The sequence below is a fragment of the Bacillus seohaeanensis genome (assembly GCF_042684945.1).
In the GTDB taxonomy this organism is placed as follows: domain Bacteria; phylum Bacillota; class Bacilli; order Bacillales; family Bacillaceae_B; genus Rossellomorea; species Rossellomorea seohaeanensis.
Map to the genome: position 1 here is coordinate 1,153,106 of NZ_JBHUMF010000031.1, position 115,343 is coordinate 1,268,448.

A 115,343-nucleotide genomic window follows, 5' to 3' on the forward strand; every position below is an offset into this window, starting at 1 on the left:
ACACCGTCTCTTTCAATATTAAACTGAAGTTCATCGCCAGGATGTTTTTGAATTACTTTTACAATATCTTCCCAATTGGCGATCTCATTTCCATCAATTGTTACAATTTTATCGCCTTCTTGAAGTCCTGCTTCTTGAGCTGCTCCATCTTCTGTTAGATTCCCCAATTCAGGTTCATTTGTAGGAACACCTTGTAGTAATCCAACTAATATAAAAATGAAAAAGGCTAGAATAAAGTTGAAAAGCGGTCCTGCGAATATTGCCATAGCCCGATTTGGTAAACTTTTCGAAGCAAATTGGCGATCCCACGGTGCTACCTGTGTCTCAACACCATCTTCTATAAGTACTGCTTCACGAGATATCTTGAAAGTTTTTTGTTCTTCTTCCCCATCTTCATAGCCTCGAATAAATAGGTTATGTTCCAAGTCCGCTTCTTCCACTTCGATAACTCGAATATTAGGATATTTATCCTTATTATTTAAAACAATACTAGCTATCGATTCGTCCTCATTAAGGATTAAACCGACACGATGTCCTGCTTTTAATTCTACCATTTCCGGGTCTTCTCCAGCCATTCTTACAAATCCGCCAATGGGTAGCAAGCGGATAGTATATGTAGTCTCATTCCTTTTAAATGAGAAAACCTTTGGACCAAATCCTATTGCAAATTCACGGCATAGGATTCCAGCACGTTTTGCAAAAATCAAATGGCCCAGCTCATGGAAGAAGACTAGTGCACCGAAAATGACAATAAAGGCTATCACTGTTTGCAAATGAAAAACCACCTTTTTTGGTCAACTATGTAAGACCTAATTAATCATAAATTAAAGCTCTTTTCTCATAGATTGTTGTTTTTACTTATAAATTCTGCCCGTTGCTTCCCACTGCGTGCACAAGACTCCTCGGGGAGGAATGAGAGCCTTCTAGAAAAGCGGAAGTGGCTTGGCTCAGCTCGTGAAGAAAATAGGAACATTTCCTAAAGGCGCTTTTTGCCTTTTGGGAATGTTATCTTTTTCACAGCGAGCTAGACACCAGCTTCGCCTTTGGTTCTCTCCCTTCCCTTCCCTCTCCTCCCGCAGGAGTCGAGTGCCCTTCGTTCCAAGCAACTCAGTTGGTTAAACTTAATGTGTAGTTTAAAAGCAACAAACTTTACAAAAACAGCCTAAATTAAAGAGCCTAAACTCTTTATTATCATACTACGTTTATACTATAAAAAACATGCACAAGCTATTCATTGATAAAACGATGGACATTTAGACGTGTTTCCCTATCAATTTGCCTTATCGCATCCAATTCCGGCAATTGGATAAGCTCATGTTCCTGCATCGCCTTCTCTATCAAATCTTCAATTTGTAAAAATGAAATTTGACCATTTAAAAAGGCCGCTACAGCTGCTTCATTCGCTGCATTAAGAACAGTCGGCATACTTCCCCCAACTTTTCCAGCATCAAAGGCAAAAGCAAGACAACGAAAGCGATGATAGTTCATCTTTTCAAAATGCAGTTTGCCAATTTCCACAAGATCTAACTTTTTCGCTTGAGTCCGCGGCAATCTAGTAGGGTATGTAAGAGCATATTGAATAGCTGTTCTCATGTCAGGAGTTCCCAATTGCGCAATCACAGAAGTATCGTGGTATTGTACCATAGAATGAATAATACTTTCCCGATGCAAAACAACGTCAATCTTATCATACTCGATATCAAACAGCCAATGGGCTTCGATAACTTCTAAACCTTTATTCATCATAGAAGCTGAATCTATTGTAATCTTAGCTCCCATTGACCAATTAGGGTGGTTTAATGCTTCTTCTACTGTGACTCCAACCAGTTCCTCACGAGTGCGATCTCGAAAGCTTCCTCCCGATGCAGTAATGATAAGCTTTTCAATATTTTCTTTTCTCTCCCCCTGTAGTGCTTGAAATATCGCAGAATGCTCACTATCTACAGGCAATAAAGATACACCATGCTTCCTTGCAGCATCCATTACAATATGCCCTGCAGTTACAAGTGTTTCCTTATTAGCAATCGCAATTGTTTTACCTGCTTCTATCGCTTGTAATGTAGGATATAACCCAACACTTCCCAAAACTGCATTCACTACGATATCTGCGTCATGTTGACATGCTGCTTCTACGATGCCCTCTTCTCCCCAATAAACTTTTGTTTTTGAAGTTAAAACAGACATTAACTTTTCTGCGTCTTCTTTTTCTTGTACAGATAATACTAATGGTTTAAATTCTTCTGCTATTTCTCTTGCCTTAGCAATATTTTTCCCTACTGACATTGCTACTAATTCAAATTGATCTGGGTGTTCTTTAATTATATCTAATGTCTGGGTGCCAATAGAACCTGTGGCACCCAGCAAACTAATCTTTTTCAAAAATAATCTCTCCTCCCACTCACGTCCTATTTTTAAAGAACGTTAAGGAAATGTAGAAGTGGTAAAACAAACAATAAACTATCAAATCTGTCTAGCATTCCACCATGCCCCGGCAATAGCTGACCGGAATCTTTTACTTGATAATGCCTCTTCAAAGCAGATTCTACAAGGTCACCGATTTGACCAAACACAGATAATACAGCGGTGACGATAATTAACTTTGGTATCGACATATTCAAATCTGTAAAGAATGACATGATAATGCCTATGACAATAGCACATACCACTCCTCCTATAAAACCTTCTACTGTTTTATTCGGACTGATATCTGGCCACAGTTTCTTTTTTCCTATTGCTCGTCCAATAAAATAAGCCCCTGAGTCTGTCGACCAAATAATAAATAATGCATAAAAAACAAAACCTAATCCGTTTACATTAAAACGAGTTTCAATAAAATAATAAAACCCTATCCCAACATATAAAATACTTAAGATAGCAAACGAAACATCATCAAATGTAAAACGATTTTTCGTAATAACTGTATAAGTCAAAAACAAAAGAACGGCAAGTAACGTTATCTCTATTTTGCTGTAACCAATATTGGCGATAAGGTCAATATGTTGGCTAGGTATAAGAAATACCCATAATAGGGCGAGTGATATAATACCCGGTATAGAGAAGATAGCCAAGTTTCTCATTTTCAATGCTTCATATAAGCTAATGGATGCAATTAAATACATCAGTATAGTAAACGGTGTTTTACCAAATAAAATAATTGGTAAAAAGACTGCTGCTGCAATAATTGCAGTAATTATTCTTTGTTTCATTATGATTCCTCGCTTTGTAATCCACCAAACCTTCTTGATCGACCTTGAAATGCTTCAATTGCTTCAATAAGTTGTTCTTTGTTAAAGTCTGGCCAAAGAACATCTGTAAACCAAAATTCAGAATAGGCTAATTGCCATAGCATAAAATTACTCAAGCGAATTTCACCACTCGTACGAATAAGCAGGTCTGGATCTGGTAAATCTTTTGTCATTAAATACTGTGAAAAAGTTTCTTCATTTAGATGGCTTTCCTCTAGTATACCATTCTGAACATCTTTTAAGACATCTTTCATCGCTTCAATAATTTCAAAACGACTACCATAATTCAAAGCAAAATTTAGAATAAGACCATCATTTTCTTTTGTTTTATGAATCGCCTTTTTCACAGCATTTGCCGTATGTGATGGAAGAGCTTCTTCATACCCCATCATTCTAACTTGAACGTTTTCTTCTATAAGTTCAGGTAAAAAGGTACCTAGGAATTCTTCAGGAAGTTTCATTAAATATTCTACTTCCATCTTAGGACGTTTCCAATTTTCTGTTGAAAACGCATATAATGTAAGGGTTTTGATACCTAATTGATTCGCAAGCTTTGTCACTCGGCGTACTACTTTCATGCCTTCATGATGTCCAGCCACTCTCGGTAGGGCTCTTTTTTTTGCCCAGCGACCGTTTCCGTCCATAATTATCGCAAGGTGCTCCGGAATTCGATGCTTCTTTAATTCTTGGAATCGTTCATCAGCATCCTCACTCACTTGTCGCCTTTTCCATTGTTTAAGCTTATTTAACATAAAAAAATCCTCCACCAACAATCCAAAAAATATTTGCCCTTACTATCATATCAAAAAAACAAGAAGATATCTCCATCAAATTCTTTCTATCAATAAGGGAGAAGGAATTTTCACTAGAAAAACTCGTTACGGCATTTATCTTGAATCATTATTTTATAGCTTAATTCGGAAAATGAAACTGTTCTATAACCCCAGTGCCTCGTCCTACTGCAGACAAATTCAACCGCTATTTAAAAAAGGGACTGTTCAATAAGGAATCAATTTCACTTATTGCCAGCCCCTCAAGCCTTCATTATAAGATTAAACTTCTATTATTTCTTTTTCCTTTTCTTTTGCCACATCATCAACTTGAGCAATACTGCTATCTGTGGCTTTTTGAACATCATCCGAATATCCACGAAGGTCATCTTCTGTCATTTCACCATTTTTCTCCAGTTTCTTCAATTCGTCATTTGCATCACGACGAATATTTCGAATGGCAACCTTTGCATCCTCAGCTTCTTTTTTAACCAATTTAACCAGTTCTTTACGACGCTCTTCCGTTAATGCAGGGATTACTATTCTTAGAATATTCCCATCGTTTGCAGGGGTAATTCCTAAGTCTGATTTCAATATCGCTTTTTCAATATCACCCAATGCAGATTTATCATACGGTTGAATAACGAGCATACGAGCCTCTGGAACAGAAATCCCAGCTAATTGATTGACAGGAGTTGGTGCTCCATAGTAATCAACTGTCACTTTATCTAGAAGCGAAGCATTGGCACGACCAGCACGAATGCTTGCTAACTCTCTAGAAAAAGCCTGAATCGCTTTTTGCATTTTTTCCTTTGCATTTGTAATAACTTGATTGGACATTATACTTTCCCCCTCACAATTGTTCCAATATTTTCACCTGTTACAGCCTTCTTAATATTACCATCTTCCATTATAGAGAATACAATTAACGGGATATCATTATCCATACATAGAGAGGATGCAGTAGAATCCATGACAGCTAATCCCTCTTTAATAACATCTAAATAGGACAATTCATCATATTTCACCGCGTTCTTATCCACTTTTGGATCTGCGGAATAAACTCCATCAACATTATTCTTCGCCATTAAAATAACTTCCGCTTCAATTTCAGCTGCACGAAGTGCTGCAGTAGTATCTGTTGAGAAATAAGGATTCCCTGTTCCAGCTGCAAAAATAACGACTCTTTTCTTCTCAAGATGACGAATCGCACGGCGACGAATATATGGTTCTGCAACTTGACGCATATCAATAGAAGTTTGCACTCTCGTTTCAATTCCTACTTGCTCTAAACTATCTTGGAGTGCAAGAGAATTCATGACAGTTGCTAGCATCCCCATGTAATCAGCGGATGCTCTGTCCATGCCCATTTCGCTACCGATTTTACCACGCCAAATGTTACCTCCGCCCACAACAACAGCTACTTCTACTCCTAGTTCAGCTAATTCTTTAACTTCTTCTGCTACATTTTTAATTACTGATGGGTTAATACCGAAGCCTTCTTCTCCTGCTAAGGCCTCTCCACTTAATTTAAGAACAACACGTTTATATTTTGGAACGCTCATTTGAACCTCCATATGTAGTGAGATTTTTTTCTTGAAAAATAGGGAACACACCTGTGTTCCCTACTGAGAATAGAACTTCTAACTAAAAGTTATTATTTTTTATTAACTTGGCTCATTACTTCATCAGCAAAGTTTTCTTGACGTTTTTCTAGTCCTTCGCCTACTTCATAACGAACGAAGTCTGTTAAAGTTGCACCATTTGCTTCAAGGTATTGACGTACTTTTTGATCAGGGTTCTTAACGAAAGCTTGATCAAGGATACAAATATCTTCAAAGAATTTACCAAGACGTCCTTCTACCATTTTCGCAACAATTTTTTCTGGTTTTCCTTCGTTTAAAGCTTGTTGAGTTAAAACTTCACGTTCATGCGCTACTTCTTCTTCAGAAACTTGATCGCGAGAAACATACTTAGGGTTTAATGCAGCTGCATGCATTGCAACATCTTTTGCAACATCAGCATTCGTTGTACCTTCTACAACAGAAAGAACACCAATACGTCCTCCCATATGCAGATACTCACCAAAAGCATCATTATCTGTTTTTGTACGAACTTCAAATCGGCGAAGTGTGATTTTCTCTCCAATTTTAGCAATTGCAGAATTAATATATTCATTTACAGTAGAGCCATTCTCCATATTTTGCTCTAGAGCAGCTTCAACTGTTGCTGGCTTGTTTTTCAATAGATGTTCCGCAAGTTCTTTAACAAGACCTTGGAAATTTTCATTTTTCGCAACAAAGTCTGTTTCAGCGTTTACTTCAAGAATAATCGCTTCATTACCTTCGCTCATGATGAAAGTTGTACCTTCAGCAGCAATACGGTCAGCTTTTTTAGCTGCTTTTGCGATACCTTTTTCACGAAGGAAATCGATTGCTTTTTCCATATCGCCGTCCATTTCAGTTAACGCTTTTTTACAATCCATCATACCTGCGCCAGTTTTTTCACGAAGTTCCTTAACCATTTGTGCAGTAATTGCCATTGTGGGTTTCCTCCTTAAATATGTAAACTTACTTCATAACTTTTTTATAAATTTTATCTACTATAATATTTGCCCAACAATTACTTATTTAAAACAAGATCATTAGGACAATTAAATAGCAGATTTACTAATCTTCATAAAGTATTTATTATCTCTTTAAAAAAAGGTGATAAGGGTGCCCCCACTTATCACCTTCTTACATTACTCAGCAGCTACTGCTTCTTCTTCACCTTGTTTAGCTTCTAAAATCGCATCAGCCATTTTACCAGTAAGAAGTTTAACTGCACGGATTGCATCATCGTTTGCAGGAATAACTACATCAATTTCATCCGGATCACAGTTTGTATCTACAATACCCACGATTGGAATATTAAGTTTACGCGCTTCTGCTACAGCAATACGCTCTTTACGTGGATCAATAATGAATAGAGCATCTGGAATCTCATGCATATCTTTGATTCCGCCTAAGAATTTAACTAAGCGTTCATGCTCTTTATTTAATTGAACTACTTCTTTTTTAGGAAGTACTTCAAAAATACCGTCTTCTTCCATTTTTTCAATTTCTTTAAGACGTGCAATACGCTTTTGGATTGTTTCAAAGTTTGTTAATGTTCCACCTAACCAACGTTGGTTGATATAGAACATTCCAGCACGTTCTGCTTCTTCTTTCACAGATTCTTGTGCTTGTTTTTTCGTACCAACGAAAAGAACTTTACCGCCGTTACCAGCTAATTCTTTCACGAATTTGTACGCTTCTTCAACCTTCTTAACTGTTTTTTGAAGGTCGATAATGTAGATGCCGTTACGCTCAGTGAAGATATATTTCTTCATTTTTGGATTCCAACGGCGAGTTTGGTGTCCGAAATGTACACCAGCTTCAAGTAATTGTTTCATAGAAATTACTGACATGTGTGTGTTCCTCCTAATGGTTTTTATTTTCCTCCGCTTCTGTCATTTTCTTCAGAAACTATTATGTTAATAGCACCATCTAAAAGAATCGAGAAGCGTGTGTAATCACACCATGAATAATATAGCATAACAACTCTGAGCAATCAAGAAAATATTACTTATTTTGACGAAATTTTAATAGAAGCTCGATTTCTGTCTTCCCTTTGCCTAATAATTTTGCAATCTCTTCTGCTGTTTTTCCATTGCGATGCATAAGTAAGGCTCTATTTTCTAGTGAATCGTCCGTGTTTTCTTCTTCCGTTCTAATTGGAGGCAATTGAGTATTGTTCTCATTATCGTCTACAGTATCAGGAAATACTTTCGAATATGCTTTGTTTGCATTCATTCTATTCATTTGGTAAGCAGTTGCTCTTGTATTAATAACAGCTTGTGTAGATTCATTATCATCTTGTTTGCTGGAATTAGGTTGTTTTTGCCGATCATCTTTATTTTCTACTTTTGAACGGTTTTCTAGCTGTTTCATAAACTGTTCATTTTCTTCCTTCATTTCTAGTAGGTAAGAAGAAATAATGTCTTCCAAATCGTTTATCACTTTTTCTTGTTTCTTTTCTATATTCATTAACCTATTTTGTCTAGTATAGAGTAGAATAATTGCTAAGAATGCAACAATATTCAATAGAAAGGAAACAAAAATCAAAAATACAGACATATATTCACCTTGTTTCTTTTACTTTAAATTGGTCAGTTCCTGAATAACAAATGCGCAAGCGGCTTGCTCAAAGGCAAATTTCCAGGAAAAGACCTTGAGGGGCTAAGAGCTCGAGCTAGATATAAACTGTTTCTATAATACATGCAAATATTTTATAGTACGCTACGCAATAACAAAGCTGTTTACTTCCTGTAAATAGAAGAAAACAGCCAAAATTATCTCATATGACAAAAGTACAAATCTCTACCCCGAATAATCAACAGTTTTCCCTTTATACGGGTGGTTAAACGTAACCGTTGTATTGTTTTTCCGTCCACTTCTCTTTAGCTCTTCTTGATTTTTATCTGAACTTCCTTCATTTTCTAATGTCGCTTCTCTTTTTGCATTATTTTCAACAACAGACTTCCGTTTTCTTTCCGATTCCTTTTCCATTTCAAATGCAGCTTGGCTTTGTGCTAGCTGACCCGCTGTTTGAGTTTGATCCATCACTTTTCCTGCTTCAAATGTTTTTGGTAAAGCAATTTGCATCTCAATCGCTTTCAAACTCATTCTATTCCCTACTTCCTATTTGATTTTTTAGTATCAACTAAGGAGATTACGTAGTTTAAAGATAGCTTTTGAATGTATTTGTGAAATTCTAGAAGTAGATAGACTCATTACCTGACCAATTTCCGTTAAAGTTAACTCTTCTTTATAAAACAAGCTTAAAACCATTTGCTCCTTCTCAGAAAGCTTTTTAATGACAGTTTCTAATTCTTTTACTCCTTCGCCCTTCAACAAATGTTCCTCAGGCGATTTAGACTTTTCGTCTTTCAGGGAAAATGATTGTGATTCATGGTCATCATCCTTCAACTGCTCATCAATGGATAGGACGTTGGCGAACATATGTTCATGGATAGTTTGATTTACTTCATTTTCGGTAAGGTTTAACTCATTTGCTATTTCTTCAGCAGTAACATGTCGTAATAATTTCTGCTCTAATTCTTCGATTTTCGCTTCAATTTTTTTTGCCTTATCTCTAGTTGAACGAGGAAGCCAATCTTCTTTTCTTAGTCCATCAATGATAGCACCTCTTACACGAAAAGAAGCGTATGTGTCGAACTTTAAGTCGCGAGTAGGATCGAATCTTTGCAGAGCGTCAAGTAACCCCATTAACCCAAGGCTTTTCAAATCCTCTCTTGAGACATTTTTTGGCAAACCAACAGATATTCGCCCGACATGATAAGAAACAAGCGGCATATATTTTTTCACCAACATATCACCAGCATCTGTATCACGATGTTCTATCCACTTTTCCCAATACTTTTTCTCATTTATTAGAGAGGATTGTTGAGACATAGCCTTTCTCCTTCCTTGGTCTATCAGCTTTAACGGGAGATTCCACTACTTCAAGTAATCGAAGATGTGTACTATCCTATCTTAAATTTCCATCTAGGGGCTTTTAATTAGAGAGACAAAAAACCCACTATTTCAAGTTTCACTTTATTGTTACACACTAAGTGTCCTCTTATTATTCGGGATACTTTCCGCTGTTATTGATTAGCTCTCTCTTCTACAGATTTGGAAGACAAAACGAGTTAATGCATGATAATTCATAACTATATTACTTTGGTTCCTTCATTTACTGTTCTAACCTGCAATTGAACATTATCAACAAAAAACTCAATTGTTCTTCCTTTATTACCTCCGACGTCTTCAGCAATTAATGGTATGCTTCTCTTCTTTAACTCGTCTTTTACACTTTCCACATTTCTTGGTCCAATTCTCATTAAATCATTCTTACCGGAAAATTGGAACATTTGTGCACCGCCTGCAATTTTTGCCTTTATCCGTCTTGCTTGAGCGCCCTCATACAGTAGCTTTTTCATTAACTCATCGATACCAGTGTCGGCAAATTTTGCCCTATTTATGTTTTCTCCCTTCGCGAAACTCGAATGAGGTAGCATTATGTGCACCATCCCCGCAATTTTCGCAAATTCGTCATATAAAACAATACCAACACAAGAGCCCAATCCGGAAGTACGAATCGATTGACCAGCGTGAACTACATTCAAGTCAGATATCCCGACCTTTATGACAGTCATCAATGATTCACTCATTCACCTTAACTCCTAACGACTCAAAAATAGCCTTGAAACTAGCAGGATCAGGAAGTAAAAAAAACTGACCTTTTACACTGTCCGAATCCTGCAACTCCTCTTCTTTAAGAGTGGTGTCAATTACTATCGCATAATCACTCATTTGTGATAGTTCTAAAAGCCCAAAACCAATAATTGCACCTGCCATGTCTATTGACAAGGCAGGGACGGACGGAGAAAGATTTAGCGATGTGAAATCCGAAAGTGCTGTTAAATAAGAGCCGGACAAAATATTACCTAATTCCTGCAAGGCGGATAACCCCAGTTCAGAATATGGAGGTTTCTCAAATGAAATAGAGTCATCTTCAAGCATAACTTTCGAAAACTTTGCCGCTTGTTCTAATGGTAATAAGAAAAACATACTTCCAGGTGCCTCGCCCTCAATTCGTAAAAATATGCTCACGACAACATTTTCCGCCCCACCTGCCATTCCCATGACCTCATCAAAAGATACTACTTTTACATTCGGAACTTTCATATCAATCTTTTTTTTCAGAAGAGTAGAAAGAGCTGTCGCTGCATTACCTGCACCAATATTTCCAACTTCTCTTAATACATCTAAATGTGTACTTGTTATTTTTTCTTCAAATCCCATTTCGCACAACCCTATAAAGCATGGAGGATTTTATCTAAATGGAGTAAAATGAGAAGACGCTTCTCATGTTTAATAACACCGCCGATATATTCCGCTTCAATTACACCAACTACTTCTGGTGTCGGCTCAATTGCATTTGTTGGTACGTCTAGAACATCATTCGCTGCATCTACGATAAGACCTACTTCTTTATCATCTAGTCCTACTATAATAATTCTTGTACTTTCCGTAGACTCTGAATCAGCGAGACCGAAGCGACTCCGTAAATCAATGATAGGTGTCACTATTCCTCTAAGATTCAGAACTCCTTTTACAAACCCTGGAGTTTTAGGTACCCTTGTGATATGTTCCATTTTTTCGATTGAACTAACTTGATGAACAGGTAATGCATACTCCTTATCAACTAATTGAAAAACAATTAACTTCAAATTGTCAGTATCGGTAGTAACTAAACTCATCTTTGTCCCCCCTTAGTTATTTAATTAACGCGTTACAGTCAACAATTAAAGCAACTTGACCGTTCCCAAGAATTGTAGCACCAGAAATGGCAAATACATCCGCTAAATAATCACCTAGTGATTTTAATACAACCTCTTGTTGACCTATAAAGGAATCGACAACTAATCCTGCCATTTTATCCCCTTTTCTAACGATGATGATAGAGAAAAACTCTTCTTCTTGCTTCTCGTTTGGAACTTCGAACACATCTTCAAGGAACACAAGCGGTACTACTTTTCCTCTAAAATCAATAACTCTTTGATTATGCGCATTCATAATATCTTCTTTTTTAACAATCGCCGTTTCAATAATAGAAGATAATGGAATAGCATATTTTTCTTTTTCGACCTCCACTAGCATAACGGAAATAATCGATAAAGTTAATGGAAGTTGTACAGAGAATAAGGAACCTTTTCCTTCTTCCGAATCAATTGTAATAGAACCTCCTAGTGATTCTATTGTTGATTTAACAACGTCAAGCCCTACTCCACGACCAGAAATATCGGAGATTTGGTCTGCTGTAGAAAAACCAGATGCCATAATCAATTCAAATACTTGTCTATCCGATAAAGTTTCTGCAACTTCTTCTGATACCACACCTTTAGAAATGGCCTTTTTCAGTACTTTTTCTCTACTTATTCCGGCACCATCATCTTCAATTTCAATAAAAACATGATTACCACTATGATATGCTTTCAGTTTAACTGTACCTTGTTCTGGTTTCCCATTTGCAATACGTGTTTCTGGTGTTTCAATTCCATGATCAAGTGCATTTCGAATAAGATGTACTAATGGATCACCAATTTCATCAATGACAGTACGATCTAGTTCCGTTTCAGCGCCGATGACTTCAAGCTCAATTTTTTTATTCAAATCTCTCGCAAGTTGTCTTACCATCCTCGGAAAACGATTAAATACCGTTTCAACCGGAACCATGCGCATATTAAGAATAATATTTTGCAAGTCACCAGAAATTCTGGACATTCTTTCTACCGTTTCATTTAATTCAGGATTATTTAGATCTTTGGATATCTGCTCAAGCCTTCCTCTATCAATGACAAGCTCTTCAAATAAGTTCATTAGGATATCCAGTCTTTCAATATTCACACGAATTGTTTTATTAGAAACGCTAGCTTGTTTAGTTTGAGAAGAAGGATGTTTTTCATTTGAAGAAGTACTCGCTTTTGTCTCTTTTTTTGTGTCTGCGTTTTGGTTAACCTCTTCTGTTTTTTCACCTTCCACTTTACTTGCCGAAGAATTAAATGTTACGTCAGAAACATCTACCTTTTCAATTTCTGAAACTTTTAACACCTTTTGCTTAATAGCATCGCTAGCTTCTTTTGTAATTATAGTAACAGAGAATTCTTGATCAAAATTCTCATCTTCTAACTGCTCGACCGCTGGGACAGATTTAACCACTTCTCCTAATTTCTCAAGAACCTCAAACACCATGTATACTCTAGCAGCCTTTAAGAGGCAATCATCACGTAAAGAAATAATCAATTGATAGCATTCGAACCCCTGTTCTCTCGATTGCTCGATGACAGTTTGCTCAAAAGCTTCGAAGGTATACCCTGCTGTTTCACTTTCCGTGATGGCAGTTGATGCTACTTCCGCACTTGCTTTTATTGTATCCAGGCTTTCACCGTTCTCAATAGATTGCAAGAGTTTGACGATTTCTGAGACATCACGCTTTCCGTCTCCCCCACTCGCGATAGATTCTACCATCGCTTCAAGATCGTCAACAGAGGAGAAAAGTACATCAACGATTTCCGGTGTTACAACAATTTTTTGATTCCGAATTCCATCTAAAACATTTTCCATTTTATGCGTAAGGTTTGCCAAATCTTCGTATCCCATCGTAGCGGACATCCCTTTTAACGTATGAGCAGAACGAAAGATTTCGTTAATGATGGATAAATCTTCAGGGTTTTTCTCTAATTCTAATAGTTGTTGATTACATGACTGTAAATGCTCTTTGCTTTCGTCGATAAAAACCTCTAGATATTGATTCGTTTCCATATGGTTCACGCCTCTCTACACCATAAATTTCATAATTGAATGGGCTATATTCTCTACATTTTCTACATCATCTATTAGATTTGTAGCAATAGCTGCTTTGGGCATTCCAAAAACGATGCATGAGTCTTTTGACTCAGCAATCGCTTGAGTATTACCATCCTTCTTTAATTTTACCAGACCTTTAGACCCATCTGCACCCATTCCGGTCATAATTACTGCAATTTTATCAAAATCTTTTAATATGCTAATAGATTCAAAGAGTACATCAACGGAAGGTCTATGTCCTTTTCTAGGTGCTTCTTCTTGGTCTAGCTGTACAACAAGATTATTTCTTTCATTTTTAATTTTTAAATGAAAGCCGCCGGGTGCTATGTAAGCTGTTCCCCTTTTTAAGATTTCCCCATTCTCTGCTTCTTTGACTTCAATAGCAGAAAGAGCATTCAGCCTTACTGCTAAAGATTTTGTAAAACCAGGTGGCATATGTTGTACGACTAGAATAGGTGCTTTAATAGACGCAGGCAGTTTTGTTAAAACGTGCTGAAGAGCCCTTGGACCACCAGTAGAAGATCCTATACAGATAATTTTCTCTTTACTTTTACTCCATACCTTTGAAGTATGTAATTGGTTGAAATGTGACTCTTTTGGCTTCCTATTTAATGGGCTTTCTACCAGCGTCTGCTTAGTTTGTCTTGATGCTAAACGCGAAACCTGGACACCACTTGCGGCAACAACCTTTTCTATAATTTGATCTTTGATTTTATGAAGATCAAGTGAAATAGTACCAGATGGTTTCGGAATAAAATCGACTGCACCTAACTCCATTGCTGTTAATGTATTCTCCGCCCCCATCTCAGTTGTAGACGAAAGCATCACGACAGGGAGTGGACAATCAGCCATTATTAGCTTAAGTGCTTCTATCCCATTCATTTCTGGCATTTCCACATCCAATGTAATAACATCTGGCTTTAATGATTTGATTTTAGCTAATGCGTCTTGACCATTTCTAGCAGTTCCAACCACTACAAGCTGATCGGAACTTGCTAAAAAGTCTGAAATCAATTTTCGCATAAAAGCGGAATCATCTACAATTAATACTCTTTTTTTCAATGGGCCCTACCTCCCAAAAAACAAATTCCTCAATTGTTTTATAAATGGTTCTTTTTCGTTTTTTTCTGAACCCTTCATTTTTCCTGTTATAAGTTTTTCAGCAATACTCTGTAACGAAAGAGAAACAGGCGATTTTGGATACCCTATAACAAATGGGCATTGCTGACTTACAGATTTCTTAACAGTTGGATCCTCAGGAAGAAAACCTAGTGAGGCAATATCCTTATTTAAAAACTTAATTGTTGTAGTTCTAAGTCTATTAATCGTTTCCATTCCTTCTTTCTTGCTTTCCGCTCGATTACATACAAGAAAAAAGTTTTTATTTTCATTTCTTTTATGGATATATTTTATCATCGAATAGGCATCAGTTAATGATGTTGGTTCTGGTGTCGTTACCACAAGAATTTTATCCATTATCATTAAAAATTCAAGTGTCTGCTGTGTTGCACCTGCTCCCATATCGAAAACAATATAGTCATACTCCATCATTAAATAATCCATAGCAGTTAAAAAGCGCTCAATTTTTTCTTGCTGCCAATCAATAATATCCTGAAGTCCATTTCCACCACTTATATAGGATATCCCATGGACATCTTTCGCAATTATCTCATCTATATTTATATCGGGTGACTCTAAATAATCCATGATTGAATATTCTGCGTGACTACCAAGCAAAATGTGAATATTCCCCATTCCTATATCTAGATCAAATAAAAGAACTTTTGCATTTTCTTTTCCTATTAATATAGAAAGATTAGTAGAAAAATTTGATTTTCCAACTCCACCCTTCCCGCTGACGACCGCTATTGATTTAGCGGGAGAATTGGTTGACTGAAGCATTTTCAAACGCAACTGATATGCTTGATCTTTCATTTTCTGTACCCTTCGAAAAGTAAATCTACAATTCTTTCCTTTTCCATTTCTTCAATATCCTCTGGTACACTTTGCCCTGTCGTCACATAGGCAGTACCTATTTTGTGATCTACCATTAGATTAATCATCGTACCATAACTCGACGTCTCATCAAGCTTAGTAAAAATAAACTTATTAATGTCAATAGTTGAAAACTGATGAATAATTTCTTTTAAATCATTCTCTTTACTCGTTAAGGACAAAACCAAGTAAGTTTCCATTTCTTCATTAAAATCAATTATTTTTTGTAGGTCTTCTACATACTTCTTTTCACGAAAATTTCTTCCAGCAGTATCAATAAATATAAGGTCAAAGTCGTTGAACTTCTCAATCGCTTTTTTAAAGTCTTCTACTTTATAAACTACTTCAACCGGAACATTCAGTAACTGTGCGTATGTCTTTAATTGCTCAATCGCTGCGATGCGGTATGTGTCCGTTGTGATAAAAGCGATTTTTTTCCTTTTTTCAATAACAGCTTCAGCTGCCATTTTCGCTAATGTTGTTGTTTTTCCTACACCTGTAGGACCGATAACATTAATATATTTCTTTTGATAAGTCACTCCACCGCTTGGAACGTCCGAAAGTTTATCGTGTAAAAATTGCTTCGTTAAGGCAAGTATACTATTCTCCGCTGAAGTACCCTGCGTACTTTTCTTTTCTCTATTCGCTGTAAGATATTCCGCCACTTTGAATACTAGGCTTTCCTCAAGGTCATGCTGCTGTAGGTAGGTTAATACTTCTTTAACCTCTTCAGGGTAATGGTCGTATTGACTTTTAGAAGTAAGGGTTTGAATCATTTGTTTTAATTCTTTTAATTCCTTTTCTACTCCATCACTTCTTTTAGGAAGGGTATCAACTTTCTTTTTCTCAACTATAGGCTTATCCTGAATAGACTTTTGGGTTAAAGCCGCTTTACGCTCTTTCTTTTCTTTTACGACTTGAGGATCAATCGCTGCAATTACTTCTAGGTTTTTCTTTTTAAACAACCCTAAAAAACCACGTGTGTAGATTACTTTTGAATTAAGAATTACCGCATCTTCTCCAAGCTCTTTCCGGACCTTTTGCATTGCTTCGGCCATCGATGAAGCTAGATATTTTTTTACCTTCACTCAACATTCACCACCCCTAAGCTTTGTACTTCAATATTAGATTCTAATTCGTTATAGGATAAAATTGGAACCTGCGGGAAATATCTTTCTGTTAATTGTCTAATATACATTCTTACAGCAGGGGAACATAAAATAACTGCTGACTCCTCCATTAGTGATAATTGCTCAATATGAGAAGCGATTGCCTCTAGTAACTTCTGAGAATCATTTGGATCAAGTGCTAAAAAATTTCCATGTTCGGTTTGCTGAATTGCATCTGCTACCATTTTTTCTACCCTGCCAGAAAGTGTAAGAACTTTTAGGGAACTTCCTTCTTGCACATGTTGATTCGTAATTTGTCGAGCAAGTGATTGACGAACATATTCTGCCAATAACTCTGTATCCGAACTCATTTTTGCAAAATCTGCAAGCGTTTCAAAAATAATTGGTAGATTACGGATAGATATATTTTCTTTTAATAATTTTGCTAACACTTTTTGAACTTCTCCAACAGATAGAGGGTTTGGTGTTACCTCTTCCACTAATATTGGGTACGTTTCCTGTATATGGTCAATAAGCTGTTTCGTTTCCTGCCTTCCTAATAGTTCATGTGCATTATTTTTAATAATTTCCGTAATATGTGTTGACACAACAGATGGTGGATCCACTACAGTATAGCCAAATATTTCAGCTTGCTCTTTCATATCTTCGCCAATCCATTTTGCTGGTAAACCAAAAGATGGCTCGATTGTATCGATTCCTTCAATAGACTCATCCTCGACACCAGGACTCATCGCTAAATAGTGATCTAATAATAACTCTCCTCTTGCCATTTCATTCCCTTTAATTTTTAGGCGATATTCATTAGGCTGTAATTGAATATTATCTCTAATTCGGACAACAGGAATAACTAAACCAAGTTCAATGGCAAGTTGTCTTCTAATCATGACAATCCTATCTAATAAATCTCCACCTTGATTGGCATCAGCAAGTGGAATAAGCCCATATCCAAATTCAAATTCAATCGGATCAACGTTAAGTAAATTGACAACACTTTCAGGACTTTTCATTTCGTCCGTTTCTTGTTCTTCCTCTAGTTCCATCAAATCTTCTCCGCCCGCTTTAGGAGTCCGAGCTAGCATAAATCCGCCAACTCCTAATGCAGCAGCGATTGGAATAGTTAATATATCATTAATAGGTGTTGCAATCCCTAGCATGAAGATTGTAAAAGCTGCTACATACAGCATGGCAGGATAAGCAAATAACTGTTTCATAATATCCTGTCCAAGATTTCCTTCCGAGGCTGCTCGTGTAACAACAATACCTGTTGCTGTCGATATTAATAATGCAGGAATTTGACTGACGATCCCATCTCCGACTGTAAGAAGGGAGTATTTCGTCGCCGCTTCTCCTATAGGTAGACCGTTTTGCATCATTCCAATAATGATACCGAAAATCAAGTTAATGATAACAATGATTATCCCAGCAATAGCATCCCCTTTTACGAATTTAGATGCACCATCCATCGCTCCGTAAAAGTCCGCTTCTTTACCTACCTTTTCCCTGCGTTCCCTAGCATCATGTTCAGAAATCATACCTGCATTTAAATCTGCATCAATACTCATTTGCTTTCCTGGCATTGCATCTAGTGTAAAGCGGGCAGCAACTTCTGAAACACGTTCTGACCCTTTCGTTATAACAACGAACTGAATAACAATAAGAATCGCAAAGACAACTAAACCTACGAGAACATTCCCGCCGACAACAAATGTCCCAAATGTCTCGACGACACCCCCCGCTTCACCATTACTAAGAATCGATCTTGTTGTGGACACATTCAATCCCAATCGAAATAAGGTTAATAATAATAGTAAAGAAGGAAATATGGAGAATTGCAATGGTTCATTCATATTCATTGACGTTAGGAGTACTAGTAGTGCTAGAGAAATATTAATTATAATTAGTACACTTAATAACCATGGTGGAAACGGGATAACCAGCATGGCTACAATCAGTATGACACTGGCTAGTACAGATATATCTCTTGCTGACATTCACTTTCTCTCCTAACTAATATTACAATTTATTTTTCATCCTATAAACATAAGCAAGAATTTCAGCGACAGCTTTAAAGAACTCCTCAGGAACACTGTCACCAATCTCAGCACTATCATAAAGAGAACGTGCAAGCGGACGATTCTCGACCATTATGACATCATTCTCTTTCGCGATATATTTAATCTTTTGAGCGACGTAGTCTACACCTTTAGCAACTACATATGGAGCATCCATTTTATTTTCATCATATTTTAAAGCAATAGCAAAGTGAGTAGGGTTGGTGATGACGACATCCGCTTGTGGAACTTCTTGCATCATTCTTCGCATCGCCATCTCTCTTTGTCGCTGTTTAATTTTCGATTTAATTAATGGATCTCCTTCCATGTTCTTATGCTCATCTTTTAAATCTTGCTTTGACATACGGATGTTTTTTTCAAAGTCATATTTTTGGTACAAATAATCCAAGATTGATAGAAACAACAACGCTAAAGAAGCTGCTATTCCCATCTGCACGGCTAAACTTGCCATTGTTGTTAATGAATCACTGGCAGACTTAAAACTTAAACTGAGAACCTCATCAATTCTCCAGTATAAAATGACAAATGTAATTCCACCAATAAATGATATTTTCAAAATCGATTTCAGTAATTCTACAATAGCTCTCATCGAAAAAATTCTCTTAAACCCTTTTATTGGGTCAATCTTTTCCAATTTAGGCTGAAGAGGCTCGGTTGTAAACATTGCACCAACTTGAACATAGTTGGAGAAAACTCCTGCAACTAATGCAACAAGCATTATTGGACCTAATAAAAGTGCCAATTCCTTCATTAAATCTAACGTAATGACTTGAACAGTATTTTCAGTCAAATCCATCAACATATACTGTTCAAATGTATGATGAAATAAATTAAAAACAATATTCCCCACATAAGATGCACTAAAGGTTAAAAATAAAAATACCGCAAGCAAAATGACTGCAGTGTTAACGTCTTGGCTTTTTGCTGTTTGCCCTTTCTTTTTTGCATCCTGTCGTTTTTTGGGTGTGGCTTTTTCTGTTTTTTCCCCACTAAAATACTGTAAATCAAGAGATAACCAATTCACCTTACGTGCCTCCAATAATTTTCATTAAATCCCTCATTGAAAGCAGCATCGTTTGAAAAATCTGCTGCATAACAGCCATCATAATAGCCATTACAATAAATAAAACGATAAAAGAAACTGCAATTTTTATAGGGAATCCTACAACGAAAATATTTAGTTGAGGGACCGTTCTTGCAACAATCCCCAATGCCACATCAACTAGAAACAATGTTGCGACAACAGGAATCGACATTTGAAAAGCGATAATAAACACGGAATTAAATGTTTTAATTATATACTCAGCTAAATTACTATCACCAAATGGTATCCAAGCTTGATCAATAGGGATAAATTGATAACTATAAAAAATGCCATCTAAAATAAGGTGATGTCCATCAAGTGCTAACAATAATAATAATGCAAATGTATATAAATACTGCCCCATTAAAGGGCTTTGTGTCCCTGTTTGCGGGTCGATCACGTTTGCAATGGCAAACCCCATTTGGAAATCAATGAAGCCACCGGCAATTTGAATAGCGGATATAATCATATAAGCAACAAAGCCAATTAACAAACCAATCATTGCTTCTTTCATAATCAACATAAAGTATGCCCAATCAATTTCAAAAGCTGGTGATTCTATCGTATAATACATCAGCCATGACAGAATAAGAGCAAATCCTATGCGATGCCTTGAAGGAATTGTTCGATAAGAAAATAGTGGCATCGTCACAAAAAAGGACGACACTCTAACAAAAATTAATAAGAATACCGATAAATTAGGGATAAGCTCTTCCATACTCTTACCCTACAAACCTAGTAAGATCAGAGAAGATTTGTGAAGAATAAGTTATAAGCTTTGATAACATCCAGGGACCAAAGAAGACAATTCCAATAAGAACGGCAACTATCTTTGGAATAAATGCCAGTGTTTGTTCTTGGATTTGTGTGGTAGCCTGAAATATACTTACTAAAAGTCCGACAATCAAAGCCAATAGTAAGAGCGGACCTGATATGACTAGTGTAATATAAATTCCGCGCTCTGCTAGTGCGATTACTGCTTCTGCATTCATGAACTCACCTACTTAAAAGCTTTGTAATAAGGATTTAATAACGAGATACCAACCATCTACTAACACAAATAGGAGAATCTTAAATGGTAAAGAAATCATTACTGGTGGCAACATCATCATTCCCATTGACATTAAAACACTAGCTACAACCATATCAATTACTAAAAAAGGAATAAAAATCATAAATCCGATTTGGAAAGCTGTCTTAATTTCACTTAGAGCAAAAGCGGGAACAAGTGCTGTTAATGGTATATCCTTAATTGATTCTGGTCTCTCTGCACCTGAATAATTTAAAAAAAGTTCTAAATCTTTTTGCCTCGTATGCTGACTCATAAAATCCTTAAATGGTACAGCTGCATTTTCGTAGGCTTCTTCTAAATTAATCTCTTCATTGAACAAAGGTGTCAATGCTTTATCATTCACCTCTTGAAAGGTCGGAGCCATAATAAAAAATGTCATAAATAATGATAATCCAATTAAAACTTGATTCGGCGGCATTTGTTGTGTAGCAAGTGACGTTCTCACAAACGAAAGAACAATCATTATCCTTGTAAACGAAGTCATTAATATCAAAATGCTAGGAGCTAGGGAGAGTACGGTAAATAGTAATAGCAATTTTACACTTGTTGATACATTTTCAGCAGAACTGCCATTAAAAAACTCCATAAACTCATTCATGATGATTGTTCTCCTTATTCTTTAAATCTTCAAGCAGCTTCTTTCTACCCTTCCGTACTTCATCTAATTGATTTTTTAGAACGGACTGAAAAGGTTCAGCCTCATTTGGCGAGCTACTTTTACCACTATTTCCTTTTGGGAACCAATTTGAAATGAACTCTTTTGCTCCTGCCATTTGTGTAGAATCGTTAGAAAAATAATGAAGCATTTCTTCTTTTTCTTGTTCATCCTCTATCTCTTTCAATAATTGAATATCTTCTCCTACACCGAGAATTAATAATTTATTTCCAACCTTAACTAGCTGCACCGACCGATTTCCGCCAAGCGGTGTTCCACCTAAATTATGAAATATTTTCGTCTGATTATAAGAACGACTTCTTTTATTAATAAATTTCAAAAGAAAATAAATAAGTGCCACTACAAATAAAAGAGCAAATACCATTTTCACATAATCCATAAAGGTCACAGACGTTGTCACGGAAGAGGCATCAATATCAGTATTAGTATCTTCTTCTACTTCTTTTTGCACGCCCTCTTGTTTTTCTTCATCGTCACACTTGTCCGGTTGTTCTAGACAATTCTTCACGTTTGGTTTAAATTCCGCCTGTACTGGTATGGATAGCGTACAAGTTAGAATGGAAAATATAACCACAACAGATAGAATAAAAGGTAACTTTTTTCTCAAATATTACACCTTCTTATTTAGGAGGTTTTTTCAAAAAAACCAAGAAAACAACTATTAAGTCTCTCGGTCAATGTTAGTCTACGTTATTCCGTATAGAAAGTCTATCATCAAAAAAAGGAAAAAATTTTTGTGTGGAGAAATCATACTCGCATAATCTAGTGATTGTTTTTTCTTATTCCTTTTAACTTTTTGATTAACTTCATCCACGATGTCTAACATGACCTTTAAGTAAAACTTCCGTCCGATAATACCGGACGGATAATGTTAGTCAGTTTTTTTGTTGTGATTTACTATCTAATTCCTTAACTTAATGCTTTTTGGATAGCTTCAATTACGCGATCTGCTTGAAATGGTTTAACAATAAAATCTTTTGCTCCAGCCTGAATAGCATCGATAACCATCGCTTGCTGTCCCATTGCAGAACACATAATTATTCTTGCACTTGCATCGAATTCTTTAATTTCTTTTAATGCTGCAATCCCATCTTTTTCAGGCATTGTAATATCTAATGTTACAAGATCTGGCGATAATTCTTTATATTTTTCCACTGCTTGTGCACCATCAGCTGCTTCTCCAACTACTTCAAAACCGTTTTTTGTTAAAATATCTTTGATCATCATACGCATAAAAGCCGCATCGTCTACAACTAAAATCTTATTTGCCATGAAAGTTCCCTCCGTTACATTTATTTAAGTCTCTTTAATCGATCTGTGGGGCTAGCAATATCGGTAACTCTCACACCGAAATTCTCATCAATTACTACTACCTCACCTTTTGCTATTAACCTGCTATTAACAAGGATATCTACTGGTTCACCAGCTAGCTTATCTAGTTCAATAATGGACCCTTTAGAAAGTTCTAGAATATCTTTTACAGAACGTTTTGTCCTACCTAGTTCCACTGTCACCTGGAGTGGAATATCAAGAAGCATATCAAGATTTTTTGCCTCTTGGTTTGATAACGATTGTTGTTCAAAATTAGTGAAAGACGCTGGTTCCACATTGACCGGTTGCTGTGAATAACTTCCTTGTCCACCAATATGCTGTGGCGTAACAGCTTCTTGTTTTGTAACCGTCGTCGTTGCACTTCGTGATGGGTGGCTTGTTGGTTGACTTATTTGTTCTTGTGCATAACTAGGTGTTTCCTGCTGTACCGGTTCGGTAGTTTGAGTAACTTCAGCAGATTCACCCTCGCCACCATTCATAAGATCATGAACCAAACTTTTCGCAAATGATAGGGGTAATAACTGCATGATATTAGAGTCTATTAATTCACCAATTTTTAATGAAAACTGCGCTTTCACTAGCAAGTCCTTATTAGGAATGTTTTGCTCCCCTTCTCCTTCAGGAATATACATTAAGTCAATACTAGGCGGCGAAATATCTACTTTCTTACTAAAAACAGTAGACATTGATGTAGCAGCAGATCCCATCATTTGATTCATTGCTTCTTGAACCGCACTTAACTGAATCTCTCCAAGGTCTTCTGATGGGCTTAATCCATCGCCACCAAGCATTAAATCAGCAATAATACTCGCATCCGACTGTTTAATCACCAGCATATTCGTACCAGAGAAACCTTCTGTATATTTGACTTGAATTGCAACATAAGGATGAGGAAACTCGTTCTCAAGATTATCACGGTCAATGATCGATACTTTAGGAGTAGTAATTTCTACTTTTTGATTCAACAACGTAGATAATGCAGTAGCAGAACTCCCAAAAGAAATATTTCCAATCTCCCCTAGTGCATCCTGTTCGATTACACTCAAATAATCTTCTGTTACTATTTCATCCGTACTATTGCTCTCTTCTTCACTATCTTGATCTGCACTACCTCTAAGAAGTGCATCTATTTCATCTTGTGATAACATATCATCACTCATCATCATCATTTCCCCCCTTCAAGGAATCTAAAATTTGAACGGCTACTTTTTTATTTGATTTTCCTGGTTGTGCCGTAAATTTAGGAACCTCCCCGATTCTAACAGTTAGCGGGTCATCGATTCTGGTATTTAATTGGATTACGTCTCCTATACCTACCGCTAAAAACTCCTCAATAGAAATGTCTGATTTTCCTAATTCAGCAACGATAGGTACGGAAGCTTTTTTCACCCGCTCTTTAAGACTTTCTACTTCTTGAGGGTTAACTTCTGAACGTTTTGTTTCCATCCAATAACTAACTGACAGGTTTGGAATGACCGGTTCAAGCACTACGTGTGGTATACATATATTAATCATTCCACTTGTTTCTCCTATTGTTGTATTTAAGGAAATAACAACAACTGTTTCATTTGGAGAAACCATTTGAAGAAATTGAGGATTAACTTCTAATTCGGACAATAATGGGTCTATATCTGCTACATTACTCCATGCCTCTCGTATATTTTCAAAGGCTTTCTCGAATAGATTAGACATTATTTTACTTTCAATTTCAGTCAAATTTTCTACATTATTATGGCTACTACCTTTTCCACCCATCACTCTATCCATCATGGAGTAAGCAATATTAGGATTAACCTCCATGATTATCCTGCCATCAAGTGGTGGAACTTCAAACACATTTAAAATCGTCATTTTTGGAATAGAACGAATAAATTCCTCATAAGGTATTTGATCAGCAGAAGCAACGGAAATTTGCACATATGTTCGGAGCTGGGCTGAAAAATACGTTGTTAGTATTCGTGCAAAGTTTTCATGAATTCTTGTTAAACTTCTGATCTGATCTTTAGAAAATCGCAGTGCTCTTTTAAAATCATATACCTTGACCTTTTTTTCTTCTTCTTCTTTTTTTAATTCATCAGCACTCATTTCGCCAGTAGAAAGTGCCGATAGTAAAGCATCTATTTCGTTTTGTGATAATACATCTGCCACTTTTTCACCCCCAACAACACTCCTATATATGAAGCTTTATCCCACATTAGTGAACAGTAAAACCCCACTGATTAAAGTTTCACTCTATTGAATCATCATCGAGGTGATATAAACCTTTTCTACTTTACCCTCTTGCATGAGAGCATTGACCTTCTCTTTTACCGTATTCTCAATGGTCTGTTTACCCTTTTTTCCTTCTAATTCACTAGACTTCATCTCAGATAATTCCTCTATGATGACATTATTAACTTGGAAAACTCTTTTTTCTAATTCTTCTTTTGCTTCCTTACTATCTGTTTGGACTTTAAAAGATATACGAATATAATCATTGCCTGATAAATTAGTCGTTATTTCAGGTATATCCACCGAAGCTTCAATTACTTCCTCAATAGATGGTTCCTTCGCTTCTGCATCTTTATCATCTAACTTAAAAATGACTACTAATGCAATAACTCCTACTAGTAAGATCGTAACCAAAATAATTAACATAATTGTAAGCATTTTATTCTTCATTATTTACACCCCCTGCTGGAAGTCTGCCAAGTAAGTTAACTTCTTTGTAAAAAGAGATGGTACGTTGATAAACTACCTCTGCAGATTCTCTAACAACATATCTTCTGCCGTTCGTAAGCAATATCGCCGTATCTGGGAATGACTCAATTGTTTCTATATTAAGTGCATTTATTATAAATTCTTTCCCATTCAATCTTGTTAAAGTAATCAATATAGATCGGGGCTGATCCGTAAATGCCTAACTCCTCCTAATTTAATATTACACAGTGCATTTTACATTATTTCGTACTGTTAATTTCCGGAAAATACCAGGCGCTTTTTCATTGGATCAGTCCCTTCCCCCTTACCATGCTATTATCGTTTTAAATTAACAAGCTCTTGTAAGATTTCATCTGAAGTTGTGATGATTCTTGTATTTGCTTGGAAACCACGTTGAGCAGTGATCATTTCTGTGAATTCTTCTGAAAGGTCGACGTTGGACATTTCAAGTGAACCAGATTGAAGGCTCCCTCGGCCTTCCCCTGCTACTCCAACATTCGGCAAACCAGAGTTATTGGAAGCTTGGAATAAGTTATTTCCTGCTTTCGTCAAACCTTCTGGGTTGGAGAAGGTAGCTAGTGCTAATTGACTAACTACCCGTACTTCTCCATTAGAGTACACGCCGTTAACTTCACCGGAAGATCCGATGTTGAAGCTTTCTAGAGAACCTTCTGCATTTCCATCGACGGTGTCCACGTTAGCAGAATTGGAGCTATCGAATTGGGTGATATTTGAGAAGTCTAGGTTTACCTCTTGTCCTTGCACAGCACCATTTGGTGGGTTTATAGTTATGGGTTTAATAGGATTAGCTGGATCTAATCTTAAATTCCCTTGTTCATCGAATTTCAGTGCACCTGATGATGGAGTAGCTGAAGTATCCAATACTCCTAGAACGGGTGGTGTAGCAGATGGGTCTGCAGATGGGTCTGTAACTTCATATTTCCATTCTTTTTCTGCTGTTTTAATTAAAGTAACCTTCAAATCAATGTCCTGCCCCAAAGAATCTTTCACTGTAAAATCAATAGCAATAGCACCGTCAGCTACACCGTCACCATCTGTATCATCAAACACACCATCTCCATCTGTATCAGTAGCAATTGGCTGGGAAGCTTTCAAATTCCCATCAAATGTCACATTCCCTGTTGCCTGAGGTGGTATCGTAGCATCTGAATCAATAATAATATCGCCTAAAGCATTTTGTACGGTACCATCGGCATTAACTCCGTATCCTTGTACTAAGTTACCTTGTCCAGTAACCAAGCTCCCGTTTGAGTCTAAATAAAAATTCCCTGCACGTGTATACATTTCGTTATTTCCATTACGAACAGTGAAAAATCCATCTCCAGAAACCGCTACATCAAGTGCTCTTCCTGTTGTTTGTAAACTCCCCTGTGTATGAATAGTGTCGATAGTAGATAAGGAAGCTCCTAAACCAACTTGCTGGGCATTTTGTCCGCCACGGTTTTCTGTTGCACGGCTTGCTCCAGATATCGTTTGGTTCATTAAATCTTGGAATGTTGCACGTCCCTTTTTAAATCCATACGTGTTTACGTTTGCGATATTATTACCGATTACATCAAGTTTTGTTTGGAAGTTTTTCATTCCACTTATACCTGAATACATTGAACGTAGCATGATTATTTTCCCCTTTCTATTTTGGCTGCGTCTGTCATTTAGCAGCTTTCAGGCTTCCTATAAAAGGTCCAGCCTATTAATCTATCAAAATTGTTCCATTTATATTTGTAAAAATTTGCGAACTCGCTTCTTCCCGATCAAGTGCTGTTATAACCGTTTGATTTTTAGCACTAATGATTAATGCTGAATCTTTCAGTATAACAAGGGAATCGGTTACACCTTTTTGCTTTGCTTCTGATATTTTTGATTGAATTTGATTCCACGTATCGTGATTAATCGAAATTCCTCTTTGCTCCATTCGCGCTTTTGCATGTTTACTAACTTGAAGTTCCGTTTGATTACCTATTGCTTGATTTAGCTGTTGTGCAAATGATGTCTTATAATCAGCAATTTTTTTACTAGTTTTCTGGGTTGGGAAAGTTGACGTAGTAGGTTGAGATGGAACACGATGTGTTACATTTCTTTCCATACAACCACTCCCTCTATGATTCTATTTTTGTTAATTCGCTCGCTTGGATTTTCTCCCCGTTATCTGTATGAAGCCAGATTTGCCCATCTTTTTGTGAAACAGATGATACAAGCCCTGAGTTTGCTTCATCTTCATTTCCCCAGGCTACTGTTTTACCAATTAACATTGATGCGTTTACCAACGAACTTTCCGAAGAAGTGGCTCCACTATTCATCTGTGAAATATTACCAGGGGTTAAAATTGTTCCATCATCCATGATGAATTCAACTGTATCGTTTTTAAATCGAATCCCATTGATTGTCCCTGTTCCCTCTTGTATCTGAGGCTCTTCACTATCTTCAGACTCCACTACTTTATGCCATGTTACTTCCTTCCCAACAAAACTGTTGTAAGAAATCAATTGTGATTGCGTTTGCTTTTCTATAAATTTCTCCATCGTTGTTGTCAAATTTGTCATTTGCTCTAATGATGAAAAAGTTGCCATTTGTGCAATAAACTCTTTATCATCCATCGTGTTCATTGGATCCTGATTTTGTAGCTGTGTCATTAGAATTTTAAGAAAATCATCTTTTCCTAAAGTGTCTTTTCCACCTTCACGTTGTTGCGTTTGCAACGACGAGTATAAAAGACTTGGATCGATTTTTGTCATGTTTATCACCTATATTTCTATATTCATTAACAACTCTTTAAAAGACGCTTCTTCCTCATCACTCTGTTGTTGATCTGTTGATGATTGTTGGTCATTTCGATTATCGCGAGTCGTCTGCTGTTGGTTTTGACCTCGATCTTGACGGTGTGATTCCGACAGTGCTTGTGCTATTTCAATCTTTTCAACAGGCAAATTTTGACTACTAAAAGCCTGCTTTAACCCATGTAATTGGGAGTCTAGCAATTCTTTTGCAGAAGCAGTTGTTGCTAATATTTTTGCTGTCATCACACCATTTTGTTGAAGCAGTTCAATCCGTAATGACCCAAGATTTTCTGGATATAATTTGATTAACATTTTTGTCGTATTTGGTTGCGAGAAAAGCTGTGATTTACCAAGGACTTTTGCAAACTCATTAACAAATTTCTCGAAGCTTCCACTTCGGTTTGTCTCGCTTACTATTAACGAGAACTGCTCTGTTTTTGGTAATGAAAAATGCACATGATTACTTTGTAATGTCCCTTGCAGCTTTTGCACAGTACTTTCCATTACTTTTGGGTTTTGTGCCATTTTTTCGATTACTTGTACGTCATTTGTCCCATTTTTAATGGATCCAGTCTCCGTACTTCCCATTTGTCGATTATAAGCTTGCTTTAGTTGATCAGACCATTTACTGCTCAGCGGCAGTACTTCCTTGATCACACTTTCTAGCTTGCTTACTAAACTCTTCAGCAATTGTTGTAATTCAGTAACTTTCCTGGCATCAATAAAATGAAGATCTTTTTGGCCTCCAAGTAGCTCAACAATTTTCGCAAGCTTTACCGTTTCTTCCATTGTTTGTTGATTTAGTTTCAGCATATCTTCTGCAGGAGCTTGTTGCATAAGTTGAAACGCCTGCATAACTAATTCCTCTAATTCGATATCTTCTTCAACTTTCATGTCAGGAATATTTTTCACCAATTCACTATGAAGTTGAGATACACTCTCGGTAAAACTTTTAATGTCTACATTTAATACAGATAAAATGTCTTTCATCGATACGTTAGGGAGCATTTTCAACTCCGTTATTTGGTCTCCCGATAAACTTGGAATATCTTTTAAATCTTCTCCTTGGAAAAGATTTAATATCTCCATGAGCCCTTCTAAAGTACCTGTTAAAGATTCGCTTGACTCTCCTTCGTTCTGTTGACCAGAAATTTGTCCTAATATATTCGAAAAATCTACAGAAGAACCTTGATTAGACTTTATACCGTCTTTTACAGAACCAAGACCTCCGCCTGTCACGGAAGTTAGTAACGTACCTACATTCACTTCTTTCACCCCCTTTCAACCAAGAACAATCGCATTCTTACTCACTATCACTATCTGTTGATAACAAACCTGTGTAAATAGCAGCGTCTGCTGGAGGCATTTTCTCTAAAATTTTCGCAAGTGTTTCTGGTTTCACATTTGATAATATTTTTATTGCTTCACTATCTTCCATCTCCAAAATGACTGGAGCTGCACTTTTTGCCGACATTGTTTCAAATGTACTTACAACTTCCTTAAATGCTCGCTTGTTTTCTTTTTGAATTTGCATTAATTCTTCAATTTGATCTTGCAACTGTTGTTTTTCAGCTTGTAGTTGCTCTTGATCATTTTCCTGACTGTCTATTTTACCTTGAAGCTGTGAAATTTTTGCTTCTTTATCTTCTATTTCTGCTTGCAAGGACACGACTTTCGTTTCTAGTCTTTCGATGCTTTCTTTTTCCTCTGTTGGAATTACTTTTTCTACAAAAGGAATATTTGAACCTATTGCTTTCGCTTTTTCAAAAACATTGATACCAGCAACCGTCATTACAACTAACGTAATAACAACAGCAAATAGAATTGGAATTACTACCGTAAATAGAATCCATTGAAACCGAGTAAACGATTTATCACTTTTTTCTTTTTTTCCTGTCTTAGCCATTGATATCACCTAATTCCTCGGTTCATAAATTGTGTAACACTAACTTCATCAAGTTGCTTTCCTTCATCGTTTTTTATCGCTTGTAAAAAGACGTTGAAGTCTTTTTCTTTTAACTTTTCATATTTCTTTACTTCGACATTCATTTCGGTCAGTTTTTCTTCATACCAATACATTCTGCTGCGTGCTTGCATTACCTGTTCTTGAAAATAAGAGATTGTTTTCTCCAAATTCATAATAAATTGCTGGTGATGACGAATATCTTGAACAGATAAGCCAGTCTGCAGTTTATCAAGCTGAAATGCTTCAATATTTTCTTTTTTCTTTAAATACGTATATAACTTTTCCGCAACCTCTTCAAACTTCGCCACGGACTCTTTATAGACATTATGAGCTTCGTCTTTTTCTCTTTCTTTTAATGAAAGGATTTTTTGAAATTTAAATTCATAACTCATGAACCTGCATCACCTTTATTAGCTAATTGAACAAGACCTTGAATGCTTTGCTGCTGCGTTATTTTTTCGTTTACTCCCTGTTTTAGAAAGGAAATTATTTTTGGGTAAAACAGGATGCTCTCGTCAATCTCTCTTGAACTTCCTTTTTTATATGCTCCGATTTGAATTAAATCTTCAGAATTTGTATACGTACTTAGTAGCTCTCGAATTCTTTCGGAAGCTTTTAAATGCTCTGGCGAAGCAAGGTGATTGATAAGGCGACTGACACTCTTTAACACATTAATTGCAGGATACTGCCCCCTATTAGCAATATCTCGGTCCAAGATAATATGTCCATCCAAAATTCCTCTCACTGTATCAGAAATTGGCTCATTAAAATCGTCGCCATCTACTAACACAGTATAGAAAGCTGTAATACTTCCCTTTACATTGGTTCCTGTTCTTTCTAATAATTTTGGTAATAAGGCAAAAACAGATGGTGTATATCCTTTTGTTGTTGGTGGTTCTCCAACTGCAAGTCCAATTTCACGCTGAGCCATCGCCACCCGTGTAACAGAATCCATCATGAGCATGACATTCATCCCTTTATCTCGGAAGTACTCAGCTATTGCTGTAGCAGTTAATGCACCTTTTATTCGCATTAGTGCTGGCTGATCAGATGTAGCAGCCACTACGATCGTTTTCCTCAGACCTTCTTCGCCTAAATCTCTTTCAATAAATTCGCGAACTTCTCTTCCACGTTCTCCTATAAGGGCGATTACATTAATGTCCGCATTCGTATTTCTTGCAATCATTCCAAGTAGTGTACTTTTTCCGACTCCACTTCCGGCAAAAATTCCGACACGCTGCCCTTTCCCTACCGTTAACATACTATCGATCGCTTTTACACCGACTTCTATTTTTTCGTCTATTGGCGGTCTTGACAGCGGATTGGGAGGGTCCTGCTCCGTAAAAGTTGTATTTAACCCTTTTGGAAGCTTTCCGCCATTTATTGGTTGTCCAAGCGAGTCCACTACTTTTCCGATAAGAGAGGGGCCTACTTTAATTTCTAGTGGTTTTGTCGTCGCTTCCACTAGACTACCTGGTGAAATGTCTTGCATATTAGTAAAGGGCATTAAAATAACTAAATCATTATTAAAACCTACAACTTCGGCTTGAATTATCCGCTGTGTACCACGACTGTTTATATGAATATAACAAACTTCTCCAACAGAACTTTCAGGACCTTGGGATTCTATCATGAGTCCAACTACCCGTTTGACTCTCCCATATTTTTTAAATGTTGGAATAGTTGCAATATGTTCGATTAAGTCAGATGCCTTCATTCTTTCTCACCTTCAAGGATAGTAAAAAGCTTTTCTTTCAATTCATTTAATTGACTATCAACACTTACGACTACTCGACCTTGATTCGTCTCAATGAAACAATCATTTTCAGAAAGCTCGTCATTGGCGTACAGATAACATTGTACATTTGCTGGAAAAACAGCTTCAAGTTCATCCTTATTCGATTCTAATAGGGTGTATTTTGATGGATGAATATGCAGTTGTACCTCCGTTAAATCCCTTACTTCTTTTAATCCTCTTCGGACTAGAGGTAAAAATAACTCAGGTGAATCCTCAAGCTTACTACCCAAAATTCTTTCAGCAGTTGTTATCGCAATATCGAGGATTACACCTTCCGCTTTCTCAAGCAAGTCATAGTATTCCTTTTTTGCTACCTCGGTAATGGTGTTGGCTTCCTCTAGTTTCCCGCTATATTCTGCAAAAGCTTTTTCTTTCCCGTCCGCTTCACCCAAGCGGACCCCTTCATCGTACGCTTCCTTTATCAGCACTTCTTTTTCTGATTGCCACTGTTCTTTCTCTTGCTGAATTTTCTCTTGAATTTGCTGTAATTCTGCTTGAGCATTGTCTATTATCGAGTTTGCTTTCTCCGTAGCTTTCTCTATCAGTTTTTCTTGTTTCAAATGCATTTCCTCTAAAGATATTTCTTCTTCTACAACTGAATTTACTTTCTCTGTTCTAATTGTTTTTACAGAAATGATTTTCGACTTATTTTCATTTGAAACAGCGTTGGAGGACTTAATAATTTTAGACAATAATATCATCCCCTCCACCGCGGGCTATGATAATTTCTCCAGCTTCTTCTAATCTACGGATAACAGCTACGATTCTTGACTGAGCTTCTTCTACCTCTTTCAAACGAACTGGTCCCATAAACTCCATTTCTTCTTTAAAAGTATCGACCATTCTGCTTGACATATTGCGGAATACAATCTCTTTCACTTCATCACTAGAAACTTTAAGCGATAGCAATAGATCTTCATTTTCACAATCACGTATAACACGCTGAATAGAACGGTTATCCAATGTGACAATATCTTCGAATACGAACATTCTCTTTTTAATCTCTTCTGCTAACTCTGGATCTTGAATTTCAAGGGCATCCAGAATCGTTCTTTCTGTAGACCGATCGACACCATTTAGCACTTCAACAACGGATTCGACGCCTCCAGTTTGCGTATAATCTTGGGTGACAGTGGTGGAAAGTTTTCTTTCTAGAATTGCCTCCACTTCACTAATTACTTCTGGAGATGTACTATCCATCAATGCGATTCTTCGAGCAATATCAGCCTGAACTTCTTGTGGAAGCTCAGATAGGATTTGACCAGATTGCTGCGGCTCTAAATAGGATAGGATTAGTGCGATTGTCTGCGGGTGCTCATTTTGAATAAAATTCAAAATTTGTGCCGCATCCGCCTTTCTTGCAAAATCAAATGGTCTTACCTGTAAAGATGATGTTAGGCGATTAATAATCGCAGAAGCCTGGTCGTTTCCAAGAGCCTTCTCTAATACTGTTTTTGCATACCCAATACCGCCTTGTGATATATAATCTTGAGCAAGAGCAATACTATGAAATTCTTCTAAAATTCCTTCTTTCGCTTCAGACTCCACTTTTTTTACGCCGGAAATTTCTAGTGTCAATCGCTCTATTTCCTCTTCCGTTAAATGTTTATAGACAGAAGCGGACACATCCGGGCCAAGGGAGATAAGGAGAATGGCAGCTTTTTGTCTGCCGGTTAATTCTTTTTCTTTTCTAGCCACGTTCAACCTCTCCTCCTATTCATCAGCCAGCCAAGTTCTCAATAACTTAGCAAATTCTTCTGGTTTTTCTTTTGCCATTTTTTCTAGTTGCTTTCTCCTCAATGAACTTTCTGTTTCCGGTTCATCATTTACATCAGGCATATCAATTTGTTCTTCTGTTTCTTCATATATAAATTCTTCTTCCTGCTCTTTTTTCTTTTTAGAACGTATCATGAAGAAAATTAGGAGCGCTATAACCGCTAACAGAATGCCACCAATAACATAAGTCCACCATGGTAAAAATGGTTTTGCTTCTTCCTCGAACTCCATTTTCCCATTAAATGGCTGTACCGATACGACTACTTTATCCTCAATCGCTTCTTCTGTTAATTCTGGTGCAGCATCTTTGTCTATTGAAGTTTCTACAATAGTAGATAGTACTTGGCGAATATCCTCTACCCTATCCTGTGGAAGTGAATTTGGATCTTCAGGATCAGGTGGTTCTACCATTACTTGAATTCCAATATCCCTAACTTTATATGGACTTTCTACGATTTCTTTTTTTATTCTATTTACTTCGTTATTGATTGTTTCTTCTACTCGTTCATAATCACCATTAGATTCGGTACCTTCTTGATAGGTTTCACCCGTGTTTGTTACGTCTTCATCCCCAGCACCAGGAGTTCCCATAGCACCAGCGCCTTCACCCGTATATGTTTCCGTGATTCGCTGAGCACTAACAGCTATTCCTTCCATATTTTCTTCATCAACAGGCTCAACAAGATTTTCTTCCCTGTTTTCTTGTGTGAAGTCAATATCTGTGCTAACGGAAACAACGACTTTATTAAAACCGATTAACGTCCCTAACATGTTTTGCACTTGACGTTGTAAATCTCGTTCGATTTCTTTCTTTATACTCATTTGCTGTGTAAAATCGCCTGCAAATGAATTATTTTGATTTTCTAAATCAAAATACTCAAAATATTGGTTCATGATGACGATATTATCAGTAGGAAGATTTGGAACACTTTTTGATACCAAATGATACAATGATTTTATTTGCTTTGGATCAAAGTCCATTCCCGGTTTTGTATTAAGCACAATGCTCGCTGAAGCTTCTTGCGCTTGATCATTAAGAAAAATTTCCTTTTCAGGTAAATTGATCATTACCTTGGCATCTTGAACTCCATCGACTCCTTTAATTAAGTCAGCAAGTTCTGACTGCATTGCATCAAGTTTTAATACATTAAATTCATTGTCCGTCATCCCAAAACCAGCATTCTCACTAAAAAATGAGTAGTCGATGCTACCTGACTTCGGAATGCCTTCTGCAGCCAATTCTACTTTTAACGTATCTACCTGTTCTTTCGGAACATTTATAGTGCTACCACCGTCGGTTATTTCTGATTGTATCCCTCTACCATCAAGATTCTCTTTAATTGTTCCGGTTTCTGAAGGAGATAGATTGCTATACAACGGAACTAGAGTGGTTCTAGTAGCAAAAAAACTAGCAGCAGTGACCGCAATGATCACCGCAAGAACAGATATCCCCATTATTACTTTTTGTTTTTTTGATCTGCTAGACCAAAACGTCTTCATTTGTGTTTGATATTTTTTTATCGTTTCGTTCATTACAATCCCCCGGTTAATACAGCCAGTTCTTTCAGCTATAAAATTACATAGGCATTCTCATTATTTCTTGGTACGCTTCGACTACTTTATTTCGAACTTCCATCGTAGTCTGTAACATGATACTTGATTTTTGAGAAGCAATCATTACTTGGTGCAAGTCTACGTCTTCTCCTCTAGCAAGTTTTTCTGTTAATCTATCAGATTGAATTTGTGAGCTATTTACTTGATCAATTGACTTTTTCAAAAAATCTGCAAAGCTTTGCTGGGTTTCAGCAGGTTTCATATTATTTTTTGTATTCAACGGACTTACCGGAGAGGTTAAGGCAGAAGATATATTATGAATAGCCATGATAGTTATTTCCCTCCTTATTTACCAATTTCAAGTGACTTCATTAGCATTGCTTTATTTGCATTAAAAACAGTTACGTTTGCTTCGTATGACCTCGTTGCAGAAATAAGGTCTACCATTTCCCGTAATGGGTCAACATTCGGGTACTGTACGTACCCATCTTCATTTGCGTCCGGATGCTCCGGATCATAGACCATTTTAAAGGGTGTTTCCGTATCCTCTTGAATTTCTGTTACTTTAACACCATTTCCAATTTGTTGATTATTTTTCGTATTCATTGCTTGGTTAAGAAATGTTGAAAACTGTCCTTCTTTCGGCTGAAAGACAACAGACTTTCTGCGATACGGTTCCCACACGCCATCAACGTATTTTCCCCTTGTTGTATCAACATTCGCCATATTAGAGGAGATAACATCCATTCTCAAACGCTGAGACGTTAAAGCAGATGCAGTATTATTCATGCTATGAAAGATCGACATTGTTATTTCCCTCCTCTAATGACAGACTGCAATGACTGGAATTTACCATTAATCCGATCTGACAAAGCATTAAAGTAAATTTGATTTGTTGCAAGCTCTGACATTTCCTTATCAAGATCTACTCCATTGCCGTTATGATTATATTGATAATTACTTTTTACCGTTACAGCCGGGTGTGTTCCCTGTTGTTTAAAGCTTATATGTCTTGGATCAGTACGGTTAGCATCTAGCTGATGAAGTGATTGTTGAAACATTGACTGAAAGCTTACTTGTTTTGCTTTGTAGTGAGGTGTATCAACATTAGCTATATTTTGAGATATCACCTTTTGATTAAGGGAGGAATAATCTAGTCCTTTTTCCAATGTAGAAATAGTATTGGAAAATAAATTCATTATTGACACCTCTATCCATAATTTTGACATTAATATTTCAATTTTGACATTAATTTTAAGCCAGGTTTCATTTTAAAGTGAATTTCTTGGTGTGTCTATGGAGAAAATAGTAATTTTTTGTCGAAAAAAGAGAAAAATTTGCAAAAACCATAACCTTAGACCTATTGCTTCAGTTGTCTTTACAGTTAAAAATACGACAATATTACATAATTGTTACAATCTTATTTTAACAACATACATTTCATTGCTCTACAGGTTTGTTTTACCAATTTCCACTCAAAAAAAAAGCGACCCCTACATCGAGACCGTTTTACCAGCAGTAACCTAACATACATTCTACATATTAGACTATATTGTTGGTAACCCGGCTGCCGTAAAGTAGTACACTTGATAGGCCCGTAGCTTTGCGTCCTCTTCTTTCGAATGAGTTTGCCCTTATCTATTGTCGAAAAGCGTCGTAAAAAGCTATATATACATTTTACTATTTGAACTCAATATGACAAGGCCTAAACAGCAATTTAATTTGGGTCTTTTTCCTCATTTTGCTATCTTTATAACTATTTTTATTACGGTTTTCGACAATTATTTATATATCACTTTTCCTAAATACGCTATAAAACGACAAAAACCGATTCTTCCATTATAGGAGAATCGGCTTTGTTTTACCATAAATATTAGTCATTTTTTAAGAAGTCATTGTATTCTTTCCTAACATCAACTGTTCTATCTATGAGATTTACATTTAACACTAATCGCACGAATTACCTGCAGCTTTAATTTTAGTTCGTTCTTAGTTTATCTAATTCAACTAGGAATTTGTTATTTAATACTTTAATATAAGTACCTTTCATTCCTAATGAGCGAGATTCGATAACCCCTGCACTTTCTAATTTACGTAATGCATTTACGATAACAGATCTAGTGATTCCTACACGGTCAGCTATTTTGGAAGCTACAAGCAACCCTTCATTGCCATTCAACTCTTCAAAAATATGTTCAATTGCTTCCAATTCACTGTAAGAAAGGGAGCTAATCGCCATTTGTACTACCGCTTTACTACGCGCCTCTACTTCAATTTCTTCTGCTTTTTCACGAAGGATTTCCATACCTACAACTGTTGCACCATACTCACCAAGAATTAAATCATCGTCTTCAAATCTTTCTTGTAGACGTGCAAGAATTAGTGTACCTAAACGTTCTCCTCCACCGATAATTGGAACAATCGTAGTTAACCCTTTGTTAAATAATTCTTTATTTTCAACAGGAAAAGCTGTGTATTCACTGTCTACATCCAAGTTAGGTGATGTTTCTTGAATATTAAAAAGGTTTTGTGTATATTCTTCAGGGAATTGACGATCTTCAAGCATCTGTTTCATACGCTCATTTTCAATTTGTTGATTAATTGCATATCCAAGTAATTTGCCTCGTCTACTTACAACGAATACGTTCGCTTCAATTACTTTGCTTAATGTTTCTGACATTTCTTTGAAATTCACCGGCTTACCTGCTGCCTTTTGCAGCATTGCATTAATTGTTCTTGTTTTCTGTAATAAATTCATTATCATTTCCTCCTACTAGGTTTAAAATATGTCTATTACTTAATAGTTTATTTAATCTCTCTTCATTTACCCTACTAACTATTTCTCCAAACCTACAAGATAAACTGACTAAGGTCTTTGTCTTGTGCTATAACGCTAAGCTTGTCATCCACATAGTTTGGAGTAATTTGTATAGTTTCAAGGTTTATATCTGGAGCTTCAAATGAAAGATCCTCTAAAAGCCTTTCCATAATTGTATGGAGCCTTCTTGCTCCGATATTATCGGTACTTTGGTTAACATTATAGGCAATTTCTGCTAGTCTATGAATAGCATCGTCAGAAAATTCAATTTGTATACCTTCTGTTTCCATTAAAGCAATATATTGCTTAATGATTGCATTATCCGGTTCAATTAAAATACGTTCAAAATCTTCTACATTCAACTTTTGAAGTTCTACACGAATCGGAAAGCGCCCTTGTAATTCAGGAATTAAATCTGATGGCTTTGCAGTATGAAAAGCTCCCGCGGCAATAAACAAAATATAATCTGTTTTCACAGACCCATATTTCGTTACTACTGTTGAACCCTCTACTATCGGTAAAATATCGCGCTGAACACCTTCCCTTGATACATCTGCAGAAGACTGACCGGAGCTTTTACTGGCAACCTTATCAATTTCATCAATAAATATTATTCCAGATTGCTCTGCACGACTAATAGCTTCTTGCGTAACCTCATCCATATCAATTAATTTTTGAGCTTCTTCGTTAGTTAATACAATACGAGCCTCACTAACCCTTAATTTTCTTTTTTTCTTCTTTTTTGGCATAAAGTTACTTAATGCATCTTGCATATTCATTCCCATTTGTTCCATACCAGAACCTTGAAGCATATCAAACATAGATGGTTGCTGTTCATCTACTTCAACCGTTATTACCTCTTGTTCTAATTCACCGTTTTTCAACTTGTCGCTGATAGTTCTCCGTTTATCACGCAATGACATTTCTTCTTGCTTTTCATCATCTTTTTCTTCAGATTGTGACCCTTCTCCACCGAAAATCATTTCAAATGGGTTTTTATATGAACTAGATTTTTTCTTTGAAGGCACTAATAGCTCCACAAGTCTACGATTAGCATTTTCAGCTGCTCTTTCTTTTACATGCTGCATTTTCTCTTCTTTCACAAGGCGTACAGAAGTCTCTACAAGATCTCTTACCATTGACTCTACGTCCCTACCAACATAGCCAACTTCTGTGAATTTTGTTGCTTCCACTTTAATGAATGGTGCACCCACAAGTTTTGCCATTCTTCTAGCAATTTCCGTTTTCCCCACACCTGTAGGTCCCATCATTAAAATATTTTTCGGAACAACCTCTTCACGAAGCTGTTCTTTTAACAGGCTACGGCGATACCTATTACGCAACGCCACAGCTACAGCCCTTTTCGCTTCTTTCTGACCAACAATATATTGATCTAATCGATCGACAATTTGTCTAGGTGTTAAATTATCCGTATTCATTATAAGGCACACTCCTTTGTCTAGCCACTATAGCTAACAATTGAATTTATAGACATACCATTTAAACGAAATATTAACAACAGTTAATGTACTTAGTGAAAATAATATTATAAGCTTTCTACAATAATATTCGTGTTCGTATATACACAAATGTCTGCAGCAACATCAAGGGACGCCTTTGCAATTTCACTAGCTGACATATATTCGCCAGCATGTTGTTTCAATGCCCTGCCTGCTGATAACGCATAATTTCCACCAGAACCAATTGCTAGAATGCCGTCATCTGGTTCAATTACTTCACCCGTCCCCGAAACAAGCAGCAAATAATCTTTGTCCATTACAATTAACATCGCTTCTAGTTTTCTCAAAACCTTATCACTACGCCATTGTTTCGCTAATTCTACAGATGCCCGCTGTAAATTTCCATTGAATTCTTGAAGTTTCCCCTCAAACATCTCAAAAAGTGTAAAAGCATCAGCTACAGACCCTGCAAAGCCAGCAAGTACCTTCCCATTAAATAGCTTTCTCACTTTTCTCGCTGTATGCTTCATGACAACTGCATTTCCAAATGTAACTTGACCATCTCCAGACATAGCGACCTCACCGTTATGCCGGACTGCAAAAATTGTTGTTGCGTGGAACTGTTCCATAATTATACCTCCAACATTTAAGCACGAGGATGATGTGCTAAATATGTTTTTCGTAAATGTTCTTTTGTTACATGAGTATAAACCTGTGTAGATGAAAGGTGTGCATGACCCAATAATTCTTGAACGGTTCGTAAATCTGCACCATTGTTTAGTAAATGCGTTGCAAATGTATGTCTCAACATATGCGGATGAATTTTCCCTGTTAACGATGCGGACTCAATAATCTTGTTCAGAATATGACGTATTCCTCTTGGTGTCAGCGGTCCCCCCCTATGGTTAACAAATACATTAGAATGATTATGACCCTTAAGAAGTTTTGGACGGCTCTCATTGAGATAATCTTTCAACGCATCTTGTGCAAAACTACCAAATGGAATATACCTCTCTTTACTTCCTTTCCCTTTGACTAGTACCGTCGATAAAGAGAAATCGATATCTTTCATTTGAACATTTGCACATTCGCTAACACGTACACCTGTTGCATATAAAAGCTCAAATAACGCTCGATTACGAATTTGAAGTGGCTTATCTCCTTCACAAGCTACAAGGATTGCCTCAATTTCTTCCTCGTAAAAAAACTGAGGTAGTTTTTGCTCTTTTTTTGGCTTAGCCACAAAAGAAAATGGATTTGCCATAACAAGCTTCTCACGATTTAAAAATCGATAAAAACTTCTTAGACTTGATATTTTCCTTGAAACCGAGGCCCGTGAAAGTTTCTTTTCATACAAAGAGGTCAGAAATAGCCTTGCATCAAAATACTCGATCACTTCTAGCGAATTCAAACCTTGTTCCTTCATAAATACGTACAACTCTTCAATATCATGACGATAATGTTCAATGGTATATGTAGAATAATTTTTCTCAATTTGTAAGTATTCTGTAAATGATTGTAATAAAGCCTTTAATTCCTCATTCATATTAAACACCTCACAAGGGCTACTAAATAGTAACACAACTTAGAAGCCTATGCAATAAAGTTTACAAATTTTTCACAAATTTCTGAATTGTCTCCAATGCTCTAGTTGCATATTGTTCATTACGCTCTTTTTTTGCTCTTATTTTTTGAGCCAGTTCTGGAAACAACCCAAAGTTTGCGTTCATCGGTTGGAAGTTTTTTTCGTTTGCAGTCGTAATATATTTCGCCATACTTCCCATCGCTGTCTCAAGGGGAAGTTCCACTGGCTCTTCTTTAGAAGCTAGCCTCGCTGCATTTATCCCTGCTATTAAACCGCTTGCTGCTGATTCAACATAGCCTTCCACACCTGTCATTTGTCCTGCAAAGAATAGATTTTCTCGCTTTTTAAATTGATAAGTTGACTTTAATACTTTAGGTGAGTTGATAAAAGTGTTGCGATGCATCACACCGTAACGAACAATTTCAGCATTCTCTAACCCTGGAATCATGCGAATTATTTCTTTTTGCGGTCCCCATTTCAAATGTGTCTGAAATCCAACAATATTATAAAGTGTCCCTGCACCGTCATCTTGGCGTAATTGAACTACTGCATACGGTCTTTTTCCCGTTTTAGGGTCTTCTAAACCAACTGGTTTCATCGGACCAAATAACATTGTTTTTCTGCCACGTTTCCCCATTACCTCTATTGGCATACACCCTTCAAAAAAAAACTTCCTTTTCGAATTCTTTTAACGGAACGGTTTCTGCTGCAATTAGCGCTTCATAAAAACGATCAAATTCTTCTTTTGTCATCGGGCAGTTTAAATATGCAGCCTCCCCTTTATCATAACGAGACTTTAGATAAACTTTGTCTAAGTTAATGGAATCTTTTTCAATAATCGGTGCCGCAGCATCATAAAAATATAAATAATCCTCACCCGTTAATGCTCTTAATCTATTTGCTAAACTTTCACTTGTCAGTGGTCCAGTTGATATAACCGTTATTCCTTCTGGGATATCTGTCACTTCTTCATTCATTACGGTTACATTCGGGTGATATTTAACCTTTTTCGTAACATTTGCCGCAAATTCATGACGATCCACAGCCAATGCTCCTCCGGCAGGTACAGAACTATTATCAGCTGAGCTAATTATGACAGAATCTAAGTTTCTCATTTCCTCTTTTAATACACCAACTGCGTTTGTTAACGTATTTGCTCTGAGAGAATTACTACAAACAAGTTCTGCAAATTTATCTGTATGATGTGCAGGTGTTTGGCGAACTGGCCTCATTTCGTATAAATTGACTTTGATACCTCTTTTTGCTATTTGCCAAGCTGCCTCACTTCCAGCAAGACCAGCACCTACGACGTTTACTACTGTCATTTCGTTAAACCTCCTGTACATACCATTAACTAAAAAACAATTCTTCGTCGGTTTAAAACATCAACACATACAAAATTGGTCTTATATCTCTTTTTATCTGAGATAATCCTTATTCTTTTACATGTTATCCATTTTGCATTGTACATCAACCTACTCAGGAAAAAAAGTTAAAAGTTTTTGTATTATTAAACCTTTCCATTTTGTATTTAATTTTGACTCTTTTCTCATAGATTGCTGTTTTTACTTATACATTCAGCCCGTAGCGGAAATCAACCCAGTGGGTTAAACTTAGCTTTCCGTTAAAAAGCAACAAACGTTACGAAAATAGCCTTATAAAAACCACTAAACAGGAATAAATACGCAAGCGGCTTGCTCAGAAGCCACAAACTTTTCCGATAAAAAACTTTATCCCCCTGCGAAGAATATTTTATACGTTAACAAATATAAAAGGACCGTCCCAATTGGTGCTTCCATTCACCTTTGGGTCAGTCCCTTTCTAAGTTAAAAAAATGAGTATCAACAAGTTTCCTTTTACTATTTTTGCGGCTCTTCTTTATAGTCACAATTCGTACATTGAACTTGAACACCTTTTTTCAACTTCTTTTCCACTAGAAGCTGTTCACATTTTGGACATTTTCTTTCAATTGGTTTATCCCATGATAGAAAATCACAGTTTGGATACTGATCGCACCCGTAAAAAATTCTTCGTTTTTTACTTTTTCTTTCAATGATATTTCCTTTATCACATTTTGGACATTTAACACCTATTTCTTTTACTATCGGTTTTGTGTTGCGACAATCTGGAAAGTTACTACAAGCCATAAACTTTCCATAACGCCCCATCTTATAAACCATCTCATGTCCACATTCTTCACAGTCCTCGCCAGCAGGTTCATCTCTAATTTCGACTTTTTCCATTTCATTTTCTGCTTTCTCCAAATGCTTTTCAAAGTCACGGTAAAATTCATCAATGATTTGAACCCATTGCACCTTCCCATCTTCAATTGCATCCAAATTACGTTCCATGTTAACGGTAAATTCCACATCAATAATTTCAGGGAAGAACTCTCTCACTAACTGAAGCTTAATTTCTCCTAACTCAGTCGGTATAAAGCGTTTGTTATCCAGCGTAACATATCCCCGCCTCTGAATTGTATCGAGTGTTGGGGCATAAGTTGAAGGACGTCCAATGCCAAGCTCCTCCAAAGTCCGTACTAAACGAGCTTCTGTATAGCGTGGAGGAGGTTGTGTGAAATGCTGTTTCGGGTCGATTAGCTCACTCGTAACTTCATCCTCTTCAGACAATGCAGGAAGGAGATTATCTTTTTCTTCTTTTTGATCGTCTGTTCCTTCAATATAAACTTTCATAAAACCTTTAAATTTAACTTTAGAACCGTTTGCTCGAAAGTTTACATCCCCGTTTACGAGGTCCACACTCATCGTATCCATAATTGCAGGAGCCATTTGACTCGCTACAAAACGTTCCCATATAAGCTTGTAAAGTCGTAACTGATCACGTGATAAAAATTCTTTCATGCTAGCAGGATCTCTTAAAGTACTCGTTGGACGAATAGCTTCATGTGCATCTTGTGCCCCTTGCTTCTTTTTATCTTTTCTTTCAGCTGACTGGGTGTATTCATTACCATATTTATCAACAATATACTCATTGGCTTCTTTCTGAGCTACATCTGATACCCGGGTAGAATCTGTTCTCATATAAGTGATAAGACCGACAGTTCCCTGTTTCCCTATATCAATTCCTTCATACAATTGCTGTGCCAACATCATCGTTTTCTTCGCTCTAAAATTCAGCTTACGAGCTGCCTCCTGTTGCAAAGAAGAAGTCGTAAACGGTGGTGCAGAATTACGCTTTCTTTCCTTTTTTGTTACTTTTTCTATTTTAAATTTATCACCGTTTACTTTAGCTAAAATGTCTTTTACTTCTTGTTCTGATTTCAACTCTACTTTCTTTCCATTAAGGCCGTAGAACGATGCAGAGAAATTACTTTTCCCTTTTTTAAATTCCGCTTCGATGCTCCAATATTCTTCAGGAGTAAAGCTTTTTATTTCATTTTCACGATCTATTATTAGCCGAAGTGCGACTGATTGTACTCGTCCTGCACTTAGGCCCTTTTTCACTTTTTTCCATAATAGTGGACTAATATTATAGCCTACTAAACGGTCTAAAATCCGACGGGCCTGCTGCGCATCAACAAGATCCATATTAATTGGCCGAGGGTGTTTAAATGATTCTTTGATTGCATCCTTCGTAATCTCATTGAATACTACTCTGCAATCAGATGAAATATCTAAGTCTAGGCTGTGTGCTAAATGCCAAGCAATCGCTTCTCCTTCTCTATCAGGGTCGGCTGCAAGATAGATTTTTTTAGCCTTTTTAGCTGCTGTTTTTAATTCTTTTAAAACAGGTCCTTTTCCCCTAATCGTAATATATTTCGGGTTATACTGGTTATCCGTATCGACACCCATTTGACTTTTTGGTAAGTCTCTAATATGCCCCATTGAAGCACGCACTTTGTATTTTTTTCCTAAATATCTTTCAATAGTCTTCGCCTTCGCTGGCGACTCTACTATTACTAAATAATCTGACATCCAATAGCCTCCTTAAAGAGGGAATAAATATGTTTGTAAATGGCGACTTATGTAATCTCTATGAATAAACTAAATGGAATATCTCACTTTTTATTTACATAAAATCAACCTGTTTTTAATAATTATTTCGGTAAATTAAACTTTATTATTATACTTTTTTATTATTCCTGTCAATAATCTTACTTTATATAGAAGGAAACGGTTTCATTAGAGAGGGCTTTGTAATTCCGCCCCACACCTATTTAGAATACCTGTTGCAAAATGTATAACAGATTTAAAACAATTGCAACCTTTTTCTGTTATTTAATAGTAATATTTCTGCTATTCTATACAAATCTCCTCTATAATCCCATAAAAAATGAGGCTGGGACAAATGTGCTCTAGGTGAATAAAAAAACGAACTAATTCTTTCATTTGAAGGCGAATTAGTTCGTTTTTTTTATAAGTCTTCATAAAACTTGTTGTTCTTTTTAACTTGTTCTAGCTGTTGATTGGAGTGCAAGACGAAGACTCCTGCGGGAAAAGCGGAACAGGTGAGACCCCGCAAGAGCGCAGCGCATGTCTAGCTCCAGCGGCTAACTCGCTATGAAAAAGATGAAATACCCTAAAGGCAAAAAGCGCCTTTTGGGTATTTCCCTATTTTCTTCGCGAGCAAAACGAGCCGCTTCCGCTTTTCTCGGAGGCTCACCGACCGCCCGCGGAAAGCGAAGTCTTGACACGGAAATCAACAGCGGTGTGTAACAGTGATTACTAAACAATTTAACCTGACATTGTTCGTCTTTAGGGGATAGTACTTTAGTTATGTCCCAGCCTCATTTCAAAAAAGAAAATTGTCATAATAGATTGCTACGTTAACTTTTAGCAAACATTTTCCTCTGAAAAAACCTTTATTATTACTTGCACTTTAACGTAAAATATCCGTATTTAATTTAACTTTTGTTCTACACTTGTAGTTCAGACAAAATATCTTCTGCTGATAGTACTAATTTTGCCCCTTGCTGGATTAGTCTATTTGTTCCTCCTGAGAGTTCATCAAAGATACTTCCCGGAAGAACGAGGATATCTCTCCCTTCTTCTAATGCATAGTCCGTTGTGATAAGAGTACCACTTCTTTCTTTTGCTTGTGTAACGAGCACTGCATTTGATAAACCGCTTATAATTCTATTTCTTAATGGAAAATGCCACTTTTGTGGTCTTGTATTTGGAGGGAATTCAGAAACGAGGAGTTGATTATGCATCATATAAGAGGCAAGGGACTCATTTTCTTTAGGGTAAATAAAATCAAAACCTCCCCCTATTACACCTATCGTATTACCTTTGAATGAAATTGTAAGCTTATGTGCCACTGTGTCAGCACCTTTTGCCATTCCGCTGACAATTGTAATATCTTTATTAACTAGACTCGGGATAAACTTAAGAAGTGCTTTTTCTGTATAGTCATTCGCTCCTCTAGACCCGATTATAGCCATTTTTTTGTTATCAAGTAATCTACCATTTCCTTTTAAAAACAGTATGTGCGGCGGGTCATATACTTCTTTTAGAAGACTCGGGTAATTCTTATCTTCCACTGATATCCATTTAATATTCTTTTGCTCATAATCGCTTAACAAGCTTGTACTATCAATTTGGTGAAGATCGCGATAAAACTTAGAGAAATTTTGATTTGAAAGATGGAGAATGGTCTGCAGTTCTTTTGGAGATAAGTCGAAGACATCTGAAAGTTGAGGAAGTGTATAACGAAGAGAAGAAATGCCTTTCCATCCTACCCCTTTGCAATGCTTTAAATGAAATAAAACAAGCCTATTTTCTTTCATAAACTCCTCCTAAATTTTACTTTATTAGTAGGGAAAGGTTAAAGAAAATGTCAGGCGCCTACCCGTAAAATATACTTTACATTGACGGTATTGAAAGGAGCCTGACACTAATGTTCTACTTAAACTTAATGTGTTTTACATTTTTCGTATAATCCTTTTTCTTTAAGGACTTTAATTAACGTTTCACCCATAACAGATGGAGTATCCGCTACTTCGATGCCACATTCATTCATTACTTTAATTTTTTCATCAGCAGTACCTTTACCGCCAGAGATGATTGCACCAGCGTGACCCATACGTTTCCCTGGAGGTGCAGTACGTCCGCCAATAAATCCGACAACAGGCTTTTTCATGTTTTCTTTCACCCATTGCGCTGCTTCCTCTTCCGCTGTACCACCGATTTCACCAATCATAATGACAGCTTCTGTTTCAGCATCTTCATTAAATGCTTTTAATACATCAATAAAGTCCGTACCATTTACTGGGTCTCCACCAATACCAACAGCAGTTGTTTGACCGATACCTGCTTGCGATAGCTGATGAACAGCCTCATATGTTAATGTACCAGAACGAGACACAACTCCTACATGGCCTTTTGTATGGATATATCCAGGCATGATACCAATTTTACATTCTTCTGGAGTGATAACCCCTGGACAGTTTGGTCCGACAAGACGAGTGTTCTTCCCTTCCATATAACGCTTAACCTTAACCATGTCTAAAACAGGAATATGTTCCGTAATACAAATTGCCATATCTAGCTCAGCATCTACTGCTTCTAAAATCGCATCAGCTGCAAAAGGTGCTGGTACATAAATTACAGATACATTTGCACCAGTTGCACGTTTTGCATCTTCCACAGTATTAAATACAGGCACACCTTCTACTTCTGTACCGCCTTTTCCTGGTGTTACTCCAGCAACAATTTTCGTGCCGTATTCAAGCATTTGTTTCGTATGGAAAAGAGCTGTTGAACCAGTGATACCTTGAACAACAACTTTCGTATCTTTATTGATAAATACGCTCATTTTTGTCCCCTACCTTTCTTAGCCTACTTGCTCTACGATTTTTTGTGCGCCATCTGCCATAGATTCTGCAGCAATAATATTTAGACCAGATTCATTTAAAATTTTCTTACCTAAATCTACATTTGTACCTTCTAAACGAACAACTAAAGGTACTTCTAATCCAATTTGTTTTGCTGCTTCTACAACACCTTCTGCAATAACGTCACATTTCATAATGCCACCGAAAATATTAACGAAAATTCCTTTTACATCCTCATCGGAAAGGATAATTTTAAATGCCTCTGTTACTTTCTCTGCTGTTGCGCCGCCCCCAACATCAAGAAAGTTTGCTGGGTCTCCGCCATAGTGTTTAATGATGTCCATCGTTGCCATCGCAAGCCCCGCACCATTAACCATACAGCCGATATTTCCATCAAGAGAAATATAACTTAAATCATATTTTGATGCCTCAATTTCTTTTGCATCCTCTTCATCTAAATCACGATATTCTAAGATATCTTTTTGTTTATAAAGAGCGTTCGAATCAAAGTTCAATTTTGCATCAAGAGCCATAACATTTCCATCACCCGTTACAACAAGTGGGTTGATTTCTGCGATAGAACAATCTTTTTGCACGTATACGTTGTAAAGACCAAGCATAAATTTAGCTGCTTTTCCAACAAGTTCATTTGGAATATTAATATTGAATGCAATGCGTCGAGCTTGGAAACCTGTAAGTCCGACAACAGGATCAATATACTCTTTAAAGATTTTTTCTGGTGTTTTCTCTGCAACCTCTTCTATTTCTGTTCCGCCTTCTTCAGAAGCCATAAGAACCACTTGAGAAGTCGCACGATCCAGAACAAGGCCTACATAATATTCCTTCTTGATATCGCATCCTTCTTCGATAAGTAAGCGCTTAACTTCCTTGCCTTCGGGACCTGTTTGATGTGTAACTAATGTTTTTCCAATTAATTCTTCTGCATATGTACGAACCTCATCTAAGCTTTTTGCGATTTTTACGCCGCCGGCTTTTCCGCGTCCACCTGCATGGATTTGTGCTTTCACGACATAAACGCTAGAATTTAAAGTTTTAGCTGCTTCTACCGCTTCGTCTGGAGTAAAAGCTACTCTTCCATTTGGTACTGATACCCCGTAATTTCTGAGGATTTCTTTACCTTGATACTCATGGATATTCATTTTCCATCCTCCTATCAACCATTTAAAAAAAATAGACTGCGTTTTCATTGTATTAAATGAAAGTATATATGTCTACCATTATAGTGAAAATATTATATTAATTATAAAATTCGGACTCTTTATCATTGAAATTGCTTACTATCTACCACTTATACTAAAAAAACTATTATCGTTAAAAAGTATTAAATACAAATAGGGATCACATATAAAATGCAATCCTCCGTCCCGTATTCCCTATTTACTTCTTTTTTGCAAGTTCATTATCAACTTGATAAATAAACGCAAAAACTTCCGCTACAGCCGCATACAATTCTTCCGGTATAGATTCATGAATATCTAATTTACCAAGTAATGCTAGCAGGCTCGCATCTTCTTGAACTGGAATATGATGCTCATTTGCCTTCTGCAAAATATTTTCGGCAATGACACCCTTTCCTTTAGCAAGTACCTTTGGTGCAGTTTGTTTTTCCTTGTCATAACTTAATGCTACCGCTTGTTTTCTATTATTTTTTTCGTTCATATTTTCAAATCTACCCCTGAATAAGATACTGATTCATCGCTTGTTACTAAGTGTCTCGTTAGTTGTTCTTTTTCAATTGGTTTCTTAAAAACGACTGACGAAAGTTGATAATCTACTTTCTCCAAGTTTGCTTTTAAAACAGGAAGTGCTGCTGCCGCTATATCTTTTAATTCTTCCCGTTCATTCCAGATATTTATAGAGATAATCCTGTTTTGAACTTGCATATCTATCAATGTTTCTTTTAATGTTTCTAGCTCTAGATAAAAAAGGATTCTACAATAATTACTATCAATTGTTCCATCCTTTTTCTCTTTTCCTTGCCACTGTATGGATACATCACTCTTATTTCCTAGTATAAAAAGCGGAAATTGTTGAACAATCGTCAGAACAGAAGAGTCCTGCTGGGAAAGAAGCGGTTGTGCATTTAATTTATAGAGTAGCTTGTCTGCAATATCTTTTATTTCTCCTGTCGGAAAATCCTTCGTCATCTGAATAAGGTAAAGCTTCAATGATTCTAACTGCTGCATTTCCCCGCTAGACTTAGAGAGTCTCGCTTCTAGGTTAACACCTAACGACTGGAAAATATCTTTTAAAACATGTGAAATCTCTTTTCCACCTAATGATTTTATCATTTCCGACTCTATTCTGTTATGAAGCTGTTGGAATAATTTACTTTCATTACCTTGTAGTGTCCCAGCCATCAATTTTTGAAGATGACTTTCATAATTCGTTGTGAGCGATCCTGTTCCTTTTATAAATCCTGATGAAAATAGCCGCGCAATAAAATCCGGTGTCGCTGATTGCTGCTTTGCTATCATTAGGAACGCATCTAATAGCTTTCTTACACTTGTCTCGTTTAGTTGGTACCCTTTTTTAAATGAACTCATTACTTCCTCAATTGTCGAAGAAAACATCGATGCAGCACTTTTGTTTATGAAGGTAGCATTTTGGGTGTCCTGAAGCAAAGAAAGTAATTGGCCGATTTTTTTATCACTAGATTGAGTTAGCGTAGATACAATTCCGCTTGCTAATTCTTTTTTTCCATTTGACATGTTTGCTGTATCAGGAAGTATTCCTAATGATTGAAGATTTTTTAGAGCTGCTAACCTAGTAGAAAAGGGCACACTCTCATCTAATAAAAGCATAGTGACTTTTGCTGCAAATTTTTCCGCGATAAGCGCATTTAATGGGTTATTGACATTTTTGATTGTCGCTAATACGCGAGATGCTACGGGATTATCCTCAAAACCTTTCAATTTTGTTGTAAGCTGTTCGAGAAGGTCCGTTAACGATTCTGGTGTTTTTCCTGCTAGTAATGATTGATAAATACCACTAGTGAATGGTATATCCTTTTGAACCATTCCTATTAAAACCCGTAATCCTAGTTGTTTATCATTTGTTTGAGTTAACCATTTTTGTGCTAAAACTAATTTATCTTTATCAATTGGCAACCCCATTTTTAACAACCTAGTAACAAGAGATTGCATATCCACAGATTTTGAAAGAGAGAAATGTTCTAGTAACTGTTGAACCATACTTTGCGATACGCTAGATTGTTGCGACCGTTGTGTTAACAATCTCAATTCTAAACTTCTCTCACTGTTCTCAATTTGAAACCAATACTTCCCACCAGCTTCAAGAGGTGTTTCTAGCTTTGCAATCATTTTTTTTCCTGCAATCGATACCTCTGCCATTCCCTCTCCTAAGTGTTTATGTACAGTAGCAAACACAACCGATCCATTTTGGAGCTTAAGAGATTTGGGAGTGTTTTGCTGTGAACTTTGGATTGGGTAGGCTCCTTGAATATGTCTCATAGGCTTCCTCCTATAAGTTTCCCTTTGATTCTGTTTAAAGTGAACACTAACCCCTGAAGCTTTTACTGCTAATAGCCTCAATTTATCGCTCAATAACGGGCGGTCCCCCCACTGATTGAAGTTTTATTTTATTTTATATAGAACATTTCGTACTGGAGCGAAGCTTTTCCTGTGTATTGGAGATGGTCCTATTTTTTCTAATCCTTGTAAATGTTCTTTCGTGCCATACCCCATGTTTCTAGAAAACCCATAACCTGGATATTTCCCTTCATATTGTTTCATTAGTCTATCACGAGAAACCTTTGCAACAATAGAAGCAGCAGCGATTGATATGCTTTTGGCATCACCCTTAATAATCGAGTTACTTGGGTAAGAGGTTTCTAGCTTCATCGCATCTATTAGCAAATAATCAGGATTCTCGTCTAAATTATTAACAGCAGCAAGCATTGCCTTTTTTGTTGCCTCATATATATTAACATTATCAATTTCCTTCGCATCTACAGAACCTATACCGACTGCAATAGCTTCTGTCATTATATATTCGTAATACTTCTCTCTATTAGCCTCAGTCAGCTTCTTACTATCATTAATTCCAGCTAGGTAAAAGTCTTCTGGTAAAATGACAGCGGCGGCAACAACAGGCCCTGCAAGTGGTCCTCTTCCAACTTCATCAATCCCCGCTATATGCGTAAATCCTGCACTTCTTAACTCCTGCTCGTATTTACTTATCTGTTTAAATTGATCTAGTTGTTCGGCCTCTATGCGTCTCTCCTTGTACCACTGTGCTATTAATTTCTGCACTCCTGTACGTTCATCATCTAAAAGAGATTGAAACATAGGATCCTGTTCATCTGTTATTGTATGTATAAAGTTTTTTATCTCACTGATTGTATTTTTGGTAGTAGACAATAATCGTTCACTCCTTACTCTATATATCGGTTGCTTTCCTTAAAAATTAAAGAGGCTGTTTAAAAAGAGTACTAGCTCTTCAAACAGCCTCCAAAATTAATTATGAGTGTGCTCCTCTATAAGGTCAAATGTAATAGGACCTAGTTGCACTCCTCTAATATCACGAACGATTACTTCCGAAGTTTTATCGTAATCTATTTCTCCACCAGCGACAAGGCAGCCTCTTTTCTTTCCGATACTATCAAAAAGCTCTACAACTTCTTCTGGAATGTTATCCACCTCGTATCTTTCTTTTAATCGATTAGGGTAGTGTTTTTCCAAAAACCTTAGTCCATAGACTGCAATGTCTTGTAAATTAAGTATCGTGTCTTTAATAGCTCCCGTTAAAGCTAATTTATAACCAATTTCTTGATCCTCGAATTTTGGCCATAAAATACCTGGTGTATCGAGCAGTTCCAATTCCTTTTCTACTTTAATCCACTGTTGGGCTTTTGTGACACCAGGTGTGTTTCCAGTTTTAGCAATGTTTTTTTTGGCAAGTCGATTAATAAGTGTAGACTTCCCTACATTAGGAATTCCTACTATCATTGCCCGAATTGCTCTTGGCCGCATCCCCTTCGCTTTCATGCGGTCAAATTTTTGCTTTAAAATCTCTTTACAGGAAGGAACAATCTCCTGTAACCCTTTACCGCCTTGTGCGTTAACTGCAATTGCTTTAATACCTTTGTCCTTAAAATAGAGAATCCATTGGTTTGTACGATTAGAATCAGCCATATCCGCTTTATTTAAAAGAACTAAACGCGGTTTTTGTCCAATAATTTCTTCTATCATAGGATTTCTAGAAGAAAGCGGAATTCTAGCATCAACTAATTCAATAATAATATCAACAAGCTTTAATTTTTCCGTAACTTGTCTACGAGCTTTAGCCATATGGCCAGGAAACCATTGTATAGTCATATGACCACCTCCAACAATCATTTTTCTATTATTCGACTAATCCTAAATCTTTAATTGGCCAGTATACGACATTAGTATCCCCAATTACTTCCTTAATATCGACTGTACCAATATGTCTGCTATCTTTACTAAAGCGGCGGTTATCACCCATAACAAATATTTCACCTTCTGGTACAGTTTCTTTCCCTGTTACATCCAAGAGCGTAAAATCTTCTGTTAACGGACCATCATTTAATTGTTGTTTATACTCTTCTAAATACGGTTCTTTATACGCCTTTCCATTTACATAAAGCGTATCATTTTTGTATTCAATTTTATCTCCCGGAAGCCCTATTACCCTTTTGATAAAATCCTTTTCTTCTGGAGCATGAAACACAACAATATCAAAACGGTCAGGACTCCCCACACTATAACTTAATTTATTAACAATCATTCTGTCACCATTATGTAACGTCGGCATCATCGACAGTCCGTCAACAACGATTGGAGCAAATAAAAAATATCGGATTATGGCTGCAAGTCCTACTGCAATTAACAAAGCTTTTAGCCATTCCCACCATTCTTTTTTCTCTTTTGCCAAACCTCTCCACCACCCTGATAAAATTCATAAACTTCTTTACTCTATTTTACAAGAAAACTTCTAGCTATACACTAAAAATTGCTAAAACTATTATTTTGTGAAGACTGTTTGATTAATTATGTAAATAAAGTGAAACTTCAATCAGCGGGGTCCCCACTGATTGTTAGTTGAACCAATCGGGCGTTTACGGACAGTTTGTCCGCCACCTATGCTTCTCCGATTCCTCAAGCCTTAGGGTGGGGGCTTACTAACCGTTAGCGCGGGATAAAGTGAAACTTCAATCAGTAGAGTAAAATAAAAAAAGGAAAGGAGCTTGAAAACAAGCTCCTTTTCCTGACGTTACAATTATCGAATTTCTTTAATACGAGCCGCTTTACCACGTAGGTTACGTAGGTAGTAAAGTTTCGCACGACGTACTTTACCACGACGAACTACTTCTAGTTTCGCGATTTTTGGTGTGTGTACTGGGAAAGTACGTTCAACACCAACACCGTAAGAAATTTTACGAACTGTAAATGTTTCGCTAATACCGCCACCACGACGTTTGATTACTACACCTTCGAAAACCTGAATACGTTCACGAGTACCCTCAACGATGTTAACGTGTACACGTACAGTATCTCCAGGACGGAAAGATGGTAGATCAGAGCGAAGTTGTTCTTTAGTAATTTCTTCGATTAATTTGTGCATCTTATTCAACTCCTTCCAACGGATGCTCTTACAAAAGCGATATATTGCAGCGGAACATCCAGATCACGCTACCTAAGAGATAACCTCCTAAGTCACAAAGACTATAATATCACAGCTAATAAAACGTTTCAAGAGTTTATTAAGATTTTCTCCACTCTTCTAACCATTTTTTTTGTTGATCAGATAGTGGATAATCTTTTAGTAAATCAGGCCTTCTTTCGAATGTCCTTTTTAAACTCTGCTTTTCTCTCCATTCATTAATATGCTTATGATTCCCTGATGTCAACGCTTCTGGAACCGTCATCCCTCTAAAATCAGCTGGTCTAGTATAGTGAGGGTGTTCTAATAGGCCTGAGGAGAACGAATCTTTAATAGGCGAATCTTCATTCCCAAGTACACCAGGCAATAGTCTCACAACACTATCTATTACAACCATTGCTCCTAGTTCTCCACCGGTTAATACGTAATCCCCAATGGATATCTCATCCGTTATAACATGCTCTCGGATTCGTTCGTCATACCCTTCATAATGGCCACATATAAAGATAAGATGTTCCTCTTGTGCTAGTTGTTCTGCTTTTTTTTGTGTATAGCGCTCACCTTGGGGACATAGTAGGACAACACGTGGTTTTTTTTCCTTTTCTATGGATAATGCCTCAATAGCATCAAAAATCGGCTGTGGCTTTAATACCATCCCTGCACCGCCGCCATATGGATAGTCATCTACCTGACCGTGTTTATTGTCTGCATACTCACGAAAATTGACAACATTATACGTAACGGCTTGTTTCTCAGCTGCTTTTTTTAAGATTGATTCACCGAATACCCCTTGAAACATTCCAGGAAATAAGGAAAGTACGTCAATTTTCAGCATTATAACAAACCTTCCATCGGTTCAATCAGTATTTTCTTCTCTTCTATATTTATCTCTTTTACGACATCTTCAATATAAGGAATTAAAATTTCTTTCCCCTTACTGCCCTTAATGACCCAGACGTCATTTGCTCCTGGAGTTAATATTTCTTTTATGTTTCCTAGTTCTTCTCCACTCACCGTATAAACTGTGCAGCCAACTATTTCATGAAAGTAATATTCCCCTTCGCGCAAATCTGTTAGCTGATCCTCTGTTACTTTTAATATTCCGTCTTTAAATTTTTCCACATCACTAATATTTGTATAGTTTTCAAATGTAAGAAGATCAAAGTTTTTATGTTTTCGGTGACTTCCAACCACTAACGAAATAGGTTCTTCCTGTTGAGAGAGAAAAAGATAAAGTGTTTTTCCCGGCTCATATCTCTCTTCCGGAAAATCCGTTCTTGAGATAACCTTGACTTCTCCCTTTACTCCATGAGTATTAACAATTTTCCCTACATTGAACCATTCTGCCACAACCATCACCTCTTATATTCAGCGTATTTCTTTTATAATTCCATCTTCAATAACAATTGTTTGTGATAAAGCTTTTTCCTCCCAATTGTCACCAACTTCTACATCAATCATACCTTGTACTTCGCTATCTCTTAACTCGCTCCCTACAGGTAATATGTGTAATTGTTCTAGTTGAAATTCTACTAGTTTAATTTTTTCCATTCGCTCATTCACTTCTTTTTCGAAGTGACTTGTTAGCTTTTGCGATGAATACTTTTTACCACGTTCTAGTTTTTTTAATTCAAATTGTAATTGATCACATTCTTTTTGCAACTGAAATTTTGTTCCTTCATAACGTTTCAATAAAGCTTCTTTGCTTTTTTCAGTAAGAATTTGCTTTACCACTACATTTTGAAGAATCTTCATACTCCCTACCCCCTATATTTATTTCCTTCACTTCACAAACATAAATCTCCCGGCAAGTGTCTGTTAACCTGTAGATGTGAATTAGGGAGTAAATAGAACCAAATATGTATAACACTTTTAACCTATAAAAAAAGGGAGGTTACCCCTCCCTGGTGTTTTCTATCAAAGAATGCACTGCTGTCAATGATAGTTATTCAACAATTTCTAAAAAGATTTTCTTCTGTTGTTTAGATCCTGCTGCAGCATAAACCACAGTTCGAATCGATTTAGCAACACGCCCCTGTTTGCCAATTACCTTACCCATGTCTTCTGAATGAACAGAAAGCTTGTACGTAATTGTACTTGCTCCTTCTTCCGTTTCAACCTCAACATGATCTGGATAATCAACTAGGGGCTTTACCATTGCAAGAATTAAATCTCTCATGTTAAACCGCAATTACTTGCTGTTTTTTGCATTGTGGAATTTTTCCATAATGCCTTGTTTAGAGAAAAGGTTACGAACTGTGTCAGATGGTTTTGCACCATTTTGTAACCATTTAAGTGCTAATTCTTCATCAATTTTAACTTCCGCTGGTTTTACAACTGGGTTGTATGTTCCAACTGTTTCGATTTGACGTCCATCACGTGGTGAACGAGAATCAGCTACTACGATACGATAGAAAGGAGATTTTTTTGCTCCCATACGTTTTAAGCGAATTTTTACTGCCATTTTAAAGCACCTCCGAATAGTTTCACACAAGTTAGTATAATATCAAATGTGTATTTTGTTTGTAAAGTGTTTTTTCTTAACAGTTCAATTTTTTTTGGAAAAACTGAACTTTTTTTTACATGAAAGGAAGTTTGAACCCTTTTTTCTTACCTTTTCCTTGCATGTTACTCATTTGTTTCATCATTTTTTTCATTTCTTCAAATTGCTTTAATAAACGGTTCACTTCCTGTATGGATGTCCCGCTTCCTCTAGCAATTCTTTTTTTGCGACCAGCATTAATTGTTTCCGGGTGAATTTTTTCATCCTTTGTCATGGACTGAATAATAGCCTCAACATGACTAATTTGCTTGTCGTCTACTTTAAGGTTATCTAAACCTTTCATTTTGTTTGCACCAGGCATCATTTTAATAAGCTCGTCTAGTGGCCCCATTTGCCGTACCTGTCCTAGTTGATCTAAGAAATCATCAAAAGTAAAGGACGCTGTACGCATTTTCTGCTCTAATTCTTTTGCTTTCTCTTCATCCACATTCGTTTGGGCTTTTTCAATGAGAGATAGTACATCCCCCATCCCAAGAATTCGGGAAGCCATACGTTCAGGATGAAACGCTTCTAGTGCATCCAATTTTTCACCCATACCGACAAACTTAATAGGTTTTTCCGTAACAGAACGAATGGATAGCGCAGCACCACCACGGGTATCACCGTCTAATTTTGTTAAGACAACCCCAGAAATCCCAAGAGTGTCATTAAAACTTTGGGCAACATTGACAGCATCTTGACCTGTCATTGCATCCACCACAAGGAAAATTTCATCAGGATTCGATAATTCCTTGATGTCTTTCAACTCTTCCATCAATTCTTCATCTACATGAAGTCGACCAGCTGTATCAATTAAAACATAGTCATGGTGCTCTTCTTTTGCTTTTTCAATACCTTGCTTGGCAATTTCAACAGGACTCACTTGATCACCTAGCGAAAAAACAGGCATATCTAGTTGTTTCCCTAATGTCTCAAGCTGTTTTATTGCTGCGGGACGATAAATATCAGCAGCTACTAAAAGTGGCTTACGATTATGCTTTTTTCGAAGCAAATTAGCAAGCTTCCCAGTTGTTGTCGTTTTACCTGCACCTTGCAATCCAACCATCATAATAACGGTTGGAGGCCTTTTCGCAACAGCAATCTGACTTTGTTCTCCACCCATTAACTCTGTCAATTCCTCTTTAACTACCTTAATGACTTGTTGACCAGGTGTTAAACTTTTCATTACTTCTTGTCCGACAGCACGTTCACTGACCTTTTTAATAAAACTTTTAACAACTCTAAAATTAACGTCTGCTTCTAAAAGAGCAAGACGTACTTCCCGCATCATTTCTTTTACATCCGCTTCAGAGATTTTCCCTTTGCCGCGGATTTTTTGTATAGTCCCTTGCAGTCGGTCGGCTAATCCTTCAAATGCCATATATGCCGCCTCCTAATCCAATATTTCAAGTGCTTTGATGAGTTCCAAACAATCTTTTTTAGAAAGTTGCTGTTTTTCAAAGCCTTCTTTAAGTTGATCTAGGATCACTTTACGCTCTTGAAATTTTTTCAATAATAAAAGCTTTTCCTCATATTCCTCCAGCATTGCCTCGGTACGTTTTATATTATCATAAACAGCTTGACGACTAATATCATACTCTTCGGCAATTTCCCCTAAAGAAAAATCGTCTAAGTAATAGAGGGACATATAACTGCTCTGCTTAGGAGTTAACAACGATTGGTAAAAATCGTAGAGATAATTCATACGGGTCGTTTTCTCCAGCATAGGAATCCCTCCCCTTGTTAAGTGAAAAACCTTTACATATGAAGAATACAGACTCCGCTCTGAAATGTCAAGTGTTGCGAGAGGATTTTTCGGGCATTTTTTAATATTTACATGAGTATTTTCTAAAACTGAAAACAGCTGGGCAGTTCACCTCAGCTGTTTCATCTATCGATTTATTCTTCTTCATCAACAAGAGTAGAAAATAATCCATACACATATTTTTCCGCGTCAAACTGCTGTAGGTCATCCATTTTTTCTCCAAGTCCAACATATTTAACTGGAATATCCAATTCATTACGAATGGCTAGCACAATTCCACCCTTTGCTGTTCCGTCAAGTTTTGTTAACACAATACCCGTTACATTCGTTGCTTCTTTGAATGTTTTCGCTTGTACCATTGCATTTTGTCCTGTTGTTGCATCTAGTACAAGCAGAACCTCATGCGGTGCACCAGGTACCTCACGTTCAATAACCCGTTTCACTTTCTCTAATTCTTTCATAAGATTGACTTTGTTTTGTAACCGTCCTGCAGTATCGCAAATTAGAATATCTGCCTTTTTCGCTTTAGCTGACTGAATAGCATCATACATAACTGCTGCTGGGTCTGAGCCAGCCGCTTGTTTCATAACAGGTACTCCTACACGTTCTCCCCAAACCTCTAATTGTTCAATAGCACCTGCGCGGAAAGTGTCTCCTGCAGCCAAAACGACACTTTTCCCTTCTTGTTTAAACAGGTGGGCCATCTTTCCAATTGTAGTCGTTTTCCCTACACCGTTCACCCCAACAAATAGAATGACAGAAAGTCCTTCTGATTGTATATTTAAATCACTACTTGCCCCTTCTTCTCCTTGATAGATTTCCACCAATTTTTCGGAAATAATGCTTTGTAGCTCCGTTGTTTCCTGTATATTGCGGCGTTTCACTTCCATTTTCAATTCATCAACCAATTCCATTACTGTATCAAAGCCAACGTCCGCACCTATTAAAATTTCTTCTAATTCTTCAAAAAACTCTTCATCTACTTTGCGGTACCTTGCGACAAGGTCATTCACTTTTGTAGAAAAGTTATCTCTTGTTTTACTTAAACCATCTTTAAACTTCTCTGTAACAGTATCTGTAGATTGAGTAAATTTATCTTTTAGTTTTTTAAAAAAGCTCATGTCTAACACCTCATTTTTAATCTTACACATCCCGACGACACCATCGCATGCATATAGGCGGATACGTTATTACCCGCCTATGCTTCTTGGATTTCACCAAACTCTTTAGGTGTGGTCTTGCCGCCCGTTATTGCGGGATGAATTTTTTCGTTTCTTCCAGCCTTACAGAAACCAGTTTTGATACGCCAGACTCCTGCATGGTAACACCGTAGAGAACGTGGGCTTCTTCCATTGTTCCTTTACGATGTGTGATGACAATAAACTGTGTGTCATTACTAAATTGTTTCAAATATTGACTAAAACGATGTACATTTGCCTCATCTAATGCCGCTTCTACCTCATCTAGTATGCAAAACGGAACAGGTCTAACCTTTAATATGGAGAAAAGAAGGGCAATTGCCGTTAGTGCTCTTTCCCCCCCAGATAATAATCCAAGGTTTTGAAGTTTTTTCCCGGGTGGCTGAGCTACAATATCCACCCCGGTATTGAGTAAATCTTCAGGATGAGTCAGTTTCAATTGTGCACGCCCGCCACCGAATAGTTCTTTAAAGACTTGCTCAAACTCTAGTTGAATACTTGTAAACGTTTGACCAAAACGTTTAACCATTTCAACATCCATTTCATTAATAACTTGAAATAGTGTATCTTTGGCTTCATTCAAATCTTCCTTTTGTTCAAGAAGAAATTCATAGCGTTCTGATACTCGTTCATACTCATCGATAGCACCTAGGTTAACCGTTCCAAGCTCTTCTAAAGCTAATTTAATGAGCTTTACTCCTTTTCTAGCTTCATCAATATCAATTGTAAGGGATGAAGTTTCTTTTGCTGCTTCAAAAGAGAGCATATACTCTTCTCGTAAATGATTCAAACGATTCTCAAGATCGACATCAAAACGATTGATTTTTACCTCTTCATCTTTCAATGCCTCTAACAAACCTTTATGCTGCCTCTTTAGTTCTTTTAATTCCAACTCTTCATCTTCAATAGACTGTTGGTATCTTAATCTTTCTTCTCTTCTGACAGATATTAGTTTAGTCGTTTTATCTTTCTCTGCAGCACAGTTTTTCGCTTCTTCTACTAACTGTTCTTCACCTGAAAAATTATCTTCCAATTCATTTTGAAGCCAATTTAAATCATCCTTGTAAACACTTTGGCGTTTAATACTTTCTTCAAGCTCTGCCGTTAATCGTTCCAATTGACCTCTGCTATTGACTAGCTGCTCATTTTTCGCTGCAAGCTCCGCTTTAAGGTCACTAATTTCTCCTGTTACCACGTCTTTTGATGTTCGATTGTCATTTTTTTGTTGTGTCAATTCTTCAATTTTTTCATTTAATTGTTGTAATTCAGTTTCATTTTTCGAAAGGATACTAGAAAGTTCTTTTTTCCTTTTCGTATGCTTTTCTTTAATAGAAGTAAAATCTGCCTTCTCCATATCATATAACGACAAATGTTCATCCATATTCTCTTGAGCTAGTTCATTTTCTCGCAACTTGGACTTTAGTTCTTGTTCACTTATGCGGAGATGCTCACCTTTCACCCGCATTTCTTCTAACTTTCTTTCACGGAAACTAACTTCCTCTTTTAATGCTTTTACATCTGTTTCAAGCTGCTTTGTCTGGCTTTCCATAACAGTTAATTTCTCTTTTAATTCCTCTAGTTCTCCTTTTCTTGAAAGGAGGGAATTCTTTTTCTGTTTCACTGTTCCCCCAGTCATCGAACCACCAGGATTCACAATATCTCCATCTAACGTAACTAGACGGTATCTAAACTGAACAAGTTTCGCTATTTCGTTAGCACCTTTTAAATCCTTTGTTATTATGACATTTCCAAGTAAATTAGCAGCAATTGGTTCGTATCGTGCATCATACTGAAGAAGATCGACTCCTATACCCACAAAAGATTCATGCTGATGTAGCATACTCTTTTGACTCTCAGATATATACCTGCCTTTAATAATGTTCATCGGTAAAAATGTTGCACGTCCAAATTGATTTCTTTTCAAATAAGAAATAGCTTTTCGTCCATGTTCTTCCGTTTCCACCACAACATGCTGCATAGCTGCACCTAATGCAGTTTCTATCGCCATTTCATATTGTTTCGGTACTTGGATAAGTTCTGCAACAGCTCCTTCAATTCCTTGGAGTGCTTCTCCTCTTGCTTTTAAAACCTCTTTTACTCCTTGGAAAAAGCCACTATAGTCCTCTTCCATTTCTTCTAGCATTTCTTTTCTTGATTTTCCCTGTTGCAAGTATTGATATGCTTGATATAATTTTTTTTCTTGTTTTTGATAGTTTGTTTTCGAAGAATCAAGTTTCTTTTGCTCTTCCCTATACCCAAAAACCTGTTGATTGATATCATCTTTAATCGCTTGCAATTTAACTGTCAGTTCTTTATATTCCGCTTGTAGTTCCGCTCGTTGGGTGACGTACTTAGCATTTTCCGAATGAAGTCTGTCATTTCGAGATGACTGTTGCTCCAACTGTTGATCAATAAGCTGAATTTCATTTTTAGCTGACGCTTGTTGATTAAGCACCTCAATATAATCGCCTTTTAATGACTCAATAAATTCCTCTATATCTTCATTGTAGTTTTTTAATTGGTTTTGTTTTTTTGTTAAATCACTTTTTAATTCCTTTACTTGTGATTCTATCGTTTGAAAATCAATTTGAGCCTTTTCTTTTTCCGCTTGAAGTTGCTTTATTTTTAGGGTAATTTCCTCTATATTTGTTTGCAGCTGCGCTTTATTTGTGGAGGAATTTTTCTTTCTTTCTTGAAGAACCTGTTTTCTACCTTCTAGTTTTTCAAGTTCTTCACTAGTAGAAAGAAGTACTTCTTGTAGCTGTGTGATGGACTCATCGAGAGCAGTAATTTTATCTCTCGTTTGTTCAAGTACCGCTTCACGCTTTTGAATATTAGAAGACAGTTCCATTTCCTCTTTGCCGTGCAATTCAAATTTTTCACTAAATATTTCCCACTGTTTATGTAATTCTTCAATTTCATGAACAGTTAATGCTACCTCGAATTTTTCAAGTTCTTCTTTTTTTTCTAAATAATCTTTTGCCATAGATGCCTGAATTTTTAAAGGTTCAACTTGTCCTTCTAACTCATGCAATATATCATTAACTCGGTTAAGATTTTCTTGTGTCTCGTCAAGCTTTGCTTCCGCCTTTTTCTTCCGTTTTTTATACTTTAGTACACCAGCTGCTTCTTCAAAGATAATTCTTCTCTCTTCAGGCTTGCTGTTTAAAATTTCTTCTACTTTTCCTTGGCTTATTATAGAGAAGGCCTCTTTACCTAACCCGGAATCAATAAACAACTCGATAATGTCTTTTAAACGGCAAGGTTGTTTATTTAGGAGGTACTCACTATCTCCTGAACGATACACCCGTCTTGTCACACTTATTTCACTATATTCAATCGGTAACGCCCCGTCTTGGTTATCTAATGTTAAAGTAACTTCAGCGATATTAAGCGGTTTCCTTGAATCACTACCAGCAAATATTACATCTTCCATCTTTGAACCTCTGAGAGACTTTGCTGATTGTTCACCAAGCACCCAGCGAACAGCATCAATAATATTACTCTTACCGCTTCCATTCGGCCCCACAACTGCTGTTACACCTGGAACAAACTCCACAGAAATTCGCTCTGCAAAAGATTTAAACCCCATTACATCTAGTCTTTTGAGGAACATTTTTCCTCCTCCTAATTTACATCTATCTTATGTTTTAGCTTTTCGAGTGCCATTTGGGCGGCATGTTGTTCTGCTTCTTTTTTGGAACGACCATTTCCTGTACCAAGTTCTTCTCCGTTTAAACAAACTCTTGATACAAACTCCCTACTATGAGCAGGTCCGCGTTCTTGAAGAATGCTATATTCAAGAACACCTATACTATCCCTTTGGACAAACTCCTGAAGCTGACTTTTGTAATCCATCACATGAGAAAAAGCACCGACGTTTATTTTAGGAAATACTACTCTCTCAAGTATAGAAATAACAGTATCCAGACCTTGGTCTAAGTAAAGTGCACCAATAAATGCTTCGAAAACATCTGCAAGTAACGCAGGACGTTCTCTACCACCTGTCATTTCTTCACCCTTTCCTAATAAAATTAATTCACCAAAATTCATTTCATGAGAAAACTTAACAAGAGATGGCTCACAGACAATCGCTGCACGGAGCTTTGTCAATTCCCCTTCACTCATTGTAGGATATTTATTATAGAGGAAGTTAGAAACTGTAAGTTCTAGGACCGCATCTCCTAAAAACTCTAATCTCTCATTATCTTCATATGGTTTACGACGATGCTCATTCACATAAGATGAATGTGTAAAAGCTTGTTTAAGCAATTTTTCATTTTGAAATGTTATTCCGTACGACACTTGAAACGCCTTGAATTTTTCGTCTACTTTTAATTTTTGTCTTCTATCATTTGATCTACTTTGCTTACGCATAAGGCCCTCCACCTTGTTTAAATGTTCTCTATATTCACTAGTCAAGTTTATGCTAAAAAAACGAAATTCGCAAAGGTTCTATCATAATTTGTTAATGCTAGGTCGTTTACGGACAGCCCTTTTAACACAAATAAACTTGGCAGAATTAGAAAACTCCGCCAAGTTTGATGAAAATAATGGAAATGGAATTGGCCGATATATAGTGTTTGGACATAGAGCGACCAACCCCTTTAACTGCCAACGATTAAGCGTTCGCTTTTATGTAGTTCACAGCATCACCTACTGTGCCAATTTTTTCAGCATCATCGTCAGAAATTTCCATGTCAAACTCATCTTCAAGCTCCATTACAAGCTCAACTACATCAAGAGAGTCAGCACCTAAATCTTCTTTAAAGGAAGCTTCAAGTGTTACTTGAGATTCATCAACACCAAGACGATCTATAATAATCTTTGTTACACGATCTACTACTTCTGCCATTTTTGTCACCTCCCCTCAAGTATTATAGAGCATTATAAAAGGATATGAAATCCTAATCTTTAATTTTTTTATAAAAGGCTTCGATTTTACATAATCTAAAAGAAAACTCTACATTACCATTCCGCCATCAACATGAATTGTTTGCCCTGTTATATATCGTGCATCATCAGAAGCAATGAAGGCAACTACCTTTGCAATGTCTTGTGGGTCGCCAAGAGTATTTAACGGAATTTGTTTCAGCATTTCATTCTTTATTTCATTAGATAGTTCGTCTGTCATATCCGTTGAAATAAATCCTGGGGCGATTGCATTTACCGTTATCCCACGTGGTGCAAGTTCTTTAGCAGTCGTTTTTGTCAAGCCGATAACACCGGACTTTGCCGCAACATAATTCGCTTGTCCAGGGTTCCCGCTTACACCAACAATCGAAGAAATATTAATGATTCTGCCGCTTCTTTGTTTCATCATTTGACGCGTAACAGCCTTCGTGCAAAGAAAAACGCCTTTTAGATTAATATTAATGACATCGTCCCATTCATTTTCCTTCATTCTCATTAATAGGTTATCTTTTGTGATTCCAGCATTATTAACCAGAATATCCAATGAACCGAAATGAGATACTGTTTCTTTCACCATACTTTGTACAGAATCACTATCACCAACGTTACATTGAATACTAATAGCATCGCGACCCAATGCCTTGATTTCGTCCACCACTTCGTTCGCTTTTGCTTCACTTCCTGCATAATTTACTACCACGTTACACCCTTGTTTTGCAAGGTCGAGTGCAATCGCTCGTCCGATTCCTCTTGAAGCACCCGTAACTAATGCAACTTTACCATTCATTCCCATTATGCATCCTCCTTCATAGCTTTAAGTTTAGCAATTGTCTCACTTAAGGACGCTTCGTCTTGAACAGAAAAGGTATTGACTCGTCTATTTACTTTTTTTATTAAACCTGAAAGTACTTTACCAGGTCCAACTTCTACGAATGTATCTACACCTAGCTCAAGCAACTTTTTCACCGTATCTTCCCATAATACTGGAGAATACAGCTGTTCGACAAGCAATCGTTTAATCTCTTCCGCTTCTGTAACAGGCGCAGCTGTCACATTCGCAATTACTGGAGAGGAGGCGTTATTAATGGTGATTTCATCTAATACACCTAAAAATTTATTTGCTGCAGGTTTCATTAGTTCTGAATGAAACGGTCCACTTACCTGCAAGGGAATTGCCCTTTTTGCGCCTTCCTCTTTTGCACGCCCCGAGGCTATCTCTACACCTTTGGCAGTTCCTGAGATAACAATCTGTCCCGGAGAATTTAAGTTAGCTAGTTGAACAGAATTACCTTCATTTGTAACAGACTCCGTGATAGCTTGCAGCACATCCCTATCCATTCCAAGAATAGCTGCCATTGTTCCTTCCCCTGCAGGAACTGCCTCTTCCATAAATTCTCCTCGTTTTCTTACCGCATAAACAGCATCTTCAAACGAAACAGCTCCGCTAGCAACAAGTGCAGAATACTCACCAAGACTGTGTCCAGCAGTATAATCTGGGTTAATCCCCTCTTCTAATAACCGTGCTAAAAAAGCAGAGCTTGTTGTCAATAGTGCTGGCTGAGCGTTTGTTGTAAGCGTTAATTCTTCTTGTGGCCCTTCAAAAATAACCTTTGAAAGTGCCGTACCCAATCGTTCATCTGCACGATTAAAATACGATTGTACCGTTTCATTCTGTTCTGCTGATTCTTTTCCCATCCCGACAGTTTGAGAACCTTGTCCAGGAAATACGAATGCTACTTTCCCCACATTTATCCCTCTCTTTCTTTTATTCACTTTAATCTATCCAAGAGTAGTCATTATGCAACTTGAATGTTGGCATTTTATAGCGTTCACTTAATTGCTCTTTTTATTGTGTTGGATACATCATTTTCAACCATCGTTTTAGCTTGACGGATTGCATTAAATAGTGCATTTTCATTGGATGATCCATGAGCTTTAATCACTGGTGCATTCAAGCCAAACAGCCCCGCACCACCGTACTCTGAATAATCAAGCATGTTTTTTAGATCTTTCAAATCATTTTTGATAAGTCCGGCAGCCATTTTCGTCTTAAAAGAAGACGTTAACGTTTTCTTGAGCATAGAAAAGATGGAGAGTGCTGTTCCTTCTATCGTTTTCAATACCATGTTCCCGGTAAAACCATCCGTAACAACTACATCAGCAGCTCCATCTAATAAATCACGAGACTCAACATTTCCTATAAAATGAATATTTGTATCGCTTAAAAGTCCAAATGTTTTTTTAGTAAGCTCATTTCCTTTTTTAGGTTCCGATCCTATATTTAAAAGCCCGACCTTCGGATTTTTGATTCCTCGTACTTTTTCAGCATAGATACTTCCCATTATTGCATATTGAACTAAGTGTTCTGACTTTGCATCAACATTAGCTCCCATGTCGAGCATAAGAAATCCTTTACCATCAAGTGTTGGGAGAGTCGGCGCTAATGCCGGACGCTCAATCCCTTCAATTCTACCGACAATAAAAAGACTTGCAGTCATTAGTGCGCCAGTATTACCCGCAGATATGCAAGCATCTGCCTTACCATCCGCCACTGATTGAGCCATTAATACCATGGAGGCATTCTTTTTTCTTCTCACTGCCCTAACCGGCTCATCTGTACCTGTTATCATTTCATCTGTATGTATTATATTTAACCGTTCCCTAGGGGTGATGTATTTGCTAATTTCAGCTTCATCCCCATATAAAAGGATTTCAATATCTTGAAATTCCTTTAACGCTTTATCTACTCCAAGGACTATCTCTTTTGGAGCATGATCTCCGCCCATAGCATCGACAGCTAATTTCATTCTACTTCATCCTTTGCTGCATTTTTCGAGCGATACATGTCAAATTCACCAGTAAATACATGTTCCCGACCGACATAACTCTTTACTTCTACCATTGTTCTATCATTATCCTCTTTAATATGCATCACTTTTGCCTTTGCTACTACTCGCTCTCCTTCCTTAACCGGTCGATTAAAGCGAATCGTCGATTTTGCTGTAAGTGCAAGTTCATCATTAATGACAGCTACAGCTAAGGAGTTCGCTTGTGCAAATAAATGATGTCCTCTAGCTATTCTATTTCGCTGAAAAACATGCTCTGCCTTTACGTCAAAAATAGAAATAGCACTTTTATCTAATTCAATATCTATTATTTCACCGATAATTTCCTCAATAGGAAGTGACTTTACTTCATCATCTAACCTTTTTTCTGCAACATTTTTTATACGTTCTCTTAGTTCAGGGATAGACAATTCCATTCTATCCAACCTAATTGTTTGGACACTAACGCCAAATCGTTCCGCTAACTCATCATCTGTAATAAATGGGGTTCCTTTAATTGTTTCTACTAATTTCTGTTGCCGTTCCTTTTTCGATGGTCTCATACATCACAACACCGTCCAGTATTAGTACTAGGTACTAATAGTAGTATATAATTAAAAAAAGCAGATTGCAAGACGAATCTTACAATCTGCTAGCTAATCAAGTTTCTCCCCTTTTAACACTCCTGTTGCCTGTAGGTATGCTCTTAAATGAGCAAAATCTTCCTCTTCCCAAAATGATGTAGATTCTACTAGTTTCTGGGCATCCGCTCTTGCCGTTTCGAGTGCACGATAATCATGAACCATATCAGCCACTTTAAATTCAGGAAGACCACTTTGTTTTTTACCGAAGAAGTCACCAGGACCTCTTAGTTCCAAATCCTTTTCACTTAAAACAAAACCATCATTTGTTTCTGTCATAATCTTCATTCTTTCTTTACCTATATCTGTTCTCGGCTCTGCTAGCAGGATACAGTAAGACTGTTCACTTCCACGTCCGACTCGTCCTCTTAGCTGATGTAATTGCGATAATCCAAATCGTTCCGCATCATAAATTAACATGAATGTTGCATTAGGGACGTTTACCCCTACTTCCACAACAGTAGTAGACACTAACACTTGAAGAGCATTATCACTAAACTCTCTCATCACTTCGTCCTTTTCATCTGGATGCAACCTTCCGTGCATAAGACCAACATGAAAACGTTCTCCAAAATGATGCACTAGTTGTGTATGAACATCAATCGCATTTTGAACATCGAGTTTATCTGACTCTTCAATTAACGGACAAATAACATAGGCTTGTCTACCGTTCGCTAATTCCTTTTCCATAAAGGAAAGAACCCTTGGTAGCATATCTGCTTTTGCCCAATAGGTTTCGATTGTTTTTCTTCCGGCCGGCATCTCATCAATAATGGACACATCCATCTCACCAAATACCGTTATTGCCAATGTACGTGGTATAGGAGTGGCAGTCATAAATAATACATCCGGACTCTCACCCTTTTCTCTTAGCACCCGTCTCTGCTCAACACCAAATCTATGTTGTTCATCCGTTATTACGAGCCCAAGTCGTTCAAATTGAACATCATCTTGAATGAGTGCATGCGTTCCAATTAAAATATCGATTTTCCCTTGCTTCAACTTTTCTAAAAGGAGTTTGCGTCTTTTCCCTTTAACAGAGCTTGTCAAAAGAGCGACCGTTAAACCAGCCGGTTCCAATAATTCACTAAGCGAGTTTGCATGCTGTTCTGCAAGAATCTCCGTCGGCACCATTAGCGCACCTTGATATCCAGCAGTTACACTAGAATAAAGGGAAATCGCTGCAACAACTGTTTTACCAGAGCCAACGTCTCCTTGAAGGAGCCGATTCATCCTGTACGGAGATTTCATGTCAGCGGAGATTTCATTCACAACCCGCTTTTGTGCATTGGTTAACGGAAACGGTAACGTTCCGATAAATTGTTTTACTTTCATTAAATCATAGTTTTGCTGTATCCCTTTAGAATGCTCTCTTTCTATTTTCCGAAGCATTTGCATCTTCAACTGAAATAGCAGAAACTCTTCATAAACAAACCTTCTTCTCGCCTGCTTCATATCCTCTGTAGACTCTGGAAAATGAAGATGATACAGTGCTTTTTGTCGATCTGCCAGTTTATACTTTTCCTTCAAAAAAGAAGGCAAGTTTTCTTGTTCGAAATCACCGTACTCTTCAAAAGCTTTTTTTATAAATTTTCGTAAAGTATTTACTGTCATAGACCCTTTCACTGAGTAGACAGGTTCGAAATCACCTTTTTTCGTTTGAGGACCTACTGAATATTTTTGGGCAGTGATGGTTTGTCGATTTTTATCCCATTTCCCCGCAACCGTAATTGTATCGTGAATATTTATTTTTTTCTTCAAGTAAGGTTGATTGAAGAAAGTTACTTGAATAAGATTTCTTCCCACTAATAATCGCAACGTAAGGCGTGATTTTTTCCTGCCATAAAACATGAGAGCAGGCTCTGAATGAACTTTCCCTTCTACTGTGACTCTTTCATCATGTTTTACTTCTTCTAAATCTTTGAGGCGGTTATCATCATAGCGGTACGGAAGATACTCCATCAAATCCAAAACAGTTGAAATACCCATCTCATTTAACTGTACTGCCGTTTCTTCTCCAATCCCCTTTATGTTTTGGACATCCATAGAAATATTATCAGTTTTCACGTTTATTCAGGGAAACTCCGAAGATTTTAGCTTCCAGTTCTCTTCCTGTCGGAGTTGCCGCTAACCCTCCTTGTGCAGTTTCTCTTAATGCTACAGGCATTGTTTGTCCGATTTTAAACATGGCATCAATTACCTCGTCACATGGGATTCTACTTGTAATTCCTGCCAATGCCATATCAGCAGCAACCATTGCATTTGCAGCTCCCATTGCATTTCTTTTTACACACGGAACTTCCACTAACCCCGCAACAGGATCACAAACTAGCCCGAGCATATTTTTTAATGTAATCGCCATCGCTTCTGCACATTGACTAGGTGTTCCTCCAGCCATCTCAACAATCGCTGCTGCTGCCATCCCACTTGCAGAGCCTACTTCTGCCTGGCATCCACCTGCCGCTCCTGAAATGGATGCATTATTTGCTACAACAAAACCAAATGCACCAGATGTAAATAGAAAACGAATCATCTCATCTCTTGAAGGGTCTAATTTGTTTTTCACAGCAAATAATGTCCCTGGTACCACACCCGCAGAGCCAGCAGTAGGTGTTGCACAGATAGTTCCCATTGCTGCATTCACCTCATTTGTAGCAACTGCTTTGCTGACAGCATCAAGAAGTATCTCACCAGATAAGAACTTGCCCTTTTCAATATATTTTTGTAAAAGAACGGCGTCGCCCCCGGTTAACCCAGAATGGGATTTAACACCTTTTAACCCTTTTTCAACAGCCTCTTCCATCACCACAAGGTTTTTTTCCATTTGTTCATATACTTCTTCATACGTTTTTCCTGTAAACTCTATTTCTTGCTCTATCATAATGTCTGATATTTTTTTATTTTTACTTTCCGCTAGTTCAACTAATTCTGCAACATTTCTAAACAAAATGTTCCCTCCTTCTATCTAATACGAAGTATAAAGGAACCCTTCGTATTATCCAATCCTAAAAAATCTATTATAATACCGGAATGTAAACGCTACCATTCTATTTCATGAAATTTAATCTACTATACGAGTTACTTGAGTAATTTGTGGTAAAGACATTAATTCCTTCATTACCGCTTCATCAATATTTTGGTCTACTTCAATCGTCATAAGAGCCATTTTCCCTTTTTCCTTTCGCGATACGTCCATATGGCCAATGTTTATTTCGTGTTTGGTAAGAATATTAGCAACGGCAGCAATGGCACCAAATCTGTCATCATGCACAACAAGTATAGCCGGATGATGTCCAGATAATTTTAATTCAAAGCCATTCAATTCGATAATTTCAATCTTTCCTCCACCAATAGAAATACCAACTAGTTCCATTTCACCATCATCATCTCCCATCCGAACCCGGGCTGTATTAGGATGATCGGTAATGGCTTCCTCTTCAATAAAACGAACTTTAATTCCTTTCTTCTTAGCTAGATCAATAGAATTCTTGATTCGTTCGTCAAACGTATCAAAGTCAAGTATTCCACCTACGATAGCAACGTCTGTTCCATGCCCTTTATATGTTTTCGCAAATGATCCATAAAAAGAAATAGTTGTCCATTTCGGCTCTCTTCCAAAAAGGTTTCTAGCAACTCTTCCAATTCTTGCAGCGCCAGCAGTATGCGAACTAGAAGGTCCTATCATTACAGGTCCAATTATATCGAATACACTTTTATACTTCAAAATAAGTCCCCCTTTATCTGTATTTACACCTATTTCTTGCTGTTTTTACTATATCAGAAATAAGCTTGTTTTATCTTTTTTAGCACCATACAAAAAATAACATAAGGGGACTAACCCGTCTAGCGAGTTGCCCCCTTTAAAAGCAGCTTTACTAGGTATAATCCCCTTTTATAATAATAAACTGGATAAGTACTACCTGCAAAAGCCAGATTTTAACACTGTTAGTTAAAAAGAAATACTTTCCCTAACGACCATTAAGTATTATTCAATTGAAAAAATAAAGGAGTAGAGAGGCTGCTTTCCGTTATGCACTTCTACTTCTACATCCTCATAATTTTCCTCTACATACTGCTGTAAAGATTCCACATCACCCTCTGAAGCATCTTCACCATAGAGTATTGTCAATATTTCTGAGTCATCATCAAACATAGTAGACAATAGTTCTTTCGCTGTTTCAAGGCGATCTGTGTTTGTTACGACAATTTTTCCCTCAGCGATTCCCATAAAGTCATCTTTTGCAATTGATAAACCATCAATATTAGTGTCTCGTACAGCATAAGTAACCTGTCCTGTTTTGACTTCCTTCAGTGCTTCAGACATATTTAGTTTATTATCTTCTAATGATGTCGTTGGATTGAATGCAAGTAGTGCAGCCATTCCTTGAGGAACTGTTTTCGTAGGGACAACAGCTACTTCCTCCTCTAATATTTCTGCAGCTTGTTCTGCAGCCATAATAATGTTTTTATTATTTGGCATAATAATAACTTTTTTAGCGTTGAGACTTTGAGCCGCTTTTACGATATCCTCTGTACTAGGATTCATCGTCTGTCCACCCTCGATAACATGCGTTGCACCGATACTTCTAAACAAGTCAGCTATACCTTCTCCCATTGACACCGTTACAATCCCAAACTCCAATGGTTCAGCTGATTTCGGCTTTACCTCTTCTTTCAGTGCAGAAACAGGTGATTCACCAACAATATTACTATGTTGCTGTCTCATATTTTCAATCTTCATATTAATAAGACTTCCATATTTTTGTCCATAAGACAATACATCACCGGGTGTTTCTGAATGTATATGTACTTTTGCTATCTCGTCATCACTAATAACAAGAAGAGAGTCTCCATAGTTACTTAAATCTTGACGGAAATTCTCTTCAGAAAAAGGCTGTTTTTCCTTTTCAAATTTCACCATAAACTCTGTACAATAGCCAAATTTAATTTCTTCAGTATTCATGAACCCTTGAACATTTTTATGATGCTCCGCACTAACAAGATGGTCCATTGAAGGCATAGAAGAAGGAGTACTAACCTTTTCTCCTTTTAGCTCGGCCAAAAAGCCCTCATAAACAAACAACAAGCCTTGTCCTCCACTATCAACAACCCCGACTTCCTTCAACACAGGTAAAAGATCGGGAGTTCTGTTTAGAGAAACATTTGCTTCATTTACGATTGCTTCCATTACCTTTACAATATCATTCTCTTGTTTAGCAACAGATACAGCTTTTTTGGCAGCATCTTTTGCAACAGTTAAAATTGTACCTTCAACAGGCTTCATAACAGCTTTATATGCTGTTTCCACACCTGCTTGCAATCCATTTGCAAAGTCCACGCTAGTCAAAGTGCTTTTTTGCTCAATTGCTTTACCAAACCCACGGAAAAGTTGAGACAAAATAACACCTGAATTTCCGCGTGCTCCCATTAACAAACCTTTTGATAAAGCCCCAGCTACTTTCCCTATATGGTCTTGCACATTATTTTGAACTTCCTTCGCACCAGAAGTCATAGATAAATTCATATTTGTTCCAGTATCACCATCAGGAACAGGAAAAACGTTTAATGCATCAACTAGCTTTGCATTTGCTGAAAGATAGTTGGCGCCTTGGATAACCATTTGTGCAAAACGTTTTCCTTCCAAAGATGTAATCGACACAAATCTTCCTCCTCACTATGGGTTCGTTACTCGAACACCTTGTACAAAAATATTTACTGAATCGACCGCCAAGCCGACGGTTTTATCAAGGGTATATTTAACCTTGGATTGTACATTATGAGCAATCTCAGAAATTTTTGTACCATAGCTCACCATAATATACATGTCAATATGTACTTCCTCTTCCTCTTGACGAACAATAACGCCTCGAGTGAAATTTTCTTTCCGTAAAATATCCGTTAAACCGTCTTTAATTTGATTTTTTGATGCCATCCCAACAATTCCGTAACAATCTACTGCTGCACCACCAGCAATCATTGCAATAACATCATTTGTTATATCGATTTGTCCGTACTCATTTTTTAATTCGATGGACATGTAACCTTTTCCCCCTTTAAATACATGCTTGGCTAAAAACATTTTACTATAATTAGAAGGTTTTTGAAAGCTAAACCGCTATCAGAAGATATACGGTAGCGAAACACTGGCTAACATTAATGATACCATTTGTTTTTAGTTTGTCCTAAATAGAACTTTCGTCATACTAACATCGAGATTCTTTTTCCCACTTGTTGATGAATTTTTCAATGAAGTAAATGATAAAACACTTTCTTCTCTATGGCTCTTTTCTCATAGATTGTTATTTTCACTTATAAATTCTGCTCGTTGATTTCCGCTACAGGCACTAGACCCCCCGGGGAGGAATTGGAACTAGAAAAGCGGAAGCCGCTCGCCCAAATTGCTGGAGCTAGACATACGCTTCGCCTGCAGATGTCTCTCCCTTTCCTCTCTTCTCGCAGGAGTTAAGTGCCCTATGCTTCAATCAACTCAGTAGGTTAAACTAAGTTTTTCGTTAAAAAAATAACATCTTTTACGAAAACAACCTTTTTTATAAACATTGTTTTTGCCACACCCCTTTTAAAAAGGGCTGTTAGCAGATCACAGTTCTATCTAATTGCTTCACATAGCCTTAGGAACAAAAAGCGACAAAGGAGTAGAATAACAACTATAACGAAAAAGAGACGTCTGTATAGGACGTCTCTTTTTAAACCAATTATACGCGTTCTACTTTACCAGATTTCAATGCTCTTGCTGATACCCAAACACGCTTTGGTTTACCGTCTACAAGAATACGAACTTTTTGTAGGTTAGCACCCCAAGTACGCTTGTTTGCGTTCATTGCGTGAGAGCGAGCATTACCTGCACTAGCTTTACGGCCTGTAATTGCACATTTCTTTGCCATATATATTCCCTCCTCACTAAAAGAAGCTGAAGTCAATTTCAGTTCTACATTTCACATTAGTCATTAAAGATACTTTAATAATTTATCACACTACCCGTTAGATTGCAATACTTCTGTACAAGCTTTCAAGAAAAAATCCTTTACAGATAAAATAGATACTAATGCCTTTTCTCATCCACTGAACCTGAATATATTAAAATATGATAAGCAAGTCCACCTTAAACTGCTTAATGCATCAAAAAATGATGTCCCCTTATGTAAAAAAAATAGAGATGACATTTTGTCATCTCTTTCAAAGGGTTTACTTACTCTTTTTTGAAAGTTCCTAACATCGCTTTAACAAGTCCACCAAGAAATTTTGGCAATTTAATTGTATAAAATCTCATTAAATGTCCCTCCCCATCAATCTAAAACACACGGTTATTTGTTCGAATCGTAATCAGTATATTCAAACAAACTTGAGAAGTACGTAACTCGACACTAAGGGGTTTAGAAGCTCAATCTCGACTTCTTATCACCATTAATATGCCATTAGTAAAGGAAAAAGTACCTGATGATTGTATAAGTTCATTACTAATACATAATGTTGTACCTCGAAAAATATTCCGGTTTTTTAACGGATATTTAAACCCAATCAATGTAAGGTTCTCTACAACGCTAGAGACAGGAACAAACGAAACATAGTCTTTACTAGTATCTTGATCAATAGGGTAGGTACCTGGCATCACGACAGAAAGTGTATTTTGACTATCGATAATTTCTATTTTTATTCGATCATTGAGTCTTTCTTCATTAATAAGCAGTTGGACGTTTCCCATAAAGTGATCTAAACGTCCTCCTGTCGCACCGAAGATTCGTATCAAGTCTGGTTTTTGCTCCATCGCCCAATTTAGCGCAAGCTCTAAATCAGTTTCATCCTTTTCAGGCGTATACCGATTTATTTCTGAAACTTTTTCTTCGATAATGTCCCATTCGTTAGGTGTAACAGAATCAAAATCACCAAACGCTCTGTACGGCAGTATTTCTTGCTCAATTAGTGTGAAAACTCCTCTATCCACACCAACCCATTTTACGTTGCCATTACAATAATCAGAAAGCTTTGGGATATACTCCAAAGGCCCTCCAGCTAATATATGTATATTCACGTCATATCACCTATTCTTATCCTTATCGTCTATATAGTAGCAGAATACTATAGTTGTAATAATGAATGCATTTATATAGAGACTCTAAGCTACACTAAATATTTTGATGATCTTTGTCTCCTCTTAGTTTGACTCCATAAAACAAATAAACCAAGATATCGTTGCTCAATTTTTGCGTGGCTTATAGATAAAATGCTGCCTGTATAACCAGACAGCATTTTGTTTATTTCTATTCAGTTAGCGCTTTTCGAATTAATTCAATAGCTGCCTTCCTGTCTTGTTGGTTATAAATCGCTGAACCAGCTACAAATACGTCAGCTCCAGCCTTTGCACATTTAACAGCCGTTTCAGGATTGATCCCACCGTCCACTTCAATTTCCAAAGAAGGGTTTACATCATTTGCCCACTGTCTTATTTGCTCAATTTTAGGAACGACAGACTCGATAAATGACTGACCGCCAAACCCTGGATTAACCGTCATTAATAATACCATATCAAGGTCGGGAAGAACTTGTTTCACCGTTTCTGGTGAGGTTGCCGGATTAAGGACAACACCAGCTTTTACATTATGATCCTTAATTAATTGAATTGTCCTATGAAGATGTGGACAAGTTTCTACATGAACAGTTATATAGTCTGCACCCGCATTTGCAAATGAAGCTATATAGTCGTCAGGATTTTCAATCATTAAGTGTACATCTAAAGGCATAGAAGTAAGCGGACGAATTGATTCAACTACCATTGGTCCCATTGTAATATTTGGAACAAAATGACCATCCATCACATCGATGTGTATGTAGTCCGCTCCTCCATTCTCTACATCCTTAATCTCACTAGCTAATTTTGAAAAATTGGCAGATAAAATGGAAGGTGCTATTTTCATTTTAATACCTCGGCTTTCTTTCTTTAATTTCTTTATGAAATGTTAGGTAATGGTCGTAGCGATAAGATGGAATTGTCCCGCTTTCCACTCCCGTTTTCACCGCACATTTAGGTTCATTTATATGAAGACATCCTCTAAACTTACAAGAATCTGACACTTCAACCATTTCAGGGAAACAATTGGGGAGATTTTCTACATCAAGTTCTGAAAACTCCAACGAACTAAAACCCGGTGTATCCGCAACAAGCCCCCCGTCAATCTCGATTAATTCCACATGACGTGTAGTATGCTTCCCTCTTCCTAAATGCGCAGAGATATCAGCTGTTTTCAATTCCAGTTCAGGTCTCAACGCATTAAGCAAAGAAGATTTTCCAACACCTGATTGCCCGGCAAAGACAGAAATTTTATCTTTTAGAAAGGGTGCTAGCTCTTTTAAACCTTGTTCTGTTTTTGATGATGTCAAAATTACCTCATAACCGAATGATTTATAATCTCTTACATAATTCTCTATATCTGATTGTTCTTTTTCTGTTAACAAATCAATTTTCGTAATACAAATCACAGGCTCTATGTTTTCACTCTCAACTAATACTAAAAAACGGTCTAATAGACCTGGACTGAAATTGGGTTCGCTTGCAGAAAAGATTAATATAGCTTGGTCAACATTCGCAATAGGTGGTCGCACCAATTCATTTTTTCTTTCAAACACTTTTAGCAAGTAACCCTCTGTATCATTTTCTGCTTGAAATTCGACGTAATCACCAACAAGAGGCGTGACTTTATTTTTCCTAAACACTCCTCTTCCACGACATTGTGTAATATCATTATCTGAAAGAACGTAATAAAAACCGCTAAGGGCTTTTATAATTTTCCCTTCTGCCATTCGAGGCCTCCTTATTTTTAACTGTATATTCCCCTTATTCCTTGTTAAGGAAAAGTCTATTGAGGTTACATGGGTTAACCAATAAATGCCTTTAGATGCGTGACACTTTTTTGACTTTTTTGTTAGTTAACCCCATGTTTATAAAAGTTAAAAGTTATTTACGATTCTTCTTCCGTCGGATACGCTATCGATTTCTCCTCATACACTTGACCATCACGTATAATTTTGTATTTACCTTCTTTATTAGGCTCTATTGTAAGGTTTAGTGTTTTCTTGGTCGTTTCAGTGATTGAGAAAATTTGATCCATTTCTGTAATATTGCTATCTATATCTTCCACGTAAATTTCTACAGTCTGTGGTTTTTTCTCTTCCGTTTGTGGGTTCTCTCCCTCGGTCTCTACAGTCTCTGCTGGTTCATATGGAATGGTTACTTCAACGGAAACATCCTTAGGTACTTGAGGTTCCTTTCCCTTTGATAGAACTACGTTAACCGTTTCCCCTTTTATCATAGGCGTTCCTTGTTTAGGGGTTTGGGATATGACAAGCCCTTCAGTAACTTCATCAGAGTATTCCTCAGAAGAGATATTTATCTTTAAGCCAGTGAGCTCCCCGTAGTCCTCTAGTGCTTTTTGGTTATATTGAGTCAAGTCTGTTAACTCAAATGTTTCTTGCCCTTTGCTAATAGTAAATGTAATTGTTGTTTCATCTGGTATAACTTCTTCACCGGATGCAGGGGTTTGTTCTAAGATTGTACCTGGAGCACTCTCGTTATACACTTCTTCTTTTTCAACAGTAAATCCCTCTTCTTCAAGAGCACTAGCAATATCAGCATATTGTTTGTCAACAAAGTCTTCCATTTCAACTGTTTCTTTCCCCTTACTTACATAAATGTTAATTTCACTACCCTCTTTAGCTGTTCTTCCTGCTTTAGGGGAGGTTTTAATCACCACGTCTTCTGGTATTTCCTCATTAAATTGTTCGTTCGTATCCCCAATTTCAAATCCCTTATCTGCAAGAATCGATATCGCTTCATCATACTCTTTTCCAGAAACATCTGGTATATTAATATCTTTTGGTCCTAGCAAATCTGGAAGAACAGTAAAGGTTCCGACCCCCAGCAAAATAATGAAGAAAAATAAACCAATTACGACAAACGGCCACTTCTTTTTCTTTTCTTTCTTTTCCTTCTTTTTTTTCACCTTTTTCTTTTTACTCGTATCTTGTGAAACAGTTTCCGTTGGTTTAGTCGGTTCTGCTATATCATTTTGATGATGAACAATCGTGTCGTCTAAGTTAGAATATGTACTATCATTTGTTATTACAGGTATTGCTTTTGTAGCATCATCATCCAATGGTACATTAAATTTCGGTTCGTTTTGACGTTCCGGGGCTAGAGCCGTTCCAAAATCCTCTTCCATCTCTTCTAAACTTGCATAGCGATGAAAAGGATCTTTAGCTGTCGCTTTTAAAACAATATTTTCAACACTTTGTGGAATTGTATTGTTCCACCTTCTAAGCGAAGGTGTTTCTGATTGTAAATGCTTAAGGGCGATAGATACAGCTGACTCGCCTGAGAAAGGCAACCTCCCTGTCAAAAGTTCGAACATGACAATTCCTAAAGAATAGATATCTGATTTCTTTGTTGCCATGCCACCACGTGCTTGTTCAGGTGATAAATAATGAACAGAACCGAGTACCGCATTTGTTTGCGTAATAGACGTAGCACTTAATGCCATTGCTATTCCAAAATCCGTAATTTTAACATTTCCATCACTGTCTATTAATATATTCTGTGGTTTAATATCACGGTGGATTATATGATTTTGATGTGCATGTGACATTGCAGATGTTAACTGTTTCATTATGTCTAATGCCTTCTCAACAGAAATTGGAGAATACTGCTGTATGTATTGCTTTAACGTCATTCCCTTTACATATTCCATGACAATATAGTTAATATCTTCTTCTTCTCCAACATCAAATATATTAACAATATTTGGATGCGCTAAACTTGTTGCCGAATGTGCTTCCCGTTGAAATCTTTTAATAAACTCTTCCTCATTAGCAAAGTCTACTCTGAGCATTTTTATCGCTACTTCACGATCTAAGATCATGTCATGAGCCAGATAGACATTTGCCATACCGCCGCCGCCAATAAGGTCGAGTATTTTGTATCGGCCGCTAATTCTTTTACCATTTATCAATTACTTCACCCGCTTTCCGTTTCAGCGGTATACTCCACTATGACCAAGGTAATATTATCCTCTCCGCCATATTCATTTGCTAAATCAATCAACTTTTGGCCCTTTTCTTTCAAAGGTAATTTACTCGAAACAATACCCAAAAGTTCCTTATCAGAAATTTTATTAGATAGGCCATCGGAACATAAAAATAAAATATCTTGTTCTTCAAACACGATTGTTTTTATATCCATTGAAACATCGCTTTCTGTTCCTAATGCTCTGAGTAAAACATTTTTTCTCGGATGGTGTTCTGCATCCTCTTTTGATATTTGGCCACTACGAACAAGTTCATTAACTAATGAATGATCTTCTGTTAATTGCTGCAAACCACTTTCATTAAAAATATACCCTCGACTGTCACCAATATTAGCAATCGTAATAAATAAATCGGTACATATTGCTCCTACAATAGTTGTGCCCATCCCTTCACATTCCTGGTGTTCTCTAGAATAGCTAAATACTTGCTCATTTACATCTGTTATGTGCCTTTTCAACCATTGTTCAGCTTGCTCAGCAGTTTCCATTTTATCTGCTGTATTCCATTGTTCTTTCAATATATCGATTGTCATTTCACTTGCTACATCACCAGCTCGATGACCACCCATACCGTCTGCAACGACAGCAAGATAGTCACCATGGCTATTTACAAATACACCAACACTATCTTCATTATGTTGACGTACTTTCCCCTTGTCCGTAAAAAAGACTGACTTCACCTTGGTCACCCCGTTTCTTCTTCACACTTTTTTTCTAAAACATGCTATAAAAAAGCCGTCTCCACCAAAATCTTGCGGAAAAATTTGTAGTTTATTATTTTTAACAAACGGTTTTACCGCTTCTGGCATTGCCGTTAAGGAATGCTCTTCAAACTCAGGATGAGCAGCTAAAAATGCTTCTACCGTTCCTGTATTTTCATTTTCGTCAACCGTACATGTACTATACACTAATAATCCGTCTTTTTTAAGAAGCGGTGCTACAGATGAAAGAATATCCAGCTGAATAGTTTGAAGAGCATTTAAGTCTTCTTCCTTTTTTGTGTATTTAATATCTGGTTTTCTTCTCAATACTCCAAGACCAGAACACGGTGCATCAACCAATATTCGGTCGAATGTTCCAGATTCATGAATATCACTAGCTTTTCGACTATCCAATGCTTTTGTAGTAATATTTTCTAACCCTAGGCGTCTAGCATTTTCTTCAATTAATTTTACTTTATGAGGATGCAAGTCCATCGCAAAAACTTCACCGGTTCCTTGAAGTTTTTCCGCAATATGCGTTGTTTTCCCCCCTGGTGCTGCACAGGCATCCAGTACCCTCATTCCTTTGTCAAGCTCGAGTGCATAGCTGACAAGCATAGAGCTCTCATCTTGAATTGTCAGAAGTCCATCTTTATAAAAAGAGGTCTTCGCCAAATTTCCTTTTATTGAATAGATCGCTTCAGGTAGGATTGGGCTTTCCTTCACCTCAATATCTTCTGTTTGTAATTTCTCCATAAGTTCTACCTTAGTTGTTTTGACTGTATTCACTCTTGCTGACTGGTGAGGAGCCAGTAGGTTCGTTTCACACATCTTCCTTGTTTTTTCTAAACCAAATTGTTCCGTCCATCTTTTTACAAGCCAAAACGGGTGGCTTGTTTCCACCGAAATCCTTTCGACAGGGTCGGCTATTTCAGCAAGTGAAGGTACGCCGTTTCGTTGGACAGAGCGCAGCACACCATTAACCAGACCTGAAATCCCCTTATGGCCTCTTTTTTTAGCCAACTCGACAGCTTCAAATAATACAGCACGATCGGGTACTTTATCAAGGTAGATCATTTGATATAAAGACAACCGTAGTAATTGACGTACCCACGGGTCAACCTTTTTTTTGATAAACGGTGCTAGGAAGTAATCAAGTGTCATTTTCCGTTGAATAGTTCCATACGTTATTTCTGTTAACAATCCAACATCAGGGCCTGAAATATGATGTTTTTCAATCGTATGATTTAATAATAAATTACTATACGATTGATTTTTTTCAACCGCTTCTATTACATCTAGTGCGACTTCTCTTACACTCTTTTTGTTTTTACTCATCGTTATCTCCTAAAATAGGGCCTGTTTTTAAGTTTGATCCAGCTCCACGTAAATAGTCTACGGCACTCATCCGCTTTTTCCCTGAAGGTTGAAGCTCGGTAATTTTAATAGCTGTTTCGTTACCTGTTTTTACAATAAATCCATCTTCAAGTATGGAAATTATTTCACCAGGAGAGCCGCTAGTGCTGTTTGGAACCTTTTCGCCCCACCATATTTTCATGACAGAACCATTAAGCTTTGTATATGCAACAGGCCAAGGGTGTAGCCCACGAATATGATTGTAAATTTCTTCTCCTGTTTTTGTCCAATCAATCTTCTCTTGTTCTCTTTTAATATTGGATGCAAATGTCGCCTTTTCATTGTCTTGTTTACGAGGATAAATGTCCCCATTTAAAAGCTTTGGCAATGTATCCACCAGTAACTTTGATCCAGCTTCACTTAATTTATCATGCAATGTACCGACATGGTCTTTTTCATCAATAGGCACTTCTACTTGACTGATGATGTCCCCTGCGTCAAGCTTCTCTACCATATACATAATCGTAATTCCTGTTTTTTCTTTTCCTTGTAAAATGGAATAATGAATTGGCGCACCGCCACGCAGTTCAGGAAGCAGTGATGCATGAACATTAATACAGCCATATTTTGGGGCCTCTAACAGTTCATTAGGCAAGATTTGACCAAATGCGGCTGTTACAATTAAATCTGGTTGAAAAGCAAGAACCTTTTCCAACTCCGCCTTATGACGAATTTTTTCCGGCTGTACTACAGGAATTCCGTGTTTCGCGGCTTCTACTTTTACAGGAGGTGGTGTTAATATTTTTTTTCTACCTACAGGGCGATCCGGCTGTGTTACGACTGCCACAACTTGATAATTCTCCGTTATTAATGATTGTAGGACAGGGACAGCAAAATCTGGTGTACCCATAAAAACAACTTTTGTCATTCCGCTTCATACCTTTCTAATTCTTCTTCTGTTACGTAACGCTCTACCTTGGAAGTGAAAAGAATTCCATGAAGATGATCCACTTCATGTTGAATAGCTCTTGCTAAAAAATCTTCTGCTTGAAATTCAATGGTTCTTCCTTTTCGATCTTGCGAGCGCACATTTATTTTATAAGATCTTGAGACCTCGCCGAATAACCCTGGAAAACTGAGACAGCCTTCTAAATCTGTTTGCTTCCCTTCTAGAGGAGTTACTTCCGGATTAATTAATTCAATGGTCCCGCTATCGTCTCCAATATCAACAACAGCTACTTGAAGGTCTACTCCAACTTGTGGTGCGGCTAACCCAACGCCATCTGCCTCAATCATTGTCTCGTACATATTATTTAATAATTTTTTTAGTTTTTTATCAAAATCCGTTACCTTTTTACATTCCTTTTCAAGGATAGGATTAGGATGCATTACTATAGGAAGTACAGCCATTTTTCTCCTCCGTATCATTATTTATATATCATTACATCATCATATAAGGGTTGACATCAATTGAAATCGATAATCCTTCTGATGTATATTGTTTTTCGTATTGCTCAAGTAATGTTTTTAATGTAGCTTCAAGATTCGGTTCTCGTTTGTATTTTACCAAACATTGATAACGATATCTATTTTTGATCCTAGGAATAGGAGACGCCACTGGACCTAATGTAATCGTTTGTGGTGACAAGCGAGCTTTAATAAAATCAGTCATCTTTTCGGCAATGTTGACAAGTTTCAGTAAATCTTCATGCGACACCGTTATTAACGTAATGTAATAAAACGGTGGATATGATCCCATTTTTCGCATCATCATTTCACGTTCATAAAATCGGTCGTAATCTTGATCTGCTGCAAGCTCAACCGAATAATGTTCAGGTGTATACGTTTGGATAACTACCTCACCAGGGAGCTTATGTCTTCCCGCTCGTCCGCTAACCTGGGTAAGCAGCTGAAACGTTTTCTCTGCCGCTCTAAAATCTGGTAAATGTAGCATCGTATCAGCACTCAGCACACCTACTAATGTAATATTTGGAAAATCTAATCCCTTTGCTATCATTTGTGTACCTAGTAAAATATCCGCTTTTCCATCCCCAAAAGCCTTTAGCAGTTTTTCATGAGAGCCTTTTCTACTTGTTGTATCAACATCCATACGGATTATTCTTGCTTCAGGTAATAGTTTTGTGAGCTCTTCTTCTACTTTTTGCGTGCCTGTACCAAAATATCGAATATGCTCACTTTCACACTCCGGACAAGTTTTAGGGACAACATCTTCATAACCACAGTAATGACATTTCATACCGTTTGAAAATCGGTGATACGTTAGCGAGATATCACAATGCGGACATTGAAGTACAAATCCACAATCCCTACACATAACAAAGGAAGAATGTCCACGTCGATTTAAAAACAACACAGTCTGTTCTTTTTTTTCCATTCGATCTTGAATCTTTTCAAATAAATCAACAGAGAACATGGAACGATTGCCTTTTCTCAACTCTTCACGCATATCAACAATAGTAACAGGAGGCATTTCTCCAGCATTCATTCTTTTGTTTATCGTTAAGAGCTGATAAACCCCTTTTTGCGATCGGGCAAACGATTCGAGTGAAGGCGTAGCACTTCCCAATATAACAGGACATTGATGATATTGCCCTCGATAAATAGCTACGTCCCGTGCATGATACCTTGGGTTTTCTTCTTGTTTATAGCTTGTTTCATGTTCCTCATCGATAATAATAATCCCAATATTTTCGAAAGGGGCGAATATTGCCGATCTCGCTCCGACCACCACCTTTACTTCCTTTCTCTGGATTTTTCTCCATTCATCATATTTTTCTCCTATAGATAATCCGCTGTGCATGACTGCAACTTCATTTCCAAACCGCCCTTTAAAACGATTTACCATTTGAGGAGTGAGCGAAATTTCCGGTACGAGAACAATTGCCTCTTTTCCTTTTTCAAGGACTCTTTGTATAGATTGGAGATAAATTTCTGTTTTTCCGCTTCCTGTCACACCATAAAGCAGAAACGTTTTAAATGAATTTTCTTCAACATTATGTAAAATAGGCTTAATCGCCTGTTCTTGTAGAGAGGTTAGCTGAAAAGGCTTCGTTTGGGCAAAGTTTCTATTTTCATATGGATCACGGTATATTTCTTCTTGCTTTTCTATAATGAGTCCCTTTTCAACTAGAGTTTTCAATGTTGAAGAAGAAACCCCTATGCTTTCCACAATATCTTTTGAAGCTAATCTAGCTCCCGCTTCAAGACTCGCAAAATACTCTAGCACTTCTCGCTGCTTCACGGCATTTCCTAATGATTCTTTTATTTCCTCTATTTTTGCTTTATCAAAAGCTAAGTAATATTTTCTTACTGTTTTCTTCTTACCTTTTGCTTTTACATTGTATACTACTTCTAAATTTCTATTATCAACTTGTTTTTGAAGAAGAGTAAGCAAATTTTCCGCTTCAGCTGTCTTCCAATACAATCTTCCATTTCGTTCGAAATATGGTTGCAAATCTAATGGCAAGAATGTTAGATCGTTTCTTAACACAAAAATTTTTTCATATTTGGCCTTCATTGCAGCAGGTAACATCGATTGAAATGCCGATATTTTAAAGCATAATGTTTTATCTGTCATCCAATGACCAAGTTCGAGCAATTCCCTATTTAAAACTGGAATTAAGTCCATTGGTTCATGAATAGCTTTTAACTTTGACACTTCTGCTTCCTCTTTCAACTCCACTACAAACCCTTGTATCTTCCGGGGACCAAATGGAACAACAACTCTCATTCCCGGTTTAATACGGCCTATCCACTGTTCTGGAATCAAATAATCGAAAGGTCTATCTATCTTCATTGCTGGAACGTCAACAATGACACTGGCAATATTCATTATTTTCCTTCCTTTTCTATCAAATCTGCCGCTTGTAATAAAATTTCTTTTGCTACCTCGAATTTTGTAAGAAGCGGCAATTCGCGGATGTTTCCGTCTTTTGTATAAATAGTGACGATATTTGTTTCACTTCCAAAACCTGCACCACTCATCTTTACATTATTTGCTACAATCATATCAGCATTCTTTTTTTTCATTTTTTTGATCGCATATTGTTCCATGTTAGTGGTTTCCGCAGCAAACCCTATTAAAAATTGCTTTTGTTTGTTTTCCCCGAGACTTTTTAATATGTCTTTTGTTCTTTCAAAAGACACTGTCCATTCCCCGTCTTGCTTTTTAATTTTTTCATCGTGTACGAGAGCCGGACGATAGTCGGCGACTGCAGCACTTTTCACTACAATGTCCGCATTAGTATAGTGGTGAAATACTTCGCGATACATATCTTCCGCACTTTCCACATTTATGACAGTAACACCTTTAGGAGGCTGTAACGATACCGGACCCGATATCAACACCACTTCTCCCCCTAAAGCATTTGCAGCCTCTGCAAGAGCATAACCCATCTTCCCAGTTGATCGATTTGTGAAAAAACGAACAGGGTCAAGCTTTTCCCTTGTCGGCCCAGCCGTAATAACGACTTTCTTCCCTGCTAGTACAGGGGTATTTTTCATCGACGAAAAATAATCTCTAATCAATTCTACTATTTTCTCCGGCTCTTCTAATCTTCCTTTTCCAACATATCCGCATGCCAAATACCCTTCACTCGGTTCAATAAACCGATAACCGAATTCGTGTAGAGTAGAGATATTTTTTTGTACTGCAGGGTGGTCATACATATGAACATTCATAGCAGGCGCAATCCAAACGGTTGCTCTAGTTGCCAATAATGTTGTTGAAATCATGTCATCAGCAATGCCATTGGCAAGTTTTCCGATAATATTAGCAGTGGCCGGGGCTACCAATATTAAATCAGCCCAATCAGCTAAATCAATATGGGCAATTTTTGCAGAGTCTTTTTCATCAAAAGTATCAGTGTAAACATCTTCTCGGGATAACGCTTGAAAGGTGAGAGGTGCGACGAATTTTTGTGCTGATTCCGTCATCATTACTTTAATATTTGCACCTGTTTGAGATAATTTACTTGTTAACGCTGCCGCTTTATAAACAGCTATTCCACCTGTCACACATAACAGAATGTTTTTCCCTTTTATCATCTTTCTTCCCCCATTTAGTTGCATTCTTTTAAACATTTCGCTTATTTAATTATGAAGGATTTTCTTTTAAAAAGAAAATAGGGCTGTCTCGATTAAGATAAAAGATTATCCATCCGAGTCAACCCTTTAGTAATAGGATTCGTTGTTGAAATTGTTTATCACATAAAGTGAAACTAACAATCAGTGGAAGATTCGTTTATCTTCTACTGATTGTCAATTAAACTAATCGGGGTTTTACTACCCGTTAATGCGAGATAAAGTGAGTGCTACCATAAAATTTCTTCGAGACCTATTCGTCAGAATAAACCTCTTTTGCATCTCGTTCTTTCATTGACAATTGTCCTGCATGGATTTCCTCAAGAGCCTTGCCAACAAATTTTTCTGAAGCATATCGATCAAGCTTATAGCTTCCTGTATCCTGTAAATTTCTTGCACGTTTTGCAGCTACACTAACAAGTGAGTACTTTGAATCGATTTTTTTCATTAAAGAGTCAATAGAAGGATATAACATTTATTCTACCTCCAACATATTTATATATCGCTGTTGAATACGATCTTTACGACAATGCTCTGCTTGCACTATAGAATTGATTTTCTCAACCGCATTTTCTATTTTATCATTTTCCACTATATAATCGTATAAATTCATCATTTCTATTTCTTTTCTAGCCGTTTCCATTCTACCTCTTATTATATCATCTGCCTCTGTTCCTCTTGTTACCAAACGATTTTGAAGCTCGGAAAGGCTTGGAGGAGCAAGAAAAATAAATAGCGCTTCAGGAAATTTTTCTCGAACCTGTCGTGCTCCTTGTACTTCAATTTCTAAAAATACATCGTTTCCGTTATCAAGCGTTTGTCGAACATAATCTACAGGTGTGCCATAATAATTGCCGACAAACTCAGCGTATTCTAATAACTTTCCTTGTCTTATTAATTCTTCGAATTCTTCTCGTGTTTTGAAAAAATAATCTACACCGTCTATTTCACCTTCGCGAGGATTTCGCGTTGTCATCGAAATGGAGTATTCAAACTTTGTTTCTTCCTGAGAAAAAATCGCTTTACGCACAGTTCCTTTCCCAACCCCAGAGGGCCCAGATAGAACAATAAGCAATCCTTTTTCTTTCATTTATTTACCCTGCCCTTCTTCTGCAATATCATCCTTATCTGTTAGGCGATGAGCAACCGTTTCTGGTTGAACCGCTGATAAAATGACATGATCACTATCCGTAATAATTACTGCACGTGTTCTTCTTCCATATGTGGCATCAACCAATGTACCTCTGTCCCTAGCGTCTTGTATCAGTCGCTTAATTGGAGCTGATTCTGGACTCACAATGGAGATTATTCTATTTGCTGAAACAATATTTCCAAATCCAATGTTTATGAGCTTAATTGCCATTGTCCTCCCCCTACAATTCTGTCTCGTCTAATTTTAATGGAAAAACCCCCACTGATTGAAGTTTCATTTTATTAATCAATAGATTAGTTTCACCTTGTTTGAATAAAACTAAACCTTTTTATTCAACATTTTGTACTTGTTCCCTTAGCTTCTCAAGTGTTGTTTTTAATTCAACAACTATATTTGAAATAATGGAATCATTCGACTTGCTGCCAATTGTATTCACTTCTCTGTTCATTTCTTGAATCATGAAATCCAGTTTTCGGCCAATTGACCCCTTACCCTCTATTGTTGTATGAAATTGTTTCAGATGACTCTCTAAACGTGTCAGCTCTTCCGTGATATCAGACTTATCTGAAAGTATCGCCACCTCTGTTAGAATTCTTGAATCATCAAATGCATTATCGCTATTTTCTTTTATTTTCTTTTCAATCTTTTCACGATAACTCTCTACTACAGTAGGGGCGTGTTTTTTCAATGCACCAACATTTTGTTGGAAGTTCTTTAAGTGCAGAAGAAAATCTTGTTTTAATTGTTCTCCTTCTTTTTCTCTCATATGCCTTAAATCACTAGCAGCATCCGTGACTGCTTGAAGAACCAAGTGTTCCAAGCTCTCATTTTCTTCTTCCATTTCTTCCACTGTGATAAACTCTTCTCTTTTTAATAGATCGGAAAGCTGAATATCACTTTCTACAGAGAATTTACGTTTCACTTCATTCACTAATCGATAATATTCCTCAAGCAAAGGCCAGTCAATGTGTATGCTCTTATGTACAAGACCTTCACCATTAATGGTAATAAAAATATCGACCTTTCCTCTTTTAACATATTGACCCACTTGTTTTTTTATTTTATCCTCAATTTTCACTAATTGTCGAGGCATTCTTATGTAAAATTCACTAAATCTATGATTTACCGATTTCATCTCGACCGTTACGGTATGTTGCTCAGATTCTGATTTACTTCGGCCAAAACCTGTCATACTGACAACCATTTACAGTCACATCCATTCTCTCTGTTAAGGATAGTACATTTTTAGTTTGAATTTGCAGATACCAAAAAAGTAATAGAGTGTTGACCCTATTACTTTTTGGATTATACCATATTTTATTGTTTTTTTCTTGCAAAAAATGAGCCTGCAAGTAAAAACGTCGGAACGGAGCTGAATCCTAAAATTAATAGCCAATCTTTCCATTCGATAGAAACCGTATGGAAGATAGGTTGCAATGATGGTAAATAAATAACTAACAACATTAACACCAACGAGGAAAGCACTGCCCACACTAAATACATATTCCCAAATGGATTCCGGGCAAAAACTGACTTTTCACTACGACAATCAAAAACATGTATCAATTGAGCCATAACCAAAGTAGCAAACGCAACTGTCTGGGCATATGCAAGATGGTTAGGATGTGCTTTGTATGCGAAAATAAACGCCAGAAGTGTCGCAATACCAATTAAAAATCCTCTAGAAACAACTTTCCAACCAAGCCCTCTTGAAAATACTCCTTCTTTCGGATGCCTTGGTTTTCGTTTCATTACATCCTCTTCTGGCTTGTCTAGACCTAACGCCATAGCCGGTAAACCATCTGTCACTAGATTCACCCAAAGAATCTGAATAGGAACGAGGGGGAGCGGCAGGGCAAGAATCATCGCAAAAAGCATCACTAGTATTTCTCCAACATTCGATGCAAGTAAGTAACGAATAAACTTGCGAATATTTTCGTAAATATTTCTTCCTTCTTGTATAGCGGCTTTAATAGTGGCAAAGTTATCATCTAACAGTACAAGTGATGATGATTCTTTTGCAACATCCGTACCTGTTACCCCCATTGCAACACCAATATCAGCTGTTTTGATAGCTGGTGCATCATTTACTCCATCTCCTGTCATCGCAACAATGTGACCTCGATTTTGTAGTGCTTTTACAATTTTCAATTTATGCGCTGGCGATACACGTGCAAATACAGAAACGTTTTCTACTACTTCTTCTAGCTCTTCCACATCCATATTATTTAATTCATGTCCTTGGAGTACTTTATCATGCGTTCTTAATATACCAAGCTGCTTTGCGATTGCTTTCGCAGTTATCACATGATCGCCAGTAATCATTACAGTCTTGATACCTGCAGAACCACATTCCCGTACCGCTTCCTTTACTTCAGGTCGCGGTGGATCAATCATACCTTGTAAACCTATAAAGACTAAATCTTTTTCTATCTCTGTTTCTGTCATTGTATGTGAAGAAGAACTACGATCTAAAGGTTTATAAGCGATTGCAATATTTCGAAGTGCATTCGATGCAAGTTCTCCTATCGCTTTTTCCACATTAGCATGTACTTCTTGTGATTTATGCTGTAATTTATCTCCCCATAAAACGGAGGTAGCTCTTCCTAACACTACATCAGGGGCACCTTTTGTAACAGCAAACCGTTTACCATTCTGATCAGAAACGATAATACTCATCATTTTTCGACTCGAGTCAAAAGGAAATTCTTTTTCAATGCTAAATTGCTGTAAAAGGGACTCTCTATGTAATCCCGCTTTAATCCCTGCAACAAGTAGTGCACCTTCTGTAGGATCACCATCGATAACAAATTCTTCCCCTTTTGTTTTCAACTCCGCATGGTTACATAGCATCCCAAATGTAAGCAATTGCTGAAGTGCTTTATCTTTGTTAGGTAGTACTTTGTCTTCACGGTAGAAAAAATGTCCTTTTGGCTCATACCCTGTACCAGAAACGGTCCATGTTTTCCCTCCGCTCCATAAGTCTGTAACAGTCATCTTATTTTGCGTTAGCGTACCTGTTTTGTCAGAACAAATAACAGACGCGCATCCAAGCGTTTCGACTGCTGGTAATTTCCGAACAATTGCTTTTTTCTTAATCATTCGCTGCACTCCTAATGACAATGCAACCGTAACGATTGCAGGCAGGCCTTCAGGTATTGCAGCTACAGCAAGTGACACTCCCGCTAAGAACATCGTGTAAATATCGTGACCTTGAATTACACCAACACCAACTACAAGAGCCGTTAAAACGAGTGCAACAGTAATAAGTATTTTTCCAAGCTGCTCAAGACGGCGTTGTAGAGGTGTAATCATTACTTCGGCTTTTTGCAACATATCTGCTATTTGACCCATTGCAGTTTTCATCCCAATTGCCGTGACTGCTCCAATGCCATTTCCACGTGTAACCATTGTGCCCATAAACGCCATGTTTTCTAGATCTCCAAGGCTCATACTGACACCTGAGAGCGGATTCGTCTTCTTTGCAACTGGAACCGATTCACCCGTTAACGCTGACTCTTCCACTTCAAGATTATTGGATTGAATTAAACGAACATCTGCACCAATTCGGTCCCCGCTTGCAAAGCGGATAATATCGCCGACTACAATTTCTTTGGAAGGTATCTTTACCCACTGACCATCACGTAATACTGTTACTTGTGGAGCGGATAGTTCTTTTAATGCTTGTAGCGATTTTTCTGCTTTCCTTTCTTGGAAAAACCCTAAAAATCCATTTACTAAAACGATTGCGATGATGGCAATGGCATCTAAATACTCCCCTAAAATCCCTGAAATAAGTGTCGCGGCAAGTAGAACTAATACCATAAAATCTTTAAATTGACTGAAAAATAGAAGGATCGCAGATTGTTTTTCAGCCTCCTCTAGTTGATTAAAGCCAAACTGATTTCTCCTTTTCTTCACCTCATCTAAAGACAACCCTTGTTCATAATTCGTGCTTAATGTTTGTTCTATATCCTCTTCCCGCATTTCATGATAATTCATCGAATCAATTCACTCTCCCCCTACTTTGACGAAAAGTTGTCCTTCTCATAGCATTCATATTCAGACTCGTCCTAAAAAATGATATGATTTAAATATGTTTTATTTTGTTTCTGTATTAAAATCAATTTTTTAGAAATTTGAAGAATAGAGGATGTTTATTATGTCATTTGATGGATTGTTTACTAGAGCCATGACGAAAGAGTTAAAAGAAACATTACAAAGCGGGAGAATCAATAAAATTCACCAACCGTACAAAAATGAAATTATCATGATTATTAGAGCAAACGGAAAAAATCATAAATTATTATTATCTGCACACCCAAGTTATGCACGAATGCAATTGACAGAAGAAAACTATGAAAACCCTTCTGTACCTCCAATGTTTTGTATGTTGCTTCGCAAACATTTAGAAGGTTATATGATCGAAGACATCCATCAAGTTGGATTAGATCGGATGATTGTAATGGAGGTAAAAGGAAGAAATGAAATTGGTGACGTTTCTTACAAACAGCTTATAATTGAGATAATGGGGAGACATAGCAATATTATCCTTGTTGATAAAGAAAGAAATATGATCTTAGATAGTATTAAACACATTTCACCAAGTATGAATACCCATCGGACAGTTTTACCAGGTCATGAATATAGGCAACCACCTGAACAAGATAAGAGAAACCCGCTGGAAGCAACAACTGATACTATTTTAAGAGCAATTGATTTCAATTCTGGAAAGATAGATAAGCAAATCGTCCAAAACTTTGCTGGATTATCACCTTTAGCTGCCAAGGAAGTAACGCATCTTGCAGGTCTTGCTAATCAAAATACAATCCCGCCTTCCTTTCTTTCGTTAATGAAAAAAATGAAGGAGCATCAATATAAACCAACCTTCATCTCAGGGGAAAAAGAAGTTTTTTACTCCATTGATTTAGAGCATGTCAAAGGCGAAAAACAGTCGTTTTCCACTCTCAGTAACCTGTTAGATCGCTATTTTTATCAGAAGGCTGCACGGGACAGAGTAAAACAGCAAGCAAATGATTTAGAACGATTTGTAAAAAACGAAAAAGAAAAAAATGAAAATAAAATTAAAAAGCTGGAATTAACTTTAGAGGATGCAAAGAAAGCCGATCATTATCAGTTACTCGGAGAGCTATTGACTTCTAATCTATATGCTGTTGAAAGAGGCATGAAAAGTATTGATGTCATCAATTACTATGATGAAGAAGGGGAAACTATAACGATTCCACTTAACCCACAAAAAACGCCTTCTGATAATGCACAGCTTTATTTTTCCAAATATCAAAAGGCAAAAAATGCAACGAAGGTTGTTCATGAACAGATTGAAAAGGCAAAAGAAGAAATTCAATACTTTGACCAACTGCTCCAGCAACTTGAATCAGCATCCACTAGAGATATAGAAGAAATTCGCGAGGAATTAGAAGAAGAAGGCTATTTAAAAACAAGAAAAAAGACTAAAAAGAAAAAAGGCAATGAAAAACCACTACTAGAACAATATACTTCTACGGACGGAGAAAGTATTCTAGTTGGAAAAAATAATAAACAAAATGATTATTTAACAAATCGTGTTGCGAACAAAAACGACATTTGGTTGCACACGAAGGATATCCCTGGGTCACATGTTGTGATCAAAACTGACCAGCCATCAGAACAAACGATTAAAGAAGCTGCAAATATTGCCGCATATTTCAGTAAAGCAAGGGAGTCAAGTTCCGTCCCCGTCGATTTCACAGAAGTCAAACAAGTGAAAAAGCCTAAAGGGGCAAAACCCGGATTTGTTATCTATGAAGGACAGCAAACAGTTTATGTTACACCAGACCTTGATTTAATTCGGTCACTAAAAAAAGCCTAATTATAGTAAAGGACTAAACGACATGTCGTTTAGTCCTTTTCCCCTTTCACTTCTTCCAACCTTCAGGGTTTTCCTTCCATTCCCTTAATGTATGTAATTCTTCTTTTTTTATAATTCCTTCTTCCAATGCTACATCGAGTAAAGCAGAATAGTTAGAAAGTGTGTAAGCTTTAATAGTTGCATCGTCTAGTAATTGACGTCCTTTTTCCAGCTCATAAGTAAAAATTGCCGCAACTCCAAGCACTTCACATCCTGCCTCTCTAAGGGCTTCTACTGCTGTAATACAGCTTCCTCCCGTAGAAATCAGGTCTTCGATAACAACTACTTTTTGTCCTTTTGAGACTTTTCCTTCTATTTGATTTCCTTTCCCGTGAGCTTTTGCCTTAGAACGCACATAGCACATTGGTAAATCCATTCTTTCACTCACCCATGCAGCATGTGGAATCCCTGCTGTTGCAGTACCAGCAATAACTTCCACTTCAGGAAAAAATTCATGAATAGTTTCTTCAAGACCCTTACTAATCTGTTTTCTCACCTCAGGAAAAGAAAGCGTTAAACGGTTATCACAATAAATTGGTGATTTTATTCCAGAAGACCATGTAAATGGATTGGATGCATTTAAAAACACTGCTTCGATATTTAAAAGGCTTTTTGCGATTTCTTTTTTCATAATAATTCCTCCCATTCTTTTACTACCTTTTGGTATGCTCCTACAGGATCACTCGATTTTGTGATACTTCTGCCAACAACGATATAAGATGATCCTAGTTCACGAGCATATTTAGGGGTAGCAATTCTTTTTTGGTCTCCTGGGGTATCTTCTGCCAATCTAATCCCTGGCGTTACCGTTAAGAACCTCTCACCGATTTCTTTTTTAATCATATTAGATTCATGTGGAGAACAAACTACCCCATCCAATCCAGCACTTGCCGCCAGTGAAGCATAATTCAATACGGATTGTTCCAGCGTCGTTTCAATTAACTGTTCCTTTTGCATCTGCTCTTGGGAAGTGGAGGTAAGCTGTGTAACCGCTATTAACTTTGCTCTATTTCTTCCTGTAGGCGTGCCAGCATCTAGTCCTTCTAAAGCTCTTTCCATCATTTCTTTTCCGCCGGCAGCATGCACATTGACTATCTCGAGTGGATAAGAGGCAAGTCCTTTCATAGCACGGTAAACTGTGTTTGGAATGTCATGAAGTTTTAAATCAAGAAAAATATGATGTTTGGATTCTAGTAGTTTTTCTAAAAGGAATGGTCCATTTTGCAAGTAAAGTTCCATTCCCACTTTTACATTCAGCTCTTCTTCAAAGTGATTCAAAAAAACCTCTGTTTCACTCCAAGTTGGAAAGTCAAGAGCTATAAACGGCTTTTGAGACATTTTTCCCCCAACTCCTTCCTGTAAGTTCCGTTATCGAGTCCGCACCTAATTCATCTAGTAAACTAGGAAGCTTTTCTATTATCATTGGACAAACAAAAGGATCAACGAAATTAGCTGTTCCGACCGCAACTGCACTAGCACCCGCATAGAAATACTCGATGACATCCTCCGCCGTTTCCACTCCACCCATCCCAATGATTGGAATCGATACCTGTTGACTTACTTCATAAATCATTCTAATCGCAACCGGTTTTATCGCAGGTCCAGATAATCCCCCTGTTTTATTCGCTAGTACCGGTTGTGCTGTTTTCAAATCAAGTCTCATTCCAACTAACGTATTAATCATTGTAAGACCATCTGCCCCCCCCTCTTCAACTGCCTTGGCCATTTCCACAATATTTGCGACATTTGGGGAAAGCTTGACATAGACAGGTACAGAAGATACTTCTTTCACCCTTTTGGTTAAGTTCTTTGCTATCTCGGGAATCGTACCAAAAGCAATTCCTCCTGTTTTCACGTTTGGACAAGAGATATTTAGTTCAAGTGCTTTTACATTTTCTGCAGTCGATATTCTTCTAGCAACTTCAACATAGTCTTCCACTTGAGAGCCAGCTACATTTGCAATAATTGGAACATCAAACTTTGATAGCCATGGTAATTCCCTTTCCATAACTTGATTGAGACCTGGGTTTTGTAATCCAATTGCATTCAACATTCCTGCATTTGTTTCCGCGACACGAGGTGTAGGGTTTCCGAAACGAGCTTCAAATGTCGTCGCTTTAATCATGATTGCTCCAAGTAAATTTAAATCATAAAACTGACTATACTCTTTTCCAAATCCGAAACAACCGGAGGCAGGCATAATTGGATTTTTTAATGTTATTCCCGGAAGCTCAATTTGAAGTCGATTCATAGTACCACCGCCCCTGTAGGAAATACTGGTCCATCACTGCACACTTTCACATATTCCGTTCCAGTCGGATCATTCGTTGTGTGGCATACACATGCAAAACACGCTCCAACACCACATCCCATTCTTTCTTCCAATGAAATATAACCTCTTTTACCTTTTAGATCTTTTTCAAGTGCTTTTAACATTTGTTTTGGACCACAGGAGTAAAAAAGGTCGAATGTCAATTCTTCATTTTTTATCACATCTGTAACAAATCCTCTTATTCCTAGTGTGCCATCAACTGTTGCCACATAGGTTGGACCTAATTTCTTAAATTCCTCCTCATAAAAGGACACTTCTTTTGTTTGAAAACCTAATACATGTATAACATCGAAACCGCTTGACTTTAGCGTTCGTGAGAGCTCATAGAGGGGAGGAACTCCAATTCCTCCACCTACTAATAATGCTCTTTTCCCCTTGTCTTGTTCATCTATCGGAAATCCATTCCCTAGAGGTCCTAACACATCTATCGTTTCTCCCTTTTTAACAGTAGAAAGGATTTTTGTTCCTTTCCCTTCCGCTCGATAAATTAAAACCGCTGAACGAGTTTCTTTATCAAATGATGAAATCGATATAGGTCTTCTTAATAGCGGATTGAACCCCTCTCCAACTTTTATATGCACAAATTGACCCGGGGCTGCTATTTCGTTTACTAAATCACCCTGTATTTCTATTTCAAAGATATCTCTGGCAAGCTCGAAATGGTTAGTAACCACCATTCTTTCTTTTTTTATCATGCGAGCACCGCCTCATCTCTTTTATTTGCTGATGGGATTGCTTCTGTTGAAAATGTCATGGATTCTATTACTTTTAAAATGGCTTCTGCAGTATCAAGTGATGTTAAGCATGGAATACCATTTTCTACTGACTCACGACGAATTCGGAAGCCGTCTCGTGCTGGCTGTTTTCCTTTTGTTAATGTATTGATGACAAATTGTGTTTCACCGCTTTGGATAATATCAAGAAGTGTCGGTCCAGCTGAACCAATTTTATCCACTTCCTTCACTGGAATATTCTCCTTCATCAAGTACTCTGCTGTACCTTTTGTCGCCATTATTTGATAACCAATATTGATAAAACGTTTTGCCAGTTTTAACGCTTCTTCTTTATCTTTATCTGCAACTGTCAACAACACAGATCCATGACCCTTCATTACCATTCCCGCAGCAACGATTCCTTTATATAGCGCTTTTTCTAATGTAGAATCTTTCCCCATTACTTCACCTGTTGACTTCATTTCCGGTCCGAGCGTAATATCAACTCTTCGTAATTTCGCAAAAGAGAATACAGGTACTTTTACATAGACACCAGGTTGTTCAGCTACTAATCCTGACTGATAACCTTGTTGTTTTAAAGAAATACCTAGAATCGCTTTTGTCGCTATATTTGCCATTGGTACTTTTGTAATTTTACTAATAAAAGGCACTGTTCTACTTGAACGCGGGTTAACTTCTAACACAAATACTTCCCCTCCGGAAATGACGTACTGAATATTAAGGAGTCCCACAATGTTTAATCCTTTTGCAAGCCTTGTTGTGTAATCCGCAATTCTTGCCTTTTGCTCATCCGTAAGGGATTGAGGAGGGTAGACTGCAATCGAATCCCCTGAGTGAACACCAGCTCGCTCAATATGCTCCATTATTCCAGGGATAACGACTGTTTCTCCGTCTGAAATGGCGTCCACTTCAATTTCTTTCCCGATTAAGTAACGATCAATTAGTACTGGATGATCTGGGTTTACTTTCACAGCATTTTCCATGTAGTGAAGTAATTCTTCTTTCCGGTAAACAATCTCCATGGCACGTCCGCCCAACACATAAGATGGTCTGACTAATACAGGGTAACCAATCGCCTCAGCAATTTTTAGTGCTTCTTCCACCGAAACAGCTGTTTTACCTTCCGGCTGTGGTACTCCCAATGTATTCAATGTATTTTCAAACTTATCGCGGTCTTCCGCACGGTCTAGATCTTCAAGCGTAGTCCCAAGAATTTTTACCCCTCTATCCACTAATTGCGATGCTAGATTTATTGCAGTTTGACCACCGAATTGGACAACAACGCCCTTTGGTTTTTCCAGGTCTATAATGTGCATCACGTCTTCAATAGTTAACGGTTCAAAGTAAAGTTTGTCAGATATGCTAAAGTCTGTTGAAACGGTTTCTGGGTTGTTGTTGATAATAATTGCTTCATAACCCGCTTCTTTAATTGCCCAAACTGAATGGACTGTAGCGTAATCGAATTCCACCCCTTGCCCTATTCTAATTGGCCCCGACCCTAGGACAATAACACTTTCCCGGTTGGTCACAGTAGATTCATTTTCCTCTTCATAACTTCCGTAGAAGTAAGGTGTTTCCGATTCAAATTCGGCTGCACATGTATCAACCATTTTATAAACTGGTATGATGTCTTGTTGTTTCCGCCACCCATATACTTCTTTTTCTGATGTTTCCCATAACTTAGCGATGGTAATGTCGGCAAAGCCCATTCGTTTTGCTTTTTCAGTAACCTCTTTGTTGAAAGGATTTCCTTTTACTTCCCTTTCGTATGCAACAATTTTATTCATTTTATAAAGGAAGAAAAGATCGATTTTACTCCAGTCATGGATCGTTTCAATTGTTACGCCTCTGCGAAGGGCTTCTCCTATATAAAACAGCCTTTCATCTCCAGCTTTCCGTATTCGTTTTTCTATCCACTCATTGGAAAATTGATCTGCATCAGTAAGGTCAAGATGGTAGACATTACTCTCTAAGGAACGAACAGCTTTTAACAATGACTCTTCAAATGTTCTGCCGATTGCCATAACTTCTCCGGTAGCTTTCATCTGTGTTCCTAAGTTTCTTTTTGCAGCTTCAAATTTATCAAATGGCCAACGTGGAATCTTCGTTACGACATAATCGAGTGCAGGTTCAAAGGATGCATATGTTTTACCTGTCACCGGATTCATCATTTCATCCAATGTTAATCCGACTGCAATTTTGGCTGCCAGTTTTGCAATCGGGTAGCCTGTTGCTTTTGAAGCAAGAGCAGATGAGCGACTCACACGTGGATTCACTTCAATAATATAGTATTGGAAGCTATCAGGATCGAGTGCAAGTTGTACATTACATCCTCCCTCAATTCCAAGTGCACGAATAATTTTTAACGATGTGTTTCTTAGCATCTGATATTCTCTGTCACTAAGTGTTTGGCTCGGTGCGACTACAATAGAATCTCCTGTGTGGATACCGACAGGATCAATATTCTCCATATTACAAACAACAATCGCATTATCACCGCTATCTCTCATTACTTCGTATTCTATTTCTTTAAAACCAGCAATACTTTTTTCTAGTAAACACTGGGTTACTGGGCTGTATTTCAATCCAGATCCAACAATCTCTATGAGCTCTTCACGATTATGGCAAATACCTCCGCCTGTACCGCCGAGTGTATAAGCTGGTCGAACAATAACTGGATATCCTACTGACTCTACAAACTTAAATGCTTCTTCAACAGAGTGAATAATTTCACTCTCTGGAACAGGCTCATTTAATTCATTCATAAGAGATCTAAACAAGTCCCGATCTTCCGCTTTTTCAATTGCAGAAAGTTTCGTTCCTAGGATTTCTACTCCACACTCTTCTAGTACACCAGACTCGGACAACTCAACAGCAAGGTTCAACCCCGTCTGTCCGCCAAGTGTTGGCAGAACTGCATCTGGGCGTTCTTTTCTAATAATTCTGCTGACAAATTCAAGAGTAAGAGGCTCAATATAAACCTTATCTGCTATCTCTGCATCAGTCATAATCGTTGCTGGATTGGAGTTTACAAGAATGACTCGATACCCTTCTTCTCGTAAAGCAATACATGCTTGTGTTCCGGCATAATCAAACTCCGCAGCTTGGCCGATTATAATTGGTCCACTCCCGATTACTAAAATGCTTTTAATATCTGTACGTTTAGGCATATTGGATCCCCTTTCCTTTCTCCTCTTTCATCATTTGCAAAAATTCATCGAACAAATAGTTCGCATCCTCCGGTCCAGCAGAAGCTTCTGGATGGTATTGAACAGTAAACGCTGGATAGTCTCTATGCTTCAATCCTTCAACTGTTCCATCGTTGATAGCTTTGTGCGTTATCTCTAGAGGTGTTCCTTCAAGGGAAGCACTGTCAACAGAATAACCATGATTTTGTGAAGTCAGCGCTACTTTTCCAGTTTTCAACTCTTTTACCGGGTGGTTAGCACCACGGTGACCGAATTTCATTTTAAACGTATCCGCACCACATGCTAGAGCAAACAATTGATGCCCTAGGCAAATACCAAATAGCGGGATTTCTCCGAGCAATTCTTTAACCGTTTCAATAGCTGTTGGTACATCTTTTGGATCTCCAGGTCCGTTCGAAAGCATGATCCCGTCTGGATGTAATCTTCTAATTTCATCAGCAGTCGTATTATAAGGAACAACAATTACGTCACAGTCCCTTTTATTCAATTCTCTTAAAATACCATGTTTCATCCCAAAATCCATTAACACAACACGCAAACCTCTTCCCGGACTAGGGTAAGCAGTTTTTGTTGATACTTGTTTAACACTGTCCGTCGCGAACTTAGAGGCTCTCAATTTATGCAGCATTTCATCCACATTTGCTTCAACAGATGTAATAACACCCTTCATCGTACCGTGTTCACGGATTTTTCTTGTTAACTTCCTTGTGTCAATTTCCGCAATACCCGGTATCCCTTTTATTTTTAATAATTCATCTAGTGAACTTTCTGATCTCCAGTTAGACGGAAAGTCCGCAGACTCTCTAACGATAAATGCTTTTATAGCCGGTGTAATCGATTCAAAATCATCCCTGTTAATTCCGTAATTTCCAACTAAAGGATAGGTGAGCGTAACCATCTGACCATAATAAGAAGGATCTGACAGGATCTCTTGATAACCAGTCATACTTGTATTAAATACAACCTCTCCCTTTGTATCTGTCTCCGCACCAAATCCCTCTCCAATAAAAACTGTTCCATCATCTAAAATTAGTTGTCGTTTCATTCCTGCTCTCCTCCTTCATTCCATACGAGTGAACCTTCAAAAAATGTTGCTTTTGGCCATCCTTTACATTTCCAGTTTGCAAAAGGTGTATTTTTCCCTTTTGATACAAATTTTTCAGTGTTTACTTCTTGCTCATTCTCTAAATCTATTAAAGTAAAGTCAGCAGTGCTTCCGATTTCTAACCTGCCATAAGGTAGCTTGAATGCATCAGATGGCGCTTTTGTCAGCCAGTCTATAAGCTGATTCAAAGTGAAAATACCTTTTTCCACAAAATTTGTATATAGTAACGGGAAGGCCGTTTCTAGTCCAACAATTCCAAAAGGTGATAATTGCATTCCTTCTGACTTCTCTTCTGCTGTATGTGGCGCATGGTCAGTTGCAATGAAATCAATTGTTCCATCTAGCAAGCCTGCTATTAAGGCTTTTTGATCTTCCTTTCCTCTTAATGGAGGATTCATTTTATAATTGGAATCTAATCCAGGAATATCCTCTTCACACAGAAGTAAGTGATGTGGCGTTACCTCTGCTGTTACGTTAATTCCTGCTTTTTTAGCATCGCGTACAACCCGAACAGATTCTTTCGTGCTTATATGGCACACATGATAGTGACAGCCAGTAGCTTCTGCTAATAAAACATCTCTTGCAATATGTACTGCTTCACAAACTGATGGGATGCCTGGAAGGTCTTGCGCTTTGGCAAATTCACCGTCATGGACAGCCCCTCCGTAAATGAGCGTATTGTCTTCACAGTGAGCAACAATTGCTGCTCCAACGCTTGCTGCTTTTTTCATCGCTTCCAACATCATGCCTGCTGACTGAACTCCAACTCCATCGTCCGTAAAAGCGAATGCTCCTTCTTCCTTCAGTGCAGCAAAGTCATTTAAAGATTTACCTATTTGCCTTTCCGTAATCGCGGCATACGGTAGAACTCTAATATGGGCTGTTTCTTCAACTTTTTTGTTCAACATTTGTAGCACTTCAACCGAATCTGGAACAGGTCTTGTATTCGGCATTGCAGCTACGGTTGTAAAACCCCCTTTTGCAGCAGCTAACGTACCTGTATCAATCGTTTCTTTATGTTCACCCCCAGGTTCTCTTAAATGAATATGAAGGTCTACTAACCCTGGGGAAACAAGGTATCCTTTTCCATAAAATTCTTTACTATTACCTTGATCAAGCATTCGACCAATTGCCACTACCTTGTTATCTTCTACTTTTATATCAACTGACTCCAAATTTCCATTATCATTCAGCATTTGTACATTTCTTATAATCCAGCTCATATTATCCCCTCCATTACTTTTTCCGTTCCACCATCTATAGTTTCGAAGCCCGCTTTTCTTTTCTCCAGTGCCCTTTTCAATATAGCCATTCTTACATATACACCGTTTTCCATTTGTTTGAAAATTCGTGAACGATTGCACTCAACAAGCGAGTCTGCTATTTCAACATTTCGATTAACTGGTGCTGGATGCATGATGATACTTCCTGGCTTCATGTGTTTTTCTCGTTCGACTGTTAATCCGTATTGTTGGTGGTAGTCTGCCTTTTCTAACGACACTGCTCCTTTGTGTCTTTCGTGTTGAATTCTTAAGAGCATCATGACGTCGCATGACTTGACCGCATCTTCTAGATGAATGTATTTTCCGCTATAAAGTGTTTCTTTTGGGAACCATTCCTTTGGTCCCGTGAAATATACGTTTGCTCCAAGCTTTGTTAATGCCTCTGCATTAGAACGTGCTACACGACTGTGGAGAATATCTCCTACAATTGCTATATTAAGATTTTTAAACGTTTGAAATTCTTCCTTTATTGTCATTAAATCGAGTAAACATTGAGTCGGATGATTTCCACAGCCATCTCCACCATTAATAATCGATACATTTACTTTTCCTGCCAACTCCTCAAAATACCGATCTTGCCCATGCCGTATCACGACCGTGTCTATTCCAATTGCTTCAAGTGTTTTAACTGTGTCGTATAGTGACTCCCCTTTTTGAACACTAGATGTACTCGCTTCAAAAGGAATAACCGTGAGACCCAATTTCCGCTCCGCCATCTCAAAGCTTGATTTCGTTCTCGTGCTTGCCTCAAAAAATAAATTGGCTGCAAATTTACCTTGTGCTCCCGTCCATGTTTGCCCTTTCTTAAAAAGTTCTGCTTCCTGTAGAATTTTAACTATTTCCTGTTTTGACAGCTCATTTATTGTTAATAAATTCTTCATCAAAGAAACACCTCTCTTTTTCTCTCCAAATTTATAATAAAATGGAAGCTCTTTGTTGCCTCTAGTGGAACTAGACAAAATAAAAACCCCCTGGCTAAAAGAGAGTCCAGGAGGTTCTAGGTACAAGAGAATACAGAAAGTGCACGTAGCCACTTTCTAGCCCCTTGTTCAAGTTGTCCTTTCTAGCCTCTCTGGACCAGTATTTAAAGGTTATATTCAAATGCATAATTTTCAATTGTTTTCGGATTAGATTTTTAATACTCATTTCTATTTTGTATAAAAAAAACCCTCGATGCGTCCAAAAAGGGTACAAAGAGGGTAGGGGTTAAGTGTATACTATATCTCAACCTATTGACCCTTTTGACAGCCTCTCTGGACTACACTTAAAAGGAAAATCTTTATTTATTTTCGTGAATCGTTACTTTGTCTTCTTCTTTATCTACTTCAGACAGCTCTACCATAATTTTTTCGTGGCTAGAAGTCGGAATATTTTTCCCTACGAAATCAGCCCGAACAGGTAGTTCTCGATGTCCTCTATCCACTAGAACTGCCAATTGAATTTGACTTGGTCTTCCTATATCCATTATTGCATCAAGACCTGCTCTTACAGTTCTTCCTGTAAATAATACATCATCCACTAAGATAACTTTTTTACCTGTAATATCAACAGGCAGATCAGACCCTTTGACTTCTGGTTCTTTTGTAGCTGTTTTCGTTGTTAAATCATCTCTGTAAAGAGTAATGTCTAACTCTCCTACCGGAATTTGCTCGCCTTCAATATCATTAATTCTTTCTGCAAGACGCTCCGCAATATAAATTCCTCTTGTTTTAATGCCAACTAATACGCAGTTTTCAATTCCTTTATTTCGCTCGATAATTTCATGGGCAATCCTTGTTAAAGCTCTTCGAATTGCAGGTTGATCGAGTACAATTGCTTTTTGAGTCATTGTAGTCACCCCACATTTTAGCGTTATCTATTTCCAGCGGTTCAAGCCGCTTTTACTTTTCTCTTAATAAAAAATCCCTCTCACCGTTTAGATGAGAGGGTACACTTATCGTTAAATCCGATGCACACCGATAATTGCTGTGCTGTTACTCCTTCTCAGCCTCACGGGACTGTATTAAAGGTTGCTTATTTGATTAAGTTAATAGTACATTCTCTACTCTTTTTTGTCAACGGCTTTTTTCTAATTGGCTAATAAGCTGGTTCATTTCTTCTGGCAATTCGGCTGTGAATTCCATATATTCATCTGTTCTTGGATGAATAAACCCTAGAACCCCCGCATGTAAAGCTTGTCCGTTAAGATCTAATGTTTTTCTTGGGCCATATTTCGGGTCACCAGCTAGTGGAAAACCAATATACTTCATATGAACACGGATTTGATGGGTTCGCCCCGTTTCCAATTCACATTCGACAAGCGAAAAGTCCTTATATCTGTCCAGAACTTTAAAATGAGTAACAGCATTTTTCCCATTATCAACAACCGTCATACTTTGCCTATCTTTTGTATCACGACCGATTGGTGCATCAATTGTTCCATGATCATGAGGAATCACTCCATGAACAATTGCCGTATAGCGACGAGTTACTGTTTTCGCAACAAGCTGATTTACGAGTTTCTCATGTGAGAGGTCGTTTTTTGCCACCATTAGTAAACCAGAAGTGTCTTTATCAATTCTGTGGACAATTCCTGGTCTTAACACGCCATTAATTCCTGATAGATCTTTGCACTCATGCATAAGACCATTAACCAGTGTCCCTGAATAGTGACCAGGAGCAGGGTGAACAACCATGCCTTTTGGTTTATTTACTACGACCACATCCTGATCTTCGTAGCGAATATCAAGATTCATGTCTTCCGGTTCCACATCTAATTCTTCCGGTTCTGGAATGGTAATGGTTAAAACGTCTCCAATAGCACATTTATAATTAGATTTTACTGCGCTATCATTAACTTTAACATGCCCTTCTTTTATCCATTGCTGAACTAATGTGCGAGACCATTCCTTTTCAATCCCACTTACAATCTTGTCTATTCTTCCACTTTTTTCGTCTTCCTTAACAATATACTGTACAACTTCCATGTTATTTCTCCTTGTTTTGCTCCTATTTAAATAGATGCAAGCTATTTTTGTCACAATATAACTGATGTTATCCTAGTTTTTTCACGAAGCATTCTTTGCTTTTTTTTCTTTTATTTCATCAAAAAACATGTAAATCAATAGAAGCACGACCCCAACGGTCAGTGCAGCATCTGCAATATTAAAAATTGGGAAATCGTAATTAAAAATGTATGTATTTAAGAAATCAACAACTTCTTTTCTTAATACTCTATCAATAAAATTCCCAATTGCTCCACCAAGCATGAATGCCAAACTAACACTGAATAATATTTTTCCTTTTGCATGCTTTTGCATATAGTAAACGATGCCGATAACAACAATAATCGTAATTATATAGAAAAACCACATTTGTCCTTCTAATATCCCCCAGGCGGCACCCCGATTCCGATGCGATGTTAAATAAAGAAAATTATCGACAATTTGTATACTTTCTCCTTCTGTCATATTGCGGACAACCAACCATTTAGTTAATTGATCCAAAATAATTACAAATCCAGCAATAAAATAATAAAACAATACAGGCAACCCCCGTTACAGTGAGATATGATTACTTTAGCATTTTAGCATAATATCGCAAATAAAGACACTAAGACTACTAATGGGCTGCCTTGTATTTTTAGGCTCTTTTCTCACAGATTGTTGTTTTACTTATAGATTCTGCCCGTTGGCTTTCTGCTACGGGCACTAGACTCCTTTGGGGGAGAATAAGGGCCTCCTGTAAAAGCGAAAGCAGCCTGTCCAGCTCGCAAAGAAAATTACCTAAGGGCGTCCTTTGCCTTTTAGGAATTTTATCTTTTTTCACAGTGAGCTAGACATACACTTCGCCCGTGGCGTCTTCTCCCTTTCCCTCTCTTCCTGCAGGAGCCAAGTGCCCTCCGCTCCAATCATCTCAGGGGGTTAAACTTAGTTTTTCGTTAAAAAACAACAACCTTTACGAAAACAGCCTATTTTTAAAATTTAATAATTAGTAGTCCATTGTTTCTTTCCGTAACGGAGCCACTCATTTACTTGATCCATGTTTTGTATAGTAGGGTTTATTTTAATAAATTCAAAAGGAATCTCTTCTCCACTCAACTCACAATATCCAAATGACTTCGTTTTAACTTTGTGTAATGCTTGCTGTACGTCCTTTTTTTCTTCTTGTATACACTGTCCGACTATGGGATTTTCCGATTGACTATTCTCCAGCTCTTTCAAGGTTAATTCCAGTTCTTGAATGATGTTTTCATATTGGTTAACTGCCATCTTTATCCCTCCATATACTTAGTATGGTGAGTCTGACCAAGAAATTACGAAGAAAGATATAGAAAAAGCCCCAGAGATTATTTTTTCTCTAGGGCTAATACTTCTATCATTTCAATGAGCTAGAGCGTCAAAGTCCTTTTTAAAAAAATAGTTGAGATTAAGTTTCCTCTCCCTATTTTCCCGGAAATACTTGTCTTCCCTTCACAAATTAGTTCCATACTTTATATTAGGATAGATGGGAATAACTTTCTTTCACGACACTAGCACATCTAGTACATAGTGTCGGATGATCACTATCCTCACCAACTGTCTCCGTCACAACCCAACAGCGTTCGCATGTTTCACCTTCTGCCTTTTCGACTACAATCGCATTAGGACCAAGTTTCAAGGCGTTCTCAGGTGCATTCTCAACTTTTCCTCCTACTTCAAAAGCTGACACGATAAACAGCTGCTTAAGATCTTCAGAAATGGAGTCTAACAATTGTTTTGTGTCATCATTTACATAAAGGGATACTTTTGCTGTTAAAGACTTACCAATAACCTTTTCATTCCGCGCTTCTTCTAATGCTTTTAAAACATCATCTCGAAGGTTTAGGAATGCTCCCCATTTATTTTTTAATTCCTCCGCGTGCGGAAGTTCTTGATACTTAGGCATATCTGTTAATTGGGCACTTTCTTCTTTAACACCTGCAATATGCTCCCAAACTTCGTCTGCTGTATGCGAAAGAATTGGACTCATCAGCTTGGTTAACGTTACAAGGCTTTCATATAGAACCGTCTGCATTGCACGTCGTTCAAAATTATTTTTTGATTCAATATAAAGGACATCTTTCGCAAAGTCTAAATAGAAAGAGCTTAAGTCCAATGTACAGAAATTATTAACCGCATGGTAAATACTTGCAAATTCGTATCGATCATACGCATTGTTCACACTTTTTACAAGATCATTTAATCTTACAAGCATAAATTGGTCTACTTCTCGTAATTGATCATAATCGATTGCATCTGCCGTCGGATCAAAATCAGAAAGATTCCCTAGTAAGAAACGATACGTATTACGAATTTTACGGTAAACTTCTGCTACTTGTTTTAAAATTGCGTCTGATACACGTACATCTGCTTGGAAGTCAACGGAAGCTACCCAAAGTCTTAAAATGTCAGCACCAAGTTGTTTCATAACCTTTTCCGGTACAACAACATTCCCTAAAGATTTACTCATTTTTCTCCCTTGCCCATCAAGAGCAAAACCGTGACTTAAAACTCCTTTATAAGGAGCTTTCCCTGTTACAGCAACACCTGTTGTTAATGATGAGTTAAACCAGCCGCGGTATTGATCGGAACCTTCTAAGTACAGATCTGCCGGACGAGCTAAGTCTTCTCTTTGTTCTAAAACTGCTTGATGTGAAGAGCCACTGTCGAACCAAACGTCCATAATATCTTCTTCTTTTGTGAATTTACCATTTGGGCTGCCCTCATGTGTAAATCCTTCTGGAAGTAAATCCACAGCTTCTTTTTCAAACCAGATATTTGAACCATGCTCACGGAAAAGTTTTGATACATGTTCGATTGTCTCTTCTGTAATAATTTCTTCACCGTTTTCAGCATAAAATACAGGAATTGGAACACCCCAGGCACGTTGTCTAGAAATACACCAATCACCACGGTCACGAACCATATTATAAAGACGAGTTTCTCCCCAGCTTGGAACCCATTTTGTGTCCTGTACAGCTTTCAATAGTTCATCTCTAAATTTATCAATAGAAGCAAACCATTGTGCAGTAGCTCTAAAGATAATAGGTTTTTTTGTACGCCAATCATGAGGATAGGAGTGTGTAATAAAATTTAATTTAAGAAGAGCTCCAACTTCCTCCAATTTTTGTGTAATCGGTTTGTTTGCTTTATCATAAAACTCCCCTTCAAATCCTGGAGCTTCGGATGTCATAATACCTTTTTCATCTACAGGACACAAAACATCAAGACCGTATTGTTTTCCTACGATAAAGTCATCTTCCCCATGTCCTGGAGCTGTATGAACACAACCAGTACCGGAGTCAGTAGTAACGTGGTCACCTAAAATAACAAGAGAATCTCTTTCATATAAAGGATGTTTCGCAACGATTCTTTCTAAATCGGCACCTTTAACCGTCTTTTCTACAGAATAATCCTCCCATTCCACAACTTCAGCTACATCTTCAAGCAGATCTTCAGCAACAACAAATTTTTCATTGTTAACATTTACTACTACATAAGATAAATCCTGATGAACAGCAATTGCTAAGTTAGCTGGAATCGTCCATGGAGTTGTTGTCCAAATAACAATTTTTGTCCCTTCCTCTAGAACGCCATTCCCTTCTTTTACAGCGAAACTGACATAGATGGATGGAGAACGCTTATCTTGATACTCAATTTCAGCTTCCGCTAATGCAGACTCACTTGATGGTGACCAATACACAGGCTTTTTCCCTTTATAGATATAACCTTTATTTGCCATTTGCCCGAATACTTTAATTTGTTCTGCTTCATATTCAGGCTTTAACGTAATATAAGGATTTTCCCAGTCACCACGAACACCTAATTGTTTAAATTGCACACGTTGGTTGTCAATTTGTTCATAAGCATATTTTTCACAAAGCTTACGAAATTCAGCAACCGTCATCTCTTTACGCTTTACACCTTTATTCGTTAAGGCTTGCTCGATTGGTAACCCATGCGTATCCCAACCAGGCACGTAAGGTGCATGATATCCACTCATTGATTTATAACGAACAATGAAGTCTTTTAAGATTTTATTCAAAGCGTGGCCCATATGGATATTTCCGTTTGCATATGGAGGTCCATCATGTAAGACAAAAAGGGGTCTTCCTTTTGTTCTTTCTTGTACTTTTTCATAAATGTTCATTTCTTCCCATTTTGCCTGCCTATTAGGCTCGCGTTTAGGTAAATTCCCTCTCATTGGAAATTCTGTTTTTGGCATTAATAACGTTTCTTTATACTCCACTGAAGTATCCTCCTTTTAGCTACTTACATTGCATCTTTTCTAAATAACACGTTTTTTAAACAAAACGCTTTAGCATCATTTGTTAGACGCTTGCAGGGCTTTTAGATGGTTTTGTTCGAATAACTATCTAAAAGAAACCTTTTTGAAAAAATAAAAAAGCTTCCTCATCCCAAAAAGGGACGAGAAAGCTTTCCCGCGGTACCACCCTCATAAAGACATTGCCAAGAAGACAGTATCCTCACTCGAACATTCATAACGCGAATGTACACGCTAATCTCTACTAACCCTTTTAGGAATTTGGAGATTAGAGCTCAAGGGTGATATTCCGCTTCTTTTCCTTTTTCCGGGCTTTCACCATCCCCGGTTCGCTTTGAAAAGGAATATATCTAACTAAAAAAGCGTACTGTCCCTGTCACAGCCATTAAAAAGATCATTTGTTGTTTTTTATTATATGAATGTATTAGAAATTCGTCAAGTTAATGTATCTTCTTCTTGAAGTGATTTCAATTCCGTTGCATCCATTTCAAATTCCATTAAATTATCCCAATCATCATTATCCAATAAATCAAGTTGTGCTTCAATAAGCATTTTAAAACGAGTTCGGAAAACTTTTGATTGTTTTTTCAATTCTTCAATTTCCAATGCAACTTTTCTTGCTTTAGAAAGTGATTCGTTGACAATTCGATCTGCATTTTTCTCTGCCTCTTTAATGATAAGCTTTGCCTCTTTACTTGCATTTCGTTTTACTTCTTCTCCTGCTTCTTGAGCTATGACGATAGATTTGTTTAGCGTTTCCTCAATATTTGTAAAATGTCCTAGTCTTTCGTTCATAGAATTTAAATGTTCTTCTAGTTCTTTTTTTTCACGAATTAGAATTTCATAATCCTTAATAATTTGATCTAAAAATTCATTAACTTCATCCTCATCATAACCACGAAAGCCACGACTAAACTCTTTGTTATGTATGTCTAATGGCGTTAAAGACATGATGCCACCTCCAGAACTCTACTGATTTATCTTTTACCTCGCATTTATGCACAGTAAACCTTCCCCTTAAGACTTAAATTATAAAGGTATCCTTTCGGCAGAAGACAACTATTGGTAAATGCTCGATTGACTTAACTAACAATCTGTGAAGAATGGAAGAAAGCCCACTGATTGAAGTTTCACTTTATTATAACTAAAATTTCGACAGTTTGTGTGCTAATTCCTTCAAAAATTCCTAAATTATTTTAAAACTCCTACAGAAATTCTCCATTTTTCTTTTTTTGTTCTACCTTCAACTGCTAATACCTTACTTCTTCCATAGCCTCTAGCAGAAATAACATCCCCTTCTTGAAGTTCAAAAGAGGTATTCTCCACTAGTTTCCAATTCACCTTAACAACGCCTCCATTAATAAGAGCTTGGGCTTTTTGCCTGGAAATATTATAAATAGAAGAGAGTAACACATCAAGCCTTAAAGAGCTAACAGTTGTCGTTTTCTCATTCCAAACTTCTTCTGATGAAATTCGATCTGATTTAAGTATTTGCTTTAGCTTTATTTTCGTTTTTCCTATTTGTTGTAATTCCATTTTAACGTACTCACTTATTTCTTCTGCCAAATACAATTGAACCCTTGAATCATTTTTTATAATATCCCCAAACTTCTCTCTTTTTAAGCCTATAGACATTAAAGAACCTAAAACTTCAGGGTGTTGTATCGTTACAAACTTTACTGGGTAGTCTATTTCATAGGTTTTTACTTTAAAATCTTCTTCTTGGGGTACAAAATAATCGGGGCATATAACAGCTCTTCTCCTTTCGATGGAAGACTCAAAAGGATAAAAATGCAAATTGATATCATCTTGCCCTCCGATTAACGACTGGACAATAAATTGCTGTCTTGGATCTAAAAAGTCTGTCAACATCGGAGCATATTGATCTCGGACAGATTGCTTCCACTGAAGAACTGCATCGACAAACTCCTTTTCATCTTTCCTGAAATGCTGATAAATAGAACTCATTTCTCTTACCTCTCTTACACTTGAAAAGTAAAGATAAAAAAGCTGATTCCGTATTGAACCAGCTTTTTTTATCCTATAGCAACCAAAAAGCTACTTGGCGCAAACCTGATGATGCAAGGTTTAATACAATAAATGCGACAATTGGCGAAATATCAATCATACCAAGCGGCGGAACAAATCGACGGAACGGCTCTAAATATGGCTCACAAATACGTGCCAAAAATTGACCAATCGCTGTCTCTCTTGCATTTGGAAACCAAGACATCAATATATAGATGATCAATGCCCAAGAATAAATCTCGATTACTTGAAATAAAATTTGAAATACAATACCCATGTTTTACATTACCACCTCGAATCCTGTAGATCTTCCTCTTTCAGAAAGTCTGATATATTTCCACTGACTTCAACATTATCAGGAGTACATAGGAATATATCCATTCCTACTCGTTGAATGTCTCCACCAATAGCATAAACAGTTCCGCTTAAAAAATCGACTATCCGCTTTGCTTGATCGTGCTGAATACGTTGCAGATTAACAACAACAGATTTCCTATTTTTCAAATGGTCGGCAATCTCTTGCGCTTCTGCATACACCCTTGGTTCGACTAGCATCATTTTTGAAGATTTTTGGACACTTTGGAGACTGACTACATTTTGTTTTGTATTAGATGGAGGCTGTGATTTCATTTGCTTTTGCTCCTCATTCTCTTCTTTATAACTATCGTCATAACTATCTTCCTCGTATTCATATTCATCCTCGTCCAACAAAAAGAATGTTTTTAACTTCGTTTTAATCCCCATTCGGAATAATCCTCCCTTCAGTCCTCTCCAACTAATGCAGTTCCGATACGGATAAAAGTTGACCCTTCTTCTATAGCAATCATATAATCATTAGACATTCCCATTGACAACTCTGTACACGGGGCATTATGGAGAGCCATTTCTTGTATCTCTTGTTGTAACGTCTTTAATTTTCTAAAGCAGCTTCTAAGCATCTCTTCATCATCTGAGTGCGGAGCCATCGTCATAAGTCCAACTACTTTAACTTTTTCAAATTTCGTTAAATCTTCCAAAAATGCCTTTACTTCCTGTGGAGTTAAACCATGTTTTGATTCTTCTCCAGAAACATTTACTTGGACAAAACATGAAACAGGCTTGTCCGCTCGTTTATTTATTTCGCTTGCTACTGAAAGCCGATCTAATGAGTGTATGTACGACACTTTATGAATGATGTTTTTCACTTTTCGCGACTGCAATGTTCCGATGAAGTGCCAAACCGCTTCTTGGCTAATATTGTCCCTCTTTTCTAACAATCCTACATCTCTATTTTCCCCCAGATGTACAAGACCCGCTTCTAGAGCTTCTTGCGCTCTTTCATTAGAAACATATTTCGTAACTGCAACAATATTAACTTCATCCACATTTCTGCCTGAACGCTCGCAAGCAATTCTAACGTTTTCTTTAACAGATTTAAGTTTATCTATCACTTTCATGAAATATTACTCCTTCCAGCCGATAAAACTCATCATTCTTCCAGTTTTCCCTTCGTCTCTTCGATAAGAATAGAACTGTTGATCATCACAAGAAGAACAATAACCTGATGTGAAGATATTACTAGAAAGAACACCCGCTTTTTTCAAAAGAAGAGAATTTAACATTTTTAAATCTAGACTGTATTGTCCTCTTTCCTTTAAATTATATGGTTTTTCACGTTCATCATCTAGTATTTTTTCCACTTTGTCTATTACACGATTATCTACAGTATAACATTTTTCGCAAATAGACGGCCCGATAACAACTTCAATATCATTTATATCCGAACCTAACCGAATAATTTCTCTTATCATTTTCGGTCCTATTTCAGCAACAGAACCTTTCCACCCAGCATGTGCGAGCCCCAGTATATTCAATTTTGTATCAAAGAAATAGAGCGGTACACAGTCAGCATAACACATCGTAAGCAATGTACCTTTATTAATCGTAATGAATCCGTCAGTATCTTTAATACTACTAGTATAATCTACTGTTCCTTTTCCGTGGTCTTCACTCGTAACTACATAGATATTATCATTATGTGTCTGTTCTGCACACACCCACTTGGTTAAAGGAATTTCGATTAACGAAGCAAGCTTTTCCCTGTTTTCAACAACTGCTTTTACAGTGTCACCAACATGTAGGCCCATGTTCAAAGAATGAAAAACAGAATTACTATTCCCTCCATTTTTAGTAGTAAATCCTGCGACCAATTTTGGATATCGCTGCGTCCATAACTCAAGGTTAAAAACAAGTTCCTGTTCTTTGATAAATGGTTCTTTCGACAATTTAAGTCTCCTTTTCGTTTTCTTTAGTTTACCATAGAGCATTAGCATTCGACACAATGAAATTGTCTAGTTCTTACGGTTAGAGGCTTGAGATCTTTTTTATACTTAGTATCTGCTTGATTACTTATGGTGTCAGTCCCCTACAGAAATGACC

The 115,343-nt window shown here is 37.3% G+C and carries 113 protein-coding genes, 1 pseudogene, 1 riboswitch and 1 other annotated feature (1 of these 116 cut by a window edge); of the genes and pseudogenes, 1 reads left to right on the forward strand and 113 read right to left on the reverse strand.

All coding sequences use genetic code 11. The annotated features are described in order from the left end of the window. The 94 genes and pseudogenes from rseP to ACFSUL_RS19295 form a co-directional block, all read right to left on the reverse strand. A protein-coding gene (gene rseP, locus ACFSUL_RS18830) for an RIP metalloprotease RseP (protein WP_377937433.1) crosses the window boundary here: on the reverse strand, positions 1-773 show its 5' portion. 484 nt of this gene lie to the left of the window's left edge; the window shows 773 of its 1,257 coding nt (coding positions 1-773); the start codon lies at positions 771-773; the stop codon falls past the left edge of the window. A gap of 454 nt (positions 774-1,227) precedes the next feature. Next, entirely contained in the window at positions 1,228-2,379 is a 1,152-nt protein-coding gene (gene dxr / locus ACFSUL_RS18835) for a 1-deoxy-D-xylulose-5-phosphate reductoisomerase (protein WP_377937435.1), read from the reverse strand. Between the two features lie 32 nt (positions 2,380-2,411). Next, complete coding sequence (locus ACFSUL_RS18840) at positions 2,412-3,206, reverse strand: phosphatidate cytidylyltransferase (RefSeq protein ID WP_377937437.1); 795 nt, start codon at positions 3,204-3,206, stop codon at positions 2,412-2,414. Beyond that, complete coding sequence (locus tag ACFSUL_RS18845; protein WP_377937439.1) at positions 3,206-3,997, reverse strand: isoprenyl transferase; 792 nt, start codon at positions 3,995-3,997, stop codon at positions 3,206-3,208. Before ACFSUL_RS18845 ends, ACFSUL_RS18840 begins: the two co-directional genes overlap by 1 nt. A 300-nt stretch (positions 3,998-4,297) precedes the next feature. Next, positions 4,298-4,855 (reverse strand): ribosome recycling factor, encoded by a 558-nt coding sequence (frr, locus tag ACFSUL_RS18850; protein WP_377937441.1) that lies wholly within the window; start codon positions 4,853-4,855, stop codon positions 4,298-4,300. Beyond that, complete coding sequence (pyrH, locus tag ACFSUL_RS18855) at positions 4,855-5,580, reverse strand: UMP kinase (protein WP_377937443.1); 726 nt, start codon at positions 5,578-5,580, stop codon at positions 4,855-4,857. The genes frr and pyrH overlap by 1 nt, the downstream gene beginning before the upstream one ends. Positions 5,581-5,672: 92 nt before the next feature. Further along, positions 5,673-6,557, reverse strand: a complete 885-nt coding sequence (gene tsf / locus ACFSUL_RS18860; RefSeq protein WP_377937445.1) for a translation elongation factor Ts — start codon at positions 6,555-6,557, stop codon at positions 5,673-5,675. A 201-nt stretch (positions 6,558-6,758) separates the two neighbouring features. Next, positions 6,759-7,466 carry a 30S ribosomal protein S2 gene (rpsB, locus tag ACFSUL_RS18865; RefSeq protein ID WP_071412799.1) on the reverse strand — a complete coding sequence of 236 codons (708 nt, stop codon included), beginning with the start codon at positions 7,464-7,466 and terminating at the stop codon, positions 6,759-6,761. Positions 7,467-7,620: 154 nt separating this feature from the next. After that, entirely contained in the window at positions 7,621-8,175 is a 555-nt protein-coding gene (locus ACFSUL_RS18870) for a hypothetical protein (protein ID WP_377937447.1), read from the reverse strand. Between the two features lie 243 nt (positions 8,176-8,418). Then, a complete protein-coding gene (locus tag ACFSUL_RS18875) occupies positions 8,419-8,724 on the reverse strand; it encodes a hypothetical protein (RefSeq protein WP_377937449.1) in 306 nt (101 codons plus the stop codon). Positions 8,725-8,757: 33 nt separating this feature from the next. Further along, positions 8,758-9,513 carry a FliA/WhiG family RNA polymerase sigma factor gene (locus ACFSUL_RS18880; protein ID WP_377937451.1) on the reverse strand — a complete coding sequence of 252 codons (756 nt, stop codon included), beginning with the start codon at positions 9,511-9,513 and terminating at the stop codon, positions 8,758-8,760. Between the two features lie 260 nt (positions 9,514-9,773). After that, positions 9,774-10,274 carry a chemotaxis protein CheD gene (locus tag ACFSUL_RS18885; protein ID WP_377937453.1) on the reverse strand — a complete coding sequence of 167 codons (501 nt, stop codon included), beginning with the start codon at positions 10,272-10,274 and terminating at the stop codon, positions 9,774-9,776. Next, on the reverse strand, positions 10,267-10,908 hold the full coding sequence (locus ACFSUL_RS18890; RefSeq protein ID WP_377937455.1) for a chemotaxis protein CheC: 642 nt from the start codon (positions 10,906-10,908) through the stop codon (positions 10,267-10,269). Before ACFSUL_RS18890 ends, ACFSUL_RS18885 begins: the two co-directional genes overlap by 8 nt. Before the next feature lie 11 nt (positions 10,909-10,919). Then, complete coding sequence (locus ACFSUL_RS18895; RefSeq protein ID WP_377937457.1) at positions 10,920-11,366, reverse strand: chemotaxis protein CheW; 447 nt, start codon at positions 11,364-11,366, stop codon at positions 10,920-10,922. A 16-nt stretch (positions 11,367-11,382) separates the two neighbouring features. Continuing rightward, on the reverse strand, positions 11,383-13,428 hold the full coding sequence (locus tag ACFSUL_RS18900; RefSeq protein ID WP_377937459.1) for a chemotaxis protein CheW: 2,046 nt from the start codon (positions 13,426-13,428) through the stop codon (positions 11,383-11,385). Between the two features lie 15 nt (positions 13,429-13,443). Further along, positions 13,444-14,496 (reverse strand): protein-glutamate methylesterase/protein-glutamine glutaminase, encoded by a 1,053-nt coding sequence (locus ACFSUL_RS18905; RefSeq protein ID WP_377937778.1) that lies wholly within the window; start codon positions 14,494-14,496, stop codon positions 13,444-13,446. Positions 14,497-14,541: 45 nt separating this feature from the next. After that, positions 14,542-15,408 (reverse strand): MinD/ParA family protein, encoded by an 867-nt coding sequence (locus ACFSUL_RS18910; protein ID WP_377937461.1) that lies wholly within the window; start codon positions 15,406-15,408, stop codon positions 14,542-14,544. After that, the gene (gene flhF / locus ACFSUL_RS18915) at positions 15,405-16,556 is read right to left on the reverse strand and encodes a flagellar biosynthesis protein FlhF (RefSeq protein ID WP_377937463.1); all 1,152 of its coding nucleotides are present in this window, start codon (positions 16,554-16,556) and stop codon (positions 15,405-15,407) included. The genes ACFSUL_RS18910 and flhF overlap by 4 nt, the downstream gene beginning before the upstream one ends. Then, positions 16,553-18,589, reverse strand: coding sequence for a flagellar biosynthesis protein FlhA (flhA, locus tag ACFSUL_RS18920; RefSeq protein ID WP_377937465.1), 2,037 nt, complete (start codon positions 18,587-18,589; stop codon positions 16,553-16,555). The genes flhF and flhA overlap by 4 nt, the downstream gene beginning before the upstream one ends. Before the next feature lie 22 nt (positions 18,590-18,611). After that, on the reverse strand, positions 18,612-19,694 hold the full coding sequence (flhB, locus tag ACFSUL_RS18925; protein WP_377937467.1) for a flagellar biosynthesis protein FlhB: 1,083 nt from the start codon (positions 19,692-19,694) through the stop codon (positions 18,612-18,614). A 1-nt stretch (position 19,695) separates the two neighbouring features. Continuing rightward, positions 19,696-20,472, reverse strand: coding sequence for a flagellar biosynthetic protein FliR (gene fliR / locus ACFSUL_RS18930; RefSeq protein ID WP_377937469.1), 777 nt, complete (start codon positions 20,470-20,472; stop codon positions 19,696-19,698). Positions 20,473-20,476: 4 nt separating this feature from the next. Next, positions 20,477-20,746, reverse strand: a complete 270-nt coding sequence (gene fliQ, locus ACFSUL_RS18935; protein ID WP_071412812.1) for a flagellar biosynthesis protein FliQ — start codon at positions 20,744-20,746, stop codon at positions 20,477-20,479. A 12-nt stretch (positions 20,747-20,758) separates the two neighbouring features. Continuing rightward, positions 20,759-21,424, reverse strand: coding sequence for a flagellar type III secretion system pore protein FliP (gene fliP, locus ACFSUL_RS18940; RefSeq protein WP_377937472.1), 666 nt, complete (start codon positions 21,422-21,424; stop codon positions 20,759-20,761). After that, the gene (locus tag ACFSUL_RS18945) at positions 21,417-22,109 is read right to left on the reverse strand and encodes a flagellar biosynthetic protein FliO (RefSeq protein ID WP_377937474.1); all 693 of its coding nucleotides are present in this window, start codon (positions 22,107-22,109) and stop codon (positions 21,417-21,419) included. Before ACFSUL_RS18945 ends, fliP begins: the two co-directional genes overlap by 8 nt. A 302-nt stretch (positions 22,110-22,411) precedes the next feature. Beyond that, a complete protein-coding gene (locus ACFSUL_RS18950; RefSeq protein ID WP_071412815.1) occupies positions 22,412-22,774 on the reverse strand; it encodes a response regulator in 363 nt (120 codons plus the stop codon). Between the two features lie 20 nt (positions 22,775-22,794). After that, on the reverse strand, positions 22,795-23,997 hold the full coding sequence (gene fliY / locus ACFSUL_RS18955) for a flagellar motor switch phosphatase FliY (RefSeq protein WP_377937780.1): 1,203 nt from the start codon (positions 23,995-23,997) through the stop codon (positions 22,795-22,797). Continuing rightward, positions 23,987-24,982, reverse strand: a complete 996-nt coding sequence (gene fliM, locus ACFSUL_RS18960) for a flagellar motor switch protein FliM (protein WP_377937476.1) — start codon at positions 24,980-24,982, stop codon at positions 23,987-23,989. Before fliM ends, fliY begins: the two co-directional genes overlap by 11 nt. 84 nt (positions 24,983-25,066) lie before the next feature. After that, positions 25,067-25,495 (reverse strand): flagellar basal body-associated protein FliL, encoded by a 429-nt coding sequence (fliL, locus tag ACFSUL_RS18965; RefSeq protein ID WP_377937478.1) that lies wholly within the window; start codon positions 25,493-25,495, stop codon positions 25,067-25,069. Next, complete coding sequence (locus tag ACFSUL_RS18970; RefSeq protein ID WP_377937480.1) at positions 25,485-25,706, reverse strand: flagellar FlbD family protein; 222 nt, start codon at positions 25,704-25,706, stop codon at positions 25,485-25,487. Before ACFSUL_RS18970 ends, fliL begins: the two co-directional genes overlap by 11 nt. Before the next feature lie 143 nt (positions 25,707-25,849). Beyond that, on the reverse strand, positions 25,850-27,169 hold the full coding sequence (locus ACFSUL_RS18975) for a flagellar hook protein FlgE (protein WP_377937483.1): 1,320 nt from the start codon (positions 27,167-27,169) through the stop codon (positions 25,850-25,852). 76 nt (positions 27,170-27,245) lie between these two features. After that, positions 27,246-27,638 carry a TIGR02530 family flagellar biosynthesis protein gene (locus ACFSUL_RS18980; RefSeq protein WP_377937485.1) on the reverse strand — a complete coding sequence of 131 codons (393 nt, stop codon included), beginning with the start codon at positions 27,636-27,638 and terminating at the stop codon, positions 27,246-27,248. Between the two features lie 13 nt (positions 27,639-27,651). Then, positions 27,652-28,287, reverse strand: coding sequence for a flagellar hook assembly protein FlgD (gene flgD / locus ACFSUL_RS18985; RefSeq protein ID WP_377937487.1), 636 nt, complete (start codon positions 28,285-28,287; stop codon positions 27,652-27,654). A 9-nt stretch (positions 28,288-28,296) separates the two neighbouring features. Continuing rightward, complete coding sequence (locus ACFSUL_RS18990) at positions 28,297-29,595, reverse strand: flagellar hook-length control protein FliK (protein ID WP_377937489.1); 1,299 nt, start codon at positions 29,593-29,595, stop codon at positions 28,297-28,299. 37 nt (positions 29,596-29,632) lie between these two features. Beyond that, positions 29,633-30,235: a MotE family protein gene (locus ACFSUL_RS18995; protein WP_377937491.1), complete on the reverse strand. Its 603-nt coding sequence runs from the start codon at positions 30,233-30,235 to the stop codon at positions 29,633-29,635. 5 nt (positions 30,236-30,240) lie between these two features. Beyond that, positions 30,241-30,687, reverse strand: a complete 447-nt coding sequence (fliJ, locus tag ACFSUL_RS19000) for a flagellar export protein FliJ (RefSeq protein WP_377937494.1) — start codon at positions 30,685-30,687, stop codon at positions 30,241-30,243. Continuing rightward, the gene (fliI, locus tag ACFSUL_RS19005) at positions 30,684-32,012 is read right to left on the reverse strand and encodes a flagellar protein export ATPase FliI (RefSeq protein WP_377937496.1); all 1,329 of its coding nucleotides are present in this window, start codon (positions 32,010-32,012) and stop codon (positions 30,684-30,686) included. The genes fliJ and fliI overlap by 4 nt, the downstream gene beginning before the upstream one ends. After that, positions 32,009-32,785, reverse strand: coding sequence for a flagellar assembly protein FliH (fliH, locus tag ACFSUL_RS19010; RefSeq protein ID WP_377937498.1), 777 nt, complete (start codon positions 32,783-32,785; stop codon positions 32,009-32,011). The genes fliI and fliH overlap by 4 nt, the downstream gene beginning before the upstream one ends. Further along, a complete protein-coding gene (gene fliG, locus ACFSUL_RS19015; protein WP_377937500.1) occupies positions 32,778-33,791 on the reverse strand; it encodes a flagellar motor switch protein FliG in 1,014 nt (337 codons plus the stop codon). The genes fliH and fliG overlap by 8 nt, the downstream gene beginning before the upstream one ends. Before the next feature lie 15 nt (positions 33,792-33,806). Then, a complete protein-coding gene (fliF, locus tag ACFSUL_RS19020; RefSeq protein WP_377937502.1) occupies positions 33,807-35,402 on the reverse strand; it encodes a flagellar basal-body MS-ring/collar protein FliF in 1,596 nt (531 codons plus the stop codon). A gap of 43 nt (positions 35,403-35,445) precedes the next feature. Next, the gene (gene fliE / locus ACFSUL_RS19025; RefSeq protein WP_377937505.1) at positions 35,446-35,751 is read right to left on the reverse strand and encodes a flagellar hook-basal body complex protein FliE; all 306 of its coding nucleotides are present in this window, start codon (positions 35,749-35,751) and stop codon (positions 35,446-35,448) included. 17 nt (positions 35,752-35,768) lie between these two features. After that, a complete protein-coding gene (flgC, locus tag ACFSUL_RS19030) occupies positions 35,769-36,230 on the reverse strand; it encodes a flagellar basal body rod protein FlgC (protein WP_071412830.1) in 462 nt (153 codons plus the stop codon). Between the two features lie 2 nt (positions 36,231-36,232). Continuing rightward, positions 36,233-36,622, reverse strand: coding sequence for a flagellar basal body rod protein FlgB (gene flgB, locus ACFSUL_RS19035; protein ID WP_377937508.1), 390 nt, complete (start codon positions 36,620-36,622; stop codon positions 36,233-36,235). Positions 36,623-36,977: 355 nt separating this feature from the next. Beyond that, positions 36,978-37,066, reverse strand: a riboswitch (cyclic di-GMP riboswitch). Positions 37,067-37,401: 335 nt separating this feature from the next. Further along, the gene (gene codY / locus ACFSUL_RS19040; RefSeq protein WP_071412832.1) at positions 37,402-38,181 is read right to left on the reverse strand and encodes a GTP-sensing pleiotropic transcriptional regulator CodY; all 780 of its coding nucleotides are present in this window, start codon (positions 38,179-38,181) and stop codon (positions 37,402-37,404) included. A 92-nt stretch (positions 38,182-38,273) separates the two neighbouring features. Further along, entirely contained in the window at positions 38,274-39,680 is a 1,407-nt protein-coding gene (gene hslU, locus ACFSUL_RS19045; protein ID WP_377937511.1) for an HslU--HslV peptidase ATPase subunit, read from the reverse strand. A 107-nt stretch (positions 39,681-39,787) separates the two neighbouring features. Beyond that, on the reverse strand, positions 39,788-40,330 hold the full coding sequence (gene hslV / locus ACFSUL_RS19050) for an ATP-dependent protease subunit HslV (RefSeq protein WP_377937513.1): 543 nt from the start codon (positions 40,328-40,330) through the stop codon (positions 39,788-39,790). Positions 40,331-40,347: 17 nt separating this feature from the next. Beyond that, positions 40,348-41,247, reverse strand: a complete 900-nt coding sequence (gene xerC / locus ACFSUL_RS19055; protein WP_377937515.1) for a tyrosine recombinase XerC — start codon at positions 41,245-41,247, stop codon at positions 40,348-40,350. 61 nt (positions 41,248-41,308) lie between these two features. Continuing rightward, positions 41,309-42,632: pseudogene (trmFO, locus tag ACFSUL_RS19060) on the reverse strand (FADH(2)-oxidizing methylenetetrahydrofolate--tRNA-(uracil(54)-C(5))-methyltransferase TrmFO). Positions 42,633-43,145: 513 nt separating this feature from the next. Continuing rightward, the gene (gene topA, locus ACFSUL_RS19065) at positions 43,146-45,221 is read right to left on the reverse strand and encodes a type I DNA topoisomerase (RefSeq protein ID WP_377937517.1); all 2,076 of its coding nucleotides are present in this window, start codon (positions 45,219-45,221) and stop codon (positions 43,146-43,148) included. A gap of 941 nt (positions 45,222-46,162) precedes the next feature. Continuing rightward, positions 46,163-47,035 (reverse strand): DNA-processing protein DprA, encoded by an 873-nt coding sequence (gene dprA / locus ACFSUL_RS19070; protein ID WP_377937520.1) that lies wholly within the window; start codon positions 47,033-47,035, stop codon positions 46,163-46,165. Between the two features lie 125 nt (positions 47,036-47,160). Continuing rightward, complete coding sequence (sucD, locus tag ACFSUL_RS19075; protein WP_071412839.1) at positions 47,161-48,063, reverse strand: succinate--CoA ligase subunit alpha; 903 nt, start codon at positions 48,061-48,063, stop codon at positions 47,161-47,163. Positions 48,064-48,081: 18 nt separating this feature from the next. After that, positions 48,082-49,242: an ADP-forming succinate--CoA ligase subunit beta gene (sucC, locus tag ACFSUL_RS19080; RefSeq protein WP_071412840.1), complete on the reverse strand. Its 1,161-nt coding sequence runs from the start codon at positions 49,240-49,242 to the stop codon at positions 48,082-48,084. Positions 49,243-49,480: 238 nt separating this feature from the next. Beyond that, complete coding sequence (locus ACFSUL_RS19085; RefSeq protein WP_377937523.1) at positions 49,481-49,762, reverse strand: EscU/YscU/HrcU family type III secretion system export apparatus switch protein; 282 nt, start codon at positions 49,760-49,762, stop codon at positions 49,481-49,483. Then, on the reverse strand, positions 49,759-51,576 hold the full coding sequence (locus ACFSUL_RS19090; protein ID WP_377937525.1) for a hypothetical protein: 1,818 nt from the start codon (positions 51,574-51,576) through the stop codon (positions 49,759-49,761). Before ACFSUL_RS19090 ends, ACFSUL_RS19085 begins: the two co-directional genes overlap by 4 nt. A 123-nt stretch (positions 51,577-51,699) precedes the next feature. After that, positions 51,700-52,485, reverse strand: coding sequence for a ribonuclease HII (locus tag ACFSUL_RS19095; RefSeq protein WP_377937527.1), 786 nt, complete (start codon positions 52,483-52,485; stop codon positions 51,700-51,702). 96 nt (positions 52,486-52,581) lie between these two features. After that, positions 52,582-53,442: a ribosome biogenesis GTPase YlqF gene (ylqF, locus tag ACFSUL_RS19100; RefSeq protein WP_377937529.1), complete on the reverse strand. Its 861-nt coding sequence runs from the start codon at positions 53,440-53,442 to the stop codon at positions 52,582-52,584. 28 nt (positions 53,443-53,470) lie between these two features. Then, a complete protein-coding gene (lepB, locus tag ACFSUL_RS19105; protein ID WP_071412845.1) occupies positions 53,471-54,022 on the reverse strand; it encodes a signal peptidase I in 552 nt (183 codons plus the stop codon). A gap of 345 nt (positions 54,023-54,367) precedes the next feature. Then, complete coding sequence (gene rplS, locus ACFSUL_RS19110) at positions 54,368-54,712, reverse strand: 50S ribosomal protein L19 (protein WP_071412846.1); 345 nt, start codon at positions 54,710-54,712, stop codon at positions 54,368-54,370. A 139-nt stretch (positions 54,713-54,851) separates the two neighbouring features. Then, positions 54,852-55,583, reverse strand: a complete 732-nt coding sequence (gene trmD, locus ACFSUL_RS19115) for a tRNA (guanosine(37)-N1)-methyltransferase TrmD (RefSeq protein ID WP_377937782.1) — start codon at positions 55,581-55,583, stop codon at positions 54,852-54,854. Between the two features lie 2 nt (positions 55,584-55,585). Then, on the reverse strand, positions 55,586-56,101 hold the full coding sequence (gene rimM / locus ACFSUL_RS19120) for a ribosome maturation factor RimM (protein WP_377937532.1): 516 nt from the start codon (positions 56,099-56,101) through the stop codon (positions 55,586-55,588). Positions 56,102-56,119: 18 nt separating this feature from the next. Then, positions 56,120-56,506: a YlqD family protein gene (locus tag ACFSUL_RS19125; protein WP_377937534.1), complete on the reverse strand. Its 387-nt coding sequence runs from the start codon at positions 56,504-56,506 to the stop codon at positions 56,120-56,122. 190 nt (positions 56,507-56,696) lie between these two features. Beyond that, positions 56,697-56,930, reverse strand: a complete 234-nt coding sequence (locus ACFSUL_RS19130) for a KH domain-containing protein (protein ID WP_377937536.1) — start codon at positions 56,928-56,930, stop codon at positions 56,697-56,699. A gap of 12 nt (positions 56,931-56,942) precedes the next feature. Continuing rightward, on the reverse strand, positions 56,943-57,215 hold the full coding sequence (gene rpsP, locus ACFSUL_RS19135) for a 30S ribosomal protein S16 (protein ID WP_071412851.1): 273 nt from the start codon (positions 57,213-57,215) through the stop codon (positions 56,943-56,945). Positions 57,216-57,330: 115 nt separating this feature from the next. Beyond that, on the reverse strand, positions 57,331-58,674 hold the full coding sequence (gene ffh, locus ACFSUL_RS19140; RefSeq protein WP_377937539.1) for a signal recognition particle protein: 1,344 nt from the start codon (positions 58,672-58,674) through the stop codon (positions 57,331-57,333). A 12-nt stretch (positions 58,675-58,686) separates the two neighbouring features. Beyond that, a complete protein-coding gene (locus ACFSUL_RS19145; protein WP_377937541.1) occupies positions 58,687-59,019 on the reverse strand; it encodes a putative DNA-binding protein in 333 nt (110 codons plus the stop codon). Positions 59,020-59,192: 173 nt separating this feature from the next. Then, on the reverse strand, positions 59,193-60,179 hold the full coding sequence (ftsY, locus tag ACFSUL_RS19150) for a signal recognition particle-docking protein FtsY (RefSeq protein WP_377937543.1): 987 nt from the start codon (positions 60,177-60,179) through the stop codon (positions 59,193-59,195). A gap of 127 nt (positions 60,180-60,306) precedes the next feature. After that, positions 60,307-63,873 (reverse strand): chromosome segregation protein SMC, encoded by a 3,567-nt coding sequence (gene smc, locus ACFSUL_RS19155; RefSeq protein ID WP_377937545.1) that lies wholly within the window; start codon positions 63,871-63,873, stop codon positions 60,307-60,309. A gap of 11 nt (positions 63,874-63,884) precedes the next feature. Continuing rightward, a complete protein-coding gene (rnc, locus tag ACFSUL_RS19160) occupies positions 63,885-64,634 on the reverse strand; it encodes a ribonuclease III (RefSeq protein ID WP_377937548.1) in 750 nt (249 codons plus the stop codon). Positions 64,635-64,878: 244 nt separating this feature from the next. After that, positions 64,879-65,112, reverse strand: coding sequence for an acyl carrier protein (acpP, locus tag ACFSUL_RS19165; RefSeq protein WP_071412857.1), 234 nt, complete (start codon positions 65,110-65,112; stop codon positions 64,879-64,881). Positions 65,113-65,220: 108 nt separating this feature from the next. Continuing rightward, complete coding sequence (gene fabG, locus ACFSUL_RS19170) at positions 65,221-65,964, reverse strand: 3-oxoacyl-[acyl-carrier-protein] reductase (RefSeq protein ID WP_377937550.1); 744 nt, start codon at positions 65,962-65,964, stop codon at positions 65,221-65,223. Further along, a complete protein-coding gene (fabD, locus tag ACFSUL_RS19175; RefSeq protein WP_377937553.1) occupies positions 65,964-66,917 on the reverse strand; it encodes an ACP S-malonyltransferase in 954 nt (317 codons plus the stop codon). The genes fabG and fabD overlap by 1 nt, the downstream gene beginning before the upstream one ends. Positions 66,918-67,000: 83 nt before the next feature. Continuing rightward, the gene (gene plsX / locus ACFSUL_RS19180) at positions 67,001-67,978 is read right to left on the reverse strand and encodes a phosphate acyltransferase PlsX (protein ID WP_377937555.1); all 978 of its coding nucleotides are present in this window, start codon (positions 67,976-67,978) and stop codon (positions 67,001-67,003) included. Then, the gene (gene fapR, locus ACFSUL_RS19185) at positions 67,975-68,559 is read right to left on the reverse strand and encodes a transcription factor FapR (protein WP_377937557.1); all 585 of its coding nucleotides are present in this window, start codon (positions 68,557-68,559) and stop codon (positions 67,975-67,977) included. Before fapR ends, plsX begins: the two co-directional genes overlap by 4 nt. Positions 68,560-68,652: 93 nt before the next feature. Then, positions 68,653-70,683, reverse strand: a complete 2,031-nt coding sequence (gene recG / locus ACFSUL_RS19190) for an ATP-dependent DNA helicase RecG (RefSeq protein ID WP_377937784.1) — start codon at positions 70,681-70,683, stop codon at positions 68,653-68,655. A 10-nt stretch (positions 70,684-70,693) separates the two neighbouring features. After that, the gene (gene sdaAA / locus ACFSUL_RS19195) at positions 70,694-71,584 is read right to left on the reverse strand and encodes an L-serine ammonia-lyase, iron-sulfur-dependent, subunit alpha (protein ID WP_377937559.1); all 891 of its coding nucleotides are present in this window, start codon (positions 71,582-71,584) and stop codon (positions 70,694-70,696) included. A gap of 114 nt (positions 71,585-71,698) precedes the next feature. Beyond that, on the reverse strand, positions 71,699-72,361 hold the full coding sequence (sdaAB, locus tag ACFSUL_RS19200) for an L-serine ammonia-lyase, iron-sulfur-dependent subunit beta (protein WP_377937562.1): 663 nt from the start codon (positions 72,359-72,361) through the stop codon (positions 71,699-71,701). 261 nt (positions 72,362-72,622) lie between these two features. Beyond that, a complete protein-coding gene (locus tag ACFSUL_RS19205) occupies positions 72,623-74,296 on the reverse strand; it encodes a DAK2 domain-containing protein (RefSeq protein WP_377937564.1) in 1,674 nt (557 codons plus the stop codon). A gap of 15 nt (positions 74,297-74,311) precedes the next feature. Further along, positions 74,312-74,674 carry an Asp23/Gls24 family envelope stress response protein gene (locus ACFSUL_RS19210; protein WP_071412865.1) on the reverse strand — a complete coding sequence of 121 codons (363 nt, stop codon included), beginning with the start codon at positions 74,672-74,674 and terminating at the stop codon, positions 74,312-74,314. A 676-nt stretch (positions 74,675-75,350) separates the two neighbouring features. Beyond that, entirely contained in the window at positions 75,351-75,539 is a 189-nt protein-coding gene (rpmB, locus tag ACFSUL_RS19215) for a 50S ribosomal protein L28 (RefSeq protein WP_071412866.1), read from the reverse strand. Between the two features lie 305 nt (positions 75,540-75,844). Then, positions 75,845-75,925 carry a stage V sporulation protein SpoVM gene (gene spoVM / locus ACFSUL_RS19220; RefSeq protein WP_071412867.1) on the reverse strand — a complete coding sequence of 27 codons (81 nt, stop codon included), beginning with the start codon at positions 75,923-75,925 and terminating at the stop codon, positions 75,845-75,847. 111 nt (positions 75,926-76,036) lie between these two features. Beyond that, a complete protein-coding gene (locus ACFSUL_RS19225; RefSeq protein ID WP_377937566.1) occupies positions 76,037-76,684 on the reverse strand; it encodes a thiamine diphosphokinase in 648 nt (215 codons plus the stop codon). 229 nt (positions 76,685-76,913) lie between these two features. Further along, positions 76,914-77,567: a ribulose-phosphate 3-epimerase gene (gene rpe, locus ACFSUL_RS19230; protein WP_377937569.1), complete on the reverse strand. Its 654-nt coding sequence runs from the start codon at positions 77,565-77,567 to the stop codon at positions 76,914-76,916. Position 77,568: 1 nt separating this feature from the next. After that, positions 77,569-78,450 (reverse strand): ribosome small subunit-dependent GTPase A, encoded by an 882-nt coding sequence (gene rsgA / locus ACFSUL_RS19235; RefSeq protein ID WP_377937571.1) that lies wholly within the window; start codon positions 78,448-78,450, stop codon positions 77,569-77,571. A 158-nt stretch (positions 78,451-78,608) separates the two neighbouring features. Then, complete coding sequence (gene pknB / locus ACFSUL_RS19240; protein ID WP_377937573.1) at positions 78,609-80,654, reverse strand: Stk1 family PASTA domain-containing Ser/Thr kinase; 2,046 nt, start codon at positions 80,652-80,654, stop codon at positions 78,609-78,611. A 5-nt stretch (positions 80,655-80,659) separates the two neighbouring features. Further along, entirely contained in the window at positions 80,660-81,409 is a 750-nt protein-coding gene (locus tag ACFSUL_RS19245; protein ID WP_377937575.1) for a Stp1/IreP family PP2C-type Ser/Thr phosphatase, read from the reverse strand. 21 nt (positions 81,410-81,430) lie between these two features. Next, entirely contained in the window at positions 81,431-82,768 is a 1,338-nt protein-coding gene (gene rsmB, locus ACFSUL_RS19250) for a 16S rRNA (cytosine(967)-C(5))-methyltransferase RsmB (RefSeq protein WP_377937577.1), read from the reverse strand. Next, complete coding sequence (gene fmt / locus ACFSUL_RS19255) at positions 82,761-83,714, reverse strand: methionyl-tRNA formyltransferase (RefSeq protein ID WP_377937579.1); 954 nt, start codon at positions 83,712-83,714, stop codon at positions 82,761-82,763. The genes rsmB and fmt overlap by 8 nt, the downstream gene beginning before the upstream one ends. Further along, positions 83,711-84,196, reverse strand: coding sequence for a peptide deformylase (def, locus tag ACFSUL_RS19260; protein WP_377937581.1), 486 nt, complete (start codon positions 84,194-84,196; stop codon positions 83,711-83,713). The genes fmt and def overlap by 4 nt, the downstream gene beginning before the upstream one ends. A gap of 31 nt (positions 84,197-84,227) precedes the next feature. After that, positions 84,228-86,639 (reverse strand): primosomal protein N', encoded by a 2,412-nt coding sequence (priA, locus tag ACFSUL_RS19265; RefSeq protein ID WP_377937583.1) that lies wholly within the window; start codon positions 86,637-86,639, stop codon positions 84,228-84,230. Further along, positions 86,639-87,853 carry a bifunctional phosphopantothenoylcysteine decarboxylase/phosphopantothenate--cysteine ligase CoaBC gene (gene coaBC, locus ACFSUL_RS19270; protein WP_377937585.1) on the reverse strand — a complete coding sequence of 405 codons (1,215 nt, stop codon included), beginning with the start codon at positions 87,851-87,853 and terminating at the stop codon, positions 86,639-86,641. Before coaBC ends, priA begins: the two co-directional genes overlap by 1 nt. Before the next feature lie 289 nt (positions 87,854-88,142). Then, positions 88,143-88,364 carry a DNA-directed RNA polymerase subunit omega gene (gene rpoZ, locus ACFSUL_RS19275; protein ID WP_071412877.1) on the reverse strand — a complete coding sequence of 74 codons (222 nt, stop codon included), beginning with the start codon at positions 88,362-88,364 and terminating at the stop codon, positions 88,143-88,145. Beyond that, positions 88,365-88,979 carry a guanylate kinase gene (gmk, locus tag ACFSUL_RS19280; protein ID WP_377937588.1) on the reverse strand — a complete coding sequence of 205 codons (615 nt, stop codon included), beginning with the start codon at positions 88,977-88,979 and terminating at the stop codon, positions 88,365-88,367. After that, positions 88,980-89,252, reverse strand: a complete 273-nt coding sequence (gene remA / locus ACFSUL_RS19285) for an extracellular matrix/biofilm regulator RemA (protein ID WP_377937590.1) — start codon at positions 89,250-89,252, stop codon at positions 88,980-88,982. It lies immediately after the preceding gene. A gap of 118 nt (positions 89,253-89,370) precedes the next feature. Next, the gene (locus tag ACFSUL_RS19290; protein ID WP_377937592.1) at positions 89,371-90,246 is read right to left on the reverse strand and encodes a YicC/YloC family endoribonuclease; all 876 of its coding nucleotides are present in this window, start codon (positions 90,244-90,246) and stop codon (positions 89,371-89,373) included. Between the two features lie 113 nt (positions 90,247-90,359). Beyond that, the gene (locus tag ACFSUL_RS19295) at positions 90,360-93,044 is read right to left on the reverse strand and encodes a cation-translocating P-type ATPase (RefSeq protein WP_377937594.1); all 2,685 of its coding nucleotides are present in this window, start codon (positions 93,042-93,044) and stop codon (positions 90,360-90,362) included. Between the two features lie 160 nt (positions 93,045-93,204). Here ACFSUL_RS19295 and ACFSUL_RS19300 point away from each other — a divergent pair, with 160 nt between their 5' ends. After that, positions 93,205-94,911, forward strand: a complete 1,707-nt coding sequence (locus ACFSUL_RS19300) for an Rqc2 family fibronectin-binding protein (protein ID WP_377937596.1) — start codon at positions 93,205-93,207, stop codon at positions 94,909-94,911. A gap of 46 nt (positions 94,912-94,957) precedes the next feature. On the opposite strand, the gene pyrE is transcribed toward ACFSUL_RS19300, so the two are convergent. The 19 genes from pyrE to pgeF all read right to left on the reverse strand — a co-directional run bounded on the left by pyrE (position 94,958) and on the right by pgeF (position 115,189). Further along, the gene (gene pyrE, locus ACFSUL_RS19305; protein ID WP_377937598.1) at positions 94,958-95,581 is read right to left on the reverse strand and encodes an orotate phosphoribosyltransferase; all 624 of its coding nucleotides are present in this window, start codon (positions 95,579-95,581) and stop codon (positions 94,958-94,960) included. Continuing rightward, positions 95,578-96,288, reverse strand: coding sequence for an orotidine-5'-phosphate decarboxylase (gene pyrF, locus ACFSUL_RS19310; protein WP_377937600.1), 711 nt, complete (start codon positions 96,286-96,288; stop codon positions 95,578-95,580). The genes pyrE and pyrF overlap by 4 nt, the downstream gene beginning before the upstream one ends. Continuing rightward, complete coding sequence (locus ACFSUL_RS19315; protein WP_377937602.1) at positions 96,260-97,201, reverse strand: dihydroorotate dehydrogenase; 942 nt, start codon at positions 97,199-97,201, stop codon at positions 96,260-96,262. Before ACFSUL_RS19315 ends, pyrF begins: the two co-directional genes overlap by 29 nt. Then, the gene (locus ACFSUL_RS19320; RefSeq protein WP_377937604.1) at positions 97,198-97,977 is read right to left on the reverse strand and encodes a dihydroorotate dehydrogenase electron transfer subunit; all 780 of its coding nucleotides are present in this window, start codon (positions 97,975-97,977) and stop codon (positions 97,198-97,200) included. Before ACFSUL_RS19320 ends, ACFSUL_RS19315 begins: the two co-directional genes overlap by 4 nt. Next, the gene (gene carB, locus ACFSUL_RS19325; protein ID WP_377937607.1) at positions 97,974-101,186 is read right to left on the reverse strand and encodes a carbamoyl-phosphate synthase large subunit; all 3,213 of its coding nucleotides are present in this window, start codon (positions 101,184-101,186) and stop codon (positions 97,974-97,976) included. Before carB ends, ACFSUL_RS19320 begins: the two co-directional genes overlap by 4 nt. After that, on the reverse strand, positions 101,179-102,270 hold the full coding sequence (locus ACFSUL_RS19330; protein ID WP_377937609.1) for a carbamoyl phosphate synthase small subunit: 1,092 nt from the start codon (positions 102,268-102,270) through the stop codon (positions 101,179-101,181). The genes carB and ACFSUL_RS19330 overlap by 8 nt, the downstream gene beginning before the upstream one ends. Continuing rightward, positions 102,267-103,553 carry a dihydroorotase gene (locus ACFSUL_RS19335; protein WP_377937611.1) on the reverse strand — a complete coding sequence of 429 codons (1,287 nt, stop codon included), beginning with the start codon at positions 103,551-103,553 and terminating at the stop codon, positions 102,267-102,269. The genes ACFSUL_RS19330 and ACFSUL_RS19335 overlap by 4 nt, the downstream gene beginning before the upstream one ends. Next, positions 103,550-104,494, reverse strand: coding sequence for an aspartate carbamoyltransferase catalytic subunit (locus tag ACFSUL_RS19340; RefSeq protein WP_377937787.1), 945 nt, complete (start codon positions 104,492-104,494; stop codon positions 103,550-103,552). The genes ACFSUL_RS19335 and ACFSUL_RS19340 overlap by 4 nt, the downstream gene beginning before the upstream one ends. 398 nt (positions 104,495-104,892) lie before the next feature. Beyond that, positions 104,893-105,441 carry a bifunctional pyr operon transcriptional regulator/uracil phosphoribosyltransferase PyrR gene (gene pyrR, locus ACFSUL_RS19345; RefSeq protein WP_377937613.1) on the reverse strand — a complete coding sequence of 183 codons (549 nt, stop codon included), beginning with the start codon at positions 105,439-105,441 and terminating at the stop codon, positions 104,893-104,895. A gap of 226 nt (positions 105,442-105,667) precedes the next feature. Continuing rightward, positions 105,668-106,579, reverse strand: a complete 912-nt coding sequence (locus tag ACFSUL_RS19350; RefSeq protein ID WP_377937615.1) for an RluA family pseudouridine synthase — start codon at positions 106,577-106,579, stop codon at positions 105,668-105,670. 81 nt (positions 106,580-106,660) lie between these two features. Next, complete coding sequence (gene lspA, locus ACFSUL_RS19355; protein ID WP_377937617.1) at positions 106,661-107,134, reverse strand: signal peptidase II; 474 nt, start codon at positions 107,132-107,134, stop codon at positions 106,661-106,663. A gap of 441 nt (positions 107,135-107,575) precedes the next feature. Further along, on the reverse strand, positions 107,576-107,863 hold the full coding sequence (locus tag ACFSUL_RS19360; protein ID WP_377937619.1) for a hypothetical protein: 288 nt from the start codon (positions 107,861-107,863) through the stop codon (positions 107,576-107,578). A 226-nt stretch (positions 107,864-108,089) separates the two neighbouring features. After that, positions 108,090-110,861, reverse strand: a complete 2,772-nt coding sequence (gene ileS, locus ACFSUL_RS19365; protein WP_377937621.1) for an isoleucine--tRNA ligase — start codon at positions 110,859-110,861, stop codon at positions 108,090-108,092. A gap of 172 nt (positions 110,862-111,033) precedes the next feature. Next, positions 111,034-111,286: a binding site (T-box leader), on the reverse strand. 46 nt (positions 111,287-111,332) lie between these two features. Then, a complete protein-coding gene (locus ACFSUL_RS19370) occupies positions 111,333-111,848 on the reverse strand; it encodes a DivIVA domain-containing protein (protein ID WP_071412896.1) in 516 nt (171 codons plus the stop codon). Positions 111,849-112,088: 240 nt separating this feature from the next. After that, the gene (locus ACFSUL_RS19375) at positions 112,089-112,865 is read right to left on the reverse strand and encodes a YlmH family RNA-binding protein (protein ID WP_377937624.1); all 777 of its coding nucleotides are present in this window, start codon (positions 112,863-112,865) and stop codon (positions 112,089-112,091) included. A 73-nt stretch (positions 112,866-112,938) separates the two neighbouring features. Continuing rightward, a complete protein-coding gene (locus ACFSUL_RS19380; protein ID WP_071412898.1) occupies positions 112,939-113,202 on the reverse strand; it encodes a YggT family protein in 264 nt (87 codons plus the stop codon). Between the two features lie 8 nt (positions 113,203-113,210). Then, entirely contained in the window at positions 113,211-113,669 is a 459-nt protein-coding gene (locus ACFSUL_RS19385) for a cell division protein SepF (RefSeq protein WP_377937626.1), read from the reverse strand. Positions 113,670-113,686: 17 nt separating this feature from the next. Next, complete coding sequence (locus ACFSUL_RS19390; RefSeq protein ID WP_377937628.1) at positions 113,687-114,361, reverse strand: YggS family pyridoxal phosphate-dependent enzyme; 675 nt, start codon at positions 114,359-114,361, stop codon at positions 113,687-113,689. A 6-nt stretch (positions 114,362-114,367) separates the two neighbouring features. After that, positions 114,368-115,189, reverse strand: a complete 822-nt coding sequence (pgeF, locus tag ACFSUL_RS19395) for a peptidoglycan editing factor PgeF (protein WP_377937630.1) — start codon at positions 115,187-115,189, stop codon at positions 114,368-114,370. Positions 115,190-115,343: the final 154 nt, after the last annotated feature.

Excerpts from the sequence above, each read along its gene's own strand:
- ACFSUL_RS18840 (WP_377937437.1), bottom strand. The coding sequence starts at position 3,206 with ATGAAACAAAGAATAATTACTGCAATTATTGCAGCAGCAGTCTTTTTA.
- ACFSUL_RS18845 (WP_377937439.1), bottom strand. The coding sequence starts at position 3,997 with ATGTTAAATAAGCTTAAACAATGGAAAAGGCGACAAGTGAGTGAGGAT.
- frr (WP_377937441.1), bottom strand. The coding sequence starts at position 4,855 with ATGTCCAATCAAGTTATTACAAATGCAAAGGAAAAAATGCAAAAAGCG.
- pyrH (WP_377937443.1), bottom strand. The coding sequence starts at position 5,580 with ATGAGCGTTCCAAAATATAAACGTGTTGTTCTTAAATTAAGTGGAGAG.
- tsf (WP_377937445.1), bottom strand. The coding sequence starts at position 6,557 with ATGGCAATTACTGCACAAATGGTTAAGGAACTTCGTGAAAAAACTGGC.
- rpsB (WP_071412799.1), bottom strand. The coding sequence starts at position 7,466 with ATGTCAGTAATTTCTATGAAACAATTACTTGAAGCTGGTGTACATTTC.
- ACFSUL_RS18870 (WP_377937447.1), bottom strand. The coding sequence starts at position 8,175 with ATGTCTGTATTTTTGATTTTTGTTTCCTTTCTATTGAATATTGTTGCA.
- ACFSUL_RS18875 (WP_377937449.1), bottom strand. The coding sequence starts at position 8,724 with ATGAGTTTGAAAGCGATTGAGATGCAAATTGCTTTACCAAAAACATTT.
- ACFSUL_RS18880 (WP_377937451.1), bottom strand. The coding sequence starts at position 9,513 with ATGTCTCAACAATCCTCTCTAATAAATGAGAAAAAGTATTGGGAAAAG.
- ACFSUL_RS18885 (WP_377937453.1), bottom strand. The coding sequence starts at position 10,274 with ATGAGTGAATCATTGATGACTGTCATAAAGGTCGGGATATCTGACTTG.
- ACFSUL_RS18890 (WP_377937455.1), bottom strand. The coding sequence starts at position 10,908 with ATGGGATTTGAAGAAAAAATAACAAGTACACATTTAGATGTATTAAGA.
- ACFSUL_RS18895 (WP_377937457.1), bottom strand. The coding sequence starts at position 11,366 with ATGAGTTTAGTTACTACCGATACTGACAATTTGAAGTTAATTGTTTTT.
- ACFSUL_RS18900 (WP_377937459.1), bottom strand. The coding sequence starts at position 13,428 with ATGGAAACGAATCAATATCTAGAGGTTTTTATCGACGAAAGCAAAGAG.
- ACFSUL_RS18905 (WP_377937778.1), bottom strand. The coding sequence starts at position 14,496 with ATGCGAAAATTGATTTCAGACTTTTTAGCAAGTTCCGATCAGCTTGTA.
- ACFSUL_RS18910 (WP_377937461.1), bottom strand. The coding sequence starts at position 15,408 with ATGAAAGATCAAGCATATCAGTTGCGTTTGAAAATGCTTCAGTCAACC.
- flhA (WP_377937465.1), bottom strand. The coding sequence starts at position 18,589 with ATGTCAGCAAGAGATATATCTGTACTAGCCAGTGTCATACTGATTGTA.
- fliR (WP_377937469.1), bottom strand. The coding sequence starts at position 20,472 with ATGGAAGAGCTTATCCCTAATTTATCGGTATTCTTATTAATTTTTGTT.
- fliQ (WP_071412812.1), bottom strand. The coding sequence starts at position 20,746 with ATGAATGCAGAAGCAGTAATCGCACTAGCAGAGCGCGGAATTTATATT.
- fliP (WP_377937472.1), bottom strand. The coding sequence starts at position 21,424 with ATGAATGAGTTTATGGAGTTTTTTAATGGCAGTTCTGCTGAAAATGTA.
- ACFSUL_RS18950 (WP_071412815.1), bottom strand. The coding sequence starts at position 22,774 with ATGGCAAATAAGATTTTAGTTGTAGACGATGCGGCTTTTATGCGTATG.
- fliY (WP_377937780.1), bottom strand. The coding sequence starts at position 23,997 with ATGATGAGTGATGATATGTTATCACAAGATGAAATAGATGCACTTCTT.
- fliL (WP_377937478.1), bottom strand. The coding sequence starts at position 25,495 with ATGAAGAATAAAATGCTTACAATTATGTTAATTATTTTGGTTACGATC.
- ACFSUL_RS18975 (WP_377937483.1), bottom strand. The coding sequence starts at position 27,169 with ATGCTACGTTCAATGTATTCAGGTATAAGTGGAATGAAAAACTTCCAA.
- ACFSUL_RS18980 (WP_377937485.1), bottom strand. The coding sequence starts at position 27,638 with ATGGAAAGAAATGTAACACATCGTGTTCCATCTCAACCTACTACGTCA.
- flgD (WP_377937487.1), bottom strand. The coding sequence starts at position 28,287 with ATGACAAAAATCGATCCAAGTCTTTTATACTCGTCGTTGCAAACGCAA.
- ACFSUL_RS18995 (WP_377937491.1), bottom strand. The coding sequence starts at position 30,235 with ATGGCTAAGACAGGAAAAAAAGAAAAAAGTGATAAATCGTTTACTCGG.
- fliJ (WP_377937494.1), bottom strand. The coding sequence starts at position 30,687 with ATGAGTTATGAATTTAAATTTCAAAAAATCCTTTCATTAAAAGAAAGA.
- fliI (WP_377937496.1), bottom strand. The coding sequence starts at position 32,012 with ATGAAGGCATCTGACTTAATCGAACATATTGCAACTATTCCAACATTT.
- fliF (WP_377937502.1), bottom strand. The coding sequence starts at position 35,402 with ATGAACGAAACGATAAAAAAATATCAAACACAAATGAAGACGTTTTGG.
- fliE (WP_377937505.1), bottom strand. The coding sequence starts at position 35,751 with ATGGCTATTCATAATATATCTTCTGCCTTAACCTCTCCGGTAAGTCCG.
- flgC (WP_071412830.1), bottom strand. The coding sequence starts at position 36,230 with ATGTCGATCTTTCATAGCATGAATAATACTGCATCTGCTTTAACGTCT.
- flgB (WP_377937508.1), bottom strand. The coding sequence starts at position 36,622 with ATGAATTTATTTTCCAATACTATTTCTACATTGGAAAAAGGACTAGAT.
- codY (WP_071412832.1), bottom strand. The coding sequence starts at position 38,181 with ATGAATTTATTACAGAAAACAAGAACAATTAATGCAATGCTGCAAAAG.
- hslU (WP_377937511.1), bottom strand. The coding sequence starts at position 39,680 with ATGAATACGGATAATTTAACACCTAGACAAATTGTCGATCGATTAGAT.
- hslV (WP_377937513.1), bottom strand. The coding sequence starts at position 40,330 with ATGGAACAGTTCCACGCAACAACAATTTTTGCAGTCCGGCATAACGGT.
- xerC (WP_377937515.1), bottom strand. The coding sequence starts at position 41,247 with ATGAATGAGGAATTAAAGGCTTTATTACAATCATTTACAGAATACTTA.
- topA (WP_377937517.1), bottom strand. The coding sequence starts at position 45,221 with ATGTCAGATTATTTAGTAATAGTAGAGTCGCCAGCGAAGGCGAAGACT.
- dprA (WP_377937520.1), bottom strand. The coding sequence starts at position 47,035 with ATGAAAGAAAATAGGCTTGTTTTATTTCATTTAAAGCATTGCAAAGGG.
- sucD (WP_071412839.1), bottom strand. The coding sequence starts at position 48,063 with ATGAGCGTATTTATCAATAAAGATACGAAAGTTGTTGTTCAAGGTATC.
- sucC (WP_071412840.1), bottom strand. The coding sequence starts at position 49,242 with ATGAATATCCATGAGTATCAAGGTAAAGAAATCCTCAGAAATTACGGG.
- ACFSUL_RS19085 (WP_377937523.1), bottom strand. The coding sequence starts at position 49,762 with ATGAACGAAAAAAATAATAGAAAACAAGCGGTAGCATTAAGTTATGAC.
- ACFSUL_RS19090 (WP_377937525.1), bottom strand. The coding sequence starts at position 51,576 with ATGAGACATATTCAAGGAGCCTACCCAATCCAAAGTTCACAGCAAAAC.
- ylqF (WP_377937529.1), bottom strand. The coding sequence starts at position 53,442 with ATGACTATACAATGGTTTCCTGGCCATATGGCTAAAGCTCGTAGACAA.
- rplS (WP_071412846.1), bottom strand. The coding sequence starts at position 54,712 with ATGCACAAATTAATCGAAGAAATTACTAAAGAACAACTTCGCTCTGAT.
- ACFSUL_RS19125 (WP_377937534.1), bottom strand. The coding sequence starts at position 56,506 with ATGAAGATTCTTCAAAATGTAGTGGTAAAGCAAATTCTTACTGAAAAA.
- ACFSUL_RS19130 (WP_377937536.1), bottom strand. The coding sequence starts at position 56,930 with ATGAGAGATTTAATTCTTGCAATGGTAAAGCCCCTAGTTGATTATCCA.
- rpsP (WP_071412851.1), bottom strand. The coding sequence starts at position 57,215 with ATGGCAGTAAAAATTCGCTTAAAACGTATGGGAGCAAAAAAATCTCCT.
- ffh (WP_377937539.1), bottom strand. The coding sequence starts at position 58,674 with ATGGCATTTGAAGGATTAGCCGACCGACTGCAAGGGACTATACAAAAA.
- ACFSUL_RS19145 (WP_377937541.1), bottom strand. The coding sequence starts at position 59,019 with ATGCTGGAGAAAACGACCCGTATGAATTATCTCTACGATTTTTACCAA.
- ftsY (WP_377937543.1), bottom strand. The coding sequence starts at position 60,179 with ATGAGCTTTTTTAAAAAACTAAAAGATAAATTTACTCAATCTACAGAT.
- smc (WP_377937545.1), bottom strand. The coding sequence starts at position 63,873 with ATGTTCCTCAAAAGACTAGATGTAATGGGGTTTAAATCTTTTGCAGAG.
- rnc (WP_377937548.1), bottom strand. The coding sequence starts at position 64,634 with ATGCGTAAGCAAAGTAGATCAAATGATAGAAGACAAAAATTAAAAGTA.
- acpP (WP_071412857.1), bottom strand. The coding sequence starts at position 65,112 with ATGGCAGAAGTAGTAGATCGTGTAACAAAGATTATTATAGATCGTCTT.
- fabG (WP_377937550.1), bottom strand. The coding sequence starts at position 65,964 with ATGGGAATGAATGGTAAAGTTGCATTAGTTACGGGTGCTTCAAGAGGA.
- plsX (WP_377937555.1), bottom strand. The coding sequence starts at position 67,978 with ATGAAATTAGCTGTCGATGCTATGGGCGGAGATCATGCTCCAAAAGAG.
- fapR (WP_377937557.1), bottom strand. The coding sequence starts at position 68,559 with ATGAGACCATCGAAAAAGGAACGGCAACAGAAATTAGTAGAAACAATT.
- recG (WP_377937784.1), bottom strand. The coding sequence starts at position 70,683 with ATGGATGTCCAAAACATAAAGGGGATTGGAGAAGAAACGGCAGTACAG.
- ACFSUL_RS19210 (WP_071412865.1), bottom strand. The coding sequence starts at position 74,674 with ATGTCCATCGAATTAAAAAATGAGTACGGACAAATCGATATAACAAAT.
- rpmB (WP_071412866.1), bottom strand. The coding sequence starts at position 75,539 with ATGGCAAAGAAATGTGCAATTACAGGCCGTAAAGCTAGTGCAGGTAAT.
- spoVM (WP_071412867.1), bottom strand. The coding sequence starts at position 75,925 with ATGAGATTTTATACAATTAAATTGCCAAAATTTCTTGGTGGACTTGTT.
- rpe (WP_377937569.1), bottom strand. The coding sequence starts at position 77,567 with ATGAAAATAGCACCTTCCATTTTATCTGCCAATTTTTCAAAATTAGCT.
- rsgA (WP_377937571.1), bottom strand. The coding sequence starts at position 78,450 with ATGGCAGAAGGGAAAATTATAAAAGCCCTTAGCGGTTTTTATTACGTT.
- rsmB (WP_377937577.1), bottom strand. The coding sequence starts at position 82,768 with ATGAGTAAAAACAAAAAGAGTGTAAGAGAAGTCGCACTAGATGTAATA.
- fmt (WP_377937579.1), bottom strand. The coding sequence starts at position 83,714 with ATGACAAAAGTTGTTTTTATGGGTACACCAGATTTTGCTGTCCCTGTC.
- def (WP_377937581.1), bottom strand. The coding sequence starts at position 84,196 with ATGGCTGTACTTCCTATAGTAATGCATCCTAATCCTATCCTTGAAAAG.
- priA (WP_377937583.1), bottom strand. The coding sequence starts at position 86,639 with ATGAATATTGCCAGTGTCATTGTTGACGTTCCAGCAATGAAGATAGAT.
- coaBC (WP_377937585.1), bottom strand. The coding sequence starts at position 87,853 with ATGATAAAAGGGAAAAACATTCTGTTATGTGTGACAGGTGGAATAGCT.
- rpoZ (WP_071412877.1), bottom strand. The coding sequence starts at position 88,364 with ATGTTATATCCTTCTATTGACTCTTTAATGAAAAAAATCGATTCAAAG.
- gmk (WP_377937588.1), bottom strand. The coding sequence starts at position 88,979 with ATGAAAGAAAAAGGATTGCTTATTGTTCTATCTGGGCCCTCTGGGGTT.
- remA (WP_377937590.1), bottom strand. The coding sequence starts at position 89,252 with ATGGCAATTAAGCTCATAAACATTGGATTTGGAAATATTGTTTCAGCA.
- ACFSUL_RS19290 (WP_377937592.1), bottom strand. The coding sequence starts at position 90,246 with ATGGTTGTCAGTATGACAGGTTTTGGCCGAAGTAAATCAGAATCTGAG.
- ACFSUL_RS19295 (WP_377937594.1), bottom strand. The coding sequence starts at position 93,044 with ATGAATTATCATGAAATGCGGGAAGAGGATATAGAACAAACATTAAGC.
- ACFSUL_RS19300 (WP_377937596.1), top strand. The coding sequence starts at position 93,205 with ATGTCATTTGATGGATTGTTTACTAGAGCCATGACGAAAGAGTTAAAA.
- pyrE (WP_377937598.1), bottom strand. The coding sequence starts at position 95,581 with ATGAAAAAAGAAATCGCAAAAAGCCTTTTAAATATCGAAGCAGTGTTT.
- pyrF (WP_377937600.1), bottom strand. The coding sequence starts at position 96,288 with ATGTCTCAAAAGCCGTTTATAGCTCTTGACTTTCCAACTTGGAGTGAA.
- ACFSUL_RS19315 (WP_377937602.1), bottom strand. The coding sequence starts at position 97,201 with ATGAATCGACTTCAAATTGAGCTTCCGGGAATAACATTAAAAAATCCA.
- ACFSUL_RS19320 (WP_377937604.1), bottom strand. The coding sequence starts at position 97,977 with ATGATAAAAAAAGAAAGAATGGTGGTTACTAACCATTTCGAGCTTGCC.
- carB (WP_377937607.1), bottom strand. The coding sequence starts at position 101,186 with ATGCCTAAACGTACAGATATTAAAAGCATTTTAGTAATCGGGAGTGGA.
- ACFSUL_RS19330 (WP_377937609.1), bottom strand. The coding sequence starts at position 102,270 with ATGAAACGACAACTAATTTTAGATGATGGAACAGTTTTTATTGGAGAG.
- ACFSUL_RS19335 (WP_377937611.1), bottom strand. The coding sequence starts at position 103,553 with ATGAGCTGGATTATAAGAAATGTACAAATGCTGAATGATAATGGAAAT.
- ACFSUL_RS19340 (WP_377937787.1), bottom strand. The coding sequence starts at position 104,494 with ATGAAGAATTTATTAACAATAAATGAGCTGTCAAAACAGGAAATAGTT.
- pyrR (WP_377937613.1), bottom strand. The coding sequence starts at position 105,441 with ATGACTCAAAAAGCAATTGTACTCGATCAACCTGCAATTCGAAGAGCT.
- ACFSUL_RS19350 (WP_377937615.1), bottom strand. The coding sequence starts at position 106,579 with ATGGAAGTTGTACAGTATATTGTTAAGGAAGACGAAAAAAGTGGAAGA.
- ACFSUL_RS19360 (WP_377937619.1), bottom strand. The coding sequence starts at position 107,863 with ATGGCAGTTAACCAATATGAAAACATCATTCAAGAACTGGAATTAACC.
- ACFSUL_RS19370 (WP_071412896.1), bottom strand. The coding sequence starts at position 111,848 with ATGTCTTTAACGCCATTAGACATACATAACAAAGAGTTTAGTCGTGGC.
- ACFSUL_RS19375 (WP_377937624.1), bottom strand. The coding sequence starts at position 112,865 with ATGAGTTCTATTTATCAGCATTTCAGGAAAGATGAAAAGGAGTTTGTC.
- ACFSUL_RS19380 (WP_071412898.1), bottom strand. The coding sequence starts at position 113,202 with ATGGGTATTGTATTTCAAATTTTATTTCAAGTAATCGAGATTTATTCT.
- ACFSUL_RS19385 (WP_377937626.1), bottom strand. The coding sequence starts at position 113,669 with ATGGGGATTAAAACGAAGTTAAAAACATTCTTTTTGTTGGACGAGGAT.
- ACFSUL_RS19390 (WP_377937628.1), bottom strand. The coding sequence starts at position 114,361 with ATGAAAGTGATAGATAAACTTAAATCTGTTAAAGAAAACGTTAGAATT.